The organism is Roseburia sp. (assembly GCF_041325975.1).
In the GTDB taxonomy this organism is placed as follows: domain Bacteria; phylum Bacillota; class Clostridia; order Lachnospirales; family Lachnospiraceae; genus Roseburia; species Roseburia rectibacter.
Genome location: NZ_JBGLEJ010000005.1, coordinates 1,091,657 through 1,206,999 on the forward strand (window position 1 = coordinate 1,091,657; position 115,343 = coordinate 1,206,999).

The following is a 115,343-nucleotide window of genomic DNA, read 5'->3' on the forward strand; positions in this document are numbered from 1 at the left end:
AGTGTCTGATGCTATTTCTTTTAGTTTATCCGGCAGATGTACCTCAATGAGATTTGTACAACCAGAGAATGCAGAATTACCTATGGAATCAACTGTATCTGGAATATTTACTTTTGTTAATGAAGTACAATTTGTAAATGCTGTTCCTTCAATGGTCTCAGCACTATTTCCAATTACTACCTCTTTCAATTTCACACATTCATAAAATGCACCATTTTTTATAACTTTAACTGTATTTGGTATGACTATTCTTTCTATGCCATTACATCCTTCAAATAAATGACATGAAATTTCTGTAATTCCATTTTCAAACGTGATATTGTTTAATTTCTCGCAACCATTAAACGGACCACTTCCTCTATAATAATCTAAATATGTATGTGTTTCCTGCAAACTTTTAGGTATCTCAACAGATGTCAATGCTGTACAATTTCCAAACGCTTCTGTTCCAATTTCAACTAATCCTTTTGAAAGTACCAGCTTAGTCATACAAGTATCATTTATAAATGCATATTTACCTATATTTACTACACCATCTGGTATCACAATACTTTCCAACTTTGTGCATTGTCTAAATGCAGAATCGCCTATCTCTGTCAGGTTTTCTGAAAGTAATATTTTCTGTAAATTTATACAATCAGAAAAAGCTTTTCGTTCTATTCTTGTAACAGTATCAGGTATTGTAATTTCTTCCAAACCTGTACATCCTGCAAATAAACATTGTGATATTTCAGTAATTCCTTCTTCAAATGTTACTTTTGACAAATTATCACAATTTTCAAATGGACCGTCTGGATATCCAGTTAAATCATCCCAACTTGTATGTGCATTATCAAGACTTTTTGGTATTTCAATCTCTGTTAGGTTATCGCAATTATAAAAAGCTTTATTTCCTAAATTTTCTAATGATTTTGATAAATTAATTTTTTCTAAATCCGTACATTGATTAAACGCATTCCACTCAATTGAAACAACAGTATCTGGCAAATTAACTTCCATTAAACTAATGCAATGATAAAATGCATTTCCTTGTATATTTGTTAAATTATTAGAAAAAATAACATTCTGCAAATTACTGCATTCTGAAAATGCCTTTGCTTCAATAACTGTAATCGTATCCGGCATTTCAATATCTGTTATTCCACTGCATCCAGCAAACAAACACTGTGCCACCTTGGTACTCCCCTTTTCAAAGGTAACCTTTTTCAAATTACTGCATTTTTCAAATGGTCCATTAGAATAACCTTCTAAACTTTCCCAATCTGTATGTGCAGACTTTAGGCTTTTAGGAATTTCTATTATAGCAATGCTTGTACAATTTCCAAATGCAGAAGTTCCAAGTTCTTCAAGATTTTTAGATAATGTTACATTAGCAAGATTACTGCAGCCATAAAATGCATTTCCATTTATCCTCGTCACACTATCCGGTATCATCACCGTCCTCAAATCCGTCCGGTTCTCAAATGCCCTATCTCCGATTGCAACAACCTCATGCCCGTCAATCTCCCCCGGAATATAAAGTGCCGTCGCATTTCCACTATATCCTGTGATCGTAGCCCTGTTTGCATCATCGAGTGTATAGGTATAAATCGGTACGATCGCACCGCCTGCACCTGCTCCTGCATCAAAATAGCTTCCTACGCCCGCCGGATTGAAATATCTCGAACCTGGAGATGTCCAATAACTTGTCCAGCCTCCCTGCGCGGCAAATTCTTTTCCACGCGTGCATGATGTCCGAAGTACACCGTCCTCAATATGATAGTACACGCGCACCGGACTGTTATTCTTTCCCCAGATCTCTATACTTTTGCTAAAGGTCTTTGATGCAATACCAACTCCGATCTTTGCACTTGCCCCCACTGATGCATACAGATATGCCGCCTGTGACGCACAGTATGTCGGTGTTCCGGAACTGTACCTTACGTATTTGATGTTCATACGTGCACCGGTTTTTGCATAAATATCTCCGCTGACAATTCCGAGCGTTGCTTTTGCGGAGAGTACAATACCTGTGGTCAGATCTGCTTCTGCTGAAAAGGAAAATCCTTTTTTATGACTGTTTCCAACTACACGGAATCCGTCCGAATACGCAAATCCGGCTTCAAATTCCTTTTCCACGGTAAGCGTTGCCTCCCCGGAAAGATTATATTCCATTGCCAGCGTCAGCATACCAACACCGCCGAGCGGCACTGCCCCCAGCGTCAGTGTATGGTTAATATCTTTAAATGCGTCCCCTTTTACATTGCAGGAGTACTCCATATCTCCGCTGACTGTAAAATAATAGTCATTATTTTTCAGCCTGTAACTTACTTTCATGTTTGAAATCACAACACTTACTGTCGCTGTGACATCATCTGAGATGGAAATCGTTTTATCTGCACGCAGGGTATTGTTTTTATAGGATATCCCCCTTGTCATACCTTCTGTGACTGTAACACCATTTACCACATATGTTTCTTCATCTGCCGGAATAAATTCCGTCATATCAACATCCAGTTCGCCCTGCTGGTCAACATTTAAAACCGCGCCATCATCCGCATCTGCGGTTGTAATATATGTCGTTGTTCCTTCTGTCCGTACACTTTCTGCCTTATATGCCATGACAATATCGTTAACATACACGGCAAATGTTGTTCCCTGTTTGATCGTAACCGGACAGTTTTCGATCATAACTATTCCGTCCACATCAATAGATACGGCTGTTCCCTTTGGTACAACAACTACTCCGGACGCAAACGTACAGGTATTTTCTTTTCCGGTCTCTATCTGCGCATCTGCCAAAACCTTTTTTGCATCCGCGATCATTGCATCATGTTCTTCCGTTGTAAGTGACTGTTCCGGGAGAAATTTACCGGCAGCAACCGTAACCCATCCTCTATCGATTGCGACCTGTGCTGCATCCTTATATGTAACATCTGCTGTATCCTGATAAGTATAACTGTCTGTTTCCGGCACAAAACCAAGCATCGCATTCATGGTCTGCGCTGCAAATTCACGTGTCACTGCATCTTCCGGTCGAAATTCTTCTCCTGCCTCAAGATCGATCATTCCGAACTCGCATGCCACCATCACATCACGATAAAACGAATCATCCGTTGATATGTCACTGTAATAATTATCCGGATAATTGTCCCCATCTACCGTAAGATCAAATAATGTTACCAGTTCCTGTACCCAGTCGATACGGCTGATCTCATCACCTGATAATGCCCTTTTTAAAATCTCCTCTGTACTCTCCGTTTCTTCCGTAACGTTCTCTGTTTCAGCCTGTTCTGGCTCTTCTGTGACATTCTCTGTTTCAGTCTCCTCTGTTTCTTCTGTAACAACCTTCGTTTCTGGCTCTTCTGTCTCTTCCGTGACGATCGTCGTCTCTGGCTCTTCTGCCTCTTCCGTAACAATCTCCGTCTCAACCGCCCCAGACTCTTCTTCTGCCAGATGTCCGGCATTATGATCTTCTTCATCTGCCTGGTCTGTTTCTTTTTTCTCTGTCACTGTCGACTTTTCATCATCCTGTTCTGCAGTCTGTGTTTCCACAGTCCCTTTCTCTCCGAAACTGTTTTCTTCCTGTGTCTGCTGATAAGCTTTCCCTGCCACATCCGCCAGCAGCATCTCCGGTGCTGCGGTCAATGTCATACAGGCACAAAGCAGCCATGCGATCATTCGTTTTTTCATAACTGTTCTCCTTTCACAGATATGTTTCTTCTGTAGTTCAGATTCTTTTCATTCATTATATAACACTTATTAGCTGTTATCAATACAACTTGTATGTTTTATATAGTTACATTTTTTATTGATAAAGTAGAACGATAAGGAGATTTATTGCATGGTACGATTAAAAGAACTACGTGAATCAAAACATATGAGTCAGCAGGCTGTCGCTGATGTATTTCATGTCACACAGCAGACAATCTTTAAATATGAGCATGCTCTTGCGGAACCGGATCTTGATGTAATTCTTCACATGGCAGATTTCTTTGATACTTCTGTTGATTATCTGATCGGTTACACAGATGTTCCCTTCCGGTATGAAGTATATCCGAAAGATTCCATCACGCAGAGTGAACAGCGTGTTTTAGAATATTACAGACGGCTCTCGCCCAAAGTACAGGCTCTGGTTCAGGCACTCGCAGACGAAACAGCTGAAAATGGTTCTGCCCCAAAAACAGCTTTCCGTTGATGCAGAATGCACCCCTAATGTGTGATTCAAAGACAGATAGATTACATTGGAGTACTCCCCTGTTTTTTCCGCCAGCATCGCCCCATTTGCATCATTTTCAAAATATACCGGGATTCCGATCGACTGTTCTAAAAAACGCAGACTGTAGTTTTCTATGCCAAGCGCATGGGATTTTAAAACGATCCGTTCTTTCTGGTCAACGATTCCCGGAATCGCAATCCCAATTCCAAGCAATGTTTTCTCTGCAGACTCACCAGCTAAAAAAGTTTTTACCTTTTTTGCAGCTTCTGTACAATAAGATAATTCTGTTGTAAATTTTAAGCGGATACGTTCCTTTTTTATAATCTCATCGCCCAGATTGACAAGCACCATTTCTATATGGTTTGCGGTGATGAGCATCCCCATTGCCTGACAGTACGACTTATATATCCACGCATCACAAATACCATGCTTACGAACACCTTAAGAGATTTAGAGGAGCTTGGGATCATTCACAGAGAGCAGTTTAATGAGATTCCACCCCATGTGGAATATTCCTTAACCGAAAAAGGAAAATCACTGCTGCCGGTGTTTTTTGAAATATCAAAATGGGTGGAAGAAAATTTAGATTAAATGAACAACGTTATTCCCATAAGAATTAACAGACACAAACATTCCCCAATCACTGCGCTCCGATATAAAAGCACATTTACCCGCGCAATATCTTCTGCTTCCACTGGTCTGATATCATCCCCGATATATGGCTTTTTCACGATTTTTCCAAAATAACTTGCATCCCCTGCCAGACGAAGATTTAAGGCACCTGCACAGGCTGCCTCGGTCTGGGCAGAATTGGGGCTTGCATGGTTATAACGGTCACGTTTAAAAATGCGCAGGGCATCTTTCCCGGAAAACTGTTTTCCCGGCAGATAAGCTGCAGCGATCATCAGTGCCGCACTGATACGTGCCGGAATATAATTTACCACATCATCAAGTTTTGCCGCAGTTCTTCCGTAATTCAGATAGCGGTCATTTTTATATCCCACCATCGAATCCATCGTATTGACTGCCTTATACAAAAATCCCAGAACCGGTCCGCCGATCGCTAAATAGATCATCGGTGCGATCACACCATCCGATGTATTTTCCGCTACCGTCTCCACTGCTGCTTTTGCAACACCTGCTTCATTCAGATTCTGCGTATCACGTCCCACGATCATTGCCACAGCTTTTCTTGCACCGTCAAGATCCTCTGCCTTCAGACGTTCGTACACTTTCATACTCTCGACTTTCAGACACTTTGTCGCAAGAATCTGATATGTCATGATACTCTCTAAAATGCAGCCTGCTACGGGATTGAGTACATACCCCCCCAGAAGTAAGCAAATACTTACCAGACCTGTAGCAGATAATACGATCACTACAAGCCAGATGCCTGCACGCCATTCTTTTTTTTCATTTCTTATGCCTGATACATCAAGCATTTTATGATCTATTGCAGCGATCAGATTTCCGATCAGGCGCACCGGATGATACAGCCAGTGCGGATCTCCGATCAGCAGATCTAACAGAAATCCTGCCAGAAATGCAATCATATGGTAATACATATCGTTACTCTCCCAAAATTAATTTTTCATCTGTTATAAAAATCGAAGTCTCATCCACTGCTCCATTTTCATCCGTGGTATAAGACAATGTACATTCATACCCCTGTCCGCACCTGCACTGATAATCGAAATAGGAACCCTTTCCATAGCTGTCAAATAATGCCATGATCGTGCCGCCATGTACGACGCAGACAACTTTTCCCTGTACTTTTTTTGGCTGCGATGCTTTTTTCAGCTCATTTTCCTGCTCTGTAAAACAGATCTTATTTATCCTTTTACTCTGATCTTCCGAACGAAAGGTATCGCTCTTTTTTTCTGTCAATCTGGTCAGGCAATCCATGAGCCCGGCTCTGCACCGCAGGATAAATTCTTCCCGGCTCTCCCCCTCCGGAAAGGGCAGCGTTCCACCGCTGTCGATCCATCTCTGATAATCTTTATTTCCATTTAATTCGAGATATGTTTTTCCTTCAAAACTGCCAAAATTCATCTCTTTCCATTTTTCTATGATCTGGCAGGACTGATCGCCATATATAATCTCTTTTGTCTGTCTGCACCTTAACATCGGACTTGTAAAAATAAAATCTGCATCCGGATATTTTTTTTTGTTCTGTGCAATCACTTCACGTCCTTCCACAGAAAGCGGCTCATCCGTCCAGCCAAGATAACTTTTTCTGCGGTTTGAATCTGTTTCTCCGTGCCGGATAAAAAACATTCCTATTTGATTTTCTGCGCTATCCCGCATATCACACGCTCCACACTCTCCGAAGCTTTTGCAAGAACGATCTGCATCCTTCCGACCTGCTCCCGGTATTCTCTTTCTTCTTTTTCGACCGGTACTACACCACATCCGACTTCATCGCAGATCACGATACAGTCCGGATTCTGCTTTATAAATATTTCTGTGAGTTCCGGTACATCTGCGCCTTCTTTTATTTTTCTTTTGACCCAGAGATGAAACTGATCTACCGCCACTACACCGCTTAACTGCTCAAGTTCTGTTTGTTCACCGGAAAAAATGTCGTTCTCTGAAATCTGATATGCAGTTTTTACATAATCGCGTTTTCCCTGTGCTATTCCACCTAAAACCAGTCTCATCTTAACCTCCAATTTGCCACACTAAAACTCCAAACTATCTGCATTGAGCAGAAAATATTTCATGCCCATGAATACGAATCCTTCTTCATTTCTCCATGGCTTTTTCGTTCCATTCACTATAACAATCTTCTTAAATGAATCCGGAATATTTCGAAACGAATTAAGTTCCTGTGTTTGCTTTTCCTCTGTAGTCATATCATAAGCGACCTGAATGTAATATCTCTGACTGCCCTGATTTACTACAAAATCAACCTCTAACTGCTTATGCACTCTCTTTCCTTCACTATTTTTTGCAAATACATCCACAATTCCAACATCCACATTGTAACCACGCACAAGCAGCTCATTATAAACAATATTTTCCATAATATGAGTCGGCTCCTGCTGTCTAAAATTCAGTCTTGCATTTCTAAGTCCAACATCCGAAAAATAGTATTTCAGATTGGCTCCTATATATTTTCTGCCCTTAATATCATACCGGTTCGCTTTAGAAATCAAAAATGCCTCTGCCAAATAATCAATATGGTTAGATATAGTTTTATTGCTATAATTGATTCCTCGTTCACTTTTAAAGGTGTTTGATATTTTAGTTGGGTTGGTAGGAGCTCCAATGACAGACGCCAGTATATCTACCAAAGTTCCGATTTCATCAACATTTTGAATCCTGTTTCGCTCTACTACATCCTTGATATAAACATTGGTAAAAATATTTTTAAGATACTCCGTTTTCTGGCGTTCCGCAGAGAATTGTGCCACTTGCGGTAAACCACCATATATCATATATTCCTCCCACGCATCATCATAATCTCCGTTAAAAGCCGCATAGAACTCTGCAAAGGACAACGGATAAATTCTGATTTCATCTCCTCTGCCTCTAAATTCAGTTACAATGTCGCTGGATAAAAATTTAGAATTACTGCCAGTTACATACACATCAATGTTACTGATGCGAAGCAAACTGTTCAACACTTCTTCAAATCGTGGCATAAACTGTACTTCATCCAAGAGCAGATAATATTTCTGATCATCATTCATTATATCTTTAATATGCTGATAACACTTCTTTGGATCTCTCAACTCCTCATTTTCAATGCCATCTAAAGCAATCTCAATAATGTGGTCATTATCTACACCACTTTCCAATAAGTATTTCTTAAACAACACAAATAACAGAAATGATTTGCCGCATCTCCTGATTCCCGTGATAATCTTAATCATTCCGTTATCTTTTTTTATTTTTAACTGTTCAAGATATAAATCTCTCTTAATCTCCATAGTATTCGTTCCTTATTTTTGTGCTTTGCACAAATTTTGGTAGTATTATTTTACTATTAAATTATTTTTATTTCCATAGCCATTACTATTTTTTGTACATTTGCACTTTTTTATGTAGCACTTATAGAAGAAAACCAGATGGTTTCATGCTATTTTTATGCCAGTTATTATTGAGTTTTCAAGCTCATACCATTCACAGATACGGTAGTCTTCCGTATCGATATTATAGATTTTTGCATTCAACGTTCCAAGCATAAACGGGGAATGTGTTGCAATGTTACTTCCTTCTTTTGTCTGAAAAATGGCTCAATATCTTTCCCTCTTCTACAATATCTAAATGGAGTCTGCCATAACCACCTTACAATTTTTCCGGAAACAGGCTATGCCATATGTTATAAAATTCTGCATACCATCCTGCTTTAATCTTGCAATGTAGTCTTTTTCTTCGATCTGCTGCAGTGCTTCCTCACATGCTGCATCCATATCTCCGCCTTCTGCATATTTTAATTCGATTACAATACCCATCCTGTTTTCTCCAATCTCGATAAGTATGTCACTGTAACCAATACCTGACTCTGCATTGGATATTGTGCGCCATGTGGATTTATAGCCTAACAGTCCTAAAAGAACACCGTGATAAAAATTTTCTTTCTTTTCCTTTGCGACCGCAGTATCTCTGATACTTATGGTATTCCACAGATAATTTCCAAATATCTTTTCTATCTTTTCCGGTTCTTTCTTTACGAATGCCTCACAAAGCTCTTCGAGCGTTTTTCCATCACTTTTTGACACCTCACTGAACCATTCCTTTATCTGTCTGGTAAACAGATTTCTTATTTCTCTATTTGGAATTTTCAACAAATATTTTCCACTTACTGTATAGCCATTTTGTGTCAGATATCCCGTAGTCAAAAGTACACTCCATAAATTTTCTATGCTTCTGTCTATCTCATTGTACGTCAGTTCCTGCGAAACGTCCTTTTCAATGCTTTCTCCTGCGATCAACTGCTCTATTTCCGCTTTTGTCTGGACGTTTGCCTTGTCAATAAACCTGCGTACGATAGAGTTACTGCTGGAATTTGACCAGAAATCCTGTGGTGTGGCATTGGGATCAGCACACAATAAATCAATGTAATTTACAACATCCCACGGACAATATACATCTGCATTACCGAATCTGTAACCATCATACCATTCCTTTACTTCCTCGAAATGCGACGATAATCCATAATCCAGAAGCATTTTTTTTACTTCTTCATCGGTAAATCCGAATTGCTCATCAAATCTTGTATCCATGACAGATAACACCTTAAAGTTATTAATTCCTGTAAAGATACTCTCTTTCGATACTCTTAAACATCCTGTCAAGATGGCAAATTGCAGGAAATCATTCGTTTTCAATGCCTGCCCTAATAGTCCACGAATAAGTTCTGCCATTTCATCATAATAGCCATTACTGAATGCTTTATCCAGCGGTACATCATATTCATCTATGATAATGATCACTTTTTCTCCGTAATGTCTGCATAAAAGTTCTGACAGCAGACGAATACTGTCTGACAAATCTTCCATCTGTCCTGATAAAAGTTTATCATATTGCATACGTTCTTCATCTACCAGTTTTTCACTGTTTTTTAGATAATAATGTCTGCGGGCTTCATTTTTTATGGTAGTAATGATACGTTTTAAGGCTGCATCAAAAGTCAATCCATCTGCGCCCTTAAGTGACAGGAAAATAACCGGATACTTTCCCATATATTCCTCACATATTTTTCTGTTGCGGGAAATATATAGTCCGTCGAAAACAGACTTATCTGTACCAGCTTCAAAAAATGTTTTAAACATACTCATATTCAAAGTCTTGCCAAAACGCCGCGGACGCGTAAAGAGGTTTACCTTTCCCCAGCTCATCAAAAGCTGCTCTATCAGTTTTGTTTTATCGATATAATAAAATCCCTCTTTCCGGATCTCTTCAAAATCTTCAATTCCTACTGGTAATTTTAATCTGTTATCCATGCATGGAAACCTCCCTGAAAATAAATCCGCTACACTTAACCATTAGTATAGCGGATGAATATCCAAAAAACAATATTTGACTATAAACGAAGCCTCATTACTTTTCTGCTACAAGATGCATACGAAACCCTTTCTGTCTCTCTAATTTTATCACTTTTAAACCTGCTGTTTCGCACATTTTACGCACTTCCATGCAACTGTAAATTCTTACATCTCCATGCCCGCCAAGATGTGCCAACGGCATCTCGATATGATTCATTAACCATATCATAAAATTATTACTCGTGTAATCACGCAATACCAGTTTTCCGCTTTTCTTCAACACCCGTGCCACTCCATTTATAAACGCCTGGGGATTCGGATAATGATGAAAACTGTTCGTACAGATCACTGCATCAAACGTGTTTTCGGCAAAAGGAAGATTCTCACTGTCTCCGACTAAAAATTTAGTATGAGCAAGTTTTTTCTCCTGTGCCACTTCGATCATGCGGGGCGTCAGATCGATTCCCGTATAATTCCTGTCAGGAAATTCTTTCACCAAAAGTTCTATCATTGGACCTGTTCCACACCCCACATCTAAAAGTTCCTGAAATGGATATTTTTTTAATTCTTCAAGAACCAGCGGATAATCGTCCTTACACATTTCATACACACCCGCATGCCCGGAATCATATACTTCCGCAGCTTTGGTAAATTCTTTTATCGATAAATCCTTATATTTCTGTTCTGTAAACATTTCCGTTTTCTCCTTTACAGTCTGGTGATTTGTCAAATCTCATAGTTAGCATTAACTAACCATAATCATGATACCATACCAACCCTGAAAAAGAAAGTATCTTAATACTATTCATTCAAATAATCATACGCTATCCGTTCAGCTCCATCTCTGACATATATATTTCCACATTTGCGGAATCCAAACCGTTCAATTGCAGTCTGCATAGAAATATTATCTTTGTGTGTATCAATACGAATATAGTCTATCTGTTCAATGCAATATTCAAAACATGCTCTGGCGATTCCTTTACATAGCTGTTTCCGGCATCTATATCTGTTTTTAATATTTTCTCATCAGGGTATCCATCTCCCCATTGCGTTTTATTCCCATGCGCAATCATATATGCCTTTGCCGTTGTAAAAATTGCCATAATCTGCTTTGTATCTTCTGTTGTGCTTTCTCTTATTTCCATATTCCTTAATCCTTATAATATCGTTTCTAAATAGGTATCATCATTTGATATGCTGCTTTTAAATTTTATCACATATTCACAATGCTTTCTATCTTCAAATACCATCACTTTCTCCACTGGAATGTCCCTGACTGCTGTCCACATATATTATGAAAACTGGCATAATATAGTCAGATAAATCAGGATTGCTTGAAAACGCTCCCTGTATCGGCTATAATTTCAATGTAACAATCGGAATTGATGGAGGTAGTGTGAATTATGAAAAAGATTGTATGTGCAATGCTATGTATTCTGCTTGTATTTAGTTTGAGTGCTTGTGGTGGAAATGTTAATGAAGTAAATACGCATAATGTAGAATCTGAAATATATTCTGAAGAGGACATTGCAGCTGCTATTGACACCATAAAAAAAGAGTTTAAGAGCAACTGGAATGGATGTACTCTTACAGAAATTTATTATGCAGGGGATGACAGCTCTAAAGACCATCAAGATTGGGCAGATAGGAACAATGCAGATGAAGTCATTGTTTTGCTATCTTCATTCGATGTTGATTCATCTGGAGGAGATGGTTCTCTGAATCCAAATAGTACATACAATGATTGGAAGTGGATTTTAGTTAGAACAAACGGCGGACAATGGCAACATGTTGACCATGGATATTAAAATAAATTCCTGTTTAAGGTGCATAGGTTTATGATTCTCAAAAGAAGGTAAAATAATGAGCAGCTGCCTTCTGGACCTCCTTCAAACATACAACTTAAGAAAGAACCTCAAATGACTCACACAAAACGTAAATCAAAAATTATCCTTATTATATTGCTCGCCGTGATTCTTATACTTTGCGGCATCAGCGTCTGGTATGTCAATGACTACTATCACGCCGTTGATGTAGATGCGACTTTAACCTCCTCCGATACCGTAACGGTAAGTTCTACTGCCACCGGCATGCTTTTTGACGGACCAGGCACGAAAGATGCGCTTATTTTCTATCCTGGCGCCAAAGTAGAGGCAATCGCATACGCACCACTGTTAAAACAGATCGCAGGAAGCGGCATCGACTGTTTTCTTGTCAAAATGCCCTGCAACCTTGCTTTCTTTGGTATGAATAAAGCGGATGACATCATGGCGGATTATTCCTATGAACACTGGTATCTGGCTGGTCATTCCCTCGGTGGTGCCATGGCTGCAAGCTATGCAGGGAAGCATTTAAATGATTTAGACGGACTGATCCTGCTTGCTTCCTATTCCACCAGTGATCTTACAAAAGCTGATTTCCCGGTTATTTCCATATATGGCAGCAATGACGGTGTCTTAAATATGGACAAAGTTGTAACCAGCCGTGACCTTATGCCCGCTGACTATTCGGAACATGTGATCGAAGGAGGAAATCATGCCGGTTTTGGAAGTTACGGTGCACAAAAAGGTGACCATGATGCATCGATTTCCCATGATGAACAATGGAAAGAAACCGTATCCGTCTGCACATCTGTGCTAAAAAAGTAATAGAAATGTAAAAAAATTCCTTACCAATAATCTGATAAGGAATTTTTTAAACTATATTATTTTTTACCATCTAAAAATTCTTAAATCCATACCCAGCAGCTCTCACAGCATCAATAAAATCACCCAGCACTGCTGCATTCGTCTCCGACTCTGCATGGAGCAGATAAATCGCACCCGGATGGAGTTTATCTTTCATCTTCTGCAGGCTTGATACATGATCCGGCTGGTTATTGACATCATAATCAAGATATGCAAAACTCCAGAAAATACTCTTATAATTACAGTTATTTAACAGTGCAAGCGACTGCTCACTGAATCTTCCGGTCGGATAACGGAACAGGTACATGTCATACCCAAAGTTTTCCTTGATATAGGCATGATTCTCTGTTACCTCATTTTCCTGCTTATCTAAAGTCAATGATGGCATACCCGCAGATGGATGTGTCACACTGTGGTTTCCAAGCACATGACCTTCATCAATTATACGTCTTACCAGATCAGGATTGTCCTTCGCATATGGTTCCGTTACAAAAAATGTAGCAGATACACCTTTTTCTTTTAAGGTATTTAAAATGCTCTCGGTCTGTCCGTATTCATAACCTTCATCAAATGTCAGATAAATATCTTTTGTATCATCACCGATGAAGTACGCATTATATTTTCCATAAGTCTCCTGTGCATTGATGGCGTCAAGCGGACGGTTTTCGTCATCCGTGTGGCTGCCAAGTCCCCAGTCATGACTGGTCGCATCTAAAGAAGCTACGTTTTCAATCTGCGTATTCTGCAGAACCTGTCCGGTCGTGCCTGTGCCTGTTTCCGTAGATGTCTGGTCTTCCGTACTCGGAACATCCTCTACCGATTCTGTAGCGTCTGTTCCGTCTTTTCCATAGGACTCATACGTTTTTAATACAGCATCCCCGATTGCTTTTGCGTAACTGTCAAGGTTTGCATCAAACAACTGGTTATCCGTCGGGCTGTTCATAAAACCAAGTTCAACGATACATGCCGGCATGTTTGTGTGCAGATTTACATAATAATCTTTGCTCTCGCTCTTTTGTGTTCCTTTCTTTACGCCGCGGTTTCTTGAAACTCCTGCAGCATCCAGATTGTCCATGATGTTCTGGGCAAGTGACTGTGCCTTGTCATCTGCATCACTGCGGATCCAGGTCTCTACACCATTTCCCTCACCGGTATTTCGGTGCAGCGACACAAAATAATCGGCATTATTCTGGTTTGCAAAGGTTGTCCGCTCCTCTAACGACAAAAATGTATCATCCGAACGTGTCATAATAACCTGCACATTTTCCTTGTCAGTAAGATATGCTGCCACTGCCTGTGTTATTTTTAAATTGTCATTTTTTTCATAACGAAGCCTGTAATCAGATCCATTATCTTTTCCGCCATGCCCGGCATCTAAACATACGATCAGTTTATTCTCGTCTATCTCATCCTGCTTCTCCTGCTCGTCATTAACCGCCACGATCTTCCCTTCGATCTGTGAAAGGTCAATGCCTGCCGGAACCAGCTTGTGCAGCAAACTCCCCATCCCTTTAAATAACGCAAGAACGATCAGAAGCTGCAGCGAACAATATACTATGCATACCAGGTTTCTCAGTCGTTTTTTTCTTCGCTTCTCTGCATTCAAATCCGTTCACTCTCTATCTTTTTTCTTTTTCATTCATTTATATAAATATTTTAGTCCACAGTGCATATTTCAGGTACTGCGATATTAATACTTTAGTCCGCAGTGCATGTGCTCATTGCTTTACCACATTATATCCCATCCACCTTTAAATGACCATAAAACATTTTCTTAATATTTTATTATGTTTCGTCAAACAGGAACTGTGCCAGTGCATAATTGCTGACATCCTGCCCCTTCGGTGTCAGGTAAATTCTGCCTGCACGGCGCTCTAAGAGTCCCTCTTCCTGCAGATGATTTAAAACTTCCTGATACACTGCCTCAATCGGTATTCCAAAGTCATGAAAGAAATCATCTCTGGAAATTCCATCGATCATACGGAGTCCTAAGTACATAAACTCTTCCATCTGGGCATACCTGCTTACAGATTCTGCCGAGGCATGTAGATTGGTTGCCGGAAGTTGTTCCACTGTGCCATCTTCATGATGATTTTCCCAGATACCTTCGCGGATTGCTTGTGTCTGTTCTAAATAAGTATATAGATCCGATGTATTGGTGTAACGTATGTTTTCCATCAAAGAAGATGCACCAAGTCCCATTCCGAGATAGTTGACACGTGTCCAATAACCAATATTATGTCTGCATGCATATCCCGGCTGCGCAAAATTTGACACCTCATAATGCACATAGCCATTTTCTTTCAGTACCTGTTCCGTCATCTGCGTCATCTTGTAGACTTCATCTTCCGTCGGCAGTGCATCCGTTGCCATTCCCGCACGCTGCTTGACCGCATCAAATTTATAGAGATCGTAAAAAGGTGTTCCTTTTTCAATGATCAGCGAATAGGCAGAAACATGCTCCGGTTTCAGACGGCATACTTTCTGCAGGGAATCCGCATAGGTTTCTATATGCTGCCCCGGAAGAGAACTCATAAGATCCACATTGATATTGGAAACTCCTCCTGCCCTTGCAAGTTCATAGGTCTTTAAAAACTGCTCCCAGGTATGGATACGTCCCAGCATTTTTAATTCAACATTCTGTGCAGACTGCAGCCCCAGACTGATCCGGTTGATTCCGGACTGTCTGTATACTGCAAACTTCTGTGCCGTGACAGTTCCCGGATTGCACTCAATGGAAACTTCCGCACCCGGCAGCAGGGAAAAACTCTGATGCACAGCATCCATGATTGCTGCCATATCCGACTCCCAAAGCCATGACGGTGTACCGCCGCCAATATATACGGTCGAGACCACATAATCCCTGCAATGGGCTCCATAGTAGGTAATCTCTTTACAAAGTGCCTTCACATACTGTCTCTGTGTATCTTCATCCGCCGGAAAAGAAAGAAAATCACAATAATTACATTTCCTGACACAGAACGGGATATGGATATATAATTCCAGTTCCTTTTTTTCCATTTTTAATCCTCATCCAGTTTTAAAACACTCATAAATGCTTCCTGCGGAATCTCAACATTTCCGACCTGACGCATACGTTTCTTTCCTTCTTTCTGTTTCTCTAACAGTTTCTTCTTTCGGGAAATATCACCACCATAACATTTTGCAAGCACATCCTTGCGCATTGCCTTGACTGTCTCACGCGCGATAACTTTACCGCCGACAGCCGCCTGGATCGGTATTTCAAACAGATGTCTCGGAATCTCTTCCTTTAACTTTTCACACATTTTTCTTCCGCGCTCGTAGGCACTGTCTTTAAATACGATAAAGGAAAGGGCATCCACCTGCTCTTTATTGATCAGAATGTCAAGTTTTACCAGCTCGGAACGCTCATATCCTTTTAATTCATAATCGAAAGATGCGTAACCTCTGGAACGTGATTTTAATGCGTCAAAGAAATCATAAATGATCTCATTTAACGGCAGATCATATTTGATGAGTGCACGCGTCTCCTCTAAATATTCCATACTCAGATAAACACCGCGGCGTTCCTGACATAACTTCATGATTGCGCCGACATATTCACTCGTCACCATGATCTCTGCCGATACAACAGGTTCTTCCATGTATTCGATTTCAGACGGATCCGGGAGGTTTGACGGGTTTGTCAGGTCAATGACCTCACCGTTTGTCTTATGCACTTTATAAATAACTCCCGGTGCCGTTGTCACAAGGTCTAAATTAAACTCACGCTCTAAACGTTCCTGAATGATCTCTAAATGAAGTAATCCTAAAAATCCACAGCGGAATCCAAAACCAAGTGCTAAAGATGTCTCCGGTTCATACTGCAGGGAAGCATCATTGATCTGCAATTTTTCCAGTGCATCTCTGAGATCCGGATATTTTGCACTGTCTGCCGGATACATACCGCAGTACACCATCGGGTTGACTTTTTTGTAACCCGGAAGCGGTTCACTGCATGGACGGTTGGCATTCGTCACGGTATCACCGACACGGGTATCACGGACATTTTTGATGCTTGCACAGATATAACCTACCATTCCCGCCGCAAGCTCATCACATGGGATAAACTGTCCTGCACCAAAATATCCGATCTCTGTGACCTCGGACTGTGCACCGGTTGCCATCATACGGATGGTATCTCCCACTTTTACCGTTCCCTCTTTGATACGGCAGAATACGATGACTCCTTTATAGGAATCATAAAGTGCATCAAAGATCAGCGCCTGAAGCGGCGCATCTTTATCTCCGGTCGGCGCAGGGATCTTTGTCACGATCTGCTCTAATACCTGATCGATATTTAAGCCGGTCTTAGCGGAAATACGCGGTGCATCCTCCGCCTCAATACCGATCACATCCTCGATCTCCTTTACCACCTCATCCGGCTGTGCACTCGGAAGGTCGATCTTATTGATAACCGGCATCACGTCAAGATCATGATCTAAAGCAAGATATACATTTGCCAGTGTCTGTGCCTCCACGCCCTGTGCAGCGTCTACAACCAAAATCGCACCATCACAGGCTGCAAGGCTTCGTGACACTTCATAATTGAAATCGACGTGTCCAGGTGTGTCGATCAGGTTAAAAATGTATTCTTCCCCATCATTCGCCTTATAAATGATACGAACCGCCTGTGACTTAATCGTGATTCCACGCTCACGCTCTAAATCCATATTATCAAGAACCTGTGCCTGCATCTCCCTGCTGGTCAGTGTTCCTGTTCTTTCTATAATACGGTCAGCAAGCGTTGATTTGCCGTGATCGATATGTGCTATAATACAAAAATTTCTGATTTTACTCTGATCTATTGACATTTTATTCTCCATTCCAAAAAATAATCAGGCATTTACCCATACTTTTTTATTATACGGGAAAAGCAAAGGAAACGTCAAGTCGTCCGCAGTCCACTTTCGCGGTTCTCTTTCATTTATTAACAATTAAAATACAAAAATTCACAATATGTTCACTGGATTTTTAGTACTTTTGGGTGCATAATAAATTTGCTGTTAAATATTTAACAGTTGGGTTTCCGTAGTCACTATGACTTAAACCCCCTTCTTAATATGAAAATTCCCAACACAGCGGCTGCAAACGCTGTGTTGGGAATTTTTTGCTCATTCATAAATTGGATAAGAAGTTCCTTCTCTCATAAAAACCGGGATCACATCGATCGGTGCCGGTACTGTCACATAGTTTCCACCCTCATATACTTTTTTCGTATATGCATCTGTCCACTTTGTACCAGATGGAAGATAAACCCTGCGTTCTGTCGCTCCAGCTTCCATGACCGGTGCCACCAAAAGATCCGGACCAAACATGTATGCATCTTCCACGTTCCAGCTCTCCTTATCTTCTGCAAAATCAAAGAACAGCGGACGCATCACCGGTGCCCCTGTCTTACTTGCCTGTTCCATGCAGGAACGGATATACGGGCGGAGGCGCTCACGGATAAACAGATATTTTTTCAATATCTCATAATTATCCTCTCCAAAACTCCATACCTCATTATCCTGACCGGAGGTAAGCTGGCGCACACCATCGATAAACTCCTGTTCTCTCTCATACCACGGGGAACGTTCTCCATGCATACGGAATACCGGACAGAATGCCCCCCATGCAAACCAGCGTACTAAAAGCTCCTTAAATGCCGGATCTTTGATATCCCCACCAAGGAATCCTCCGATATCTGATGTCCACCACGGAATGCCTGCCACACACATGTTAATTCCTGCCTGAAGCTGCTCTCTCATAGAACGGAACGAAGAATACACATCCCCGGACCAGGTAAGGACACCGTATTTCTGGCTGCCAGCCCATGCACAGCGCACCAGACTCATGATGTCTTTCTCTCCCTCCGCTTTTAAGCCATCATAAAATCCTTTTGCATAACCGACCGGATAAATATTACTGCACTGTAATGCAGGTCCCTCATAATAGCGGTAATTGTCAAAATCATAAGGACCATACTCCGGCTCTGCCTCATCTAACCAGAAACAGCGGATTCCGTTTTTATAGTAGTTTTCCTTACATTTATCCCATACAAACTTCTGTGCTCCCGGATTTGTCGCGTCATAAAATACCGTATTCCCCATCCAGCTCATATGATAGGACAGTCCTCGATCCGGTGTGACAAGATATCCCCTGTCATTCATCTCCCCATAATTTTCGCTGCGCTCATCCACCGTCGGCCAGACAGATACGACCGTCTCGATTCCCATACTCTTTAATTCATCCACCATTGCTTTTGGATCTGGCCAGTCTCTCGGCTCAAACTTAAATTCACCCTGCATTGTCCAATGGAAAAAGTCGATCACGATCGCATCCATCGGAAGTCCGCGTTTTTTATGTTCCCTTGCAACTGCAAGTATCTCATCCTGATTGCGGTAACGCAGCTTACACTGCCAGTATCCCATACCATATTCCGGCATCATCGGTGTTCTTCCGGTTGCCGCAGAATACTGTTCTTCAATCTCAAACGGTGTATCTCCCGCCGTGATAAAATAATCCAGTTTCTTTGTGCTCTTTGCATGCCACTCAGTCTTATTTGCCCCGAAAATGGCTGTCCCAATCGCCGGATTATTCCAGAAAAATCCATAACCTCTGTTTGAAACCATAAATGGTACACTCGCCTGGCTGTTTCTGTGTGCCAGTTCCAATATCGCACCTTTTTTATTCAGATTTTTTTCCTGATACTGCCCCATACCAAATATTTTTTCATCATCAAATGCTTCAAAACGCATGGTCAGTTCGTAATCTGTACTTCCTGGAATCGGTTTTAATTCTCTTGCATCAATACGCAGTGGCACGCAATAGCGGTTGATCCGGTTTCTGTTTCTCCAGTACTCTTCGGTCAGAAGCTCTCCCTTCTGATTAAAATAGCTGATCCATCCCTCCGGGGAGATCACCGCCGTGATCTTTCCGTTTTTTACCGTGTATATGTTTCCGGTCTGATGATATTTTGCAAATTCTTCTCCGCGATACCACGGATCTGTCGTGTCAACTTCCCTGCATTCCACCTGAATAGGGCATTTTTTTACTTCCTCGGTCAGCGCCCAGTCATGTGCATCCATCTGTGCTTCCTTCGTCATGCGCACACGGAAAGAATTTTCTCCCCATGGTTCTAACCACAATGTCGATGTTCCATCTGCAATTACCAGTCTGTTATTTTCTTCGTAAACTCTCATCTAACTTTTCCTCTCTTATATGAATCATTCAAAATTAATATAACTTGCTATTTCCTGTATTTATCATTTTTTCCAGTTGATATAAATTTGTAAAATTTTCCGTCCTTTTTCCAGTTGATACAAATTTGCAAACCATTCTGCCCTGTCAGATTATTTCAACATCTCTCCATACAGAACGCCGCGTGACCCTGTCGCAAGGAAAAATCTGCCAAACTTTCTCTTATCGCCGTCGATGCTGTTGATCTCACCATACATCTGATCATCCCGGTTCAGCCGTTCATACGACTTTCCCTCATCAAGGGTACGGTAAAATCCATATTCCCCATCAAGACGTCCGCAGAAATAAATCGCCTTTTCCTCTGTCAGATACTCCCTGCACTCGCCGATCACACCAAGTCCCATGCGGTAACATGCATCTTTCGCATCTGTCAGCCTTTTTACATGAATTTCTTCTGTTCCGGTATCATAACAGAATTTATAAAGTCCCGCGTCACCTAATGCCATGTAAAATACACCGCTTTTTCCACCCTCACCGCGCACTTCCGTCTTATTTGCAGTATCAATATAACCAAAATCGCAGATAGGAAATGTTTCTTCCGGCTGCTTCTGGTAAAAGTTTTTACCGCCGTCCCTGCTCACATAGATTTCAGACGCACCGCCAAAACCGTAAAACAAATCATTACCAGTACGGTCAGAAAAGACTTTCAGGTAACCCTTTTTGACAGGATTTCCTTTCAGATCAAATACGCCTGCTTTTTGAAAATTTTTCCCACCGTCATTGCTGATGATCACCAGTTCCACCGGTAGCCTGATGCCATCTGCCACAGACCAGACAATATTTGTACCGTCCGGTGCCATTGCCACCCAGCCGGCATTTACATTCGGATTTTCAATCTCATGCAGTTTTCGGTCAATCTCTGCATTGATGCCAAACGGCATGCTGATCCGCTCAAATGTTTTAAAATTATCACGGGTGCGCACCAGACCGCCTTTTGTTTTCCCTTTCCAGTTTCCCCGTGCCGTCACAATGCCAAGATTGCTGTCTGCATCGGAAATATCTGCATTGATACAGGTAATATAGCGGTTGCCTTCCCTGTCGTCAAATGAATTTTTACATGGTTCATCAAGATTACGGAACGCAAAACCGCCAAGATCCCCGACGATATCAATAAGTTCTGCTTCTCCGGCGACCGGGGCATATACATTCAGATGAACCGTCTCCTCGATTCCTGCACATGCATCATGATAACGCGGATGTTCACCAAGCAGTGCATCCGTCATAAAAACACCGGTTCCGGAATTAAACCATACCTCATTCGGATCGAATGGATTGATCTTAATATCGCTCATCCAGTGCAGCAGACAATGATTGCCATTGTACTCCGGCTTCATATAGGAAGTATTAAAATACAGATCTCCTTTTTCAAGTCCGCACAGGCTCACACTCCAGCTATTACCATAATCTTTGGAAAGATATACGATCTCATCACCCTCTTTTTCCCGGCAAAGTGTCGAGCAGACCAAAAGTCCGGGCATCGCTTTACAGGAGGAAATCCCGCCAAATCCATAATTTAAAAATTTTTTTGTCAATACACCATCCGCATCCGGCGTGATATCATCATATCCTGCAATTTTCCCTTCCGAAAAATAATAACGGAGTACTTTTCCACCGATCACATCCCCGGAATCGCAGCTGTATCCGAGATCGACCACATAATTCCATCTTCCGGTAACATTCATCGTCACATAAAGATAAGTTCCATCATAATTATAACGTGATGCCACCAGACCATTCATTTTGCTGTCACTGACTAAAACATTTTCCGGCTGCATCAGCCTTTCAAATGACTGGCCTGCATCATAGGAAACATACAGGCTGTGACCACGCAGTTTATCATTTTCTCTCGTCGTATAGCCTGCTGTCCCTGCGACGATCGTTTTTGCATCATCTGACACCCAGACACATGTCATGTAATTTTCTTCTAAAGTAAGTCTCTTCCAGGTATCTCCTCTGTCCGTGGTTTTCCACAGACCATCTAACTGGCTTGCAAAATAAAGTATATTCTCATCCTTTTTATCTGCTGCCAGACGATATCCGGTTCCTCTTCCGCACAGGTTGCCATGGACAGTCACAGGTATCTTTTTATGGATAAATGTCTCTCCATAATCCTCTGAAATAGAAAATTTTCCATAGCCCTGCCCGTTGATACCGCTCATAATATATAAATATTCCGGATGATTTTCGTCGAGTGCACATGCGATTGGAAATGTTTCAGAGATATCCTCCATGCTCACGCCATCGATCAGACTTTTCCAGTGTTTTTTTTCGTAATCATACCGGTAAACACCGCCGATGTCTGTTCTGGCGTAGAGGATGCCGGGTTGTCTGGGATGGTATAACAGTCCGGTGACGTATCCGCCGCCTGGGATTGGGGCATTTTTGTATTCGTAGTTGATTGTTTTGTGGGCTTTCATTGTATAGGTGAACTCCTTTCGCGGATATTTTTTTCAGTGTAACGATGATTCCCGTTTGCGAGTAAGCAGATTCGCAGTGCTGATAAAAAAGAGTCGCTCGCGACTCTTTCGCGCTCGAGCGGTGCTGTTTACAGCTAACTTCTTCTCCGCGAGATGCGCATCCTGCCCGGAGGGCTTTTTGATTCATAGGACGTAATTTCCTATGAATCGAAAAAAGGAACCCCGCCAACAGGATTCCTTCTTAAACACCAGACGAACCCCTACTTTAAAAGTAAGGATTTTCGTCTCAATTTTCTACCACATTTATTCGCCTACTTATACACGAAAAATCCGCTTTAATCTGCATCATAATCATCCAGGAAGTTATGGTACACTCCATCTTTTTTATATCCAATGATAGTCTTTAAATTCACATTGCTGACGCTGTTGAAAATATTGCTGTCAATAAATTCACTTTTTTTGCGCAGTTCGGTGACAAGATCTTTCATTTCCTCACGCTTGGAGCCTTTTGCCCCGCCACAGCTTGTACAGTTTTCCGTAAAACGGCAGGCACACTGGATAAACTGCAGGCGGTTATAGTCACGCCATGCCTTGATGTCCCCTTCCTTTACCAGATAAAGTGGACGGATCAGTTCCATTCCCTCAAAATTCTGGCTGTGAAGTTTTGGCATCATTGTCTCAACTTTTCCACTGTATAACATTCCCATCAGGATCGTCTCGATTACGTCATCAAAATGATGTCCAAGTGCGATCTTATTACATCCTAACTCTTTTGCCTTTGAATAAAGATATCCTCTCCGCATTCTCGCACACAGATAACACGGATTCTTATCTACCTCTGCAACAGAATCAAAAATCTGTGTTTCAAATGTCGTGAGCGGGATATCAAGCAGTTTTGCATTTTCCTGGATAATACGCCAGTTTTCCTCATTATAGCCCGGATTCATACACAGGAAAACAAGTTCAAAATTGCGTTTTCCATGACGGTATAATTCCTGAAACAGTTTTGCCAAAAGCATGGAATCTTTTCCACCGGAAATACATACCGCGATCTTATCGCCATCCTGGATCATTTCATAATCATGAAGTGCCTTGGTAAAACGGCTCCAGACCGGCTTTCTGAATTTTTTGATCAGGCTTTTTTCAATCTGCTCGGTACGCTCTTTTCTTGAATCATCCTCCATCGTCACACGCGTAAGCTGGTATCTTAACCAGGCACGGTAACCACCTTCTAAATTGATGGTATCATAGCCTTCATCATCCAGTATCTCTGCTGCATCCCTGCTGTTTTCCCCCACATGGCAGTACAGATAAACCGGCTGGTCTTTCTTTAAAATATCTGTCTCACCCGCTTCGATCTTTTCTAACGGAAGATTGATGGCACCATCAATCGCCCCGCGTGAAAAATCATTTTCCGGACGGACGTCGATCAGCTGCAGACCTTCTGTTCCTTTCTGTGCCAGTTCTTCTACGGTAATTGTATTCAAAATATTTCCTCCAATTTCGTATTCTTTTATTTTGTGCGCTTTCCCTCTTTGATCTCATCTAAAACTTCCGCAACTGCCTCGCGCTCATCAAAATGGTATTTCACACCGCGGATCTCCTGATAATCTTCGTGGCCTTTTCCAAGCAATACGATCATATCTCCCGGCTGGGCATTTACCATGCAGTATGCGATTGCTTCTTTCCGGTCGTCGATCTCGATATATTTTCCGTTACTTCTTGCGAGTCCGACTTTAATATCTTTATTGATATCGCGGATGTCTTCATCTCTCGGATTATCACAGGTCAGTACACACAGATCTGCCATCTCACCGGTTACCTCACCCATATCATAACGGCGCAGCTTTGAACGGTTTCCGCCACCGCCATAGACACAGATCAGACGTTTCGGATGATATTCTATCAATGTCGTAAGCACGCTTCTGGTGCTGACTTCATTGTGTGCATAGTCAATGATCAGATAATAATCTTTCGATACCGGAAGCATTTCCACACGTCCTTTGACCTGCACTTTATCCAGACCGTCTAAGATTGCCTCATCTGAAATTCCTGCCAGATGACAGACTAACATTGTTACCAGTGAATTATATACTGAAAATCTTCCCGGAATATGCACTCTTGCCTCGCAGTCCATGCATCCTTTCACATGGAAATGCATACCGAGTTTTCCGTTTTCCTTGATAAATCCAAGATCCGCTGCAACCAGATCAAGCGGTTTGCCAAGAAACGTTTTTTCACTGCCATCTTCCACCCCGAAACTGTGGATCTCACAGGTATGGTTTGCCGCAACTGCTTCGCTGTGCTCATCATCTGCATTTAAAATACCGATCTTGCACTGGCGGAATAACATGCTCTTACATTCTAAATATTCCTCAAACGATGCATGCTCATTTGGTCCGATATGATCCGGGGACAGATTGGTAAACACACCGTAATCAAACATGATTCCTGCTGTTCGGTCCATTTTCAGTCCCTGAGAAGACACCTCCATCACTGCATATTCACAGCCTGCTTCTACCATGGAAGCAAACATGCGGTGCAGTTCGTAAGATTCCGGTGTCGTATTTTTTGACGGAATCTTCTCATCTCCGATCATCGCTCCGATCGTTCCGATCAGTCCGACTTTTTTGCCTGCTGCTTCCAGCACATTTTTGATCATGTATGTCGTGGTTGTCTTTCCTTTGGTGCCGGTCAGTCCGATCGTGATCAGCTTTTTGACCGGGTAGTCAAACAATGCAGCCGACATCAATGCCAGTGCATAACGTGCAGATTCCACTTTTAACACGGTGATCGTATCCGGGATATTCATGGCTTCTTCGGCACGCTCCACAACAATGACACTTGCTCCTTTTTCCACTGCATCCGGGATATATTTGTGACCATCCGTCACTGCTCCAACCATACAGACGAACATGGTTTCCTTTGCAATCTTTCTTGAATCATAGATAATGTCTCTGACTTCTGCTTCCATGCTGCCCTGTAAACATTCGTATTTTATCTTTTCACAGATCTTATTTAACTTCATTTTTTCTCCCTATATTGTTCAAGACCACGAAAAGCCGCCGTACATTCTGCACGGCAGCCCCTGTATAATATCTTTTTATTTTTCTAAAATGTGTGATGCATCAATCTCCGCTTCAAACACAGTGTGTGACGGTCCCGTCATAAATAAATGGTTTGTTTTCTCATCCCACTCGATCAGAAGAGGTCCACCAATCTGCTCCACAGTAACTTTGCGGTCTGTACGTCCGGTCAGAACACCTGTAACAACCGCTGTCGAACAGCCTGTCCCACATCCGATCGTCTCACCGGTCCCACGTTCCCATTCACGGATCTTGATATAATCACGCTTTACAAACTCTGCAAATGTAACATTGGTTTTATTTGGAAACAACGATGTCATATGCTCGATTGTCTTTCCGTAACGCTCCACATCAAGGTCTGCGACAGAATCCACAAACATTGCACAATGTGGATTGCCCCAGGATACTGCCGTGATATGAAATGTTTTATCCAGCACCTCCACCGGCTGCTCTACAAACTGCTCTAAATCTGTATTTACCGGAATTACTTTCGTATCCAGTCTCGGTTCCCCGATATCTGCTCGGATGTTTGATACCAGACCATCCGTTACCGTCAGATTCAGATGCTGCATCCCACCAAGTGTCTCGATCACAAGTTCTGTCTTATCGGTCAGCCTGTGGTCATAAACATATTTTCCGACAGAACGGAGTGCGTTGCCGCACATTTCTCCTTCTGAACCATCCGGATTGAACATCCGCATCCGGAAATCTCCCTTATCGGATGGACAGATCAAAACCATTCCGTCTGATCCAATGGCAAAATGTCTGTCGCTGACAAACCGTGCCAGCTCCGGTAAATTTTTAATATCCTGGTGAACGGCATCAATATATACATAATCATTTCCAAATGCCTGCATTTTTGTAAATTTCATGGTAATCCTCCATTTTATGCATTCATTGCCCTGTCAAGGTCTGCAATGATATCATCTGCATTTTCAATTCCGACTGACATACGAAGGAAGCAGTCTGTAATACCAAGTTTCTCTTTGATGTCAAGTGGTGTATCCTCATGTGTCTGTGTTGTCGGGTATGTGATCAGTGTCTCTGTTCCTCCAAGGCTCTCTGCAAACATGATCATATCAACACCTTTTAAGATTTTCTTTACTGTCTCAAAACTGTCAACAGTAAATGAGATCATTCCGCCAAAACCAGTTGTCTGTTTTTTCGTCACTGCGTAATCTTTGTGATCTTCAAAACCTACATAATACACTTTCTGTACTTTCGGCTGTGTTCTGAGCCACTCTGCAACTTTCTTCGCATTCTCGTTGTGTCTGTCCATACGAACCGGCAATGTCTTGATTCCTCTTAAGATCAGCCAGCTATCAAGCGGTGCAAGCTGACTGCCGTGAGATTTGATATGGACATGGATCTTTTCTGCAATCTCCTCGTCATCTTTTACAACCACGATACCGGAAATCGTATCGTTATGTCCGCCTAAATATTTTGTGGAGCTGTGTGTTACGATATCTGCACCAAGCTGTAATGGTTTCTGGAAATATGGTGTTAAAAATGTATTATCAACAACCGTGAGTGCTCCGATACTCTTTGCGATCTCAGAAAGTGCATGGATGTCTGCCACCTTCATCATCGGGTTAGTCGGTGTCTCGATAAATAACATTTTTGTATTCGGACGGATGGCTGCCTTTACCTCATCAAGTTCTGACATATCCACATAAGTGTGCTCGATGCCGTATCTTCCAAAAACATCACCGATGATACGGAATGTTCCACCATAGATATCGTCAGATAAGATCACATGCTCTCCCGGATTTAACAGGGAAAATACTGCCATATTTGCCGCCTGTCCGCTGGAAAATGCAAATCCTTTGATACCTCCCTCTAAAATCGCCATAGTACGCTCTAATTCCTGTCTGGTCGGATTCTCAAGACGGCTGTATGCAAATCCTGTGGATTCTCCAAGTGCCGGATGACGGAAAGTAGCCGTCTGGAAGATCGGCATGCTGACTGCTCCGGTAAGCGGTTCCGTTCCAAGTGCTCCGTGTACTGCCTTTGATTCAAAATGTAATTCTTCTTTTGTACTGTAATCATTGTAATTGCTGAAATTCTTCATGCCGTTCTCCTTCTTTTTCATTCTTATTATTTCAAGTTTTTTAACATTTATTTCCTATAACTTTTCTTTCATATGGTTCTATTATATAAAACACTTTTTAAAATATATACTCGTCTAGTGCTGTGTATATTGCAAATTGTGCTTTTTTGTGTTAGGGTTGGATTTGAAAAGCATTTTATTAATCTGATTCGGAAGGAGTACCTGTATGCCGGAATATAAAAAAGTCGGTTATCTGACATCCAGTTTTAAATTATTTCATCTGAAAGACCAGAATAAAAAGGATTTTTCTTATCATTATCACGATTTTCACAAGATTTTAATCCTGTTAAACGGTGATATCACTTATTGCATCGAGGGACATTCTTATCAGCTTGCCCCTAATGATATCGTGTTAGTTCACGCCGGGGAGGTTCACCGGCCGATCATTCAGTCAGAATCTCCTTATGAACGTATCATCATCTACATTTCACCGGATTATTTGAAAAAATATGAAAAGTCCGATTTTGATCTTTCACACTGTCTGAGCCAGGCTGCCACAGAACAGTCACACGTGCTGCGTTTTCAGGGTTCGCGTGCTGCAAAGTTAAAAACTGCGATACAGGCACTTGACCAGTCTGTAAATGATAAAGATTTTGCAGCTTCCCTGCATCAGAAAATTTTATTTTTAGAATTTATGATACAGTTAAACCGTGCTGCCATGCACGATGGCATCGAATTTATCAATGATACTGCCTCCGACGAAAAAATCATCACGGTATTAAATTATCTGAGTGAACATCTGACCGAGGATATCTCCATCGACAAACTGTCTGCGAGGTTTTTCTTAAGCCGCTCTTATCTGATGCATACGTTTAAAGACCAGACCGGTTACACGATCGGCAATTATCTCTCGACCAAACGGCTGCTTTTAGCAAAAGATCTGATTTCAGAAGGAATGCCGATCACTGAAGTCTGCTATGCCTGCGGTTTTAAAAATTATTCAACTTTTTCGCGTGCATATAAAAAAAGTTTTGGAGAAGCCCCAAGGGACTCTCTCCAAAACCTGAAATCTTAATTTATGATAATAAAATGTCCGCAGGACACACATTCTGTTATTCTCATCCTATTTTGACACTGCTTCTCACTGACGCTCTGCCATTTCATTCATGAGCGTCGGTATGAACTGTTTCTTTCTGGAAACAATTCCGTCTAACAAAATACCATCCGCCCGCTCTTCTTTGCGGAACGCGGCTCCTAAAATCCTGCCTGCATTCTCCCCGTCAAAAATAATTTTTGAGGATTCCTCTAAAATGTCCGTCAGCATGACATAGACCATATCTATCTTCTTTTCTGCAAGCACCTGTACCATAAACGGACGTATCTGCTCTGCCACTTTGTCTAGTTCTTCCCGGCTCATAGCACTGATCTGTGCCACTCCGAAATCACAGTCATCGGTATGGAATATCTTGAAATCCTGATAAAAGATCTCCTCCGTGGACTTTCCGCTGAAATTACTGCCCGCCTGGAACATATTTTTCGCATAAGTCTCAATGTCTACTTCCGCGATCACTGCAAGCGCCTCCGCCACAGATTTATCTAACGGTGTACACGTTGGTGAACGGAACATCAGCGTATCAGAAATAATGGCAGACAGTAAAAGTCCTGCAATCTGTTTTGGCACATCCACGCCCTTTTCCTGATACATCTGATAAATGATCGTTGAGGTACAGCCGAGTGGCTGATTTCTAAAATAAACCGGCGAAACTGTTTCAAGACTGCCAAGACGATGATGATCGATGATCTCTAACAGCTCTGCCTCATCAATTCCGTCTACCGCCTGTGCCTTCTCATTATGGTCAACAAGAATTACCTGTTTTTTCTGCATATTCATCAGGTTACGACGGGAAACCATACCGGCATAGTTACCGTTTTCATTTAAGATCGGGAAATCACGGTGTCGGATTTTTGACATCGTCTCTCTCACTTCGTCCACATAATCCTCTATACCAAATGTGATGATATTTTTCCGCGTCATAAACTGTTTGATTGGCATACTCTGATTGATAAGACGCGCTATCGAAAATGTATCAAACGGTGTTGTAATAATGATGCAGTCATGTTTTTCCGCAAGGGCGCGTACATCCTCGCTGACTTCAATTCCCCCACCGATGATCAGACAGCTTGCATTTGACTCGATAGCCTGTTTCTGCGCCTCTTCCCGGTCCCCTGAGATTACCATGTCATCATCTTCGATATAATCTGCCATATATTCCGGATTCGAGGTCGCTACCACTACCTTTCCTCTTACAAAATATGCATGCTCATTTCCAACGATGATCGTTCCATCCAACGTTTCCGCAATATTTTTATACTGTGTTCGTGCCTGGGATAACACATGATTATCAAAAACGTCCATGTAAGACGTTGCAATATCCTTTGTTACAATAATTCCTTCGAGTTTTCCAAACTGATTGGTTACCGGAAGCGTTACAACCTCTAATTTTTTCATTGTCTCCCATGCACGTTTCAGGGAAATCTGGCTGCTTACTCCCGCCGTTCTTCTGTAATTAATATCCTTAATCTGTGTTCCCGCATAGGTAACTAACTCTGGTTCCTGTGCCCCAAAATAATCGAGCACATAATGTGTCTCTGCATTTACTGCTCCGGCACGTTTTGCCACATAGGTTTTATCGTTTTCTGTCTGATTTTTTAAATATGCATAAGAGATAGCTGCACAAATAGAATCCGTATCCGGATTTTTATGCCCTACAACCCAAACTTTTCTCTTTTCTGCGCTCATGAAATTCCTCTCTTTACCTAAAAATTAGCAGCTATTTCTCTGATTTATTACTGCCGGACTCTTCTTTTTTATTTCTAAAAAAGAAAGAAACAGACGCTGGCAGCGCCGGCGTCATGTGTACTGTTAAAAGCGAAATACTCCCATAGAATATAATATAAATACGATCAATACCACAAAATTTAAAATTGAAAACCAGGATAGCAGCTTCACATATCCTTTCACCGAATCAACGCCGCCTTCCATCTCATCCATTTTTTCAATTTTAGAATCAAACTCATTGAACAGATCCTGTATGTTACGATAACATTTGACATTTTCCGTGTGTACTTTTTCAGAAAGATCCGTCTTAATAGACTCTAACTGTGACGTTGCATTCTCTAACAGCTCCTTGACCTCCGCAATCTGTCCTTCACTGAGCTTTTTGTTGGCAATTGCCTGTTCCTCTAAGAACTGCTTGTTCGCCGCAATCTGTTCCTCGTTTAATTTCCGGTTAGAAGCCGTCTGCTCCTCATTCATCTGACGATTTAAGGCAATCTGTTCCTCACTGGTTTTCCTGATATCAGCCACCTGTCCGGTAAGACCTGCCTCAATCTCTGTCATTTTCGTCGTCACTTTATCAGCAAGCGCATCTACTTTCCGTCCAAACTCGGTAACAATCTTGTCCGCCTCTTCCTGACGTTCTGTTAAAATATGTTCTAACTCCTGTGCCTTGTCCGCTCTCTCATCCACAAGTGACTGCAGTTCCGCCGCTTTACTTTCTTTTGCTGCCAGAAGCACCTGAAGTTGTTTTGCTTTTTCACGAAACTCATCGATCTGACTGATCAGTAAATCTTCATTTTCCACGTCCTTTTGTGTCCTTTCCTGTTCCTGTTTGTTCATTTGTCCGCTCTCTTCCGGCTTTTTCCGGTCCAAATGACGTACATTCTGCGGTATGACCCGCTTTTTCTGGGGTTGAAGCTGTCTGAATACCATCTGCCATAAACCTGCCATCTGTGTCCACTTCTTCCCCCTTTCTGATTTTTTTCGCAATATATCATGGTTATTCTATCATTATCGTTTTTCTTTGTAAACAATAAATTATTTTCCATTATGTTAAACATGTGGACTGTGAAACTTTATATTTTCATTAAGGATCGCATAGATGACAAAGAAGCGATTCCAACTGGAACCGCCTCTGTCAAAAAGGGATTATTTTTTCTTCAATATGATTTCATTTCACAAATAGTATGTTTTTGATTATCTACATAATTTTTTGAACTCATCAGCTACGAACTGGACTTTTGTTCCAATGACAACCTGAACAGCTGTTTTACTTGGTCTGATAACACCAGCAGCCCCTGCTGATTTGATTTTCTTCTCATCTACTAAAGAACTGTCTTTTACCTCAAGCCGAAGTCTTGTAATGCAGTTATCAATACTTTTAATATTTGCTGCACCACCAACACCTTCTAAAATTGTTGCCGCTACAGTTGTGTAATCACTGCTCCCAAGGTCGACATTTTTCTCTGCTTCCACATCATCGTCTTCTCTACCAGGAGTTTTCAGATCAAACTTTGTGATAGCGAAACGGAATACAACATAAAATACAATAAATGCTGCAATACCAAGTGGAATGATCATCCAGGTATTCTTTGCTGCCGGAAGGGTTGCAGAGAAAAGAAGGTCTGTTGCTCCAGCAGAGAAACTAAAACCTGCTCTAAATCCAACTAATACCGTAATCACTGTGAAGATACCATATAATAATGCATATACAACATAAAGTGCCGGTGCAAGGAACATGAAACCAAACTCAAATGGCTCTGTAACACCACAGACAAATGCACAAACAGCTGCGGAGGCTACCAGACCGATTGCAACTTTCTTCTTATTACTCTTAGCAGTCTGAATCATAGCAAGAGCTGCACCCGGAATACCGAACATCATACATGGGAAGAATCCAGACATATACATACCCAAATCCCATGTTACATCTGCCGACGTCTCGCCTGCCCAGAAATGTTGTAAATCCCCAAGTCCGATCGTATCAAACCAGAATACATTGTTCAGTGCATGATGTAATCCGGTTGGAATCAGCAATCTGTTTAAGAATGCATAAATACCTGCACCAACAGGACCAAATCCAACAATTCCTTCACCGATTGAAACTAATGCTCCAAATAATAAAGGCCAGATGAATAATAAGATTGCGGATACAATGATAGAAACAACGCCTGCAACGATTGCTACACAACGCTTACCACTGAAGAATGATAACCAGTCAGGTAATTTTGTACCTTTGAATTTGTTGTAGCATGTTGCACCGATGATACCGGCAAGGATACCGATAAATGGGTTTGCAATCTTACTGAATGCAAGCACTTTTGTCTCATTCTCTGCAATTACCGGCATTAACGTTGTAACAACCCCTGTAGAAAGAAGATTTGTCATCATTAACCATGATGCCAAAGCTGCAAGAGCTGCTGTACCATCATTATCATCTGCCATACCAACGCCGACACCGATAACAAAAAGAATTGCCATGTTATCGATCAAAGCTCCTCCTGCTTTTACAAGGAAGAAACCGATCATCTGAACGATACCGGAAACATCGCCCCCCTGCATGGTAGATGGACATAGCGCATATCCAATACCCATTAAGATACCACAGATTGGAAGACACGCTACAGGAAGCATTAATGCTTTTCCCAATTTCTGTAAATACTTCATCATAATAAAAGCTCCTCCTTTTTTTTATCCCTTTTCATTTTATTTTATGCCGTTATAAGTACGGCTAAAATACATTTTAATCTCCATTCTTGCGCTGTCTTTCAATGAAAACAACGTTTTCATTTGCATCTCAAGTTTGTGCTTTATTTATTTAGGATCAATACTGTGTCGCCAGGTTCTACTTCCTGATCTGTCACTGTTTCCACTGTCTGATAATCTGATGTATTGCACACAACCACAGGCGTGATCACGTCATAACCGGCTTTTTTTACTGCGTCAAGATCAGCCTCTATCAACAGTTCTCCCTTTTTCACAGAATCACCATTGCCTTTATATGCAGTAAAATGTTCTCCCTTTAATGCAACCGTATCAAGTCCTATGTGTATGAGCAGTTCTACACCTTCTGAAGTCGTCATACTTACTGCATGCATCGTATCAAATAACATCTCAATCGTACCATCGGCCGGTGCATATATCCTGCCTTCCGCAGGAATAATTGCAACACCTTTTCCTAAAATCTCCTCTCCAAAAGTTGGATCACTTACATTACTGATCGCAACCGTTTTTCCTTTTACTGGTGAACCTATCTCAATCCCTTTTTCTTTTTTCTTAAAAAAATCAAACATTTCCATACCTCTTTTCTGCTGTATTATTGTCAGGTTTATCCTGCCATACACACACGTTTTATATGTATCGCCAGAAACATGATTTCCTCGCTGGCAATTTCGCTGCCATATTCCTTTTCAATATATTCAGCAATATGTTTACTGCATTCATATTCCTTCGGATACTTATTTTCCATCATCCTTGCAAATTCAATCTCCTCATCTTTCAACAATTCATGCCGGTAAAGGCGCTGTACCAAAAACTTAAGATGAGTAATAAATCTCTCATAATGCAGGGATTCCTCATCAAACTCAATTCCCATTTCCAGCCTGACCAGTTCTAAAATCTTCTGAATCATATTCGTCATTTCAAATGTATCATTGATCGTCGTGTTGTATTCTGCATTCACAAAATGCAGGGCTATAAATCCTGCTTCATCTTCCGTAAACTCTGTACCCAGCTTCTCATTCAAAAGATCAACTGCATATTTTCCCATCAGATATTCCTGATGGTAAAACCTCTTAGTCTCCCAAAGTAATGCATTCTTCAATTGAATCCCCTGCGACTGTCTCTGGATTGCAAAATTAATATGATCTGTCAAAGTGATGTATATATTCTGATTCAGTTGTACATTCAGATTCTTTATTGCGTAGGATATAATATCACTGGTAAGCTGCATGTGCTCTAATGGAATATTTTCTAAAAGTTCCTGAAACTGTCTGGAAAGCTTCTCATTCTCAATACGAAAAACCTTCTCGATTTTGCTTTCATCAATCAGTTCTCCCGTATGCGCCTTAAACCCGATTCCCTTACCCATGATAACAATTTCCTGCTGATTCACATCATATGCTGATATTACATTGTTATTAATCACTTTCTGGATAACCATATTCCACTCCGTTTTTGTCCCTAATAATTAAAAAAACCAAATTTTACAAAATCCAAGCCAGATATGTAAAATTTGGTTTTGCCTGCTTACCAGTAACAATCCAATGTGCTCTGTTTCTATCTAAATAAATTGTAGCATTCATTGTTTATTATGTCAAGTTTTATTCTTATTATTTTTGTTTTTTTGTTAATATCCACCATACTTTTTTCAAAAACCTGTACACAATAACTAATTATCTTACAAATTTGTTTCAAAGAAAGATTTTAATGCATCATATGCCGCATCTTCGTCAGTACCTTCCACTGTTATAGTCACAGTCTGGTCTTTTTTTACTCCCATACTCATAACTGCCATCAGACGGGCTGCATCAATTACTTTTCCGTCTTTTTCGAGAGTTACTTTACTTTTAAAATTTTTAACCTCTTTTACGAGCATTCCCGCCGGTCTTGCATGAATACCCAATTCGTCCTTTACTGTGTAACTGAATGATTTCATTTTAATTTCCTCCTATGCTTAGATTATGCATTTATTATTTTATTTCTTACAGGCAGCACCATTGCAGGTGATACCGATAATTCATCAATGCCCATTTTCACAAATGTTTCTGTCAAAGTCAGATCTGCTCCAAGTTCTCCGCAAATTCCTGCCCAGATTCCTTCTTCATGGGCACTGTCAATGACCATCTGGATCATTTTGAGTACTGCCGGATGATGTGAATCATAGAAACGGTCAAGTTTTGCATTCTGCCTGTCAATAGCAAGCGTATACTGTGTCAGGTCATTGGTTCCAATACTAAAGAAATCCACCTCTTTTGCGAGATCATCTGCGATCATAACTGCTGCAGGAGTCTCGATCATAACTCCAAATTCAACTTCTTTATATGGCAATCCCTCTGCAGACAATTCCGCTTTCACTTCCTCCATGATTTCTTTTACTTTTTTCACTTCCCATACAGATGCGATCATAGGAACCATAATGGAAATATTGCCAAACATGCTTGCACGCAGCAACGCTCTTAACTGTGTTTTAAAAATTTCCGGTCGGTTCAGGCAGATTCTTACTGCACGATATCCCAATGCCGGATTATCCTCACGATCAAGTCCAAAATAATCTATCTGCTTGTCTGCTCCGATATCTAATGTTCGGATGATCACCTTTTTTCCAGCCATCACTTCTGCAACCGTTTTATAAGCCTGAAACTGTTCTTCCTCTGTTGGAAAATGATCACTCTGCAAATATAAAAACTCACTTCTGAAAAGTCCGATTCCGGCTGCATCATTCTGTAAAACAGCTCCTAAATCTTTTACCTCACCAATATTAGCATAGAGTTTGATCTCTTTTCCATCTTTTGTAACAGTCGGTTTTCCCTTTAACTGCTGTAATAATTCCTGACGTTTCTTCTCATTCTGCTGTTTTTTCTCGTATTCTTTTAATATTTCTTCCTCTGGATCAAGGATCAAAATACCCTTAAATCCATCTATAATTGCATACTTTCCATTCACTCCTTTTGGAATTGCCGCTGATACCAATGCCGGAATATTCATCGTTCTGGCAAGAATGGCTGTATGAGAATTGGTAGAGCCTTGTCTTGTCACAAATGCAAGCACTCTCTCCCGTTCTAACTGAATTGTCTCGCTCGGAGCAAGGTCGTCCGCTGCTATAATATATTTTTCTTCATCGGCCGCATGCACAGTTTCTTCCTTCCGGGATAAAATACGGATCACACGTTCAGAAATATCTTTTACATCTGCTGCACGTTCTTTCATATAATCGTCATCCATATCCGCAAACATCCTTGCAAAATTATCTCCCGTCGTCGCTACAGCAAATTCTGCATTCACAGACTGCGCTACTATGATATTACGAATAGAATCCAGATAATCTTCATCCTCTAACATCATCTGATGTACTTCAAAAATTGCTGCATTTGCTTCACCAACTTCTTTGACTGCCTTGTCATAAAGTGCCTTTAATTCTTCTGTTGCCTGATTTTTGGCTGCTCTAAAACGTGAAATTTCTGCCTGTGTGTCATCAATTTTCACACGTCTTACCACATTGTTTTCTTTAAAAACTTCTTTGATTTTTCCAATCGCAATTCCTCCGAATGCAATCTTTCCATTAATTTGCTGCATTTGTTTTCCCCCTCTAAACAACAAGTCACATTACTCCACCACATCTGCATTCAAAATCAAAAAAACCGAAAAAGCACACGCAATCATAAGCGTCTTACTTTTTCGGTTTAGTACATTTGCATGTGAACTACCCTCTATATGTATTTTTATTATACGTTTTTACCCTGTTTTTGTCAATACACAATTTCGTATTATGCTAATTATATACTTTGTATACAATTATGATATAATTTTCGACATATTTTCACAGATATATCTTATCTATTGGACCGCCTGCTATCTGTTCCATGCTCCAGTTATAATCCTGTAACCAAAAGTTTATTTTATCACCAGCTTCTGACTTACAAAAAGCCCGAAAAGGCTTATACCTTTCCGGGCTTTGGAAATTTACATCAATTCAGACAAGATCTGCAGCTTATTTGTAAAGCTCAACCAGTCTCTGTAAGTGCTCATAACGAGCCTTTGCAGCTTCCTCAGATGCAGCAAAGAGTTTCTGTGCTCTCTCTGGGAAGGATCTTGTCAGACGGCTGTAACGTGTTTCGTTGTTCAGGAAATCCTGGTAAGAACCATCACCTGGCTTAGATGTCAATGTAAATGGGTTCTTTCCTTCTGCTTTGAGTGCAGGATTGAAGGAGAATAAGTTCCAGTAACCAGCAGCTACTGCTTTCTTCATCTCATCCTGGCAGTGGTTCATTCCGCCTTTAACACCGTGTAACTCACATGGAGCATAACCGATGATTAAAGAAGGTCCGTTGTAAGCTTCTGCTTCAGCTAAAACTTTAACAGCCTGAGCCATGTTTGCACCAAGAGCGATCTGTGCTACGTATACATAACCATAGCTCATAGCGATCTCTGCAAGGCTCTTCTTGCCGATATCTTTACCAGCAGCAGCGAACTGACAAACTTCACCGATGTTGGAAGCTTTAGAAGCCTGACCACCTGTATTGGAGTACATCTCAGTATCAAATACCATAACGTTTACATTATGTCCGGAAGCAAGAACATGGTCTAATCCACCGAATCCGATATCATATGCCCATCCATCACCACCGAAGATCCATACGGACTTCTTAGCGAGGTAATCTTTCTTATCAAGTGCTGCCTTAGCATCTGGGCATCCAGCTGCTGCAGCTTTCTCTAACTCTGCTACAAGAGCTTCTGTTGCAGGTGTATTTGCTTTTGTATCGTTCTTTGTCTCAACAAATTTATCAAATGCAGCCTTTAACTCAGCGCTTGCTTTGTCAGAAGCAGCACATTTCTCAGCGCTTGCGATAGCCTGATCACGTAATACTTCCTGACCAATCTGCATACCTAAACCATGCTCAGCATTATCCTCGAATAAGGAGTTAGCCCAAGCCGGTCCTTTTTTACTGTCTTTGTTTACTGTATATGGTGATGTAGCAGCCGGACCACCCCAGATAGAGGAACATCCTGTTGCATTGGAGATATACATATGCTCACCAAATAACTGAGTAATCAAACGAGCGTATGATGTCTCTGCACATCCTGCACAAGAACCTGAGAACTCAAGTAATGGCTGGTTGAACTGAGAACCTTTTACAGTGTTGTCTGCCGGCATACCAGGTTTCTTGCTTACGTTAGCAACTAAGTAATCGAATACTGGCTGCTCGTCTGCCTGAGATTCCTGTGGAACCATCTCGATAGCACCAACCGGACATACTGTGATACACTCGCCGCATCCCATACAGTCTAATGGAGATACGCTCATTGTGTATTTGTACTCGCTTGCCTTTGGTTTTGTATCAGCAACTTTGATATTGGAAGGAGCTGCTTTTACTTCATCCTCACTTAACATGAACGGACGGATTGTTGCATGAGAACATACAAATGCACACTGGTTACACTGGATACATTTCTCTGCATTCCATGTAGGAACTGTTACAGCTGTACCACGTTTCTCGTATGCTGCTGCACCATGCTCGAACTGTCCATCAGGGTTGCCCATGAATGCAGAAACTGGTAATGAATCACCATCCATTAAGGAGATCGGGTTCATTAAATCTTCTACCATCTTAACTGTCTCTGGACGACCTGTTAATTTCTTAGGAGCCGGATCTGCTGCCGGGTTAGACCAGGAAGCCGGAACCTCTACTTTATGAACTGCATCAACACCAGCGTCGATTGCTTTGTAGTTCATCTCTACGACTGCATCACCTTTCTTACCATAGGATTTCTTAGCAGCCTGTTTCATGAAATCTACAGCCTCTTCGATTGGCATTACGTTTGCTAATTTGAAGAATGCAGACTGTAAAATTGTGTTAGTACGTTTACCCATACCGATCTCGATAGCTTTATCGATAGCGTTGATGGTGTATAACTGAATATTGTTGTCAGCGATGTATTTCTTAGCAGCAGCATTTAAATGATGCTCTAATTCTTCATCTGACCACTGGCAGTTGATCATGAATACTCCGCCTGGTTTTACATCCTGTACCATCTTGAATCCTTTTGTTACATAAGATGGGTTGTGGCATGCTACGAAGTCTGCCTGGTTGATGTAATACGGGCTTCTGATTGGTTTGTCACCAAATCTTAAGTGGGAAATTGTGATACCACCAGTTTTCTTGGAGTCATACTGGAAGTATGCCTGGATGTATTTATCTGTGTGGTCACCAATGATCTTGGTAGAGTTCTTGTTAGCACCTACAGTACCATCTCCGCCGAGACCCCAGAATTTACACTCAACTGTACCTTCTGCTGCAGTGATAGGAGCCGGTTTAACTTCCGGTAAACTTAAGTTAGTAACATCATCAACGATACCGATGGTGAATCTGCTCTTTGGAGCATCTTTCTCTAACTCTTTGTATACTGCGAATAAACTTGAAGGTGGTGTATCTTTAGAACCTAATCCGTAACGGCCGCCAGTTAATACGATTGTATCAAGACCTGCCTCACGAAGTGTGGTTGCTACGTCTAAGTATAACGGATCACCAAGTGCACCTGGCTCTTTTGTTCTGTCAAGAACAGCAACTTTCTTAGCTGTCTTAGGAAGAACTTTTAAGAATGCCTCAGATACCCATGGACGATATAAACGAACTTTGATAAGTCCGACTTTCTCACCCTTAGCTGTTAAGTAATCAATTACCTCTTCTGCTACGTCGTTTACAGAACCCATAGCTACGATAACACGGTCAGCATCTTCTGCTCCATAGTAGTTGAATAAATCGTAGTTTGTTCCTAACTTCTCGTTGATCTTAGCCATGTATTTCTCAACGATTGCCGGTAACTCATTGTATGCTGTGTTACAAGCCTCACGATGCTGGAAGAAAACATCTCCGTTCTCATGAGAACCACGCATAGCCGGATGCTCCGGATTTAATGCATGTGCACGGAATGCAGCAACTGCGTCCATGTTGCACATTTCTTTCAGATCAGCGTAATCCCATTTCTCGATCTTCTGGATCTCGTGGGATGTACGGAAACCATCAAAGAAGTTGATGAATGGAACTTTTCCTTCGATTGTTGCAAGATGAGCAACCGGACTTAAGTCCATAACTTCCTGTGGGTTGGTCTCACATAACATAGCGAAACCTGTCTGACGGCAGGCATATACGTCACTGTGATCACCAAAAATATTTAAAGACTGTGTAGCAACTGTACGTGCAGATACATCGAATACACATGGAAGCTGCTCACCTGCGATTTTGTACATATTCGGGATCATTAATAAAAGACCCTGTGAAGCTGTAAATGTAGTTGTTAAAGCACCTGCAGCAAGAGAACCGTGAACGGCACCTGCAGCACCTGCCTCAGACTCCATCTCTACGACTTTTACCTGATTACCAAAAATGTTCTCCTGTCCTGCTGCAGACCACTGATCTACGGTATCTGCCATCGGGCTGGATGGTGTAATTGGGTAAATAGCTGCAACATCAGTAAACGCATAAGCTACATGAGCTGCGGCTGTATTACCGTCCATTGACTGTTTTGCTCTGGACATTACTTATTCCTCCTTATTTTTGAAAAAATAAATGTGATACTGCATCACCCCATACTCCTGTGTGAAAAGCACAAAATGATACAATTTATCGACTTGAGTCATATTTTAGCATAGAATTCACCAAAAGAAAAGGTCTTTGACTGTACAAAAACAAGTGCAATCTCACATATATTTCCTTTCAAATTCTTTTAGCGGGATCGGTCTGTCAAATAAATATCCCTGTCCATACAAAAAGCCACAGCTGCACAAAAACTGAAGCTGTTCTTCCGTTTCAATCCCCTCAAATATTACTTCTTCTTTTGCCGAATGTATAAAATTCCCCATCTGCGAAACAAAGTTGCGCTGTTCTTCCAGATTGATCCGGTCTGTAAAAGTTTTGTCGATCTTCACCACATCAGCAGGTATCTCAAGCAGAACACCAAGTGAAGAATACCCTGTTCCAAAATCATCGATCGCGATACGGAATCCGGATTTTTCAAGTTCTGCGAGCACCACCTTTAATTCATCCACATTTTCCACCACAACGCTCTCGGTAACTTCCACTTCAATATATTTTGGATCAATGCCATAATGATCCGCCATGCGTTTTAAACGGTCTGCAAAATTTCTGCTTCCATTTTCAAAATTGCGCCGCGAAAAATTGGTAGATATTGTAAACAGCTCTTTTCCTGCCTGTTTCCATCTTCGCATTGCCCTAAGAAGCTGTTCATAAATATAGAAGTCAAGATCCACCACATAGCCTGTATTTTCAAGTGGGGGAACAAATCTTCCCGGCATGATCATCTCCCCGGACTTCGTCCGCCATCTTGCAAGTGCTTCTGCACCGTATATTTTCCGGTCTTTTAAATTAAATTTGGGCTGTAAGTAAACTTCAAGCTCCCCCTGCTGCATGGCTCCATAAAAGCGTCCTGTGATCTGTATCTCATCATCACGTTTTGCACGCATCTCTTCTTTATAAACGCAGATTCCTGCACCGCCCTGTTCCTTTACCAGTTTGCGTGCCATATTTGCACTCTCTAATATCGTGTCAAATTTTTCATTCAGATTTTCAATGTGACAGATTCCAACCGACAGCCTGAGCGTTCCGAAAGGATATTTTTTCTTTAATTTCTGCTCATAATATTCTGTGCCCCATGCCACCAATTTTTCGATTTCAGCCTGGTCTTTTCCTTTTAAAAGAAGGATAAAATAGTCGGAATACATCCGGCATGCCAGAAGAATCCTGCTATTTTTCATAAGCCGCGCCGCAAAATCTTTCAAAATAGTGTCCCCTGTCTGCTGCCCATAATTTTCATTGACATAAGAAAATTTGTCGATATCTGCATGTATAAGCGCATAGTGTTCCTGTTCTTTTCCGGTATTCCAGGTCTCACTCAGAATATTGTTCATTTTATTTTTAAACGCTTCTAAATTATATAATCCCGTCAGCTGGTCTATATTCTGTAAATGGCGGATCTCCTTCTGATCATCCCTTAACTTATTTCTTAGCGACACGAACACAGACGTTATCCTTGCAAGTTCGCAAAACGTTGTGCGGTCTGCGTTTTCAAAATAGTTCTGTCTGTTCCGCACACCAAAATACAATCCCCCGGTTCGGTTACCGGAACATTCAAATTTTGCCACAGCGATCTGTGTGATACGTTCTTCTCCCGTATTCCAGTTTTCAAGTGACAGCCTTTGATAGTGTGTCTCATCTGTATCATTCAATATTACAAAATCCCCGCCGCCTGCCTCTGCCACTTCAGTCCGGATCGGTTTTATGACATTTTTTTCATAAATCTGTCCGAAGGTGCTCCAATAGTTTGTCAGCGTCATTTTTGAAAGTTCTTCATCATATTCAAAAACAGCTGCCATATCCAGGTGATACCGTCTGCCAATCCTCTCAAGCAGCACATTTAAGGAACCATTCAGATCTTTCGCATGTGATAAAAGCAGGAATGCAGTATTTAAAAATTCTTTGTCCATTCCCTGCTTTTTTTCAAAGTCCATGTCTTTTCCACAGGTATCTATTTCGCGTTTCGTATGACTGTTCTTATTTTTTCCGGCGAATGCGTAATTACTTTTTCCACTCCGCTTGATCTCATACATGGCACGGTCCGCCTGATCAAACAGATCTGTATAACTGTCTCCATCCTGTCCCGATACCGCCAGTCCCACACTCATCGTCACATAGATGACCGCATCATCTCCAACCAGCTTTTTATCTCCATGCCGGCAGAGTTCCTTTGCTTTTTGTTCTGCCTGTTTTATTGTCGTATTATCCATCAGAACCAGAAATTCATCTCCGCCGACTCTTCCCACCAGTTTATTATCCGGGAACTGTTCCTCTAAAGTTAATGCAATATCTGAAATCACGGTGTCGCCTACCGTATGTCCAAACGTATCGTTAATATTCTTAAAATTATCGATATCGATCAGAAACAATACATGTGTTTCTTCCGGATACTTATTTAATATCCGTTCCACCTCTTCACCGGTCGCCACTTTATTATAAAGATGTGTCAGTGGATCTCTCCGCATCTCTTCGGAAAGCTGTTCCTGAATCTTTCTATCGGAACTGATATCATAACTTCTCCCGATAATCTTTAAAATTCTTCCATCTGTTCCCCTTATACTCCGGTACACAGTCCGATACCAGCAGTACTGTGGCACTCCCCCTCCAAGGGCGGTATTCATCCGATAATCAAACGATCCCGACATTTCCTTTGCGGATGCATTCTGAATCACTTCCCGATATAGCGGCTGTTCCTCTTTATGTATAAAATCAAGCCACTCTTCAATTTCCATATAATCCTGACCATCTTTTTTCAGGCGTCCGTTTATATGATATTTATGCGGGACTCTGAATCGTTTTCCCTCCACATCGTATTCAAACGGCACATCATCCGTCACTTCCTCTAACATGGAATACTGCTCATTTAATAAAAACAGCTCATCTTCGAGTGCTTTCTGGTCATTGGTATCTTTACAGATCAAAAGATAGTATGGCACCGCATCCTTATAATAATAAATACTGCACCAGAATTTTACCCAGCAGATCTGCCCCTGTCCCGAAATGATTCTTATTTCGATCTCTTCTGCCTTTTTCTTCTCCCTGCATTTTTCGATCATGTCCTCAAAAGCACCTGCATCCTGCCCATAAATACAGTCATAGAAATCCCTGCTTCTGTCTGCTTCCGTACATTCTCCATGACCGACTGCTTTCATAAATTCTGCATTTGCGATCTCAACCTGTAATGAATTTCCACCTTTTAATACTGCAACCCCCATCGGAAATTCATATATCAGTCCCTTTACGTTTGCCTTCTCCATTTTTTCTCCATTCAAGTATGTAAATCTGACTTTTCCATACAATTTCTTTTCCGATTCTGTATACACATTCTATTTTCCATTATAGCAAATTTTGTCAGAAATAAAAGTGTTTCTAGGAAGTTTCGGTTGCAATCTCCACACTTTTCTAGTATGATACGAATTGGTGCAATTACGGTATTATAGCGGTTTGCAACAGCATCCGCACACTCAATATTAACAAATCAGGAGAATAACAACTATGATCAGTGCAAATAACGTTACGCTTCGAATTGGTAAAAAAGCCCTGTTCGAAGACGTCAATATTAAGTTTACTGAAGGAAACTGTTACGGTCTTATCGGTGCAAACGGTGCCGGAAAGTCTACCTTTTTAAAGATTTTATCCGGACAGTTAGAACCGACCGGAGGTGACGTTACCATTACACCGGGACAGCGTCTTTCTTTCCTGCAGCAGGATCACTTCAAATATGATGAATATACGGTTCTTGATACTGTCATCATGGGTAATAAACGCCTCTATGATATTATGAAAGAAAAAGATGCAATTTACATGAAAGAGGATTTTACGGATGAGGACGGTATCCGTGCAAGCGAACTTGAGGCAGAGTTTGCTGACATGGACGGATGGAATGCAGAATCCGATGCTGCAACGCTCCTCAATGGTCTTGGTATCCCGACAGAGGAACATTACACACAAATGGCTGACATGCCTGGTCCTTTAAAAGTAAAAGTCTTACTTGCACAGGCGCTGTTCGGCAATCCTGACATTCTGCTTCTCGATGAGCCGACTAACCACTTAGATCTTGATGCGATCAACTGGCTGGAAGAATTTCTGATCAACTTTGAAAATACTGTTATCGTGGTATCCCATGACCGTTATTTCTTAAACAAAGTCTGCACAAACATTGCAGATATCGATTACGGTAAGATCCAGTTGTATGCAGGTAACTATGACTTCTGGTATGAATCCAGCCAGCTTCTCGTAAAACAGATGAAAGAAGCCAACAAGAAGAAAGAAGAAAAGATCAAAGAGTTACAGGACTTTATTTCCCGTTTCTCTGCAAATGCTTCCAAATCCAAACAGGCTACCTCAAGAAAGCGTGCTTTAGAGAAGATCCAGTTAGATGAGATCCGTCCTTCCAGCCGTAAATATCCGTACATTGATTTCCGTCCAAGCCGCGAGATCGGTAATGAGGTTCTGTCGGTAGAAGGCATCACGAAAACCATCGACGGTGTGAAAGTGCTCGACAATGTATCCTTTATCGTAGGACATGATGACAAGATCGCTTTTGTCGGCGGTAACGAACTGGCAAAAACCACACTCTTTAAAATACTTACCGGAGAAATGGAACCGGATTCCGGTTCTTATAAATGGGGTGTCACCACAAGTCAGTCCTATTTTCCAAAAGACAATACAGAGATTTTCGATACAGATCTTCTGATCGTTGACTGGCTGACACAGTACTCCGAGATCAAAGATGCAACTTACGTACGCGGATTCCTCGGCCGTATGCTTTTTGCAGGAGAAGATGGAACCAAAAAAATGCGTGTTCTCTCCGGTGGTGAAAAAGTACGTGTACTTCTCTCCCGCATGATGATCATGGCTACAAACGTTCTGATCTTAGATGAGCCGACTGACCATCTGGACATGGAATCTATCACTGCATTAAATAATGGTCTGATCAAATTCCCGGGAGTTGTCCTTTTTGCTTCCCGTGACCATCAGGTTGTACAGACCACTGCAAACAGAATCATCGAATTTCTGCCGGACGGAACATTTATTGATAAAGTTTCTACTTATGATGAATATCTTGAAAATGATGAGATGGCAAGAAAACGTCAGGTATACAGTATGTCTTCTGACGACGAGAACGATAACTAAAAAAATAGCACTGACCAGAATAAGATCTGGCAGTGCTGTTTTTAATTTTTCCTAAAATGTGGTCCATTTTAATGTATAAGAACCAGATGACGCTTTGCTCATACGCTCTACCTTGATGTAGTATGTACCAGACGGCAGATCAAATTTTGTTCCACCATTTGCCAAACTGATATACCATCCATCTTCCGGATATAATCTGGTAACTTTTGAAATAGCAGAAACTTTTTTTCCATTGTTTTTACCAGAAAATACTTTTCCATCTTTATTATAGAAAGTTATCTTAAAACCATTTTTCTCATTTGTTCCGTTTGTGTTTGCGAGATAATACAGATCCAATTTAGCACTCTTAGTCAGTTTGATTTTATACCAGTCTGCCTTACTGTCACCGTATGCAATAACACCTGTCACTTTCTTTCCTTTTGAAAGTGTTTTTGCTTTTGATTTTGAACTTGCAGATGAATCTTTAATAGCTTTTACAGTAGCTGTGATTTTTGTACCTGCATTACACTGCACTGCAAAATAATATGTAGTATTCTTCTTTACACCATACGTTGTGGTATTGTAAATCTTGCCGGCATAATCATTTCTCCAGATTTCATTTTGCTGACCGATCGTCTTTTTATTTTTATTGCAAAATGTAACATACCCCTGGGAATTATTGTAATAAGAAGAACTGCAGTTAAACTTTAAAGTTACCGTACCAGTCACGGATGGTTTGAATTTGATATAATTTACCTTCAAATTCCGTCCGCTATAACACTGTGTATCTTTAATTGTAACTGTAGACTTTCCATTCCCCTTAAAAGAAAATCCGGCTGCCTGTGCCTCTGTCGGAGCTGCCACTGTAAATAACGTAACTGCCATAACTGCTGTCAAAAACATGCAAACAGCTCTGTGAAAAATTGTTTTTCTGGTTTTCATAACCAATCCTCCTTGTTTTCCTCCTTGTTTTGTAAATAACCATTTTTACTTTACCACAGTACTCTGCTGCCATCAAGTTCTTTTACATGATTTAGTACCATTTTCCCATATATTTAGTTGTGATTTTAGTTAATTTTAGTTAATTTTACTTATATATTATTTAATTTTACTTTCAATTCATTCATATCCGCAACAATACAGTCTGCCCCGGCAGTTTCAAGTTCCATTCTGTCACCATAACCATACAAAACACCGATCACATACATGCCATTTTCTTTTGCACCAATCACATCATGTTTTCTGTCTCCCACCATTACTGCCTGATCAGCAGTGATTTTAAGTGAATCCAGGGCGTAGCGGATCACATCACCTTTTTTACTTCTGCTGCCGTCTAATGTACTTCCTGCAACAAAATAAAAATATTGCTCAATTTCAAAATACTTAAGGATCTGTACAGTATATACTTCCGGTTTTGATGTCACGATCACAATCTTTTTTCCCAGTGAAGCAACTTCCGCAAGTAATTCTTTCATTCCATCATACAAAACATTCTCAAAAAGACCCTGCCTGCTGAAATATTCCCTGTATTTTCCGACTGCCTCCCGGCTCTGTTCCTCTGAAAATCCATAAAAATCCTGAAAAGAATCCAGAAGCGGTGGTCCAATAAACTTCTCTAATGTATCTAAATTTTCAACCTGGATTCCATAATACGAAAGTGCATGTGCCACCGCCTTTGTGATTCCCTCTTTCGGATCTGAAATCGTTCCATCCAGGTCCATAAAAATATATTCCGGTCTCATTGTTTTCTCCATTTTCTTTTGTTTTTTCTATTGTAACATACCATTCTTTTTTCTGTACGTTTATTTTCCTGATATTTTATTTTTATCGCACATATTTTCATAAAATCCCCATTTTTACGCTGTCTTTTGCGCATATCAAGTCTGTGCATAAGCACAAATCTTGCATGTGAAAAATGTTATTTTTCACACTGCATATCAAATTTTATAAACATCCAATCCTCAGTCTCTCAGTCTTTCGATATTACGTTTTAAGGATTCCACTGCCGCATCAATATCCGCACGCCTCGTATCCCTGCAAAGCGTCATACGGACGGTTCCCGCAGCATAATCTTCCGGAACCCCAAGTTCTTTTATCACATAGGATATCCTGCTCTCTCCCGTATTACATGCAGAACCGCCGGATGCACAGATTCCGTCTTCATCCAGAAGGATTAATAGGGATGCCCCATCTACCCCCCGGAAACTGACAGATACATTTCCCGGAAGTCTTTTTGTTCTGTGTCCATTGACACGGACATCCGGGATCTCATGCATGATCTTTTCGATCAGATAATTGCGCAGCATTGTTTCACGGTACATTCCCGTGCGCATATTTTTCGCGGTGATCTCTGCTGCTTTTCCCATCCCAACGATTCCGGCAATATTCTCTGTCCCGGCACGTTTTCCTTTTTCCTGTGATCCTCCATGAATAAATGACGGAATCTTCACGCCTTCCCTGATATACAAAAATCCAACACCTTTTGGCCCGTGAAATTTATGGGCACTCGCACTTAAAAGATCTACCGGATAATAACGCACGGAGATCGGAACCTGCGCATATGCCTGCACAGCATCCGTATGGAACAGTACATTTTTTTCTCTTGCAATTTTGCCAATTGAAAAAACCGGTTCAATCGTCCCAACCTCATTATTTCCAAACATGATCGTGATCAGTGTCGTATCCTCCCTGATTGCACGATACACCGCTTCCGGTGATACCATTCCATATTCATCCACATCCAGATAGGTCACCTCATATCCAAGTTCCTCTAAATATTTACAGGAATTTAATATCGCATGATGTTCGATCTTACTTGTGATAATATGTTTTCCCTTATGTTTATACTCTCCGGCAATACATTTTACTGCCCAGTTATCCGATTCCGAGCCACCTGATGTAAAAAAAATCTCTGACGGCTTTGCCTCGAGTGTATCAGCAATGGTTTTCCTTGCCTTTTCCATTGCCTGTCTCGACTTTTCCCCATATCCATACATTGTAGACGCATTTCCAAATTTTTCTTCCAGATACGGATTCATCGCCTCTTTTACTTCTTCTGACATCCTTGTAGTTGCAGCGTTATCTAAATAAATTACCTTCTCTTTATTTTCAATTTGATTCATTTTCTCCCCGCTTCCTTCATATATTAAAATGAACTAAGTCCGGATTTTCCGGCTGACTTTGGAGGTTTCTATTGAAAAAATTATCTTCCACCAAAAGTACGCTCTTAACCGGAACCCTCTTTCTCACCCTTGCCGGAATCCTTACCCGCATCATAGGTTTCTTCTATAGAATATTCTTATCACGTACCATTGGTGCAGAAGGTCTGGGTATTTATCAGCTCATCGCACCAGTAACCGCTATTTGTTTTGCATTCACCGCCGCCGGAATCCAGACTTCCATATCCAAATTTGTTTCCATGGAAATTGGTAAAAAAAACGGCACAGGGGCAAAAACCTATCTCTCGATCGGGCTTGTCATGTCCTTGTGCCTTTCTGCGCTCTGTGGCCTTATTCTCTATCATTATGCAGATTTCATTGCCGTCTCCTGGCTGGGGGATAAACGGTGTATCCCTCTTCTTTCTGTTCTCTCCTTTTCTTTTATCCCCTGCTGCATCCATGCCTGCATCAACGGCTACTATTATGGGCTGAAAAAAACTGCCGTCCCTTCACTCTGCCAGTTGACAGAGCAATTAGCACGCGTTGGAAGCGTTTATCTGATGTATCAGATCGCTATCAGTGAAGGAAGATCTTTAACACTTTCCATGGTCGTCTGGGGCATCGTCTGTGGTGAGATGGCAAGCACACTGGTATCTGTAAGTGTTTTCCGCATTTCAGGTACAAATCAGCATACAGCCGGGAAAAACAGGAAATATCTGTATACCTGCACCAGAAATCTGCTCTCCATGGCAGTTCCATTAACTTCAAACCGTATCGTTTTAAATCTATTTGCAGGGTTTGAAAATGTTATGCTGCCAAACCGTCTTTTGGCATTTGGCTATACACAATCAGAAGCACTCAGCGTATATGGCATTCTCACTGGAATGGCAATGTCTGTCATCATGTTTCCCTCCGTTCTCACAAATTCCGTTTCCGTCTTACTGCTCCCTACGATATCGGAAGCACAGGCTGCCGGCAAAAGAGACAAAATCCTCTACACCATAAAAAAAACAATTGAATCCTGCCTTCTGCTTGGTTTTATCTCAACCGCCGGCTTTCTTATCACCGGAAATTTTCTCGGCAATTTTCTATTCAAAAATGCTCTTGCCGGAACATTCATTGCAACACTCGGCTGGCTCTGTCCATTTCTGTATCTGAGTTCTACCTTAAGCAGTATCCTGCATGGTCTCGGACATCCCGGCATCACATTTGAATTAAACCTGATTTCCTGCACTATAAGAATTCTGTTTGTTCTGCTTGCTGTCCCCACCTTCGGGATCAGAAGCTATCTCTGGGGAATCCTTGTCAGCCAGGCAGCCACGGCACTTCTCTCCATTCTTATACTGCTGCGTAAAACATCTTTAAATCAATAATTATTTTTAACACACTGCACTGTATTCCTGTAGTTTTTTCTTTGCCTCAGGGCTTAAGTATTTTGGTACCTGGATCTGTACTTTTACATACTGGTCTCCATGCACGGACGGATTCTTTCTGGAAACGATTCCTTTTCCACGCAGCCTGATCTTACTGCCATCCTGCGTTCCGCTCTTAATATTGCAGTCTACATCCCCGTAGAGCGTATGGATTCTGGCTTTTCCTCCAAGTGCAGCCGTGGCATATGGTATTGTGACAGTCGTATAGATATCGAGTCCTTTTCTCTCACAGCCATTCTTTGGGCGGATCTTTATCTTCAAAAACAGATCTCCTGTGGTACCGTCTGTGCCGGCATGTCCTTTTCCTTTCAGCCTTAACTGCTCTCCATCATCCATCCCCGCCGGGATACGCACTTTAAACGACTGGATCTTTCCATCATTTCCGCTTAATCTTATGACTTTTTCACAGCCTAATGCTGCCTCATCAAAATCTACAGCCACTTCCGCTTCCACATCGCGCCCGCCGCTAAAGTGCCCGCTGCTTCCTCCGGTAAATTCCTGATAAAATCTGCTGCCGTAGGAACCGCCTTCTCCTGCTGCATTTCTTCTGCTGCCGCCGCCAAAGAACTGGCCAAACATATCATCCCAGAAATCTCCTGCATTGCCATTTTCAAAATGAAATTCTGAGAATCCACCTCCATTTGCAGCACGCCCTGCCTGCTCCTCAGAAAATCCTTCCTCAAACGCAGCCATTCCATACTGATCATATAATTTCTTTTTCTTTGGATCATTTAATACAGAATATGCCTCCGTGACTTCCTTAAACATCTGCTCTGCTTTCGGATCGCCCGCATTCGTATCCGGGTGATATTTTTTTGCAAGTTTCCGATACGCCTTTTTTATCGCAGACGCATCCGCATTTTTATCAATTCCAAGTACTTCATAGTAATCTCTTTTCATGATTGCACTACCTCCAATCAAAACAAAAACAGAGAGACCTCTTACATCGCCTCTCTGTTTTATCTCCGGTTCTCCCGGCAATCTATCTCTCCCATGGCGATGTGCTTCGCTTTTCTGTCTGGGATCTTGGTTTTACATTTATTGCAGATATACTATAACACTTGTTTTAGCACTCGTCAAGCCAGAGTGCTAACATTTTACAAATATTTTATTCATAATTTTTTCTTACTTCGTCCGCTCCCATATAGATCACATTTTTCTGCGGTGAAATACCACTCTTTTGGAACAGATCCCTTACTGTGACAAATTCATATCCCTGTTCTTTTAATGCCGGAATAATTGTCTTTATCGCTTCAACCGTCTGCACATTATCTTCCATGTCGTGCAGCAAGATAATAAATCCCGGCTTTGCATCATGAAGAATCCGGTTTATCCGTTCCTGTGCTGTCACGGAAGGTTCCCAGTCCTCGCATCCATATCCGCAGATAAAATAAAGATCGATCAGATCATACATTTTCTGGTTATAGCTGATGTATGGCGGTCTGAAAAACTTTGGTTGTTCCCCGGTAATACGCACGATCTGTTCTGTCGTATAACTGACTTCGTCTAAAATTTCCTGTTCCTTAAGTTCCGGCATCCCCGGATGTGTCCTGGAATGATTCTCGATCGAACATCCCATCTCATATGCCCGTCTCACAAGATATTCGGACTTTTCCGTAATCTTCTGCCCGATCAGGAAAAAACTTGCCACAACCTGATTTGCTTCCAATACATCCAGAACCTGATCCGTGATCCCCGGCGTCGGTCCGTCATCAAAGGTCAATGCCACTAATTTTTTCTCCACCATACCAATCTCCTTTTACAATACACTTTTTTTAGAAAAGCAGAGCAATCCCGTGTACTAAAAATGCTGCGATCCACGCAACCAGACACTGCCAGATGATCACGCCTGCCACCCATTTTCTGCCAAGTTCGCGCCGGATTGCTGCAAGTGCCGCAACACAAGGCGTATAGAGCAGACTAAACACCAGAAGAGACGCTGCGGCCGCATTTGACAATGCTGCATGTACATTACCGTTAAATAAGATCTCAAGTGTAGAGATCACGCTCTCCTTTGCCATCACACCGCTGATCAGGGAAGTGCAGATACGCCAGTCCCCAAGTCCTAACGGAGCAAATAATGGAACTAATCCATTCGAAATCAGTGCAAGCATGCTGTCTTTCGAATCATATACAATATTAAAATGAATATCAAATTTCTGCAAGAACCAGATGCAGATCGTTGCAAGGAAAATAACCGTAAATGCTTTCTGCAAAAAGTCTTTTGCTTTTTCCCACAAAAGCTGCATGACATTTTTTAACCCCGGCAGACGGTAATTCGGCAATTCCATGACAAACGGAACAGCATCACCGCGAAACAGTGTCTTGCGGTAAAGCAGTGCGACTAAAATACCAATTACGATTCCCCCCAGATACAGTGCGCACATCACAAGTGCTCCATATTCCGGGAAAAATGCACTGACAAAAAACGCATAGATCGGCAGTTTTGCCGAACAGCTCATAAACGGTGTCAGTAAGATCGTCATTTTGCGGTCACGCTCACTTGGCAGTGTACGAGTTGCCATTACTGCCGGAACCGTACAGCCAAAACCGATCAGCATCGGAACGATACTTCTTCCAGAGAGTCCGATCTTTCGTAATAACTTATCCATAAAAAATGCAACACGGGCAATATATCCACTGTCCTCCATCAGAGACAGGAAGAAAAACAGCGTCACAACGATCGGAAGAAAACTTAAAATGCTTCCAACTCCTGTAAAAATACCATCAATTATAAGGTCATGCAACACTTCATTGACACCTGCAGCAGAAAGGAGCTGATCCACTGCTGCTGTCAGCGCATCAATCCCCATCTGTAAAAGATTCTGTAGTCCCGCTCCTATTACATGAAACGTAAGATAAAACACGATCAGCATGATACCGATAAAACAAGGGATTGCCGTATATTTTCCGGTCAGGATACGGTCAATTTTCTCGCTTCGTATCCTTTCCCTGCTCTCTTTGGGTTTTACTACTGTCTTTTCACAGACTTTTTCAATAAAGGTAAAACGCATATCTGCGATCGCTGCACTCCGGTCAAGTCCACGCTCTTTTTCCATCTGAACGATCAGATGTTCGATCGCCTCTTTTTCATTTTCATCCAGATGCAGTTTTTCTAAGATCAGATGATCCCCTTCAATGATTTTCGAAGCTGCAAAACGGATCGGTATCTGCGCTTCTTTCGCATGGTCCTCGATCAGATGCGAAACTGCATGGATACAGCGGTGCACGGCTCCTCCAAAGTCACTCTCATCACAAAAATCCTGCCTTCCCGGACGTTCCTGATATTTTGCAATGTGAAGCGCATGACGTACCAGCTCATCTACACCTTCATTTTTTGCCGCTGAGATCGGGACAACCGGCACACCAAGCATTGCCTCCATGCCGTTGACATCCACAGAACCAGAGTTTCCGGTCATCTCATCCATCATATTTAATGCAATGACCATCGGAATATCCATCTCCAAAAGCTGCATGGTCAGGTACAGATTGCGCTCGATGTTGGTTGCATCGATAATATTGATCATCGCTTTCGGCTTATCTTCAAGCACAAAATTTCTCGAAACGATCTCCTCACTGCTGTATGGTGACATTGAATAAATGCCTGGCAGATCGGTTACCGACGTGTTTGGATGACCTTTTATCGCTCCGTCTTTCCTGTCGACCGTCACTCCCGGAAAATTGCCTATATGCTGGTTAGAACCGGTCAACTGGTTAAACAGTGTTGTCTTTCCGCAGTTCTGGTTCCCGACAAGTGCATAGGTCAGCTTTTCCTGCTCCGGCAGCGGCTTTCCGTCTCCCTTCACATGGTACTTTCCTTCTTCCCCAAGTCCCGGATGTACCGATTTGTTGATATTTTTTGCGCCCTCATGTCTGCGCGAACGCTCACTGATCAGTTCAATCTCAATCTGCTCTGCATCCGAAAGCCGCAGTGTCAGCTCATATCCATGAATCTGCAGCTCCATCGGATCTCCCATAGGTGCAAATTTGATAACCGTAACTTCTGCCCCCGGTATTACTCCCATATCCAGAAAATGCTGTCTTAGTGCCCCTTCTCCCCCGACTACTTTGATCACAGCACTTTTTCCGATTTCTAACTCTTTTAGCGTCATTTTTCTTTATCCTTTGTATTGATATTGATAATCTTTATCGATTATACACTTATTCCATGGAAAAATATAGTACAATTTTTCCACGAAAAATATAGTACAATTTTTCCACGAAAAATATAGTACAATTTTTCCAGAAAAAATATAGTACAATTTCCCCCAAAAAATATAGTACAATTTCCCCCAAAAAATATAGTACAATTTCCCCCAAAAAATACAGTGCCGTGTTTCAGAAAAAATACAGTGCCATTTTCTCATGAAAAATATTTTATAACAAGTAGAAAAACTATGACTAAGGTGCTAGAATAACTTTCGTAAAAATAAATTTTTACAAGCAGGAATAGGAATTTTTATGAAAACAAATACATCCATTACTCATTTATACAGCAACCAGGATCTGCGGAAACTTTTAGTTCCGATCATTGTAGAGCAGCTGCTTTCCTCCCTGATGGGAACTGCCGATACAATGATGGTCAGCAATGTCGGATCTACAGCTATTTCTGCAGTATCTCTCGTAGATTCCATCAATATCTTAGTGATCCAGGCACTCTCCGCACTCGCGGCAGGAGGTGCGATCCTCTGTTCCCAGTATCTTGGAAGCAGCAATAAAAAAGCCGCCAATGAATCTGCCAGACAGGTACTCTTTGTCATGACTGTTTTATCGGTGACCTTATCCGTCATCTGCCTTTTGTTCCGCGGTCCACTACTCCGTGCAATCTTCGGTGCCGTAGAAGCAGATGTTATGGAAAACTCACAGATTTATTTTCTGTTCACGCTGTTGTCCTTTCCTTTTATCGGATTATATGACGCCGGTGCTTCGATCATGCGTGCACAGAATAACAGCAGGGAACCGATGATCATTTCCATCATATCCAACTTTTTAAACATCGGTGGAAATGCCCTTTTGATCTTTGTTTTCGGAATGGGCGTGGAAGGTGCTGCAATTTCAACTCTTGCATCCCGTATTTTCTGCGCTATTGTCGTGATCTATAAGCTGCGCAGTGAAGATGAGCCAATCTTTATTAAAAATTATGCCTCCATCCGTCCTGATTTTTCTCTCATAAAGAAAATACTGTTCATCGGTATCCCATCCGGAATCGAGAACAGTATGTTTCAGTTCGGTAAACTCGCCATCCAGTCCACAGTTTCCACCCTTGGAACCGTCGCGATCGCAGCACAGGCAATGACAAATATTCTGGAAAATCTAAACGGTGTCGCCGCGATCGGTATCGGTATCGGTCTGATGACCGTAGTCGGTCAGTGTCTCGGTGCCGGCAGAAAAGATGAAGTCATCTATTACATTAAAAAGCTGTCCTGGCTTGCCCAAGCAGCGATCGTGATCAGTTGTCTTACCGTGCTCGCACTGACGAAACCGATCACCCTCTTAGGCGGTATGGAAGCAGAAAGTGCCAGCCTTTGTTTTAAAATGGTCATTTTTATCACGATCACAAAACCAATCTCCTGGGTGCTTTCTTTTATCCCCGCATATGGAATGCGTGCAGCCGGAGATGTAAAATTCTCCATGATCACTTCCTGCTGCACGATGTGGCTGTGCCGTGTAAGCCTCTGCATTTATCTCTGCCGTGTATGGGGCTTTGGACCGATCGCCGTCTGGATCGGTATGTTTGCCGACTGGACGATCCGTGGAATTGTATTTTCACTCCGCTTCCACGGAAGAAAATGGTTAAACCATCACATTATTGATTAGGCAAAAGCCTGTCTGATGCTGTCATAATGGAGGAATTTTCCTTCTTCCCCAAGTTTTTTAATCTCCTCCGTGGAAGCAAACATATACCCATCTGTTTCTTCCTCCTGGAGTCTGATGTCCGACTCATCAAAATCTGCGGAAAAACGGTATACATCCACAAAATAGTTATCTCCTTCTCCCGGATTATCCCTGCGGTAGGTAAACAGATATCCACCGTCCCACGCAGAGACATCCAGTCCGGTTTCCTCCTTAATCTCCCGAAGTACCGCGGTCTTAGAATCCTCTCCCGCCATCGCAGCACCACCGGAAACTTCCCAGCAGCCCGGTGCCCATGCTTTTGTCATAACACGCTTCGTGATCAGGAAACGCCCATCCGTTCTTTTTATCACGCCAAGTACGGTAAGATGATATTCGCCATCTTTTAAGCACCAGTCATTTCGTTTCATCGTTCTGCCTGTGCGCTCTTTCTTCTCATTATAAATATCCCATAATTCGTATTTTTCTGCCATTCGTATCTTCCTCATTTCCTATTTTTTCAAACTGTTGTGTGATAGTTCCTTGCACTGTCACACATTAGCACAGCAAAGTGTTCTTATTTCTATTATAATCAAAAATATGTTTTCGGCAACTGATTTTAAAAAAACATTCCCTGCAGCAGATAAAAAAGACCGCTTAATAAAAATGCAACACCTAAGAAAAATGTAAACAGATCTTCCATCTGAAAATTTTTCCGCAGATAACATAGTTTTTTTGGATTTTCCTCATTGATCCGGATCACATAAGTTTTTCCTTTTTCCAGTGAACTTTTTTCTCTGCGTGAAAGCCGCTCCATCGTACACTGGCGAAATTTTTCTTCATGATAGACATAAGAAAACACCGCATATGTTCTGACATGATCCCCTGTTTTCTTTGTCACAGTCCGCTCAAACACTGCTTCAACAGGTACTTTACAACGGATGCGCCTTCTCCATTTGCCAAATCCGATCCGTATTAACAGTATCCCGTATGCTATTCCTGTTATCCCCAGTAACATAAATCCTATATTCATACTGGTCTCCATTCCACAACTTCTGGTTTCAATCCGGCAGACTCTGTGCCACGCAGAGTGCTCCCCATCCAAACACCGGATTGGGATAGTACTGCATCGCAGGAAGTCTCCTTGCCCCCTTGATCAGATATGCTTTCATTTTTTCACCATACAGATACAGATCATTTTTATTCACGATTCCCCACTGCATCAGCAGTGCTGCCCCACCTGACACAAAGGGAGTTGCCATCGATGTCCCACTCCTTACCACATACCCGCCCCCCGGTGCACAGGAAGTAATATCCACACCAGGTGCCACAAGATCCGGTTTGACCTGATTTGTCTCACGCGTATAACCACGCCCTGAAAACGCTGCTGCGCGGTCAAAATAGCCATCGTAGGCTCCAACTGTGATCACCCGCGCTGCTGTCGATGGAATGGTTAAAGTCGTTTCCACCGACGGCAGCACAAATCCGGTACCTTCATTTAAAACACCGCCTGCCGGCAGCCACATATCATAATTTCCAACTGCGATTTTCTGTGGCAGCAACTGTATTGTCCAGATACCACTGTCAATAAAATCGTCTGTCGGAAGCAGTTCAAAATAAATTTCCTGATAAGGACTGTACGGACTCGGTTCCCCATAATAAAGCAAAACATCTGTATTCCCCAGCCGGAAACGCTGTGGCCCTAAAATCTGCTGGATCGGTCCGGCTTTGCTTCCGTCAGGATGAATTAAAGAAACTGCAATCTCATCCGCGTAATTTTTCCAGATCTGCAGATTCAGTGATATTTCATATCCGCTCACTGCAACCTCAACTTCTTCCGTAACATTTTCGCGCAGGGTTCCTGCTGCATGCACCGCCGATGCCCCTTCATTCCCGCTGCCGGTAATAATTGATGTGCGCCAGTAATCTGCCATATCATCAAGATAACTTTCCAGCAGGGAATTGCCGGAATGTGAACCATAATTATTTCCAAAACTTAAGTTTAAAACGACAGGCATCCCATACTCCTGTGCTTTTCTGATACAGTAATCTACCGCCTGCATCAGTTCTGTCGTTCTTGGAAAAGACCGCTCACCCGGTGTTCCTAATTTAACGATCAGAAGCGGACTCTCATATGCTACTCCCCTGTACCGTCCCTGCGAGGCTATACCATTTCCGGCTGCAATCCCCGTCACATGGGTGCCGTGTCCTGAAATATCACGGCTGGGACATACCGCATACCGCTCTCTTTCCGTCGTCTGCTCTAATGCACGGTTTATCACTTCCTGCGGAAATTCTGTTCCAAGAAAATACCCTGCCGGGGCCTCTAAAAATGACTGTTCCGCGTTTTCTTCAGACAATGGATCTGCCACACTGCCTGCTGGAATCGTCTGATCCCAGAGATCTAAGATTCTGGTCGTTCCGTCCGCATTCCGGAAATCAGGATGTGCATAATCAATCCCGGAATCGATCACTGCCACGATTACGCCGGTTCCACTTAAATCATTCCTTCCGGCTGTTCCTCCCTGCATCTGTCCGGTCTGCAGAGGATTGATGCACGACACACGTCTGCCATTATTCACTGCAAAAAACAAAAGTTTCGGTTTCTCCATATATTCGATCTCTGTCAGCGCCGCCACCAGCTCCACAATGTGCTCCGGCAAAAGCAGGATCGCATACTCATTCCGCAGATTCGTAATTTTTATCCGGTCGTATTCCTTTGGAAAATTTTGTGCAAGCAGTCTTTTTAACGATTCCTCCGTTCCTCCAAACTTCACGATCACTTCCCATGTTCGTTCCTCCTTGTCGTATCCTGTATCAAGATCTAACGACTTTTCGCGTTCCTGCTCTGTCGCATCGAGTGCAAGATTCAACAGATTTTCTATTTTCTCATTGGACATAAAAATCCCCCGCGATCGCACTCCTTTACTTATTAGAAATGCGGCTGCGGGGGATTTTATGACTTATTGTTTTTATTTTTAAAATTCTACCGACTTATTATTGTTTTTTAATGCATGATATAACTCTGCATGTGTCAGATATATGTATGGTTCTACATAAAATACCAGAAGAATACCGACTGTGCAGATGCCTAACAATGTCCAGCCGATAAATGAAAGATCTAAAACAAATGCATTCCATTTATTTCCATCCATCATCCGCTTACTCTCTGCAAATGCTTCCTGTCTGGTCATTTCCGGATGCTCTGCTAACAGATATGGGATCATCATATATTCATAACTTTTCACAATACCAGGAATGATAAACAGCAAACTCCAAAGTGCGGTAAACAGTCCGCGAAGGAACATGATCACACCGATATTTGCATATCCGTTTTTAAATCCGTGTGCCAGATCACCTAACTGTGCATTGCCATATTTACAGTTTACAAAGAATTTCTGGCATCCTACCTCAAGCGGATTCCAGATAAAAATACTGAGCAGTATACTGATCACCATGGCAACGAGTACCGCTGCTAAGATAATTCCGATCACGGAAAATAAAACTGCCGGGTCCATGTATGCCATTCCATCCGTTGATGACTTTGCTGAATTTCTGGTAGCTGTCGAACCTGATCCCAAAATAAGCGACAGGATCAACCCAACTAATACCGCTTTCCAGTAATTCGCTTTCAATGCAAGTTTTGCATTGCTTTTTAAATCACTTCTGTTCCACATATTAAACTCCTCCTTAAATAAAAACATTTTTCACTTCGTCAGTTTAACATATTAACGTTTCATTGTCATCATAAACAGCGCAATCTTAAAAAATTTTTAAAAATTTTTCATAAATCTTAATTTTTAAATCAGGCTGCAGTTATACCTCTATCTTTCCTTCTTTCAGCAGTTCAACAAATGCCTCTGACAACTTTGGATCAAACTGTGTTCCCTTGTTACGTTCTAACTCACTGATCGCATAATCTACCGGCATTGCTTCCTTGTAAGAACGCTTTGTTGTCATCGCATCGAACGAATCACACACTGCAAGTATACGTCCAAGCAAAGGGATATCTTCTCCTTTCAGACCTCTCGGATATCCCTTTCCGTCGTATCTCTCATGATGTGATAATACAGCCGGTATCACATAGTTCATATTAGGCAGGAAATGGATCATCTCAATCGAATTTGTGACATGTGTTTTCATGATCTCATATTCCTCAGCATTTAGTCTTCCCTGTTTTTTCAGGATACTTTCCGGAATACCGATTTTCCCGATATCATGAAGCAGTCCCGCCTCTTTTACAATTTCAATATCATCTGGTGAAAGTCCTATTTTCTTTGCAAGCAGAACTGCATAATCCGATACATGACATGAATGCTCAAATGTATACGAATCCTTCGCATCAATTGCTGCAGTCAGTGCATAGATGGTCGGTGCGATCTGTTCATAATGTTTTTCTGCCTTCTGATCCTCGATCTCATCTTCCGTGCGTTCTCCATAAATTTTAATACAGTTCTTTCCATCCCGTTTTGCATAAAAATTTGCACGTTCTGCCTGACTGAGCAGCTCATCCTCTCCGGAAGCTGTATCCGGATAAAATGCAATACCGATACTTGCAGTGACCGGCTGGAGTACATCCGGCTTTTCCTTATCCTCGATCAGGAAATTCTTCTGTATTTTCTGTGCGATCAACGAAACTTCTCTCTTTTCCCCCGAATTGATCAAAACAACATATTCATTTGATCCAAACCGGAACGTTTCTCCCTGACATCCTACCGTATTCTCTATGATATGCCCGCACCATTTTAAGATACGGTCTCCACACTCTTCTCCATACAGCTCGTTAAAGAGCTTAAAATCATCCAGATCAAGATACAAAAGAGCCACCGGCTGTCCCACTTTCCAGTTTTCCATCAGAAATTTTTTAAAATATCCCCGGTTATAAAGTCCTGTCAGTTCATCATGGATCGATATCTGGTATACTTCCTGATATGTACGGATATTTTTCAGACATACACTGGCATATAATCCAATTCTCCAATAGTAATCTCTCTCTAAATAATTGAGTCTGGTCCGCCTTTCGAGTTTTATATAAATAAACCCCTGTATCTCATTGTCATACTTCATCAGGGAAATCTCAGAACGTTCGCCTATTCCCGGTTCCTCCAGCATAGCTGCGATCTCATCCTGTTCTTCCTGCCCCGGCATCTGTCCACTGCCTGTTTTTGCGAGTGTAAATTTATTTTCATTTCTGGTAAAGATAAAAACATCAATTACCGGAAACATCTCATTTACCACACCGATCATTTTATCAAACAGTTCTTCCTGCCGAAATACGGATGCCGACTCATTCTGAAAACAACGCAATACTTCAATCTGTTTTCTGTTCTGTCCCTGCATGACTCCTTCTGCCATTTTTCTTGCCAGATAAAATATAAACAACGACCATCCCATAAATCCAAGCACGATCACTATGATCTTCTGCTGCATTTCCGGCAATACACTGCCAAGATACCTCTGTGCATTATGATTAAAATTAAATACCGGGAGAAGGCTGACTGCCAGTGCAACAGAATAGATGCATCCGATCACGATACGGTTTGACAGATCAAACAGATACTTGTGCCACATGATATACAACAGACACAACGCCATAAAAATGCCACCGAGCATATCGTAAGGGAACTGATTGCCCGGCAGTGCATCCAAAAGATTGCCGGTCAAAACCAAAACTGTCCCAAGCAGCAAAGGAAATAATTTCTTTCGTTTTTCCAGTTTATTGCCGATCGCCCTGTGTGCCAGAACGGTCGCATATACGATCACGCCTGCCTCCACAACTGCCAACAGATAACTTCCCCATGATATATGATAAGTATATCCTATACTTCCATCCGCATATCTGACGATATCCGGTTCCGGGATAAATACCTCTGTAGCAATATTGATCCCCATTGCTGCTGCAGTAGCGATACAAAATCCGATCAGGAATCCATTCTTTCTGATCTCCAGCATATAAAATAAAAAGGCATACATAAAAATCGGCACCGTCAACAGTCCGAATACCGACACATGAAACCAGAACCGTATTCCAGGCATGATCTGCATGCGCATCATTACCATGCCGCCTGTCCATATCAGGCAGGATAAAAGAATCTGTCTGAAATACCTGACTGCTTTTGCATCCGCCGCATTCAGGAAGGAAAAGAATATAAACAGGAAGCAGAAAAACGCTCCGATCGGAACTCCAATATATAAACTATCCAGCGTCAAAGCCGTTTCCTCCAAATTAAAAAAATTAACTTATTAAGTATAACATACTCCAATATATAATTCCAAGTTTTTCCGGGAAATCCGACTGTTTTTATCATTTTTTGGATAGCAATTTATCATAAATATAATGGGTCTGCATATACTAACAGGGAATAAATCTGTTTTCAAAAAATGGAGTGAACTTATGTGCGGAATTGCAGGATTTTGCAGTCTGAAACGCTGTTATACTGACAGACAGTCCTTTTGGGAGAATGTACTGATCTCCATGCATCAAAAACTGATACACCGTGGCGGCGACGCTTCCGGTATCTATCTGGCACCGCATGCCGGCCTGTCACATCAGAGACTTTCCATCCGTGATATTACGCACGGTGCCCAGCCTATGATACGCCACCACAACGGTGCTGATTATGCTATCGCCTACAACGGAGAAATCTATAATACCGATGAACTGATACCAGAACTTACCGCTGCAGGATTTGACTTTCTTACAACCTCTGATACAGAAGTGATCTTATATGCCTATATGCATTTCGGTGCTTCCTTTGTCTCTCACTTAAACGGAATTTTTGCTTTTGCCATCTGGGATGGTGCCACCGGACAGCTTTTACTCTATCGCGACAGGGTAGGAACAAAACCTCTTTTTTATTCTGTAAAAGACAACGAACTGGTTTTTGCTTCCGAACCCAAAGCCTTATTTTGTTTTCCGGATCTGACACCTTCCATCGACAAAAACAGCTTAAGGGAACTGCTTGCGGTTGGTCCTGCACGCACACCCGGCTATGGGATTTTCCGCGGCATCTGCGAAGTTCTGCCCGGTCATTACATGTGTTTTAACACCTCCGGTCTTTCCGACACCATCTACTGGGATCTGAAATGTCTGCCTCATACGGACTCCTATAAAGATACAGTAGCACATGTATCTTTCCTCATACGCGATACTGTAAAACGGCAGATGGTATCCGATGTACCGGTCTGTACATTTTTATCCGGCGGCATTGATTCAAGCATCGTTACTGCCCTTGCCGCATCTTACCAGAGCGCACATGACAAAACCCTAAATACTTTTTCCTTCGATTTTACGGAAAATGATATTTATTTCCAGTCCAATTCCTTTCAGCCGGAACGCGATCTTCCATATGTAAACTGCATGTTAAAGCATTGTAAAACAAACCATACCTATCTGGAATGTACACAGGAAACACTTGCCGACATGCTCTATACTGCCGTAGATGCGAAAGATATGCCTGGTATGACGGACGTGGATGCCTCTTTGCTTTATTTTTGTTCACTCGTAAAAAAACAGAACAAGGTAACACTGACCGGAGAATGTGCTGACGAAATTTTTGGCGGCTATCCATGGTTTTACCGCAAAGAGCTGATGCATCAGGACGGTTTTCCATGGTCTGCAGATACAAATGCCCGTACTGTTTTTCTTGCCGATGATGTCGTAAAGAATCTTGATCTTTCTTCTTATTCCCATGCCAGATACGAAGAATCTTTAAAAAAGACACCACATCTTCCGGACGAAACTGCCGAAGAATACAGACGCAGAGAGATCGCCTACCTGAATATCAAATGGTTTATGCAGACACTGCTCGACCGCATGGACCGCACCAGTATGTATTCCGGTCTTGAAGCGAGGGTTCCATTTGCTGACCATCGCATTATCGATTATGTATACAACGTCCCCTGGGAAATGAAATACCAGGGCGGTGTAGAAAAATCCCTTTTACGCGATGCCTTCTGTGATCTTCTGCCGCCTGAACTGCTGCACCGCAAAAAAAGTCCTTACCCCAAGACCTATCATCCGGGTTATGAAAAAATTCTGATCTCACGAATGACGGATATTTTAGCGGACAGCAATGCTCCCATTCTTCCGCTTATTGACAAAAAGAAAGTTAAAAAATTTATGGAATCTCCAAAAGAATATGGAAAGCCCTGGTTTGGACAGCTCATGGCAGGTCCCCAGCTTTTAGCTTACTTTATACAGCTAAATTACTGGATGGAAAAATATCATCTTTCCATATAAAAAATGGCTTGAAAAGTCTTTTATTTTTGACTTTTCAAGCCATTTTCCAATTCATGTAACAAAATATTTCAGAATTTCTGCACATCATTGTCCGGAAACTTTCTCCGGTATACCGCACATACCAGCACCGCGATCAGTGTTCCTGTGACCATTCCGGCAAGAACGTCCGTCGGATAATGAACCCCGACATAAAGCCTTGAGAACATGATCAGGAATGCGAGGATCAGAGCCGGTACTCCGATCTTTCGCGGACATGTGAGAAAAATAACAACTGCTGCCGCAAACGAACTGCCGGTATGACCAGATGGAAATGACAGATCCTTCTGCGCTTCTATGATACGCTGCAATCCATCCACTGCTTCATAAGGTCTTGTTCTGGCAACCAGATTTTTGAGAATAAGGTTATTAATGATCAAAGATCCAATCAGTGAACACGTCATAAGCAGCCCGGTCTTTCGCATCTTTTTTAAAAGCAGAAACAAAACTGTGAGTGCGATCCAGATCCATCCGGCGTCTCCCAAATGTGTGATAAATTTCATCACAGGTGTCAGCATATCATTTCTCACATGCTCCTGTATCCATAATAAAATATTGCCATCTAAATGTAACAAAGCATCCATCTTATGTATTACCCCATTTTTTTACATTTTTACGAATATTTTACTTTTCTACTGTGGTCCCGTCAATACTTTATTGAGCAGATCAGCAAGCGGCACCATTGCATTTTTTGCTTCTTCGAGTGTATTCGTCTGTGCCCCAACCTCAATCAGGAGCGTTTTCGGGCAATAGTGCATATTGTAGCGGTACCCTTTCAGGTAAATTCTTCTGGTAAATCCCGGATAATATTCCGCCGCCTTTAGCTGCATCTGAAACGATACCGCCAGATTATCTGCGATATAAGGATTATACAGATATTCGATATCACCTGTTTTCGTCGTACGGCTTAACCCATTAAAAAACATCACCTGTGCCATCTGCACACCGTTTTGTTCTGTCACCAGCCTTGTATTGTCCCCAACGCCGTCACGATGCAGATCGATCACAACCTCAATACTCTGATTCTCCGCTAAAATCTGTTCTAACGCAGGCCCCGCTTTTGCATAAGCATGATCTCTGTCTCCGACATCATACTGCCCCGTGTGGTGGATAACAGAAAAACCATATTTTTGTGTCAGAAGCTCTGTCAGATAATCTCCGACACCCACCACCGTCATGGAAGCATCACCAGGGACAGAATCTGCATATCCTTCCTGTGAATGTGTGTGATAGATCAGAATCTGCGGTGTGGATGCATCATGGCTTAAACGCACATCCTTTCCAAGCAGGGCATCTGCATTAAGCTGTGCGCTCCCGATTGTTGTCGTATTATCTACCTGATAAAAATTCTGGATCAGATAATCAAAATCATCCAGCTTTTCCCTGGCAAACGTGACCACTTTACCATCTGCCACTGCTGCCGCTTCTTTACTGTCTGTATCTTTCAAAGTCTGATCTTGTGCCATGTCTTGTTCTTCCACATTCTCTTTTGTATTCTCAACCTCTTTTTCATCATCTGGCAGGCTCGTACCATCTGCGCTTCCGACAGATGGTATCACTTTCCCAGTCTTTTCATCCACATAGTTTTCATCTGCAGCCTCCCGCGCTAAGATTGTCTCATAAGACAGATCACTCTCGATCTGGGTTTTATATGATTCACTTTCTGTATTGACATCCTCCTCCGAAAAAAGTACACCGATCACTTTTTCCACCAAAGACCACTCATTTTCATCCTTTATGCTGTATGACAGGCCGGGAAGATAAAATTCAAGTACTTTTTCACAACAGCTTTCTGCCCCCTCCTCTCCCAGTTTTGTCAGAAAGGATTTATCTGTCTGTATCAGCAGCGCAATGAAAGCCGATAACAATATCCATAGCCAGACGGCTGCTTTTATTTTTTTCTTTTTTAAGGACCGATAACGATAAGCATACATACTACACTGTATGCTCTTTCAATTTTCATTATGTCAGTACCCCATCCATTTATACCGGCAGCATTTCACCCATAAATGCGATATTGATGCCCTCAGAGATCGTGAAACTTAATCTTTTCACTGACTCATCGATATCTTTTGGTGTCACAAACATCGCATTTAAATTCGGTGAGAGCAGTTCCCTGATCAATTCATATTTTTCCCCATCATTCAGTTCCTTTAACGAATCTCCCAGCTTATCAAAAGCTCTGCTCTGGCTCATAGCTGCGATCAGATTAAACATCGTGTCATTGACGATGGTCGCAGCATCCACAACCGTCGGTATCCCGATTGAGATCACCGGAACCCCTAGACTCTTTTTATTCAGGCCGTGTCTGTGATTTCCAACTCCGCTGCCTGGGTTAATTCCGGTATCTGTAACCTGGATCGTCCGGTTTAACCTTTTGGTACTCCGCGCAGCTAACGCATCAATAACAATGACAATATCCGGTTTTGTCTCATCAATGATCCCGTGAATGATCTCAAGGCTTTCCATCCCCGTCTGTGCCATAACTCCCGGTACGATGCTGCTGATCCGGTTTACATTTTTTTCCCCGAATGCATATTTTCCATACTCTTTTATAATGTGTCTTGTGATAAACAGGTTGTCCACCACACGGGGGCCTAACGCATCCGGTGTAACTTCACGGTTTCCAAGTCCTACAACCAACACTGACATTTCTTCTTTTCTTTCCCGTATCAGCTTACGAATGATCTGTGCAAGCTGCACAGATATCTCTCTGTGGTAATCCTCGTCCTCCTCATCCATATTTCCCGCCTCGATCGTAATATAGGTTCCCTTTGGTTTTCCCATCGTCTTTGCACCGTTTTCTGTTTCAATGACCACTGTGCTGATCGTGATATTTTTATCTATTTTCTCTTCTAAAAATCGGACTCCCTTTAAATCAACATGATCTTCCTGCATTTTTTCCTGCGTTTCAAGTGCTAAATCTGTCCGGATCTGATACATAAATTCCCCCTATATCCCAATGCCCTGCTCCCGGCATCTGTTATCTCTGCCTATATTATTTCAAATCTGTGAAAAAAATATCCATAATTTCTCATTATTTTGCTGTTTTATACTTGACAACAAAAATATACTGACCTATAATATACCAGTATGTTTACATTGAACTGTCCGTGTCCGGCTTTAATGTAACAATCATGAACAATAACGATTACAAATTGGAGGTGTACGGATTGGCTAACATTAAATCTGCAAAGAAAAGAATTTTAGTAACAGAGACAAGAGCTGCTAGAAACAAAGCGATCAGAAGCGAAGTTAAGACTTCTATTAAAAAAGTTGAGGCTGCAGTGGCTGCAAATGATAAAGAGGCTGCAAAAGCTGCTTTAACAGTTGCTATCTCAACCATCGAGAGCGCTTCTTCTAAAGGAATTTACCACAAGAACAATTCTGCTAGAAAAGTTTCCCGTTTAACAAAACTTGTTAACGGATTAGCTTAATTTTTGAAACATAGATAAAACTTATATGTGGTTTTAACCCGACCACATAATAAAAAACACCAGTACCGTCATACTGGTGTTTTTTTGACTTATCTCTTCGTACTGCTGTACTTCATGATAAAAAGTTCCACTGCCATCTGGTCATTCATCCGCCCTGTTTTTACAGACTCTTCTAAATCCACTCCATCATAAAGCGCCATCTTTAACTGTGCCATCGTAAATCCTTTTGCCTGTGAAATATTCTTTTTTACTGCAAACGGAGGTATTCCTGCATTTTTCGCGATTGTCTGGTTGTCCATCCCTCGTCCTGCCATATCACGCACATTCAAAAGGATCTGAAACTGTCTGGTGATCAGAAACATGATACGCATCGGCGGTTCTTTCAACGTCAGAAGATCATAGTAAAGATCCAGTGCTCTGCGTTTGTTATGCTCCGCTATCGCATTGACCATCTCAAATATCTTATTGGTGGTCTGTTCTGTCGTAACTGCCATCACATCTTCCGTTGTGATCACATCTCGATCCAGAGCATAACAGATCAGCTTCTCTAATTCCCTGTCGATATTTCCCATGTCCGTTCCTGTCCTGCTTAAAAATAGCTGCATCACAGAACCGGTGATATTTTTCCCCTCTTTCTTTAGTCTCGTCAGAATCCAGCGTGTCAAAAGTTCCTCACTCTGTGCCGAAAATTCTACGATTTTTCCATTATTTTTAACCGCTTTATACATTTTCGAACGTTTATCTGCTTCCTCCTCCACAAAGATAAAATGTGTCGCTGGTGCCACCTGTGACAGATATTCGGCAAGATCCTCACAGGAACTTTTAAAAAAACCACTGTCCTCGATCAGTATGACTCTTTTATCCGCAAAAAAAGGCAGTGTCTCGGCAAGATCGATCACTTCTTTCGGATTGATATTTTTCCCTTCAAACCTCGTAAAATTCATGGTATCATCCGGCGCTGCCATTGCATTTTTCAGTTTATCTTTGTATTGTTTCTTTAAATATGCTTCCGTTCCATACAACAGATAGATCTGTTTGAAATTTCCGCTCTTAATATCCTCATCAATCGTTTTCATTTTATTCCATCCCTTTTTTACCGTCTCGCTTTATCACAGTATAGCATACATTACCTTACAAATACAAACTGCTTATCCGGCACAAGATATTTTTGTACTGTAAGCGCATGTTTCTTTGACCGTGTCACAGTGATCTGACCATCTTCCATCGTATAAAACAAGGCACTTCCCGTATCTTTTATATTTTCAACCGCTTCTTTGCCCGGATGACCATACCGGTTCTTTTTCGCACAGGAAATAACAGAAATCCGCGGCGATACTGCGTTCAAAAATGATCTTGTATTTGAATATTTTGAGCCATGGTGAGCTGCCTTGTAAAAATCGATATCAGAAACTTTTAACCAGTTTAAAATCTTTTTTTCCTGCATTTCCCCTATATCGCCGGTAAACAGTGCCGAAAAACCTTTTTCCTCATATAATAGCACAAGTGATTCCTCATTTTTATCCGCAGATGTATCACTCCTTTTTTCATCTCCTGCATGGTATTCCGGTGAAATGGCTGTTATCTTTCCTTCTCCAAGGAATAATATATCCTCACGGTTCATTGTACATATATTTGTTCCATGTTCTTTTGCAAGCAAAACCAGCTTCTTATAACTTTCATCCTGTACCATTCCCCTCCAAAATACGAGATTTCTGATCCTGTATCTTTCTTCAAAAAGTTCCGACAGACCGGATATATGATCCTGATCCGTGTGGGATACAAACCAATAATCGATTTCTTTTACACCATTTGACTTTAAATATGGTAAGATGCGGTATTTTCCCACACTCTGCACATCCGTACTTCCACCGTCTATAAAAACATCATATCCCTTGTCCGTATGCAGATAAATTCCGTCACCCTGTCCGACATCAAGCACAGTGAGTTTCATGTCTTTTTGAAATGGTACAAACAAAAAAACAAGCAGACCAAAACCACAGATAAAAGGTGTCCACCCATGTGACTCTTTTTCCTGTCGTTTTGTCACACAGAAAAGTAAAAAAAGTCCTCCAAGCAGCAACAGATAATATAGCACTATTCTTACTGCGGATGGTCTTCCTGTAATTACCATTGCTTTTGGCAGATCCGATGCGATCGTACAGATTTTTTCACAGCCGCTTAAGATCACATGACATGGTAACAATACGATACGTACCATCTTCCATTTCCATCCCATACCGTTGTACATATGCGGCAGGGTTTCTATAGCAGAAACCAGTGATCCCCCGGATAACACTGCCGTCTTTGGTATCACGACACTTCCCAGCAGGCCTCCCGCTATCCCTGATGCCAGCGCAATACCGACAAATGGAAGTACAAGCAGATTTATCAGCATCGCATATACCGGAATTTCAAAAAAGTACCACGCTGTGACCGGCAGTATTACAAGCTGAAGTACGAATCCCATAGCAATTTTCTGTAACAATACATGCCCCTGGTATGCACTTTGAACGATTTTTCCAGCCCAGACCACACCAGATACCGCAATAAACGAAAACTGAAAACCTGCATCACATAGTGCAAACGGCTGTTTCCACAGAATGAGCAGTGCTGCAAAACCCATTGCATTTAACGAATCATAGCTTCGTCCCACTGCCTGTGCCAGCAGAAGAATACAAAACATACTGACTGCCCGGAAAGACGAATATCCCATTCCTGTCATCAGACCATATGAAACCATAAAAACTGCTGCAAAAATTCCCGCTCCCCAGAAACCAAGACTTCTCTTTCGCAAAAAACGGTAAAATGTCATACCGATCATAGATATATGCAGACCTGATATCGCCAGAATATGTGAAATTCCGGACGTACGGTAAAGCTGTTTTATCTCTGCATCCAAAAGATTTTTCTCTCCCAGAAGCATCGTATTTAAAATTCCACCCTCCCGTGCTCCAAGTGCGCACTCATACACACCAGCAAGGTAATATTTCCATCCATACATTGTCTCTGCAATGCGATCCCTTTTTCCGTATGCATTCTTTACATCCACATCATTTACAGCAAATGAGATTCCCCGCGCTTTATAATAAGCCGCCTGATCAAAGTTTCCCTCGTTGCGTGCCCGGTTAAATAATTTTGTTTTTCCATGTAATACAAGCGTTTGTCCGATAGAATATGTGTCGGACTCACAATAGATAATGACGTTTGCAGATACCCTCTGCCATTCTTTGATTTTAAGATCCTGTCTGATCTGACAGGATGACATATAGTATAAGTACTGTTCCTTTTTTTGTTCTTTGCCTGCAATCTTTCCTTTTAAGAAGATTTCTTTTCCATCCTCTAAATACGGCAAATACTGATTTTCTGCCGCCTGCACCGCCCGGCAATGATACCAGCCCAGGGAAAAAAATGCCGCACATAACACCCCCACGCAGCATCGCCGCTTCCAGGCAGGATATCTGTCATTCTCCGGCCGCCCCAGACTATATCCCGCCAGGATTGCCGTCCATAACAAAATTCCAATACATCCGGGCACGATCATCCACGGTTTTCCATATACTGCAATGAAAATACCGCAGATAAACCCGGCCGCCATTTCCAAAAATGGTCTTTTCCCCAATCTACTCCTCCTCTGTTGTTCCTGTCTCCTCCAGTGTAACGACATAATCAAGATTCCTGTCATACATGTCGCTCAATTTAAAATTATCACGGTAAGTGCCACTGGTATCTCCGTTGACTGAGATCTGTACTTTACTGATCGTAGACAATTCTGTCAGGGAATCCACGATTGAATAAATGACAACTGCCTCATTTACCTGATAATCCTGATTTTTAAAGTTTTCATCCAGACTCACATAGCAGACACCATCCACCACTGATACATTGATCAGTTTCGTTCCTGCCGGGATTGCAGACTTCGCCCCCTCTGTCTGTGGTCCCTCCAGAAGCTGTTCCATGATCAGTTTTTCCATTGACACATTGCTGCTGTAATATACGTCACTTCTTGTCTCTTCTACCAGACCATCACCGGCTTCATTTGCAAAATAAAGTTTTAATGTCGTACACTGAATGGAATTAATCTGTTCCCCCGGATTCTCAATAAAGCTGTCCTGATTCATACTTCCGACAATATTGCCTCTGACATCCGTAAGTGGTGCGTCCGCCACATAAAATGATACGCAGTCCACCCCAGGAATCTGCGTCATTGTAAGAACAACTGCTGCCCGGCACAATACCTCCTCCACCTCTGCCATACTGCTGTAATCTGCATCAAAATGAATCGAAAGCATTACACCGTCAAGTGAATAATCGGTAACCTCCACCCCGTTTGGTATCGGTTTACGGTACTCAACATTGTCAGAATCCGAGCTTAACTTTGCTAAAAATTCTTCGATCAAACCTTGCGTATCGGAAGCCTGTGGCTCATAAGGAACATCTACGATTTTTGTTTTTTCTTTATTCAGATATTCAATATGATATTCACTGGCTACCTCATTGTTTCCACATCCTGTCAGCAAAATAACTGCCAGAATAAATCCTGACAACAGGATAATTATTTTTTTATCCATAATCTGACCTTTCATTTTCAATAGATCCAATCTGTTATGAAATATAGTTGAGCGGAATACGAACATTAAAGATCGTTCCCTCTCCCTCTGTACTGAATACCTTGATCGCACCACGATGCATCAGCACTGCATTTCGCGTTATGGCAAGACCAAGTCCTGTTCCACCGATCTCTCTGGAATGTGACTTGTCCACGCGGTAAAAACGTTCATAAATATGTTCTAAGGAATCTTCCGGTATTCCGATTCCGGAATCCTCAACTTTCAGATAAAAATACTGATGATCAGCATTCAGCGAAACATGTACCCAGCCATCTTCTTTGTTATACTTGATCGCATTTTCAATCAGGTTGGTAAAGGCAAGCGTGATCTTGACCTCATCGACATCAGCACTGACCGGTCGGAAACTCTCAAGCACAAGCTCCACTTTCTGCTTATCTGCGATCGGACGCAGGCGTTTTAAAATCTGCTCTAACAATTCATTAATATTAATATTCGTGATATTTAAATCCCCTGCTGCCTTGTCCATCTTGACCAGGGAAAGCAGATCATTGATAATCTTCGTCTCACGATCCACCTCGTTACCGATATCTCCCATAAACTCTTTATAAAGCTCTATCGGAGCATCCTCCATACTGTTGATGGAATCCGCCAGCACCTTCATGGAAGTAAGCGGTGTTTTTAATTCATGCGACACATTCGATACAAATTCCTGTCTCGAATCGTCTAACACCTTCATCCTTCCCAACATTTTATTAAACTTCTCACTGATCATTCTGGTTTCTGTATAATCATTGACAGAAAGTGCATCCTCTCCATAACCTGTCTGAATCTCATCGATCGATTTTGACATCTTATGAAATGGTTTCACCATCTGCCCTGCAATGATCACACTCGCAAAAACAACCGTAAAAATACAGATCAATTCAATAATCCTTGTATTGGTTGCAAGATATTCTAAATTCAGACTGATTGTGTCCGTCGATACACTTACCATCATGACACCGATCACCTGTCTGCTTTCGTTTTCCTGATCTGTGCGCACAAGTGGTATCGTCATCTCAATATAACGATATTTCGAATCATATTTTGTAATCTCTTCTCCATAAAAACTCTTAATGACTTCCTCTGAAATGATCGTCTTTTTTTCATCGAGCTTATAAGTATCTTTCACTACCTGAAACGTGTCGCTGATGATCATGACACGTCCGTCATAAATAGTAGAAAGCTGCTCTAACTGCGCATTGATAGTAGGAGAACCGGAATTTTCCAGATAATCATTTGACACGATCTGATTTGCTAAAATTTTCGCCTGACTTAAGATTTCACTGGTTCGAAGTGAAACAGCCCTGTTTTCATATGAATTCAGCATCCCAATCCGTAACAGAACACACGGTATCACACCTATAAGAATAAGTAAAAGAATCAGCCTGAATCTCAGGCTGTTCAGAAAATCGGTAAATTTTTTTAATTTCGTCATGGCTGCACCTTACTAATTCTGAGAATAATAATATCCAACACCCCATTTGGTATGCACATACTTCGGCTCACTCGGATTACTCTCGATCTTTTCTCTCAGACGTCTCACATGAACATCCACTGTACGCACATCTCCCGGATATTCGTATCCCCACACAAGATTCAAAAGGTTCTCCCTGCCGTAGACTTTGTTTGGGTTATTGACAAGAAGTTCTAACAGATCAAACTCTTTTGCAGTAAGATTCACTTCTTTTCCTAAAATAAAGAGTCTCCTACTCTCACAGTCTAATTTCAGATCTCCCGCTTCTATGACTTTGCTGTCCTCTTTTTTCGGCTGACTTGCTGCTGTACGCCGCATGATCGCCTTAATTCTTGCTTTTACTTCAAGGATATTAAATGGTTTTGTGATATAATCATCTGCGCCATACTCCAGACCTAAGATCTTATCCATGTCATCTCCCTTTGCGGTAAGCATGACGATCGGCATATTAGAAAACTCCCTGATGTGCTGGCATACTTCAAATCCGTCCATCTTCGGAAGCATGATATCAAGCAGCACCATATCATAAGCATTTTCGGTTGCCATTTTTAATGCTTCTTCCCCGTCATATGCGCAGTCTACTTCCATTCCGTCCTGTTCAAGGCTGAACCGGATACCCTTTACAATTAACTTTTCATCATCTACAACAAGAACCTTTTTTGCCATTTTACTTCACCTTTATATTATCTTTTATTCGATTATAAACGCCCTCTTTGATTCCCTCTACCTGCTTGATCTCCTCTATAGAAGAAAAAGCACCATTCTTCTCGCGGTAACGGACAATACTGTCCGCTTTTGCCTGACCAATTCCGGGAAGCGTCATGAGTTCTGCCACAGTTGCAAGATTCAGATCGATCCTGCCGTCTGAATCATTTGCTGTTTCTGCTTTCACGTCATTCTCTGCCCCTTCCCCTGCTTCTTCATCACCAGCCTGCGCTGCCTCTTCCTGTGTCAGGATGCGTATCATCTCTCCGTCCTCAATCTGACGTGCCTGATTGACAGACTCTTCTGCCGCATCCTCCCTCAGACCACCGGCAGCTTCAACCACCTCATAGAGTCTTGCATTCTGTTCCACTTCATAAACACCTGGCACATTTACAGCTCCACATATATACACAAAGCGTTTTTTATCAGCCCCTGCCGTCTGTGTATCATCCGCGTTATTCTCTGTCATAATCTCTGTCGCCGCCACATCCTCGTTCTGCTGTGTTCCAGCCACAGATGTTTCTGTCTGAAAATAGACGTTTTCTCTTTCTCCACATGCTGCTGCCAACAGGCAGAAACATGAAAAACATAGTACTTTTATAATTTTTTTAATCATAAGCATCTCCTTCTCTTATATTAGAAGGAGTCCTCAATGCCCACTCTCTATATTTTAACGAAATTTTTCATTTATTACAAGAGTGTATAAAATTTATTTCATTTATTTTTATAAAATTTAAAAATACTCGGCAATTTTTTCCTTTAAACCTACCCAGAAGTCTTTTGCATCCTGGGAATCCGGCAGTAAAATGGCATCCTCATATGCCTGATATGCAGTTTTTTCCGCATCAGACGCATTTTGCGATAAAAATACGGAATAATGACCACTCATATCATGCAGCACGTCTGCAAGCTGTACAGTCACAAACTCTGCAAAATCTGCTGCATCGGACGCATTCTTTGAAAAATCATTAACAACCAGCATATCCGTAGATGCACATGCAACAGATGGAAGTTCCTCATTCAATGCCGGAATCTCCATCACAGAATAAGATATATCATCTAATTTTTGCAGGGAATCTGTGTTCACAAATGCACAGAGTGTTTTTCCATCTTTAAAATGTTCTAATATACTGTCCATGGAAACTGTATTGATATCCAGGGAAAATGAGCCAAGAATCGTCTCAAAATACTCAAGATCTTTCTGATACAAATCCTCATCATAGGTTACATTCATCATTTCCGGTGCTGTTTTTTCAAATGTCACGCTGTTGCCAATGAATGGGAAATCATAAAATGCATCATTTACATCCCACTCCAATAGGTATTCCACATTTTCACCCGGTTCATTCTCATTCGAATAATCAATAATTGCCTGCAGTGATTCCGGCCGATTTTCAAAATATCCATTCTGATAAACAAACACATTTGCATCATAACTGAGCGGATATCCCAGCAGCTTTTCTTCGTAAGAGGAAGCCTCCAATGCCTTTTGTGATGCACCTTCATATGCTTTTTGTGTCTCATTTAATGCGGCAAGTCCATATAAATATGCCTCCTCAAGTCCGTCACCATTCAGCAGATAAACATCCGGATAATCCTCTCCTTTTATGGTGTCATCATAGATCATTCCGATATAATCTAATGTATCCTGACATTTAAAAACTGCCTTAACACCGGTCTTTGCAAAATACTGTCTTGCTGCATATTCAAAGAAATCCATATAAGATGCATCCTCATACCACACCGTCAGATCTGTTTCTGCGGCATCATATGGATCTGTTTCTGCACCCGGCTGTTGTTCTTCTGCATTCGTCTGTTTTTCCGGCAAACGAAATGCCGCTTCTTTTTCAGGCTGTTTTGAAACGACACCAGCCATAATGGCTGCTCCTGCACATACCACTATGGCTGCAATTACACTTCTTTTCTGTACATTCTTCATAATCTCTTTCCTATTCCTCATTTTACGACAATAGACTGCACACATCCGTGTGCAGTCTTATTTTCATCCATTCATCAATCATGCAGACAGGTCAGCTATTCCATGATCCTTACATCTGATCCAGGGCTTTTTTCAGTTTTCCGATCATCTCATCTACATGTTTCTTCTCAATGATAAGAGGCGGTACAAAACGAAGTACATCCGCCCCCGCCGTAATCACGATCAGACCTTCCTCAAGTGCTTTTGCGGCGATCTGTCCGACCGGTTTTTCGGATACAACGCCCTGCATCAGTCCAAGTCCTCTGCGTGCCGTTAAAAAATCATAAGAATCAACCAGTTCATCTAATTTTTCTTCCAGATATGGTGCGATCTCTTTGACATGATCCGTGATATGGTCGCGCTCCATCATCTCAAGCACCTTGTCAACTGCAGCCCCTACAAATGGATTTCCACCATAAGTTGTTCCATGATCGCCCGGTTTTAAGGACTTTTCTGCTACTCTCTCTGTCATCATGAATGCTCCGACCGGTACACCGCAGCCAAGGGCTTTTGCACTTGTCATGATATCCGGTTTCACACCATAATGCTGCCATGCAAACATTTCTCCTGTTCGTCCCATACCACACTGGATCTCATCTAATATCAGTAAAATATCATGCTCATCACAAAGGCTTCTTACACCTTCCATAAACTCTTTCGTCGCCGGATAAATACCGCCCTCACCCTGTACTGTTTCAAACAGGATCGCACAGGTTTTATCCGTGATCAGCTTTTTCACACTGTCGAGATCATTGTAATCTGCAAATTTCACACCCGGCATCAGTGGTTCAAACGGTTCCTGGTAATGTTTATTGCCGGTGACGGAAAGCGCTCCGATGCTTCTTCCATGGAAAGAATGATTCATTGCAATGATCTCATGACCTGCATGACCATCTCTCGTATAGGCATATTTTTTTGCAGCCTTGATCGCACCTTCGATTGCTTCTGTGCCACTGTTAGTAAAGAATACACGGTCCATACCGCTTGCCTTTTTTACCCGCTCTGCTGCATGGATGATCGGCACATTATAATAAAGATTTGACGTATGCATAAGTTTATCGATCTGTGTTTTTAATGCATCCCCATACTCTTTATTACCATATCCGAATGCCTGCACAGCAATACCTGCCGCGAAATCCAGATATTCTTTGCCATCTGTATCGTACAGATACACTCCCTCTCCATGGTCTAATACCAATGAAAACCGGTTATATGTATGGAGGATATTCTCCTCTGCTTCACTTATATATCCTTCTTTATTCATGATAAAACTTCGTCTCCTTATCTCCTAATATAGCAGTTCCTATTCCGCGGTTTGTAAAGATTTCAAGAAGCAGGCAGTGTGCGATACGTCCATCTAAGATATGGACTCTTGAAACACCGTTCTCGATTGCATCAATACAGTTATTTAACTTCGGAAGCATGCCGCCACCGATAAATCCATCCCCGATCAATTCTCTTGCTTCTGATACACGAAGTTCAGAGATCAGGGTATCTTTATCTTCCGGATCTTTGTAAACACCCTCTATATCGGTTAAAAATGCCAGTTTTTCAGCTTTTACTGCTTTTGCGATCGCACATGCAGCATCATCCGCATTGATATTGTAGCTGTTGTATTCTGCATCCATTCCGACCGGACAGATGATCGGCAGGAAATCTTTTTCTAACAAATCATATAAGATCTGCGGTTTTACCTCAGTGATTTCACCAACGTAACCGATATCCTCACCGTTTGAATATTTCTTCTCTACTTTTAAAAGTCCACCATCTTTTCCACTGATACCGACCGCATTTACTCCAAGTTCCTGTACCAGTGTCACAAGTGACTTATTGACTTTGTTTAGCACCATCTCAGCGATCTCCATGGTCGCTTCGTCTGTTTTGCGCAGTCCGTTGACAAATACAGGCTCCATACCGACTTTTCCGACCCACTTGCTGATCTCTTTTCCACCGCCGTGTACAATAATTGGTTTAAATCCAACCAGTTTTAACAGGGTAACATCCTGGATGACATGTTTTTTTAATTCTTCATCTACCATGGCGCTTCCACCATATTTTACCACAATGATCTTACGGTTAAAACGCTGTATGTAAGGGAGCGCTTCAATGAGCACTTCGGCTTTCTGCAAAATTTCTTTCATATTGTTATTTTCTTCCATTGCTTTGGTTCTCCTCTATAAAATGTTGATATTGCAGTGCGAAACTCTATCCATATTTTGTTTGCTGTGACCACCTGCCAGATAAAATGAAGGCACGCCTTTTTATGAACGGTAGTCGGCGTTGATTTTTACATAGTCGTAAGTCAGATCGCAGCCCCAGGCGGTAGCTTCTGCATCTCCCATTTTGATGTCGGCGATGGCGGTGACTGCCGGCTCGGATAAGATTTTGGTCGCTTCTTCTTCGCTGTAATCGACGGCGACACCGTCTTTGATGATCTGCATTTTTCCTGCGGCACTCTCAAAGAATAAGTCTACTTTTTCCGGATCAAACTGTGCACCAGAGTAGCCCATGGCACAGAGGATTCTGCCCCAGTTTGCATCATGTCCATAGATAGCTGCCTTGGTAAGGCTTGATGTGATGACGGATTTGCTTAAGATCTTTGCCTGTTCTTTTGTCTCAGCTCCGACTACTTTCACTTCAAACAATGCAGTTGCACCTTCTCCGTCTCCTGCCATCTGTTTTGCAAGTGTCTCGTTGACAAAACGGAGTGCTTTTGTAAATGTCTCATAATCCGCATTTTTCTCTGTGATCTTTGTATTTTCTGCCGTTCCGTTTGCCAGCAGAAGACAGGTGTCATTTGTGGATGTATCGCCATCTACAGAGATCATGTTATAGGTATCTTCCACGTCCGCTTTTAATGCTTCTAATAACAACTCCTGTGAAATCGCAGCATCCGTTGTCACAAAACTTAACATGGTACACATATTCGGATGGATCATGCCGGAACCTTTGCACATGCCGCCGATCGTGACCGTCTTACCGGAAAGTTCGATCTCAACTGCCACTTCTTTCTCATGCGTATCCGTTGTCATGATCGCAAGTGCAGCTTTATGTCCGCTTTCGATATCGCCATTTAATTGTGGAACCATCGTTTCAACTCCCGCACAGATACGTTCGATTGGAAGCTGCATACCAATGACTCCGGTTGATGCCACAAGTACCTCATCCGTCGGGATATGAAGCAGATTGTTTACTTTTTCTGCGGTTGCTTTACAGTAGCCCATTCCCTCTTCTCCGGTACATGCATTTGCGATACCTGCATTGACAACAACTGCCTGCGCCATTTTGCTGTCATAGACTACATGCTGATCCCATTTTACCGGAGCGGCCTTTACAATATTTGTGGTAAATGTACCTGCCACTGCACACGGAACCTCGCTGTAGATCATTGCCATATCTGTTCTGTCTTTATATTTGATTCCTGCTGCTGTGCTTGCTGCTTTGAATCCTTTTGCTGCGGTAACTCCGCCTTTGATCTGTTTCATCGTTTCCTCCATTCCTGCACTGCTTTCTAATGCAGACAAAGTTTTCTTTTGCATCTCAAGTTTGTGCGTAGCTCAAATCCTGCGTGTGAAAATTGTATTTTTACGGATTAAATACCGTCTGGTTTTCTTCATTTGTGACATATTCATAATAATTAACATCCTCACGGAATGTCCATCCCATCCCCTGCCAGAAATGATTTCCAACATCATTTTTTTTGAAGGCGATCAGATTTACTTTATTGACATGTTCACGTTTTAAAGCTGCAAGACAGGCCTCCACCATCTTTTGTCCAATGCCCTGCTTTCTGTAATCTTCGTGAACGCAGACATGATATAAACATCCGCGTCTTCCATCATGACCACACAGAATCGCACCGACGATCCTTCCATTTTCGCACGCCACCATGCTGGTAGTCGGATTACGTCTGATAAAACGTTCCACACCTTCTTTCGAATCGTCAATGCTCCGGATTCCAAACCCATGGATTCCCATCCACAGCGCATGTACCTCCTCAAAATCCTCCATTGTCATCTCACGGATATTTACCTTGTTCTCTTCCATGTCTTTTATTCCTCTTCTAGCATAACTGTCTCATCCAGTTATTTTTTACCACATAAAATTGTAGTCACAGACTCCAATGTAATCGTCCATCCACTTTATGGGAACATCGGAACCATATTTAAGCCTTCTGCCTCATCAAAACCAAATAACAGGTTCATGTTCTGTACCGCCTGACCTGCTGCACCTTTTACCAGATTATCAAGTGCTCCCATCATCACGATACGGCCGGTTCTCTCATCAATCTTAAAGTTGACATCCACATAGTTGCTGCCCTCTACCCATTTGGTCTCCGGGCAGACATCTTTCTCAAGTACACGGACAAATTTTTCTTTCGCATAATATTTATCATAGACTGCTTTTATTTCTTCATAAGAAGGAAGGCTGCCATCTGCTTTTTTCACCAGTGTCGCATACTCTGTTGCAAGAATACCACGGTTCATCGGAACCAGATGCGGTGTAAAATTAACAACGATCTCTTTTCCTGCCGCATAGCCAAGCTGTTCCTCGATCTCCGGTGTATGACGGTGATTTGTCACTCCATATGCTTTCATGTTTTCATTAACTTCACAGAACAGATTTGGCAGTTTCGCGCCACGCCCTGCACCGGAAGTTCCTGATTTTGCATCAATGATCAGCGTATTAGGATCGATCATGCCCTCTTTTACAAGCGGGTACGCTGTCAGAATAGAGCAGGTGGTATAACAGCCCGGATTTGCAATCAATCTTGCTCCTTTTACTTTATCACGGTTGATCTCACAGAGTCCATAAACAGCTTCTTCAATAAACTGCGGACTCTTGTGCTCAATCTTGTACCATTTCTCATAAACAGATACATCCTTGATTCTGAAATCAGCACTCAAATCTATGATCTTTACCTTATTTAATATATCTTCTGTCAGCACCCCTGCTAAAAATCCCTGCGGAGTTGCTGTAAAGATCACTTCCACCTGGCTTGCAAGTTCATCCATGTTATCGTCTAAGCACACATCATCCACGATCTCAAACATGTTCTGATAAACTTCTGCATATTTTTTATCTATGTAACTGCGGGATCCATACCATTTGATCTCCACTTCTTTATGTCCCATTAAAATACGAACCAGTTCATTTCCTGCATAACCGGTTGCTCCGATAATTCCTGCTCTTATCATTTTTTCGTCCTTTCTGCTTATCCTTATTTTATATGCCTTTTAAAATTTCTTATCTGTCATTGTATACAGGCATACCTGCATAAGCATCTTTCTTCCTATATTAATACACCTCATCGCAGTCGTAAAGTATCTTTTTTCATACGCTGTTTGATATTGCATAATTATACATTCGTTTTATTTTTTATGCAATACCATTTTTTATCTTTTTTCTTTAGCATACTATATATTAAGCCTTTTTCTGCATTTTGTATAATCTTTATGCATTTTTATGAATAATGAATGTATATTTTTTCACTTGCGTTTCTATATTTTTTGTTGTATATTGTTTTTAGTCAATGATCCGGAAACAAATGGATCAAATATACATAACAGAAAGGGCTGTATCACATGAAGGAAAAAGTTATTTTAGCGTACTCCGGCGGACTTGATACCACCGCCATTATTCCATGGTTAAAGGAAAATTATGATTACGAAGTTATTTGCTGCTGTATCGACTGTGGTCAGGAAGAAGAATTAGACGGTCTTGAAGAAAGAGCTATCTCCTGTGGAGCTTCCAAATTATACATTGTAGATATCATCGACGAGTTCTGTGATGATTACATTATGCCATGTGTTCAGGCAAATGCCATTTACGAGAACAAATATTTACTTGGAACCTCTATGGCACGTCCTCTGATCGCTAAGAAATTAGTTGAAGTTGCAAGAAAAGAAGGCGCTACTGCAATCTGCCACGGTGCTACCGGTAAAGGAAATGATCAGATCCGTTTCGAGCTTGGCATCAAAGCACTTGCTCCTGACTTAAAGATCATCGCTGCATGGAGAGATCCGAAGTGGACTATGGATTCCCGTGAATCAGAGATCGAATACTGCAAAGCACACGGCATTCATCTTCCATTCTCTGCCGACACAAGCTACAGCCGTGACCGTAACATCTGGCACATCAGCCATGAAGGTCTTGAATTAGAGGATCCTGCATGCGAGCCTAACTACGACCACCTTTTAGTTCTCGGTGTTTCCCCGGAAAAAGCTCCGGAAGAAGGCGAATATGTAACTATGACATTTGAGAAAGGTGTTCCGACTTCCGTAAACGGAAAAGAGATGAAGGTTTCCGATATCATCCGTGAATTAAACCGTCTCGGCGGCAAACATGGTGTCGGCATCATTGATATCGTTGAGAACCGTGTTGTTGGTATGAAATCCCGCGGTGTATACGAAACTCCTGGCGGAACGATCTTAATGGAAGCTCATCAGCAGTTAGAGGAGCTTGTTTTAGACCGTGCTACCATGGAAGTTAAAAAAGATATGGGAAACAAACTTGCCCAGATCGTTTACGAAGGAAAATGGTTCACACCTTTATGTGATGCAGTCAGAGCTTTCGTTACTTCCACACAGGAATATGTAACCGGTGAAGTAAAATTCAAATTATACAAAGGCAACATCATCAAAGCCGGAACTACTTCAAAATATTCTCTGTACAGTGAGTCACTCGCAAGTTTCACAACCGGTGATCTTTATGACCATCATGATGCTTCCGGATTTATCACACTGTTCGGACTTCCATTAAAAGTTCGTGCTATGAAAATGCAGGAGATCGGCGAGAAAAACAAATACGAGGATTAATCAGAAATTCTGATTTCAATTCAGACAGTTCATGATCTGAGATCAAAAAACAGGAGCCCGCAAGGACTCCTGTTTTTGTATTATTTACCAAGTGCTTCTTCTAACAGTCTTGCAAAATACTCTGCCGCCGGTGCAAGTGCAGCCTCATCCGCATAAAATTGTGGATGATGGTTTGGATAACCAACCCCTGTCCCGACATTGATAAAACATCCCGGTATCTTTTCCAGATAAAATGCGAAATCCTCTCCACCTGTTGAATTTCGCTGTGGAACAACCTCATAGCCACATTCTTTTGCCACATCTTCTGCAAACGCACTCCATGTTTCCTCATTGACTGTCGCAGGAGGTCCCGGATACCATAGTAATTCTGCCTTCGCACCATACGCTGCGGCTGTGTTTTCTGCAATCCCGCGCATGCGTTTTTCTATAAAAACACGATCCTCTTTGTCCATGGAACGAACTGTTCCCTCTAATTCCACTTTATCCGGAATCACATTCCAGGTATTACCGCCATGAATCCTTGTCACACTGACCACCCCCGTATGAAACGGATTTAAGTTTCTGCCGACAATGCTCTGCAATGCCTGTATCACAGATGCCGCCACAAGTATCGTGTCCACTCCCTCATCCGGATGACCGCCATGGCAGCCTGTACCCGTAATATTTAATTCAAACCGGTCTACCGCCGCCATAACACTTCCGGCACGGATTCCAAGTGTGCCAACCGGAAGATATGCTGCTGTGTGCAGACCAAAAATCGCCTCCACATCAGAAAGTATCCCTGTCTGTAGAACCGTCTCTGCTCCATGTGACGACTCCTCTGCAGGCTGGAACAGAATTTTTACATTTCCATGCAGTTTCTCTTTTCGCTCCTGCAAGAGTAATGCTGTTCCAAGCACTGCTGCCGTATGGAAATCATGTCCGCAGGCATGCATCTTTCCCGGAATTTCTGACTTATAAGGCAGCTCTGTCTCCTCCATGATCGGCAGTGCATCAATGTCACAACGCAATCCATATGTTTTTCCCGGTTGTGCGCCTCGTATTATGGCAACCACGCCGGTTTTTAATGGTGTCTGTAAAATTTCGATTCCTGCTGCATGAAGTTCTCTTTTGATCCGCTCCGTCGTCTCATATTCCTCATAGGATAGCTCTGGGTGACTGTGAAGTTCCTCAAAGAAATCCGTAAGTTTCTGCTCTAATACTTTCTGTTCCATATACTTCTCCATTCTGCTTTTCTGCATAATATAATATCATAAGCCGCCCGGCAAATGCTGGTTTGTTGAGGCATGCGTCACTCCGCCCCAACCTGAATCAGGCATACTAATTTCACTCTGATTATTATCAGAGTGAAATCGCTTTCTTATTTTCGGACAACGGAAACAAAACAGTCCCGGCTTGATGCAATTTGCCAATCGTAACCCTCCAGAACCACCCTACACAGGGAAGCTCATGATCCATGGGCACCTATCTGCGCCCACCAGACGGATCAAATGCATCACGCAGTGCATCCCCAACAAAGTTGATGGAAATAACCAGCACAACGATCATGATCCCCGGAGGCAGCCAGAGCCAAGGCTGTGACGTCAGTACCGTAATAGACTGTGCTCCGTTTAGCATATTTCCAAGGCTTGCCATCGGAGGCTGCACACCCATGCCAAGGAAACTTAACGCCGCCTCATCTAACATGGAGATTGCCATAACAGAAGTTGCATATACGAGGATCGGCGCAACCGTATTTGGCAAAATCTCGGAAAACAGGATATGACGAAGCGGCATGCCTGCCACTACATTTCCTTTGACAAAATTTGTTTCACGTAAGCTGAGCACATTTCCACGTACCAGTCTTGCTACCCCAGGCCAGTCTACAAATCCCAGAATCAGAATAATACTCCACAATCCCGGTTTAAAGATCGCTGCTGCAACAAGCACCAGAAGGATATAAGGAAAAGACATGACCATATCCGTAAAACGCATCAGTATCATATCTGCCACTCCGCCAAAATATCCCGCGATCAGGCCAAGTACCACACCAATCACCGTCGATATGGCTGTAGCAAGGATTCCCACAAGCAGTGATATCCTTGTTGCATATAAAAGCCTGCTGAATACGTCCCTGCCGATCTGATCTGTTCCAAGAATAAACTCTTTACACGGTGCTCCACTAAACGTTCCGACAATTGCATCCGGATCATAAGGCGCAACAACCGGTGCAAACAATGCCGCCAGTCCGACAACAACCAGTATCACAAGGCTGATTTTTGCAAGATGATGTGCACGGAAACGACGCAGCACCATCTGCATATATGTTTCATTTAAGTTTTCTTTTTTCTTTTTTATCATACAAATTCAACCTCTTTACTGAAGTTTTATCGTCGGATCTACTACCGCATATAAAATATCCGTCAGAAGATTACCGAGCAGTACAACGATCGCTGAGAGCAGACAGACTCCCATAATAACCGGATAATCACGGTTTGTGATCGCACTCATCGTCATAAGACCAAGTCCCGGCCAGGAAAATACCTGCTCCACAATAATAGAACCTCCAAACAATACCGGTATTTCCATTCCAATGACCGTCACGATCGGAACTAAGGCATTGCGCAGTGCATGTTTATTGATGACAAGAAAATGTCCGATTCCCTTTGCCCGTGCTGTACGCAGATAATCCTGCTGTAAGATTTCAAGCACTGCACTGCGGATATAGCGGATATTTGTTCCTGCCATGGACACCGCAAGGACAATGACCGGCATAACCATATGTGCCGCCACATCTGCTGCACCACCGGACGTGCCAAGCGTTGTCATTCCACCGGAAGGCAGCCAGCCCAATTTGACTGTAAACAGATAGATGAGAAGCATGGCAAGGAAAAATCCCGGAATACTGCTGCCAAGAAATGATAATGTCACTACCGTATAATCACCTTTTGAATACTGATGGATTGCACTGTAAATTCCTGACGGAACAGCAAGAAATATACTGACAAACAGTGATATCCCCATCAAAAGCAATGTTGGTCCCAGATGGCTTGCGATCATATCTGCAACAGGCTGGTAATTTTTAATGGAATATCCCATATTCCCATGCAGAAGCTGTCCCAGCCACACAAAATACTGCACATAAAATGGTTTGTCGAGTCCAAGTGCTATTGCTTTTGCCTGTACTGCAGCTTCCGAAACACGCGGTCCCTGCAGCATTTCAAGCGGACTCCCCGCCATACACATGATCGCATAATCGATCACAGTAATACCGAGCAATACCGGAATCGCGATCAGGATACGTTTGATAATATATTTTGTCATATGATTCCTCATTTCCTGCACTTTTGCATCACTGCTTTTGTGCATCACCGCATTTTACGCATTTTCTGTCCCCTCATAATAAGGACATGCCACCAGATGATCCGGTTTTCCGGCAATCGGTAAAAGCACCGGCTCACTCAGCCGGCAGTCGTCTCTCGCATACGGACACCTCGGATGAAACCGGCATCCTTTTGGAGGATGCACCGCGGAAGCAACCTCGCCTTTTAAAACTGCAGGCTTTTCTTCCCGGCGTCCCGGATCTGCAACCGGTGCTGCATGTGTCAGCGCTTTTGTATACGGATGTGCAGGATGTAAGAACACTTCACTGGCATCTGCGATCTCAACGATCTTCCCAAGGTACATAACCGCGATCCTGTCACTCACGTAACGGACAGCTCCAAGACCATGCCCCACAAACAGGCTTGTCAGTCCCAGTTCATTTTGTAACTCACGGATCAGATTTAATATCTGTGCCTGTATCGACACATCAAGTGCACTGACCGGTTCATCACACACGATGAACTCCGGTTTTAATGACAACGCTTTTGCTATTCCAATACGCTGTCTCTGTCCACCCGAAAATTCATGCGGATATTTTAAAAGTGTGCTCTGGGGCAGTCCGACCATATCTAAAAGCTGTTTTATATCAGTGTCAATTGTTCTCTTATCCGAAATTCCATGATATAACATTGGCTGTGCCAAAATATCATAGATACGTTTCCGGGGATTTAAAGAGGAATAGGAATCCTGAAAGATCATCTGAAGACCGGTTCCTGCCTGTTTTCGTGCCTTTTTTTCATTGTGGGTAAGTGATTTTGCAGCGATTTTTTCTCCATGATAGTAAATCGCTCCGTCCGTCGGTGAAATCAGCCCGACTAAAAGCTGTCCGATCGTGGATTTTCCACATCCGGACTCTCCAACCAGACCAAGTGTCTCGCCCTTTTTTATTGAAAAATCAACACCGTCAACTGCCTGTACCTGACTGACAGTATGGGTAATGATACCACCTTTGATGTCATAATATTTTTTTAATTTTTCTACTCTGATCAGTTCTTTATCCATTCCATTTAACTCCTGCAAGCCTTATGGCAGCGTACAAAATGATCCTTTTCTATCTCTTTCATCTCCTGCTTTTCCACGCAGCCTTCTCCGGCAAATGCACAGCGGTCTGCAAACCGGCACCCTGTGATCTGGTCATAATTTTCCGGTACAATGCCCGAAATTGATGCAAGTGTCCTTCCACTCTCATCATAAATACCCGGAACCGTATCGAGCAGTGCTTTCGTATACGGATGTGCCGGATGATAAAAAAGATCTTTCACTGATGCCATCTCTATAATCTGTCCCGCATACATAACAAGCACACGATCCGCCACCTGCGCCACAAGTCCAATATCATGCGTGATCAGGAGCACTGACATCCCAATCTCTTTTTGCAGTTCTTTCATCAGCTCCATGATCTGAGCCTGAATCGTCACATCCAGCGCCGTTGTCGGTTCATCCGCAATGAGAAGTTTTGGATTGCAGCAAAGTGCCATCGCGATCACCACACGCTGACGCATCCCTCCGGATAACATATGCGGATATTTTTTCATTGCTGCACGCGCATCCGGCATCCCGACTTTCTCTAAAATCGTAACAGCCCTCTCTTTTGCTTCTTTTTTTGAAAGATGCAGATGGATGCGTATACTCTCCGTAATCTGACTTCCAATCGTAAACACCGGATTTAACGACGTTAAAGGGTCCTGAAAAACCATCGTCATCTGATTTCCGCGGATCATATCTAACTGCTTTTCATCCATATCCAGCAGATTTTTGTTTGTAAAGAGGACAGAGCCGTCAATAACAGCTCCGCCCTTTCCTAATAATCCCATTATAGACAGTGATGTCACACTCTTGCCACAGCCGGACTCACCAACGATACAAACCGTTTCTCCTTCTGCAACATCAAAACTGACATGATCCACACTGATCTTTTTTCCAAAATCTCCGGTAAACGCTGTCGTCAGATCATTTACCTGTAATAATTTTGACATTGATTTTCCCGTTCCTTATTTCGTAATTTCCCACTGTTCTACATTATTAAAGAAACCATACACACTTGGTGTGGCATTTACCAGACGTTTGTTAACACCCGCCTGCGCACTGACAATATAAGCAGAGAACATCGGCACATCTTCCTGCACTTTCTGATCCACTACTGAATAAAGACCTTTGATCTCATCAATATCACTTGTCGTCTGTGTCTTTGCAAGTGCTTCATTTACACTGTCATCTCCGTATCCGGTCCAGCTCTCCTCGCCACCTAAAAGCCATGCTACATCCGGGTATGGATCAACCGGCGCATAAGTATACTGTACCGCCAAAATATCATAATCATTTGTACCTGCTACAGACATCAGGGTTGCAAAATCCACTGTCTGCACTTCCACCTTAATACCAACTGCAGCCCACTGTGCCACAAACACATTTGCTGCATTTACGAATGCGCCGTCTCCGGAATTCACATAAAAACGTAAAGTCTGTGATCCGTCCCATCCGGCCTCTGCTAAAAGTTCTTTCGCTTTCTCCACATCCTGTTCTACCGGAACGATGCCATCATCATAAAAAGGACTTGCAGAAGAAAGAAACCCGTCTACAACTTCACCTTTTCCTTTTAAAAGCTGCTCTAAAACCATCTTACGGTCAATTGCATATAACATTGCCTGACGCACACGCACATCAGGAACATTCTTTGTCTGGATAAACACGGACTGGTTTGTTACCGGTTCTCCGTATACAACATTCACATTGGAAAGTCCTTCAATGCTGTCATAATCTTCCTGTGGGATAACACTCATTGTCGGCTGTGTAATGTCGATCTCCCCGGACTGTAATCCGGCATAAAGCTGACTGCCGCTTACGATCTTGATATTGAGTTTCGCGATCTTTGGTGCACCTTTCCAGTAATTTTCATTCGCTTTATAAGAAATATAATGATCGACATCAAAATCCGTCACCATATATGGTCCGCTGACCACATCCGGATGATTAAACCAGTCAGCCGTCTTTAATTCTTCCTCACTGTACTGCTCGATCACATGTTTTGGAAGTGTCATCAGATAACGTGCATAGGAATTTTCAAATGTGGTTAATGACATCTCATCTTTTGTAGTAAACTGTACTGTTGCATCATCAATCGCTTTGATACCGTCGATACTCTCCGCTCCCTCTTCCGTAAAACCGTCATCTCCGACACCTTCAAACACATAATACATCATGGAGGTATTTCCAATAACCGGGGAAGTCAGACGAAGTGCTGTATATACCACATCATCTGCAGTGATCTTCTCGCCATCTGACCAGGTTGCTTTCTCATCGATATGCACGATAAAATTTTTATTATCTTCCGTTGTGACAGAATCAGCGATCTCACCTTCAAATTCCAGTTTGGAATTTAATTCCACCAGTGGAAGAAACATCAGGCTGGTCGCATATTTATTGATCTCACCGCCATCCATCAAAAGCGGATTTAATGTTCCAAGTGTATCCGTAACACCAATGTTTACAATATCATCTGAAACTTCTGCCACCTCTGTTGCTGCAGCATTTTCCCCCTGCGGCTGACTGCCTGTATTGCCGCCAGAAGTCCCGCATCCAACAGCAGTAATCCCCATCGCAGCCGTAAGCATAAGCGCCGACAGGACTTTTTTCCATCTTCTTTCTTTTCTCATAATTTCCTCACTTTCTGACAAAAAACTGTATTATGCCCGCTTCTCGCACATAAACCAGTACTTTCTGCACATTATTACTAGTAATCCACTAGGAATTAGGTAAATTATATTTTTTCTTTTTTAAATTGTCAATCATTTTTTCAGAATATCCAGGTGTCAAAAGGTGATTCACAACTTAGCATCTTTCAGATTGACAAAAAAATTACGGCTGATTATAGTATTCCTTAGAATAAAGAAAAGAGGCAATACACATGAAAAACCTGTTAATCTATCAATCCACTGAATATGACTGTGGTCCGACCACCTTGACAAATGCAATCCGATATCTGTTTGACCGTGAAGAAATTTATCCTGATATTGTCAAATATATTATGCTCTATTGTCTCGATTCTTATAATGAAGCCGGTGAGGTAGGAAAACGCGGTACTTCCGCATCTGCCATGATGTTTTTAAGCAACTGGCTTACCCAGTTTGGACAAGTGAAAAATTTTCCTATTTCCTGCAATTTTCTATCTAAAAAAGATGTCGTATTATCCCAAAACAGCCATATTATCGGTGCCCTGCAGCAGGGTGGTGCTGTTTTGCTCCGTGTCTACTTAGAAGTACCGCATTATATTCTGCTGACTGGCGTTTCGGACAATGATATTTATGTGTTTGATCCATATTATGAAGAGATAGATGACCCTGAACTCGACAAAGAATTCTTTGAAGATGGCATCACCTTTATCACCGATCAGCCAAAGCGTGCCAACCGCATGATTTCAATCGACAGGCTTTCTAGTACCGGTGTCGGCTTTTATGAAATGGGACCATATGAGGAACGTGAGGCTGTGATCCTGTTCAACACAAATACCAGGAAAACGCCCGAAAACAGTATTGAATACATCATATAATTGTATCTAATATCAAAAGTCCTTTCCGGATCTCATCTTCACACAGTCTTCCATAACCAAGTAAAAGAATCGGTTTGTCCGGTGCAGTTCCGGCAGATCCGATTTTTTCACTTTCTATGGAATACTTGCTGTATTTTGTATTCTCATATCCATTCGAAGCCATTTCCGGAACAACGTATTCACTGATTCCATAGATACGTATTCCCTGCTTTCCTGCAAGGTCACATATCTCCGCTTCTTTTTTTTCTGTACGTATCTGCACCAGAACATGCAGTCCTGCATGATCTCCGTAAACTTTTTCCACCCAATTTCTCTTTTTTAATTCCGCAAGGAGGAAATCATGTTTTGCACGGTAAATTCCTCTCATCTTATTCAGATGACGTTCAAAATGTCCCTCTTCAATAAACGCACGCAATACCTCCTGCTGGATTTTAGGAACAGTCGCAGAGTAAAATCCACATTTTTCATGATAACGATTTAACAATTCCGGCGGAAGCACCATATAACTGATTCGAAGTGACGGTGCAATGCTCTTAGAAAAAGTTCCAATATAAATAACCTTATCAAAATGATCCACACTCTGCAGGGACGGGATCGGCTTTCCACGATACCTGTATTCACTGTCGTGATCATCTTCGATCAGATACCTGTTTTCTTTTTCAGAAGCCCATTTCAGCAGCTCCAGTCTCTGCTTTAACGGCATGACCGTTCCAAGCGGAAACTGATGGGAAGGCATAATGTAGACAATATCCGGATCATATTTTCTGACTTTCCAGGGATCTATTCCATCTTCTTCCACGGTAACCGGTGACATCTGGTATCCCATATTTAAAAATGTATGATATGCCTGCAGATAAGTCGGATTCTCCATCAGGACACGCTTATTTCTGCCCAAAATCTGTGTCAGTAAGATCTCAAGATATTCATTTCCGGCTCCGATAATCAACTGATCCGGCTCACAGTTAACCCCTCTCGCCTGATGAAGATAAGCCGCAATCGCCTTTCTAAGTCCATAATCTCCCTGTCCATCTCCGGATAAAAGCAATTCCTCCCGGTCATCTAACAGCACATTTTTATTTAATTTTCTCCACACATTATATGGAAAATGTTCGGTATCGATCGCATATGGTGAGAAGTCAATGATATCTTCCCCCATTTTCTCTTTCTGTCCCTTTTTCCCAAATGGAGCTATATCTTTTGATCCATTTTCTGCATGACCAAATTCATATAATTCCGTAATATCGCATACAAAAAAACCCCTGCAAGGTTCTGCTTTGATGTATCCCTCTGCCAGGAGCTGTTCATATGCCATTTCCACGGTACTTCTGCTTACAGACAAATGTTTTGACAAAAGTCTTGTTGATGGAAGTTTTTCCCCGACGGGAATCTTTCCCGCAATGACATCCCGTTTGATATACTCATATATTTTCTCATAGAGGGGAGCTTTCGCTCCCCCCTGTAGATCAATCATTATTTCAATCATTATAATTTTGCCTATTTGCTTTTTTTGATTTCTGCAACGATCTTTTCTTTTAAATCATATGCGCGGTCTTTCATCTTCTTTGATGCGGAAGGCGCAGCCTGAATCCTTGAAATACACTTAGATGCCACATCATATTTTTTAAAATGATATGCCATTGCTGCAAGAAGATAATCTACGGTACACTGATCCATTCCACACATCGGGAACATCTCTGTAGACATTGCTTTCATAAAGCCTTCATATGCCTGCTGGTAAAATGCTTCTTCCTGCTCTTTTACCTCTTTTTTCTTCCCTAATGTTTCAGGATCAGTTCCTTTTAACTCTTCCCCTTTTCCACGATACAGCCAGGAAAGTTTCAGACAGGTATATGCTTTCTCACTCGTCTTTCCTTTTTTCACGATCGTGTTAAACAGTGCCAGTTTATAACGCTCAATCGCCTGGTCATAGTCTAAAACCATTGGTTCATCAGAACCACTTGGTTTGAAGTTCGCACAAACCTGTTCTTTGACCAGTTTGATCTGTCCTGATGTTACATGCTCAAAATAGCGGTTCATCGCTGTATATCCGCAATACGGGCAGGATGCCACATCATATTTTAATGTATCAATATATTCAAAACGTGGACGCAGATCCAGATCCGGCTCTAATCGTTTGATTCGTCCGTTTTTAATCATTTTGGTCTTAAATACCTTATCACATACAGTACAGCGGATCGCTTTGTCTAACAGAAAACTGTCTTCTGTCGGAGCAGCTTCTGTTTTTCCTCCATTAGCAGATGCTGCCGGCTTTTTCTCTTCTTCAAACAGATCCGTTGTGTTATCCGCTTTGATACCAAATTTTTCCAATCCTGCAAATAAATTCATATGTATTTCATATCCTTTCCTGATACGCCCGTTTCCGGGTGCAAATACACCATCCCGGTGCAGCTAATGCTTATGCATTAGGTAATTTAAATGAGCTCTTTAATGACACAATTCTGTTAAATACCAGATGATCTGCGGTTGAATCCTTTGCATCCACACAGAAAAATCCCTGTCTTACAAACTGGAAACTGTCATATGCTTTTGCATCTTTTAAGTTTTCCTCAACAACACAGTTTTTCAAAATCGTAAGGGAATTCGGATTCAGATTCAGACTTCCGTCTTCATTATACACGCCTTTTTCCTCATCCACAATATTTTCATAGAGACGGATTTCAGCCGGAACTGCCTGTGCTGCCGATACCCACTGGATCGTTCCTTTTACTTTACGTCCGTCCGGGCTGTTTCCACCTTTTGAAGCCGGATCGTAAGTACAGTGTATCTCAGTTACCACTCCATTTTCATCTTTCACAAAACTGTTGCATGTCACGAAATATGCATTCATCAGGCGCACTTCGTTGCCTGGGAACATACGGAAATATTTCTTTGGCGGCTCCTCCATAAAATCTTCACGGTCAATATAAAGTTCGCGTGAAAATGGAACTTTACGCACACCAAGTTCCTCGTTCTCAAGGTTATTAACTACCTCAAGATACTCTGTCTCTCCCTCCGGGTAGTTATCGATCACCACTTTGACCGGATCTAAGATTGCCATCATACGCGGACGTTTCATCTTTAGATCCTCACGGATGCAGTATTCTAACATTGCATAATCCACGGAACTGTTTGCCTTGGAAATACCACAGAGTTCTACGAACATTTTTAAAGATTCCGGTGTAAATCCTCTTCTGCGGAGTGCTGCGATCGATACAAGACGCGGATCATCCCAGCCGTCTACGATACCTTCCTCTACAAGACGTTTGATATATCTTTTTCCGGTTACAACATTTGTCAGATATAATTTTGCAAACTCGATCTGTCTTGGAGGCATCTCATCCTTGTCAGGGATCATGTCCTTGCCGACTTCATCAATTACCCAGTTGTAAAGAGGTCTGTGATCCTCAAATTCCAGTGTACAGATAGAATGGGTAATTCCCTCGATCGCATCCTCTAATGGATGTGCAAAATCATACATTGGATAGATGCACCATTTATCTCCGGTTCTGTGATGTGTCATATGTGCCACACGGTAAATAACCGGATCTCTCATATTGATATTTGAAGATGTCATATCGATCCTTGCACGGAGCACTTTCTCTCCGTCAGCAAATTTACCGTTTTTCATATCTTCAAATAAAGCAAGATTCTCTTCCACGCTTCTTGTGCTCGCCGGATCTTCTTTTCCAGGCTCTGTCAGAGTACCACGGTACTCACGGATCTCATCTGCACTCAGATCAGAAACATATGCTTTTCCTTTTTTGATCAGCTTTACTGCTGCTTCATACATCTGGTCAAAATAATCGGATGCGAAAAACAGTCTGTCCTCCCAGTCTGCACCAAGCCATTTGATATCTTCTTTAATTGCTTCCACGAACTCCGATTTTTCTTTGGTCGGATTCGTATCATCAAATCGTAAATTGAATTTTCCATTATATTTCTGTGCAAGTCCAGAATTTAAAAGTATGGACTTGGCATGTCCGATATGAAGATATCCGTTCGGCTCCGGTGGAAATCTTGTATGGACAGTTTTGCAATGTCCTTCCTCTATATCCTGATCTATAAACTGTTCGATAAAATTCTTTGAGACATTCTCGTTCTCCATGATGTCTGTCCTCCTCATATAACAACTCATGCTATATCATGTGCAAAATCAGCACATGATCAACATTCGCCGCTCGTCAATCATTCAAATATGTTGACTCACTTACACTCATTATATCATACATGATACACCGTCTGGGTGCAAGTATAATATAGCATGAATTAGCGGTTTTGGGTAAGAAAATATTTTTTTGTTCGATTCGTTCCCCTGATATAAACTTTTCTGTATCATTTATTTATTTTCCAATAACCTTTTCTGTCTGATCCCACTCGTTCTATCACATTTTTTTCCTTCAATGACTTCAACCGCACCGCTATTGTTTTTCTGCTTATCTTTAATTTTTCTGCAAGTTGAGGCATGGTATAATTTGCATTCTCTAATAGCAATGCAAGAATCTCCTGCTCTTTTTCAGTCACCTTTTCAGTCACCTTTTCAGTCACCTTTTCAGTCACCTTTTTAACGTTGTCTGGTCCAACTTGCAAATCAGCAACGGATTCCATCGGTATCACTATTTGAAAAATATTGTCTTCAAAAAAAATGGGGGTTCCACCAGAGTATAATTTCGTATATTTATTCGTATTTCTCATCCCAGAGCCCAATTCATCCGCATATCCAATTTCCCGGAACACTTTCGAAATCGGCGGGTTCTTTGGAAATGGCTCAAACTGATTCAATTTCAGTTCTCCATGACCATGTGGAAGATTACTGTTTTTCGTATAGATTCGGTTACTTTCAATCACAAATTGTGCCGTATATGCATTGGAATAATCCCGATGTGCCAGAATATTTGATATAATTTCACGCAAAATCTTATCTCTAGCACTCACGCTCTGATCTCCATCCAACACAAAAGTATCATTCAAATGTTTTTTTCCAAAATCCACCAATCTGCGGTAGCTATCTATTAAATTCGTGATAATAACTTCGCGGTCATCATAGCGGTCCAGATTTTTCACACGATAAATAGCGTCTGTCTTATATTGTGGCAACACAGACATAATCGTATTATCTTTTCCAAATAATAGAATCGCAGCAAGTGTTATTCCTTCCTTTCCCGTATCCGGGTCAGTCAGAATAAGTCCTGTGCTTCTAAGTATTTCTTTCTCATCCATATTTGCCCATGGGTGATTGTCTACTCTTGAAAGTGCCATCTGCTTCGCTCTTCGGATCACGTCAAGATCAAGATACTCCAGTCCAAGTCTTGGATAAACTTTATTCACAAAATAAGTGCTCTGCTTTCTCGCATACATCTTATACACTAATTCTGCATTGTCTGTTATATCAATATCACCTTCATGTGTTCTATCCCAGATTCTGCCATTCAAACGTCTAAGCTGTGTTCCCTCAGGCACCCAGATATAGACAAGTATCTTTCCATCTATCTCAAAAACCTCTGGTGTAAGATACATCGGTGGATTCAGCTTATTTGCATTATTAATAGATGTCGTAAAATCTTTGAGTATCTTATCTACTTTTTGGAAATTAACACCCCGAATCTCTTTTGTCTTATCAACTACACCAAGAACAATATGTCCTCCATTGCGGTTATTAAACGAACAGACCGATTGATACACATCCTTTGTCAGATCATTTTCTGACTGTTTGAATTCCACATCTATTTTTTCGCCGGACTGAATTATCTTTTTCAACTCGTCTGCTGTCATACGCATACCACCTTTCCAAGACCAAATCCATTACACTGACTTTCCTTAAATCATTTAGCTAATAGTATCATAACTTCTCCTAATATATCTGATATCTCTACATAGTCTATATCATTCAATTTCACTATGTTTTTGTTACCATTCTATTATTCATGCTCTTCTACTTTTTCAATAATATACTCTATTTTCTCAATTCTTTCTTCTGCTATCTGTACTCTTTTCTTCTCAACTTCATTTTTATCTGTAATCCTTATAAAATAATACTTTCCTCTTTTTACTGGTTCAAATAATGTTTTATATGTTTCTTTTTGTGTTATAACTATATACTTTACATTCCGTACTTTTTCAGCCTTAATATTTGCCAAAACTTGAAGAATAATGCAACTAATAACTACAAAATAAATATCTCTATCATACTGTTTGTTATATAAATTTTTTAAGATTGCTAAACCTTGCATTGAAATTACAAAGTAAACCACTATTCCAAAAAACATATTGACGACATATTTCTTTTTTTGTTTTTTTGTTTTTAATTTTACAATTAAACTTATACCAAAACTATATATTAATCCAATGACACTTAAAGCAAAAAAATATTCATTTATTATAATATTAGACCACGTCGATTTTCCAAATGCTACAATTAAAAATATAACCAATACCTGTGCTACAATAGTTCCTACTAATTCGTATTCCATCAAAAAAAATGATACTTCAAAATTATGATATTCATTTATAAAAATTTTTGTTTTCATATATGGAATAAATTTGTAAATAAAAAAACCATAAATTGCAATAGCAATTGGCCAAAACACTTCTAACATTTTCATAATGTTTTCAATTTTCATTATCTTCCCCCACTCGTCAATTATGTTTCCCCTATTCTCGAACACGAACGCACGTTCTATTTATAAAATATCATACTCCAGTTCTCATATCAAGAACATTTTTACATTTTCCATTTAAACATCAGAAACAATGAAATCTTCGTAGAAAGTTACATAAACTACACCGTTATTCACACCAGTCTGCAAAAAAGGGCAAAAATCAGAGCCAGCCTTCCGACTGACTCTGCTCCACTCTAATCATATTATAATTTACTCTGATAATTCTCTAACTGGTGAAAAATACCAACTATATTTACAACATCTATCCTTAATTCTCATTCATCTTCGCAAGTTTCGCCGCCTGGTCTGCTGCGATACAGGCATCAATGATCTCCTGGATATCTCCGTTCATGATCTTATCAAGTTTGTAAAGTGTGAGGTTGATCCTGTGATCTGTCACACGTCCCTGTGGGAAGTTGTAGGTACGGATCTTCTCAGAACGGTCTCCTGTTCCGACCTGGCTCTTACGAAGCTCTGCTTCCGCATCGTGGGCTTTCTGCTGCTCTAAGTCGTATAATTTGGTACGCAGCAGGGCAAATGCCTTTGCCTTGTTCTGGATCTGTGATTTTTCTGTCTGGCTGTAGATCACGATTCCGGTTGGGATATGTGTCAGACGCACGGCAGAGTCTGTCGTGTTGACACACTGTCCACCGGCACCGGATGCACGGCAGACATCGATACGGATATCTTTGTCATCGATCTGTACATCCACTTCCTCGGCCTCCGGCATCACGGCAACTGTGATGGTGGAAGTATGGATACGTCCGCCGGACTCTGTCTCCGGGACACGCTGTACACGGTGTACACCGGACTCATACTTCATAACAGAATAAGCACCCTGACCGCTCAGCATAAAAGTAACGCTCTTCATACCGCCGATGCCGGTTTCATCTGCCTCCATGATCTCCGTCTTCCAGTTTCTGCTCTCCGCATAATGCAGATACATACGATAAATTTCAGCCGCAAATAAAGCAGCCTCGTCACCGCCGGCGCCTGCGCGGATCTCAACGATAACGTTCTTGTCATCGTTCGGGTCTTTCGGGAGTAATAAGATCTTTAACTCTTTTTCCAACTCTTCCACTCTTGCCTTAGAATCGTTTAACTCTTCTTTCGCAAGCTCGCGCATCTCCTCATCAGACTCTTCCTCAAGTAAAGCAAGGGAATCCTCGATGTTCTGTTTGCACTGTTTATATTCCTTGTATGCATTTACGATCGGAGTCAGGTCACTCTGCTCCTTCATCAGCTTACGGAAACGCACCGGATCATTTGCAACATCCGGCTCACTTAACTCACTCATTAATTCTTCAAAACGGATCAGTAAATCCTCTAATTTATCAAACATAAATCCTCCATTCCTGTGTATCAAAGAATACCTTTACACATTCCCTGTTTTCACATACCATCTTTCTAACAAACACACCACATTCCACGCTAAAGCATTCCTGTCACAACACGGTCATTTTGTGCTAAATCTTTGATGACCGCCACATTCTTAAATCCCGCCTCTCTTAAAAGCCCGGATACCGCCTCGCCTTGGTCATAACCGATCTCGAACAGAATGTGCCCTTCCGGTTTTAAATACGATGGACATTTCTCCATGATCTTCCGGTAAAAATATAAACCATCTTCTTTGCCATCCAATGCCTCCATCGGTTCAAAATCCCGTACTTCCGGCATAAGTTTAAGTACTTCTTCTGTTCTTATATAAGGTGGATTTGATACGATCACATCATAAGTTCCTGTCACATTATCAAACAGATCACTGCGTTCAAATGTAACCGAAACCTGATTCAGCTTTGCATTTTCTTTCGCCACAAGAAGCGCCTGTTTGGAAATATCCGTCGCTGTTCCCTCCACCTCCGGTATATTATGCACAATACTGACAATAATACAGCCGGAACCGGTACACATGTCAAGCACATTCATTCCCGGTTTTACAACTTTTAATGCTTCTTCCACTAAAGTTTCCGTATCCTGCCTTGGAATAAGCACATTGGAATTGACTTTAAATTTCAATCCCATAAATTCAGCCTCACCGACAATATATTGTAACGGCACATGTTCTGCACGTTTGCGCAATGCAATCTCATATTCACTTAACTGTTCCTCAGCGACCTCGTCCTCCATATGCAGATAATAAAAACTGCGGTCAATCTTACAGACCATCTCTAACAGCAGCCATGCATCAATTTTTGCATCTGCCACATCTGCCATATTTAAGACTTTCTCACCGAGATTAATTGCTTCCCGATATGTCATGTTCCTTACTGTCCTCTTGCTTTATTTCTTTCACATAAGCCTTCCAGTCAAACACAGCCTCAACAGATGCCATACCCACCTCGATCATGTCATCCTCCGGTTCTTTCGTTGTAATATGCTGCAACAGAAGTCCCGGTTTGCTGAGCAGATTGACAACTGCATTATCACTGCGTCCTGCCAGTCTTATAAATTCATAAGATACCCCCGCGATCACAGGGATCAGCACAAGACGAAGTACCAGTCTTAATACTCTCGAATCCACATGGATAAACATGAAAAAGAAAATACTGATGATCATAACGATCAACAGGAAACTGGTTCCACAACGCTTATGTAATCTGGAACTTTTTCTCACATTCTCAACGGTAAGATCCATTCCATGCTCAATACAGTTAATACACTTATGCTCCGCACCATGATACATATAAACTCTTTTTATGTCAGGCATCAATGAAATTGCTGCCACATACCCGATAAAGATCGCCAGGCGGATAATCCCTTCTAATACAGCAATCAGCATATAGGAATCTGTAAATTTCTGGAAAAACACAGATATATAATACGGAAGGATCATAAAAATCGCAACCGCCAGCACGATGGAAAATGCAACCGTACCACCCATCATCAGGCTATCCTGTCTTTTCTGCTGCTCTTCTGTCAATGCCTTTTTTTCACGTTTTTTTGTTTGCTTCTTTTCATGCTCCGGCTCCTCTTCCTCAAAAAAAGAAGCGGAAAATGTCAATGTTGAAACGCCTAAATACAACGACTCTATAAAACTGAACACACCGCGTAAGATCGGCATGTTTCTGATTTTCTTATTTTTTATTATACCTTTATATTCGGAAATCTTAAGTGTGATTTCCCCATCAGGCTTTCTGACAGCTACGGCGTATTTTTCCTGGTTTTTCATCATTACGCCTTCCATGACTGCCTGCCCGCCAATACCGGAATACCTCATACTAATCCTCTGCTCTAAAAAAAGGTTGAGATTAAATAAACCTCAACCTTATCTTTAACCATGTTCACTTGCGTACTATTTGTTAATGCCGTACTTCTTGTTGAACTTATCGATACGTCCGTCAGTTCTTGCAGATTTCTGCTGTCCTGTGTAGAACGGATGGCATTTGGAACAAATTTCTACGTGGATATCCTCTTTTGTAGAACCTGTTACGAATGTGTTACCGCAGTTACATGTAACTGTTGCCTGATAGTAATCTGGATGGATTCCTTCTCTCATGATTTTCACCTCTTTATGTTCTTATCGTTATTTAGTTTCGCCTGTTCAATCCTTTTATACCCGTATGCCCGATCCGCATATGGTACTTACTCCAAAGGAAAGTCCCGATAAACAGCTTAATCAGTGTAACATATGATTTCAAAAAAATCAAGATATTTTTAAATAATTCTGTTCTTTTTTACCATATTAATATATTCGCGATTATTTTTGGTGCGTGCAAACATATTCAAAATATTCTCCACGGCATCATCTTTGCGCATTCCATTGATTGCCTTCCGCATGATGTCAACTGCTTCCTGTTCTTCGGAATCAAGCAGCAGATCTTCTCTTCTGGTTCCCGATTTCACGATATCGATTGCCGGAAATACACGCTTTTCCGAAAGTTTTCTGTCGAGCACGAGTTCCATGTTACCGGTTCCCTTAAATTCCTCAAATACAACATCATCCATCTTGCTTCCGGTATCAACCAGCGCTGTCGCAAGGATTGTAAGACTTCCTCCCTCACGCATGTTTCTCGCTGCACCAAAGAATCTTTTTGGCATATGGAGTGCCGCCGGATCAAGACCTCCGGATAAGGTACGTCCACTTGGTGGAACCGTAAGGTTATATGCCCTTGCAAGCCTTGTGATACTGTCAAGAAGGATCATGACATCTTTGCCGTGTTCTACCAGACGTTTTGCACGTCCAAGTACCATTTCCGATACACGTTTATGATGTTCCGGAAGTTCATCAAATGTAGAATAAATAACTTCTACATTATCACCTTCAATCGCTTCCTTGATATCCGTAACCTCCTCTGGTCTCTCATCAATCAGAAGGATGATCAGGTGCATATTCGGATTTCCTGATGTTACTGATTTGGCGATTTCTTTTAAAAGTGTTGTTTTTCCTGCCTTAGGCTGGGAAACGATCATACCACGCTGTCCCTTACCGATCGGGGAAACAAGATCTACAATACGCATCGCAACACTGCATCCCGGGCGTTCTAAACGTATCCTCTCATTCGGAAAAATCGGTGTCAGATCTTCAAAACTTTTTCTCTTCTGGGCTACACTCGGGTGATAGCCGTTAATTGTAGTCACATATAAAAGTGCCGAAAACTTTTCCTGCTGTGTCTTGATTCTTGTATTACCACAGACAATATCTCCCGTTTTTAAATTAAACTTTCGGATCTGTGATGGTGAAACATACACATCATGCTCACCCGGAAGATAATTCTCACAGCGGATAAATCCGTATCCATCCGGCATAACCTCTAAAATACCATTTGCCGTAATTCCACTGTCAAGACTCATCATGGTATCATCTGCCGCTGCAGATGCCGTCTGATTTTCCTGTGTTTCTACCGGCTCTTCTGCCTTTTCTTTTGTCTGACGATCTGCATCTGTTCCGCGTTCCCTTGGTACATATTCTGTTCTTTTTCTGGAATATTCTTTCGGCTGTGCATGATCTTTCGAACGCTCTGTGCCCTCTTTTGCTTTCACACGCTCCCCGCGCTCTTCCTGCGTCTGCATACTCTCCGTCTCTTTTTGTTTGCGTGCATCTTCTTCAAGCATACGATTGACCAAATCGCTCTTCTTCATGGAAGAAATATTCTTCAGTCCCCGTGCCTTTGCCAGATCACGCAAAACGACTAATGATAAACTCTCATATTTTTCTCTCATTCATAAACTCCTTACTTTTTCTTTCACCTGTTGGAATCGTCTGCGGAAATGATGTCTGATGTGACAATTGAATTTTTCGATGTGGCTATTATACTACATCTTTTTCCAAATAGGAAGTCCTAATTCTTGATTTTTCTCCCTAATCGCAAAAAAGCGGATACTACGAAAATGTTCAAATTCCTGTTCCTGCATATAATAATATACACTGTAATAACCGGAAACAGTAAAATCTGCCTTTAATGCCCAGAAACTCATCGATCGATTTCGGCGTGTCTGTAAAACCGGCTTTGTCAAATACCTCTTTATTGTAGATTAATCCATTTACACAGGCAGATGACATCAAAATGAAAGCTGTAAGAAATGCAGCACTGCACCGCAATTTGACTTTATTCCCATTCTGTTTTCTTATTTGTAATCAAATTTCCCGTCGTTCTTTTCTTCTAAGGCTTTGATCATATGATAAGTAAACTCATTATACGGTGTAGGAATGCCTAACTCTCTCCCCATACGAACGACTGCACCGGCAAACATATCTACCTCTGTGTGACGCTTTGCATCAAGATCCTGAAGCGTGGAATATCTAGCGCGGTCCATGACTTTGCTGCCAAAGGTTGAGGATGTATCCGATTTGTCAAAATCAATTCCTTTTGCCTTTGCGATCAGATCCACTTCCTCCCTGAGTCTGTCCCGCAAAAATGCCATATGTTCGCTGTCTTTATAGGCTCCGACGCCACAGCCAACCATAGCCTGCGCCTGATTATTTGGCACATTGAGCCGGAATTTGCTCCAGATTTCCGTAAGGATCACATCAGTTGCCCTGTAATGAAGCCCTGTATCCACAAAAAGATCATTTAATGCTTCAACTCTCTCTGTCCCTCTGCTAAGATCTGCTTCCCCGTAGATAATGCCGATCGTTGTCTCCGGCTCAAATTTTACATGGTTGCCATCTCTCTCCGATGCCACTTTGATCAGTGAATGTACGATTTTATCAGAAGAGATCACCTCTGAGATGATCTCCTCACTGTCCACGCCGTTCATCAGGCTGATAACGGTTGTTTTCTCTCCCACCACCGTCCGGATATCCTTTAATGCCGGGCGGAGTGCATTGTATTTCATTGCTACGATCAAAAGATCTACGCCGTGTGCCTCCTCAGGTGTTTTTATGACTGGATCGTATCTTTTATCATTGATAAAAAATCCTTCTTTTTCATAACGTGCTCTGCGTTCTCCTGACGCAACCACACACAGATCAATATCTTTCTTTTGGGTAAGTCCCCAGATGATGTAGGAACCTACTGCTCCTGCTCCAAGTATTGCAACTGACTGATATTTCATTTTACTCCATTCCCGCGTGTGAAAAATCTTATTTTTTACACGCAGTCTCTTTTCATTCTATTTTTTCTTTTCATTTTGCATGACTGCACGGAAAATACCTGATGCTGCAGCAAAAAGTACTCCTGCCACCGGCCAGATGATCCATGTAAAATCCCAACGCATTGTCCAGAAACTCCATCCCAGATAAATTGCAGTGGCAATACACCAGTAAGCTCCGCTAAATGCATCTGACTTCTTTTTCAGTTTCTTTTCTGAAATAGTATAATCTCCCTCCTGCAAAAGAATATCATAACTTCCTTTTATCATACCGACACGGATTATCATATACACGCCACATGCTACCAGAATTAAAAGCAGCGATACAAAGCTGGTACATACAACATCCGGCGCATCCATACAGGCTGCCACCAAAAGCGGGATTGCCGCAACGATGCAGAGCACCACGCCAACGGCGATTCCTCTGGTAAATGTTCCCTCATAATTTTTTAATTTTTCCTTTGCAAGCCCTTCTACCCCATAGGCGGTTTCAAAACATTCGTTTTCCAGAAACTCAAATCTTTTTGTCTGCATACCACAGGAAATAAATGTAAATACCGCTGCCGCCACAAATCCAAGCAGGCATACCAGTCCAACCGATGCAGCCACACCCTCGGAAATATTTCCAATCTGCGCCTCCGATAATCCTGCCAAAAATATCAGAACTGACGGACTGGCGATGCAGGATGCAACTGCAGCTGCGATCTTCGGTGCATTTTTCTTCCGGACTTCCATAAAATCATTTGCATCTTCCACCGAAACCTTTTTTAATGGGAAATCTTTGTCGGAAGGTTCCACTCCCTCAATGGGCTGCGGTGCCTCACATTCATCTTTTAAAAGGTAGTCTGTACTCACCCCAAAAATTTCTGACAGCTGGATCACCCTCTGAAGATCCGGTATTGACTGGGCACTCTCCCATTTTGACACCGCCTGTCTGGAGACAGAAAGTTTCTCTGCCAGTTCTTCCTGCGACCATCCGTTCTTTTTTCGCTCTTCCATAATTTTTTCAGCTAAAATCATAACTCATCCTCTTTTCTTTTTCAATGATGTGATCTTTGTTACGCCTCCATCATACCCATTTTGACCGGTTGCAGGCTACCAAATGTGCCTGTCAATCTGTCAATTGATGGTTGCAATTCCCGCAATTTAGGCATTTTCCTGTATTTTTCGATCCAGGAACTTTTTATCACTCTCACAAACGACCGCCCACTGCAAATTTAGAAAAGCTCTTTGTTGTAAAGTTCACTGTCTGTTTCTTAGAATCATAATAAGATTTTGAAATCTTTTTGACATTTCCTTTTTTGCTGATGGTGTATGCAAAAAGATCTTTCTTTTTTTCTTTCTTAGAAATCTTATAATGGATCTTTACGGTAACCTTTCCCTTTTTCAATTTTCCTAACGTTTTTTTCTTTGCACCTGTAACCGAAATTTCATACATTGGACGTTTTTTGACAATTTTACCTGCCTTTGAAGAAAGAATGCGTTTATCTAATTTCTTAACATGAAAATACACATCTGAATTCATCTGTTTTTTTATTTCTTTTAAGGCATTGCGGTCCATGATAACTGCAACATTTCCAAATTCCAATTGCAGTGCTTTTGCCTCTTTTTTGATAAGGTAATTAATCGTTGATTTATCAAGTTTTAAAACCTGTTTTTTCCCTTTCCTGGATTTACATTTTATTGTGACGGTCTTATTCTTTATTGTTTTATCTGTCTTGCTTTCAAGTTCTGGCACAGGTGTTACATTTGGAACCACTTCTGTTTCTCCCGGATTCGGCTTCTCCGGTGCTGGTTTTTCTGGTGTTGGTTTCTCCGGGGTCGGTTTCTCCGGTGCCGGTTTCTCCGGGGTTGGTTCTTCTGGTGTCGGTTTTTCCGGCGGAATCAATGTCCCTCCCCAAGTTTGTGACTTCTTTTCTTTCACAGTAACCTGACAGGCAGCTTCACTCCCCGCATAGTTTGCATTACCGTTATATCTGGCAGTAAATAGATACGTCTTTGTCTTGTTCGGAAGTGATACCGTCCACTGATCATTTTCATTCTTAACCAGTGTAATGCTGGAATCATTGCAAGTAATATCCACCGGTTCATCTGCGCTGATTCCCTGTTTTATAACTTTAAGTGTTACGCTGCCAGCACCCTCTGATCCTGCGGGCGTTGCAAGAAGCTTTAGTTCTGTAACAGCCTTTGTAATTTCCAAAGATGCCTGCCCATAACAGGATTTTGCAGAATCAGAAGATGCTTCAAAATAAATTGTATATTTACCTACGTCTGTATAAGTCGGAAGTTCTTCTATTGTATAAGGTCCGTCCTCCTTCATACTGTATCGAAGATTCACACCCTCCCCTGGTCTAATGTCAAATGTATGCCTGTTTGAATCATACGGCACTGTAACCGGTCTTGTCGTACACTCTGCTATCTCCTGATCTTCGTCTCCGGAGGAATCATTGTTCTCCTGATAATAATAAACAATGTCCATGCTGTCTTCCGTGATCGTCATCTTATCCTGATCCACACTGTTTCCCACACAGGCATAACCGGATAACTCAGGATTTCTTAAGGTATATGTAGAATTGCGTGGTACATGGACAATCGATGCTTTTGTATTCGGAATATCTGTTTCTGTTCCGTCTTCGTTCTTTAACCGGTAATGAATGTTGACGGTACTCCATGCCTGATTACCTGTTTTATCTGTCGCTAAAACTTCCTGTGTATCCATGTCCACGATTTTTCCATCCAGTCTGTCACCGTTTGTCAGACCATACACATCATTAAGTACAACGGAAAGAGACTCTCTTGCAGCATCCGGGTCATAGAAATTTGTAAGGGCTTGGATGGTAAATTCTTTTTCTGCACTATATTTTACCGTTATTCCATCTGCGCCGATAATGCGAAAACTCATCTTAAGATGCTGTTCTTTATTCACCATATTTTGTACAACCGTGCGAAATTCCAAATCATGATCATTGGCTTTTGTGATATTAGACTCGGTAATTCTGTATTTTTCACTGTCTCTGTCAAGTGTCGCGGTTTTGTTATGAGGAATAGAAACTTCAGGATCACTGATATAAAGAGCCGCCGGTTTACTGACATAATCCGTGTTATTCAGCTTTCTTGCCAGTTCCATTTTGCAGACCTCACAAAACGGCTGTCCGAGCCACCGCATCATACATTCACGACTGGGCGCAAATGCGGTATCCGTTCCCGCATTCGTGATTCCGATCCCGCGAAATCCTAACATTTTGCTCCATTTGATTTTCTCCGGATCAGTAGTGTCGGACATATTTGGTTTGTTGGTATATCTCTCATATTCATCGCCGAGTCCGCCTATACTATGGGCAGTCTCGTGAGCCATAACCATTCCATCACTATTATCCTCAGAATTTGTAGAAAAAGAAAATAATGGATTTACTGATGCACCATAGCTTCCTGTATCATTACAAAGTATATGAATCGTTCCAACATTTGCGCCTTCATCCAGATAATTTTCTTCCAGTTCCGTTCTTAACGCTTTCGCCCTTTCATCCCCGCCATTGGTAAATCCGGCTGCCTTTCCATATACTTTGACATGAAAATATGTATCCGGACTCTTGCCGCCATACACTCCAATGCCTGACTCGTTAGAAACTGCCTGCACAGCGTAAATATTAATACGGTCAGAATATTCCCTATATGGTGACCATGTCAGCATTCCACGCGCCTTTTGGGTGGCATCTTCCAAAAACTGATCCTGCTGACCGGCGGTATAGCCATCTCCCATGATCACGATCACAAAGTTTTCTTTATCATCACCAGTCTTATGAATTACCTGTACCGGAAATGTGGTTTTGGATTTTTCTGTATTTTTTGCCATTGCTGTTTGTGGCAAAAGCAACAATAATAATAACATCATATAGATACATACTGCTTGTATTCGTTTTGTTTTTCTTTTCATATACTTCACCTTTTGTTGAATAAGTTTTCTCTTTGCTATCAGATTTTTTACGCAGTTTCCTCGGAATTGCGCTTGATGCTGTCCACAATGCTCATAATCTTTCTTGCCGAATCCATATTAATCTGCAAAAGGAGGATTTTCTTATGCTTACAACGGAACTTTTTATAGCCATTATCAGCTTATGCATTACCTGTTTTAATCTTGGTTATACCGTTGGTTCTAAGAGCAATGACAAAACACAAAAATAACCGCCCCATGTCCTGCCAGACCAAGCGGTTATTTTTTACCAATTATCTACAGGGCTAACCGTCTATCGGTAGCACCTTTTGATATTATATTAACATTCCACCGCTTTTATGTCAAACATATATTCTATTTTTAATTATGCTCATTTCGTCGATAAACTTGAATTTATGGGATCAGATTGTAAGATAAAAAGCCTTATTTATTCCCTTAAAACCCACCCTTTTGATATGCTCTGGCAATAATATAGGATGGTTCATAATATGCACTACAATTATAATTATCTATTATATCACAAATATCACTATTATAAACCCTATATATTTCATCAACATAATTTTCATTCCAAAGAGCCGTATCAACAATCAATCGCTGATATACTTTCCCCATCTGTATTGCTGACGGGATCTGGCTCACTAATTCTTTATTCACATCCGAAATATCAAAATCGCCATTTTCTAATTGGTAAGTTTCAATCCAGTTTTTCATCTAAACTTTCCTTCATTCACAAGTCTATGCAATATACTTTCGATGCGACGCTTTCACATTATTCTGGTTTACGATTGCATACTGCATTGTCGTGTCTATCTGAGAATGTCCCAAAATTTTCTGTACCTGTTCTATCGGCATTCCCTTATCAATCGCCCTCGTTGCCATCGTTCGCCGGAACTTGTGCGGATGTATTCTCTCCATGCTTATTTTTCTGCCAAGCTCACGAACCCGGATTTCCACACCGCTGATTTTTAATCTGTCATATGGAGCATCTAAAGTTGTAAATAATGCAGGATTATCGTCATGACAGCTATTAATATTTAAATATGTTTCATTAGATGTCTGCTCTCTCTGCGGTGCTTCACTGGATAAATTTTTAAGCAGCACTTCCTGTAATTTTTTCATCTGTGCAATGCTCAAAAAATCTTCCATTTCATTTAATATGCATACTAATTTTTCATCCATGTTGGTACTCTATTCCTTTCATACCAACATCCTGCCCCAACATAACTGTCAAAATTTTCTTTTTTCGTTTTACAATTTTATAAAACAAACCTATGCAATTTTAAAAATCACATAGGTTCTACATCATTTTAAGCCAACTAATTTTTTTATTGCTTCTTCATCCCAATTATCATTTGCCTATACAAAATATTCTGTTTTTCTCTTCTTAAAAATTCTATATGGAACAGACGTATTATCATAGATATGCATTACATCTGCTATCTCAACTAATTCAGGAATAAGTTTTAATGCTTTCGTATATCTGGAACGAATTTTATCTTCAGGTACTCCGTGTCCACCCGTTGCTTCTCTGGATTCCACTCGCATTACATTAATATTCACATTAGCAGTCAACACATATATACAACGAATAAAATATCCTTTATATATAATTTGCTCATTTTATTCTAGCGTTTTCTTCAGATCGACGTTACTATCCAAATTTAATTTATAGAATTGTATTTTCCAAGTAGCACTCCAGCAAATAAGATGGATTTTCATAATAAAGGCTGCTGTTATAATCATCAATCTTTGCACTGAGAAAAGAATTATATACTTTTATCAGCGCATCCACGATACCAATTTGTTTTTCCTGTGCCACCTGTTTGATCAAACGTTTATATACTTTTGCAATATCCCAATGAGAAGGTATCGCATATCGGCAATCCGCTACATTGTCAAATATTCCATCTGGGATTTTCGCTTCTTCTATAAAATCTTCGCATACCCTGTCAATATTGTCACAATGATAAACATCTGCCAGATCATAGATTTTCTGCAGCCAGTCTTTACCAAGCCAGTTTACAATATCAGTTCTCTTATTTTTTGTTTTTCTTGCAATATAACCAATCAGACCACATACAAAAAATAAAATCCAGCCATTCATCTGTCATCTCACGAAATTCTTTGATGTTTAAATCCTGATTTAAACGCACGTCATAAATCAACACAATTTTTGCATCATAGCGTCTTGCCCATCTCTGCGCCTGTTCTTTTATGATCGTGCAATAAAAACCAACGCCAAAATCTTTTGTGTTGCGTCCTACGCAGATTTCCGGGTTTTCAACGGGTGTATAACCGCCATGATAAACTGTCCTTTTCGCCATAATGTCTACTCTTTCTTCTACTCCGCCTCATGCATCTCCACTCCCGGCTTTGCCTCCACCGTATGTGTTGCCTCATAGAGTGACGCCGTCGGTGCGATCGGGCTCATGAGCACTTTTCCGGTTCCGCGGTACACATTGACGAGTCCTTCGCCGCTGACTGCCGAACCCACAAGCGTTTTCGTCGATCTCTCCACAGTAAATTCCAGACCAGAGGACCAGCAGACTGCAAGATTTCCGTCAATTTTTAATTCATCATTGTCAAGTTCCACCTCAATCAGTTCTTCATACGGCACGTTACTCTCCAATGCTGCGACACCTTCCCCGACCAGACTTAAGTTGAAAAATCCTTCTTTGCCAAGCACGGTCGATGAGATTGTTTTCCGCGCCGTCAGCTTATTTTTTACGGTTCCGGAACAGGCATAAAATATGCCATCCTCGATTGTCATGCCCTTTTCACCCCAGGATCCGACATCCACTAAGATCAGATATTTATAGGTAGGTTCTAACACCAGAATGCCGTTGCCGACGTATTCCGGTTTGACTGCTGTCTCCTTTGTGATCGCACCTTTGACCATCTTGCCGACAAAATCACCGACTCCCTTGATCCCTGTGGTTGCTTTCACATGACCTGCCATCCACTGCATGCTGCCCGCCTGGATAATGGCAGACTCTTTTCCGTTTAATTCAATGACAATCTGGCGCCTGCGGACACCCATTTTACTCATAAAGTACTCATTTCTCGCATTTTCCGGCGCAACGGAGGCGTCTGACTGATACTCTAATACATGAAAATTTCCAAGACTGCTCACATATTTTCTTGCGTTGTTTTCTAAATTTTTTATATTCATTTAAACTCCCTTTCCTGCGCTGCTTTCTAATGAAAACAAGTTTTGCACACTGATCTCCTATTCTTTCTTATCCGCTCCATTATAAAACAAACCGCTTTTCTGATTCAATCAATATCCGTATCATGTTTAAATCTTCAGTTGTAAAGTCGTTACTGTTCACTCGTACCTCGTTCCAGTAACGGATTTTGCCGATGCTTCGCATTCCAAATCGGCAAAATCTGCTGCCACCACTGTATCATACGGCATTTTCAGTTCAGAAAATGCCTGCCTGTGAACAGTAGCGTAAAGTCAATGTTTTCTGGTAGATCTCAACCAATTTTTCACGGTTCTTTTCGCTGATAAAATAATAATCGCTCTGACTCCCCTCTGCCATGATATAAGGTCCAAAAGTCCGTATCCCACAAAACAGCACAGTTCCTTTCGATGCAATGGCAAGCCCGTATCCTTTCTCTGATAAAATAAGCGGCATTCTTAACTTTTTCCCACCATAGGAAATGTATTTTGCTTTTGCTGTCACATCCATAAAATCAGCGGCAAGCAGTCCCTTTGCTTTCAAATGTTCGGACTTTTCCCAGTCAAAAAAAGTCCAGTTACAGGCTCCTTCCTGGAGCCTTGGTTCTTCGGCTTTTTCGGCAAGCAGCAACTGTTTTTTCTCATTATAAAAGCAAACCGCACCATTATTTTTTGCAATACGCACAGTAACTTTTTCCGTTGCAATCTCTACGACCGTTTTGGATTCTTGCGCACTCCACGGAAACACTGTATCCGCCTTTCCTTTCCATGCAGTATCGCCAATTTTTTCCGTGACACCCTTCACGAAACTGACCCGGATCACCTCCGGTGTGATCGGTGTGATGCGTAAAAGTCCGTACATGCTGGAAAGTTCCACATAGCTTTTTGTCTTTTTGATCCATTTGATGACAAAATTGTTTCGGGAATGACCTTTGACACGGAGGATCGCATTGTCCGGTATCGCGCCAAATTCATATGGAGAGATAATGATTTCCTCCGTATGATTTTTTTCGTTTTTTCCAGAGTTGTCTGCTGCTTTTCTGACTGGCGCTGCCACAGCTCTCTTATAGGCAGATGCCATATTTTGCCCTGCCGGCATGGACATTTTTGCCCGCTCAGGTTCCTGGTATCTGTTTATGGCTGTGCTATTCGGTATCTGAACTGTACCATTGGACTGTCTTGACATGACATTTGGGATAATTTGCCCTGTCAATGTTTTTCCTCTTGTCTCAGCCTCATTCTCTTTCCCCTGCGTTTTAATGACAATGCGCTTCGGACCGATATACTCGCGCTCTGCCATATCCTTTGCGCCCTCGATCCTGCGCTGCTGTTCGATCTCTTTTTCCGTGTGCTGCACCCGTTCAAATTCCGCTGCTTTTGTCAAGGTTTCTGCCGCAAACTCTTTCATATGTTTTCCTTCCGGGACTTTGTCGGCAAGGATCCCGGTCAGCTTTCCACGGTGCAAAACCACAAGTTCATGCAGTGCGCGGGTCGCAGCCACATACAGAAGTTTGACATGCCCGTTATCCGACGGGTATTTTTCCTGTGTCGGATCAAACAGCAGCACAGCATCAAATTCAAGTCCTTTCGTGTAGGAGACAGGAAGCACCATGACGCCATCCCCGAACTCGGCTTTTTCCAGATCTGATTCTGCAATTTTTACATATTTCTTTAGTTCTTCCGCAGCCTGTGCCGCTTCCGCCTCATCACGACAGATCACAGCGATCGTCTCATAACCGTCCTGCTGCCATTTTTTGATCGTGGTGACGGTATCTGCCAGCAATTGATTTTCATCCGGACATGCCACCGTCTGCACCGGATTTCCGTGACGGATAATCGGCTCTACCGGATAAATGGAAAAATCTCCATGACGCAGAATTTCATTTGCAAACCCAGAAATTTCCACCGTGTTGCGGTAACTTTTCCTAAGAAGTCCGAACGCATCAAATGTCCCTGTCAAAATCAGTTTTTTCAACTCTTCCCAGTCGTTTAAACCATACTCAAAATGAATATTCTGGGATGTATCACCCATGATCGTGTAAGTACAGTCATACAGACAGTAATGCAGGCATCTGTATGACATCATGCCAAAGTCCTGCGCCTCATCAATCACTACATGGCTCGCCTCACGCACCGGATCCGTCTCTTTGATCCTCTTGTAAATATATGCAAGTGCCGCAAGATCATAGACATCAAACGAGTTTTCCGGCACATCGACTTCTTTTCCTGCCTCCTGCTGCGCAAGTAAAAATTCTCTGTAAAAAGTAAATACAGATTCTCTCCATTTTCCATCCCCAAAATAAGACGCGTACTTTTTGTCTAAAATCTTTTTCTCTTTTGGCGGAAAAGTCACGGACTTCCCGGAAACCTCATTTTCATATTTTGCATACAAAATCTCATTTAACATGAGTATCTTGCTCTGCATGGAAACTTTCGGATTATTTTTTAAATAACGTCCGATCTGCTCCTTTGATAACAGGAGATTTCCAGTCTTTTCCATATAAATGTCTTCTTTTGCGATCGACTGATTCTCATAGTTCTGGCAGAATTTTTCTAAATCCAGAAACCACGCCGTGCCGCCCCTGATGCTGTTTTTTGCATCTGTCTTGTCGATATTGTGGTAAGAAAACCGCGTCTCGCCCCAATCCTCATACAAAAGGCGGATGAAAAGCTGCTCCATCGTCATCTGACGGATTCCATACACATCAAGTTCCGGCAGAACACTTGTGATATAATTCAAAAGAATCCGGTTGCTTCCTATAATATAAAAGTCCTCCGGGCGGAAATCATCTTTATAATTATATAGAATATAGGAAATACGGTGCATCGCCACTGTCGTTTTTCCGGAACCGGCGACACCCTGCACAATGATGTTCGTTTTCGGCGAACGGCGGATAATGAGGTTCTGCTCTTTCTGGATCGTCGCAATGATCTCGCCCAAAACTGCCTTTTTATTTTTGGCAAGGTATTTTGTCAGCAGTTCATCGTTGGCGACCACATCCGAATCAAAGAAATCTTTTAACCGGTCATTTTCAATCTCGTAAGTGCGCTTGCGTTTCAGATCAATCTCAAATGTCCTCTCAGAGCTCACGGTATACTGGCATGTTCCCATCCTGCTCTCATAGTATACTGATGCGATCGGTGCTCTCCAGTCGAGCACGACCGGATCAGAGCTGCTGTCCGTGATGCCGACTCTTCCAATATAAAAAGTCTCATCCGCTTTCGCCTTTGGATCCCTGAAATCAATGCGCCCAAAATATGGCTTCTTACGTGCCTTTTCATAGCGCACCAGTTCCCGTTCTTCCTCTTTTAATCTCGCAGTCGCATTGTTCCAGAGTGCCAGTCCTTCCTTATCCTTTGCATCGTAGACTTCGAGGAGATCGGCAAGATCTTCATTAATTTTCCGGATATCTTCTTTCGCATG

The 115,343-nt window shown here is 41.8% G+C and carries 90 protein-coding genes and 1 pseudogene (2 of these 91 running past the window's edge); 12 read left to right on the forward strand and 79 right to left on the reverse strand.

Annotated features, from left to right (window positions below; all coding sequences use genetic code 11):
* Positions 1–3,672, reverse strand: partial view of a leucine-rich repeat protein gene (locus tag ACDD58_RS16375; protein ID WP_370778432.1) — the 5' portion only. The gene continues 1,761 nt to the left of window position 1, outside the view; 3,672 of the gene's 5,433 nt are visible here — the first part of the coding sequence; the start codon lies at positions 3,670–3,672; the stop codon falls past the left edge of the window.
* A gap of 151 nt (positions 3,673–3,823) precedes the next feature.
* Here ACDD58_RS16375 and ACDD58_RS16380 point away from each other — a divergent pair, with 151 nt between their 5' ends.
* Positions 3,824–4,177, forward strand: coding sequence for a helix-turn-helix domain-containing protein (locus tag ACDD58_RS16380; protein WP_118209495.1), 354 nt, complete (start codon positions 3,824–3,826; stop codon positions 4,175–4,177).
* Here ACDD58_RS16380 and ACDD58_RS16385 read toward each other — a convergent pair.
* The gene (locus tag ACDD58_RS16385; RefSeq protein ID WP_370778433.1) at positions 4,073–4,576 is read right to left on the reverse strand and encodes an ROK family protein; all 504 of its coding nucleotides are present in this window, start codon (positions 4,574–4,576) and stop codon (positions 4,073–4,075) included. The genes ACDD58_RS16380 and ACDD58_RS16385 overlap by 105 nt on opposite strands.
* Before the next feature lie 48 nt (positions 4,577–4,624).
* On the opposite strand from ACDD58_RS16385, the gene ACDD58_RS16390 reads away from it, so the two are divergent.
* A complete protein-coding gene (locus ACDD58_RS16390) occupies positions 4,625–4,789 on the forward strand; it encodes a winged helix-turn-helix transcriptional regulator (RefSeq protein ID WP_370778434.1) in 165 nt (54 codons plus the stop codon).
* On the opposite strand, the gene cbiB is transcribed toward ACDD58_RS16390, so the two are convergent.
* The 7 genes from cbiB to ACDD58_RS16425 all read right to left on the reverse strand — a co-directional run bounded on the left by cbiB (position 4,786) and on the right by ACDD58_RS16425 (position 11,339).
* Positions 4,786–5,763 (reverse strand): adenosylcobinamide-phosphate synthase CbiB, encoded by a 978-nt coding sequence (gene cbiB / locus ACDD58_RS16395; protein WP_370778435.1) that lies wholly within the window; start codon positions 5,761–5,763, stop codon positions 4,786–4,788. The two genes, ACDD58_RS16390 and cbiB, sit on opposite strands and share 4 nt — an antisense overlap.
* Positions 5,764–5,767: 4 nt before the next feature.
* Positions 5,768–6,505, reverse strand: coding sequence for a histidine phosphatase family protein (locus ACDD58_RS16400; protein ID WP_370778437.1), 738 nt, complete (start codon positions 6,503–6,505; stop codon positions 5,768–5,770).
* On the reverse strand, positions 6,478–6,858 hold the full coding sequence (locus ACDD58_RS16405; RefSeq protein ID WP_118209499.1) for a bifunctional adenosylcobinamide kinase/adenosylcobinamide-phosphate guanylyltransferase: 381 nt from the start codon (positions 6,856–6,858) through the stop codon (positions 6,478–6,480). The genes ACDD58_RS16400 and ACDD58_RS16405 overlap by 28 nt, the downstream gene beginning before the upstream one ends.
* Before the next feature lie 21 nt (positions 6,859–6,879).
* Positions 6,880–8,133, reverse strand: a complete 1,254-nt coding sequence (locus tag ACDD58_RS16410) for an ATP-binding protein (protein WP_117919315.1) — start codon at positions 8,131–8,133, stop codon at positions 6,880–6,882.
* A gap of 333 nt (positions 8,134–8,466) precedes the next feature.
* A complete protein-coding gene (locus ACDD58_RS16415; protein ID WP_370778438.1) occupies positions 8,467–10,149 on the reverse strand; it encodes an AAA family ATPase in 1,683 nt (560 codons plus the stop codon).
* Between the two features lie 97 nt (positions 10,150–10,246).
* Positions 10,247–10,885 (reverse strand): class I SAM-dependent methyltransferase, encoded by a 639-nt coding sequence (locus tag ACDD58_RS16420; RefSeq protein WP_370778439.1) that lies wholly within the window; start codon positions 10,883–10,885, stop codon positions 10,247–10,249.
* 244 nt (positions 10,886–11,129) lie between these two features.
* Complete coding sequence (locus ACDD58_RS16425; RefSeq protein WP_241070698.1) at positions 11,130–11,339, reverse strand: hypothetical protein; 210 nt, start codon at positions 11,337–11,339, stop codon at positions 11,130–11,132.
* A gap of 258 nt (positions 11,340–11,597) precedes the next feature.
* On the opposite strand from ACDD58_RS16425, the gene ACDD58_RS16430 reads away from it, so the two are divergent.
* Together ACDD58_RS16430 and ACDD58_RS16435 are read left to right on the forward strand one after the other, a co-directional pair.
* Positions 11,598–12,002, forward strand: a complete 405-nt coding sequence (locus ACDD58_RS16430; RefSeq protein WP_117613823.1) for a lipoprotein — start codon at positions 11,598–11,600, stop codon at positions 12,000–12,002.
* Positions 12,003–12,113: 111 nt separating this feature from the next.
* The gene (locus tag ACDD58_RS16435) at positions 12,114–12,842 is read left to right on the forward strand and encodes an alpha/beta hydrolase (protein WP_370778440.1); all 729 of its coding nucleotides are present in this window, start codon (positions 12,114–12,116) and stop codon (positions 12,840–12,842) included.
* 70 nt (positions 12,843–12,912) lie between these two features.
* Here the strand turns inward: ACDD58_RS16435 and ACDD58_RS16440 are convergent, their stop codons facing one another.
* The 9 genes from ACDD58_RS16440 to ACDD58_RS16480 all read right to left on the reverse strand — a co-directional run bounded on the left by ACDD58_RS16440 (position 12,913) and on the right by ACDD58_RS16480 (position 27,718).
* Positions 12,913–14,487 (reverse strand): N-acetylmuramoyl-L-alanine amidase, encoded by a 1,575-nt coding sequence (locus ACDD58_RS16440; protein WP_370778441.1) that lies wholly within the window; start codon positions 14,485–14,487, stop codon positions 12,913–12,915.
* 179 nt (positions 14,488–14,666) lie between these two features.
* The gene (gene hemW, locus ACDD58_RS16445) at positions 14,667–15,902 is read right to left on the reverse strand and encodes a radical SAM family heme chaperone HemW (RefSeq protein WP_370778442.1); all 1,236 of its coding nucleotides are present in this window, start codon (positions 15,900–15,902) and stop codon (positions 14,667–14,669) included.
* Positions 15,903–15,904: 2 nt separating this feature from the next.
* Positions 15,905–17,716, reverse strand: coding sequence for a translation elongation factor 4 (lepA, locus tag ACDD58_RS16450; protein WP_117919324.1), 1,812 nt, complete (start codon positions 17,714–17,716; stop codon positions 15,905–15,907).
* Between the two features lie 300 nt (positions 17,717–18,016).
* Positions 18,017–20,086: a TIM-barrel domain-containing protein gene (locus ACDD58_RS16455; RefSeq protein WP_370778444.1), complete on the reverse strand. Its 2,070-nt coding sequence runs from the start codon at positions 20,084–20,086 to the stop codon at positions 18,017–18,019.
* 150 nt (positions 20,087–20,236) lie between these two features.
* Positions 20,237–22,561 (reverse strand): WD40/YVTN/BNR-like repeat-containing protein, encoded by a 2,325-nt coding sequence (locus tag ACDD58_RS16460; RefSeq protein WP_370778445.1) that lies wholly within the window; start codon positions 22,559–22,561, stop codon positions 20,237–20,239.
* A gap of 335 nt (positions 22,562–22,896) precedes the next feature.
* The gene (locus ACDD58_RS16465; protein ID WP_370778446.1) at positions 22,897–24,048 is read right to left on the reverse strand and encodes an ATP-binding protein; all 1,152 of its coding nucleotides are present in this window, start codon (positions 24,046–24,048) and stop codon (positions 22,897–22,899) included.
* Positions 24,049–24,074: 26 nt separating this feature from the next.
* The gene (locus ACDD58_RS16470; RefSeq protein WP_370778447.1) at positions 24,075–25,589 is read right to left on the reverse strand and encodes a UDP-N-acetylmuramoyl-L-alanyl-D-glutamate--2,6-diaminopimelate ligase; all 1,515 of its coding nucleotides are present in this window, start codon (positions 25,587–25,589) and stop codon (positions 24,075–24,077) included.
* Positions 25,590–25,664: 75 nt separating this feature from the next.
* Positions 25,665–26,519 (reverse strand): diaminopimelate epimerase, encoded by an 855-nt coding sequence (gene dapF / locus ACDD58_RS16475; RefSeq protein WP_117919334.1) that lies wholly within the window; start codon positions 26,517–26,519, stop codon positions 25,665–25,667.
* A 14-nt stretch (positions 26,520–26,533) separates the two neighbouring features.
* Positions 26,534–27,718, reverse strand: a complete 1,185-nt coding sequence (locus ACDD58_RS16480; RefSeq protein WP_118209509.1) for a PLP-dependent aspartate aminotransferase family protein — start codon at positions 27,716–27,718, stop codon at positions 26,534–26,536.
* Positions 27,719–27,923: 205 nt separating this feature from the next.
* On the opposite strand from ACDD58_RS16480, the gene ACDD58_RS16485 reads away from it, so the two are divergent.
* Positions 27,924–28,772 carry a helix-turn-helix domain-containing protein gene (locus tag ACDD58_RS16485; RefSeq protein ID WP_370778448.1) on the forward strand — a complete coding sequence of 283 codons (849 nt, stop codon included), beginning with the start codon at positions 27,924–27,926 and terminating at the stop codon, positions 28,770–28,772.
* Positions 28,773–28,838: 66 nt separating this feature from the next.
* Here ACDD58_RS16485 and ACDD58_RS16490 read toward each other — a convergent pair whose 3' ends face one another.
* The 9 genes from ACDD58_RS16490 to ACDD58_RS16530 form a co-directional block, all read right to left on the reverse strand.
* Entirely contained in the window at positions 28,839–30,497 is a 1,659-nt protein-coding gene (locus ACDD58_RS16490) for a putative manganese-dependent inorganic diphosphatase (protein WP_186899167.1), read from the reverse strand.
* Positions 30,498–30,620: 123 nt separating this feature from the next.
* On the reverse strand, positions 30,621–31,487 hold the full coding sequence (locus tag ACDD58_RS16495; RefSeq protein WP_118209512.1) for a hypothetical protein: 867 nt from the start codon (positions 31,485–31,487) through the stop codon (positions 30,621–30,623).
* Between the two features lie 246 nt (positions 31,488–31,733).
* Positions 31,734–33,203, reverse strand: coding sequence for an N-acetylglucosamine-specific PTS transporter subunit IIBC (gene nagE / locus ACDD58_RS16500; RefSeq protein ID WP_334294384.1), 1,470 nt, complete (start codon positions 33,201–33,203; stop codon positions 31,734–31,736).
* A gap of 143 nt (positions 33,204–33,346) precedes the next feature.
* Positions 33,347–33,829 carry a PTS glucose transporter subunit IIA gene (locus ACDD58_RS16505; protein WP_022112008.1) on the reverse strand — a complete coding sequence of 161 codons (483 nt, stop codon included), beginning with the start codon at positions 33,827–33,829 and terminating at the stop codon, positions 33,347–33,349.
* A gap of 35 nt (positions 33,830–33,864) precedes the next feature.
* Entirely contained in the window at positions 33,865–34,698 is an 834-nt protein-coding gene (gene licT, locus ACDD58_RS16510) for a BglG family transcription antiterminator LicT (RefSeq protein ID WP_117919347.1), read from the reverse strand.
* A gap of 237 nt (positions 34,699–34,935) precedes the next feature.
* Complete coding sequence (locus tag ACDD58_RS16515; RefSeq protein WP_117919348.1) at positions 34,936–35,193, reverse strand: HPr family phosphocarrier protein; 258 nt, start codon at positions 35,191–35,193, stop codon at positions 34,936–34,938.
* Positions 35,194–35,216: 23 nt separating this feature from the next.
* Positions 35,217–36,830, reverse strand: coding sequence for a phosphoenolpyruvate--protein phosphotransferase (ptsP, locus tag ACDD58_RS16520; RefSeq protein ID WP_118489212.1), 1,614 nt, complete (start codon positions 36,828–36,830; stop codon positions 35,217–35,219).
* Between the two features lie 415 nt (positions 36,831–37,245).
* Entirely contained in the window at positions 37,246–40,791 is a 3,546-nt protein-coding gene (gene nifJ, locus ACDD58_RS16525) for a pyruvate:ferredoxin (flavodoxin) oxidoreductase (RefSeq protein WP_117919352.1), read from the reverse strand.
* 162 nt (positions 40,792–40,953) lie between these two features.
* The gene (locus tag ACDD58_RS16530; protein WP_117919489.1) at positions 40,954–44,103 is read right to left on the reverse strand and encodes a diguanylate cyclase domain-containing protein; all 3,150 of its coding nucleotides are present in this window, start codon (positions 44,101–44,103) and stop codon (positions 40,954–40,956) included.
* Between the two features lie 238 nt (positions 44,104–44,341).
* Here ACDD58_RS16530 and ACDD58_RS16535 point away from each other — a divergent pair, with 238 nt between their 5' ends.
* On the forward strand, positions 44,342–45,982 hold the full coding sequence (locus tag ACDD58_RS16535) for an ABC-F family ATP-binding cassette domain-containing protein (RefSeq protein ID WP_117919354.1): 1,641 nt from the start codon (positions 44,342–44,344) through the stop codon (positions 45,980–45,982).
* Between the two features lie 51 nt (positions 45,983–46,033).
* On the opposite strand, the gene ACDD58_RS16540 is transcribed toward ACDD58_RS16535, so the two are convergent.
* The 3 genes from ACDD58_RS16540 to ACDD58_RS16550 all read right to left on the reverse strand — a co-directional run bounded on the left by ACDD58_RS16540 (position 46,034) and on the right by ACDD58_RS16550 (position 49,083).
* Positions 46,034–46,903, reverse strand: coding sequence for a hypothetical protein (locus ACDD58_RS16540; RefSeq protein ID WP_118209514.1), 870 nt, complete (start codon positions 46,901–46,903; stop codon positions 46,034–46,036).
* 149 nt (positions 46,904–47,052) lie between these two features.
* The gene (locus ACDD58_RS16545; protein ID WP_370778449.1) at positions 47,053–47,703 is read right to left on the reverse strand and encodes an HAD family hydrolase; all 651 of its coding nucleotides are present in this window, start codon (positions 47,701–47,703) and stop codon (positions 47,053–47,055) included.
* Positions 47,704–47,922: 219 nt separating this feature from the next.
* The gene (locus ACDD58_RS16550) at positions 47,923–49,083 is read right to left on the reverse strand and encodes a cysteine desulfurase family protein (RefSeq protein ID WP_118209516.1); all 1,161 of its coding nucleotides are present in this window, start codon (positions 49,081–49,083) and stop codon (positions 47,923–47,925) included.
* A gap of 71 nt (positions 49,084–49,154) precedes the next feature.
* Here ACDD58_RS16550 and ACDD58_RS16555 point away from each other — a divergent pair, with 71 nt between their 5' ends.
* Positions 49,155–50,492, forward strand: coding sequence for an oligosaccharide flippase family protein (locus tag ACDD58_RS16555; RefSeq protein WP_370778450.1), 1,338 nt, complete (start codon positions 49,155–49,157; stop codon positions 50,490–50,492).
* A gap of 6 nt (positions 50,493–50,498) precedes the next feature.
* On the opposite strand, the gene ACDD58_RS16560 is transcribed toward ACDD58_RS16555, so the two are convergent.
* From ACDD58_RS16560 to feoB, 3 genes are all read right to left on the reverse strand, one after another.
* Positions 50,499–51,452, reverse strand: a complete 954-nt coding sequence (locus ACDD58_RS16560) for a DnaJ C-terminal domain-containing protein (protein WP_117919491.1) — start codon at positions 51,450–51,452, stop codon at positions 50,499–50,501.
* Positions 51,453–51,660: 208 nt separating this feature from the next.
* Complete coding sequence (locus ACDD58_RS16565; protein WP_186899163.1) at positions 51,661–52,299, reverse strand: polysaccharide deacetylase family protein; 639 nt, start codon at positions 52,297–52,299, stop codon at positions 51,661–51,663.
* 28 nt (positions 52,300–52,327) lie between these two features.
* Positions 52,328–54,664 (reverse strand): ferrous iron transport protein B, encoded by a 2,337-nt coding sequence (feoB, locus tag ACDD58_RS16570; RefSeq protein ID WP_370778451.1) that lies wholly within the window; start codon positions 54,662–54,664, stop codon positions 52,328–52,330.
* Positions 54,665–55,013: 349 nt separating this feature from the next.
* Here feoB and ACDD58_RS16575 point away from each other — a divergent pair, with 349 nt between their 5' ends.
* Positions 55,014–56,369 (forward strand): MATE family efflux transporter, encoded by a 1,356-nt coding sequence (locus ACDD58_RS16575; RefSeq protein ID WP_370778452.1) that lies wholly within the window; start codon positions 55,014–55,016, stop codon positions 56,367–56,369.
* On the opposite strand, the gene ACDD58_RS16580 is transcribed toward ACDD58_RS16575, so the two are convergent.
* The 5 genes from ACDD58_RS16580 to ACDD58_RS16600 form a co-directional block, all read right to left on the reverse strand.
* Entirely contained in the window at positions 56,366–56,878 is a 513-nt protein-coding gene (locus tag ACDD58_RS16580; protein WP_370778453.1) for an NUDIX domain-containing protein, read from the reverse strand. The genes ACDD58_RS16575 and ACDD58_RS16580 overlap by 4 nt on opposite strands.
* A gap of 125 nt (positions 56,879–57,003) precedes the next feature.
* On the reverse strand, positions 57,004–57,417 hold the full coding sequence (locus tag ACDD58_RS16585; protein WP_241070701.1) for a DUF3592 domain-containing protein: 414 nt from the start codon (positions 57,415–57,417) through the stop codon (positions 57,004–57,006).
* A gap of 28 nt (positions 57,418–57,445) precedes the next feature.
* A complete protein-coding gene (locus tag ACDD58_RS16590) occupies positions 57,446–59,284 on the reverse strand; it encodes a S8 family peptidase (RefSeq protein WP_370778454.1) in 1,839 nt (612 codons plus the stop codon).
* Positions 59,285–59,362: 78 nt separating this feature from the next.
* On the reverse strand, positions 59,363–60,061 hold the full coding sequence (locus tag ACDD58_RS16595) for a DUF975 family protein (RefSeq protein ID WP_186899158.1): 699 nt from the start codon (positions 60,059–60,061) through the stop codon (positions 59,363–59,365).
* A gap of 139 nt (positions 60,062–60,200) precedes the next feature.
* The gene (locus tag ACDD58_RS16600; RefSeq protein ID WP_158570858.1) at positions 60,201–62,594 is read right to left on the reverse strand and encodes an HD domain-containing phosphohydrolase; all 2,394 of its coding nucleotides are present in this window, start codon (positions 62,592–62,594) and stop codon (positions 60,201–60,203) included.
* A gap of 184 nt (positions 62,595–62,778) precedes the next feature.
* Here ACDD58_RS16600 and asnB point away from each other — a divergent pair, with 184 nt between their 5' ends.
* Entirely contained in the window at positions 62,779–64,626 is a 1,848-nt protein-coding gene (asnB, locus tag ACDD58_RS16605; RefSeq protein ID WP_118209524.1) for an asparagine synthase (glutamine-hydrolyzing), read from the forward strand.
* 68 nt (positions 64,627–64,694) lie between these two features.
* Here asnB and ACDD58_RS16610 read toward each other — a convergent pair whose 3' ends face one another.
* Genes ACDD58_RS16610 through gpr form a run of 3 tightly spaced genes read right to left on the reverse strand, consistent with a single transcriptional unit; the run spans position 64,695 to position 67,605 of the window.
* Entirely contained in the window at positions 64,695–65,246 is a 552-nt protein-coding gene (locus ACDD58_RS16610; protein WP_117919384.1) for a phosphatase PAP2 family protein, read from the reverse strand.
* Positions 65,247–65,294: 48 nt separating this feature from the next.
* On the reverse strand, positions 65,295–66,596 hold the full coding sequence (spoIIP, locus tag ACDD58_RS16615; RefSeq protein ID WP_117919386.1) for a stage II sporulation protein P: 1,302 nt from the start codon (positions 66,594–66,596) through the stop codon (positions 65,295–65,297).
* Positions 66,597–66,645: 49 nt separating this feature from the next.
* Complete coding sequence (gene gpr, locus ACDD58_RS16620; RefSeq protein ID WP_117919388.1) at positions 66,646–67,605, reverse strand: GPR endopeptidase; 960 nt, start codon at positions 67,603–67,605, stop codon at positions 66,646–66,648.
* Between the two features lie 230 nt (positions 67,606–67,835).
* Here gpr and rpsT point away from each other — a divergent pair, with 230 nt between their 5' ends.
* Entirely contained in the window at positions 67,836–68,099 is a 264-nt protein-coding gene (gene rpsT / locus ACDD58_RS16625) for a 30S ribosomal protein S20 (RefSeq protein WP_022112069.1), read from the forward strand.
* An 89-nt stretch (positions 68,100–68,188) separates the two neighbouring features.
* Here rpsT and holA read toward each other — a convergent pair whose 3' ends face one another.
* From holA to argC, 12 genes are all read right to left on the reverse strand, one after another.
* Positions 68,189–69,175 carry a DNA polymerase III subunit delta gene (gene holA, locus ACDD58_RS16630; RefSeq protein ID WP_117919390.1) on the reverse strand — a complete coding sequence of 329 codons (987 nt, stop codon included), beginning with the start codon at positions 69,173–69,175 and terminating at the stop codon, positions 68,189–68,191.
* Positions 69,176–69,225: 50 nt separating this feature from the next.
* Positions 69,226–71,718, reverse strand: a complete 2,493-nt coding sequence (locus tag ACDD58_RS16635) for a DNA internalization-related competence protein ComEC/Rec2 (RefSeq protein WP_370778455.1) — start codon at positions 71,716–71,718, stop codon at positions 69,226–69,228.
* A 1-nt stretch (position 71,719) separates the two neighbouring features.
* Positions 71,720–72,667, reverse strand: coding sequence for a GerMN domain-containing protein (locus ACDD58_RS16640; RefSeq protein ID WP_241070703.1), 948 nt, complete (start codon positions 72,665–72,667; stop codon positions 71,720–71,722).
* A 34-nt stretch (positions 72,668–72,701) separates the two neighbouring features.
* The gene (locus tag ACDD58_RS16645; protein ID WP_370778456.1) at positions 72,702–74,144 is read right to left on the reverse strand and encodes a sensor histidine kinase; all 1,443 of its coding nucleotides are present in this window, start codon (positions 74,142–74,144) and stop codon (positions 72,702–72,704) included.
* 12 nt (positions 74,145–74,156) lie between these two features.
* A complete protein-coding gene (locus ACDD58_RS16650) occupies positions 74,157–74,849 on the reverse strand; it encodes a response regulator transcription factor (protein ID WP_006858401.1) in 693 nt (230 codons plus the stop codon).
* A gap of 1 nt (position 74,850) precedes the next feature.
* Entirely contained in the window at positions 74,851–75,504 is a 654-nt protein-coding gene (locus tag ACDD58_RS16655) for a helix-hairpin-helix domain-containing protein (RefSeq protein ID WP_370778457.1), read from the reverse strand.
* Positions 75,505–75,621: 117 nt separating this feature from the next.
* Positions 75,622–76,827: a hypothetical protein gene (locus ACDD58_RS16660; protein WP_370778458.1), complete on the reverse strand. Its 1,206-nt coding sequence runs from the start codon at positions 76,825–76,827 to the stop codon at positions 75,622–75,624.
* Positions 76,828–76,936: 109 nt separating this feature from the next.
* Positions 76,937–78,130, reverse strand: a complete 1,194-nt coding sequence (locus ACDD58_RS16665; protein ID WP_370778459.1) for an aspartate aminotransferase family protein — start codon at positions 78,128–78,130, stop codon at positions 76,937–76,939.
* The gene (argB, locus tag ACDD58_RS16670) at positions 78,123–79,025 is read right to left on the reverse strand and encodes an acetylglutamate kinase (protein WP_370778460.1); all 903 of its coding nucleotides are present in this window, start codon (positions 79,023–79,025) and stop codon (positions 78,123–78,125) included. The genes ACDD58_RS16665 and argB overlap by 8 nt, the downstream gene beginning before the upstream one ends.
* Positions 79,026–79,127: 102 nt before the next feature.
* Complete coding sequence (gene argJ / locus ACDD58_RS16675) at positions 79,128–80,351, reverse strand: bifunctional glutamate N-acetyltransferase/amino-acid acetyltransferase ArgJ (RefSeq protein ID WP_370778461.1); 1,224 nt, start codon at positions 80,349–80,351, stop codon at positions 79,128–79,130.
* 100 nt (positions 80,352–80,451) lie between these two features.
* On the reverse strand, positions 80,452–80,913 hold the full coding sequence (locus tag ACDD58_RS16680; protein ID WP_370778462.1) for a GNAT family N-acetyltransferase: 462 nt from the start codon (positions 80,911–80,913) through the stop codon (positions 80,452–80,454).
* A gap of 95 nt (positions 80,914–81,008) precedes the next feature.
* Entirely contained in the window at positions 81,009–82,064 is a 1,056-nt protein-coding gene (gene argC / locus ACDD58_RS16685; RefSeq protein ID WP_370778463.1) for an N-acetyl-gamma-glutamyl-phosphate reductase, read from the reverse strand.
* Positions 82,065–82,451: 387 nt separating this feature from the next.
* Here argC and ACDD58_RS16690 point away from each other — a divergent pair, with 387 nt between their 5' ends.
* A complete protein-coding gene (locus ACDD58_RS16690) occupies positions 82,452–83,684 on the forward strand; it encodes an argininosuccinate synthase (protein ID WP_117919406.1) in 1,233 nt (410 codons plus the stop codon).
* An 80-nt stretch (positions 83,685–83,764) separates the two neighbouring features.
* Here the strand turns inward: ACDD58_RS16690 and ACDD58_RS16695 are convergent, their stop codons facing one another.
* The 6 genes from ACDD58_RS16695 to ACDD58_RS16720 all read right to left on the reverse strand — a co-directional run bounded on the left by ACDD58_RS16695 (position 83,765) and on the right by ACDD58_RS16720 (position 90,700).
* Positions 83,765–84,898 (reverse strand): amidohydrolase, encoded by a 1,134-nt coding sequence (locus ACDD58_RS16695; RefSeq protein ID WP_243006734.1) that lies wholly within the window; start codon positions 84,896–84,898, stop codon positions 83,765–83,767.
* Between the two features lie 250 nt (positions 84,899–85,148).
* The gene (locus ACDD58_RS16700; protein ID WP_117919409.1) at positions 85,149–86,024 is read right to left on the reverse strand and encodes an ABC transporter permease; all 876 of its coding nucleotides are present in this window, start codon (positions 86,022–86,024) and stop codon (positions 85,149–85,151) included.
* Between the two features lie 15 nt (positions 86,025–86,039).
* Positions 86,040–86,987: an ABC transporter permease gene (locus tag ACDD58_RS16705; RefSeq protein WP_370778464.1), complete on the reverse strand. Its 948-nt coding sequence runs from the start codon at positions 86,985–86,987 to the stop codon at positions 86,040–86,042.
* 54 nt (positions 86,988–87,041) lie between these two features.
* Complete coding sequence (locus ACDD58_RS16710; protein ID WP_370778465.1) at positions 87,042–88,049, reverse strand: ABC transporter ATP-binding protein; 1,008 nt, start codon at positions 88,047–88,049, stop codon at positions 87,042–87,044.
* A gap of 5 nt (positions 88,050–88,054) precedes the next feature.
* Entirely contained in the window at positions 88,055–89,023 is a 969-nt protein-coding gene (locus ACDD58_RS16715) for an ABC transporter ATP-binding protein (protein WP_370778467.1), read from the reverse strand.
* A gap of 15 nt (positions 89,024–89,038) precedes the next feature.
* A complete protein-coding gene (locus tag ACDD58_RS16720) occupies positions 89,039–90,700 on the reverse strand; it encodes an ABC transporter substrate-binding protein (protein WP_370778468.1) in 1,662 nt (553 codons plus the stop codon).
* Between the two features lie 251 nt (positions 90,701–90,951).
* On the opposite strand from ACDD58_RS16720, the gene ACDD58_RS16725 reads away from it, so the two are divergent.
* Positions 90,952–91,593 (forward strand): peptidase C39, encoded by a 642-nt coding sequence (locus tag ACDD58_RS16725; protein WP_186899147.1) that lies wholly within the window; start codon positions 90,952–90,954, stop codon positions 91,591–91,593.
* Here the strand turns inward: ACDD58_RS16725 and ACDD58_RS16730 are convergent.
* The 20 genes and pseudogenes from ACDD58_RS16730 to ACDD58_RS16825 all read right to left on the reverse strand — a co-directional run.
* Positions 91,586–93,076, reverse strand: a complete 1,491-nt coding sequence (locus ACDD58_RS16730; RefSeq protein ID WP_370778469.1) for a PLP-dependent aminotransferase family protein — start codon at positions 93,074–93,076, stop codon at positions 91,586–91,588. The genes ACDD58_RS16725 and ACDD58_RS16730 overlap by 8 nt on opposite strands.
* Before the next feature lie 11 nt (positions 93,077–93,087).
* Positions 93,088–93,939: a DUF2225 domain-containing protein gene (locus ACDD58_RS16735; RefSeq protein WP_117919421.1), complete on the reverse strand. Its 852-nt coding sequence runs from the start codon at positions 93,937–93,939 to the stop codon at positions 93,088–93,090.
* 70 nt (positions 93,940–94,009) lie between these two features.
* Positions 94,010–95,698, reverse strand: coding sequence for a glutamine--tRNA ligase/YqeY domain fusion protein (locus tag ACDD58_RS16740; RefSeq protein ID WP_370778470.1), 1,689 nt, complete (start codon positions 95,696–95,698; stop codon positions 94,010–94,012).
* A 227-nt stretch (positions 95,699–95,925) separates the two neighbouring features.
* Positions 95,926–97,362 (reverse strand): RNA-binding domain-containing protein, encoded by a 1,437-nt coding sequence (locus tag ACDD58_RS16745; protein ID WP_370778471.1) that lies wholly within the window; start codon positions 97,360–97,362, stop codon positions 95,926–95,928.
* Between the two features lie 146 nt (positions 97,363–97,508).
* Complete coding sequence (locus ACDD58_RS16750) at positions 97,509–98,210, reverse strand: hypothetical protein (RefSeq protein ID WP_370778472.1); 702 nt, start codon at positions 98,208–98,210, stop codon at positions 97,509–97,511.
* Positions 98,211–98,517: 307 nt separating this feature from the next.
* Positions 98,518–99,591, reverse strand: a complete 1,074-nt coding sequence (prfA, locus tag ACDD58_RS16755) for a peptide chain release factor 1 (RefSeq protein ID WP_006859129.1) — start codon at positions 99,589–99,591, stop codon at positions 98,518–98,520.
* Positions 99,592–99,680: 89 nt separating this feature from the next.
* Positions 99,681–100,508 (reverse strand): peptide chain release factor N(5)-glutamine methyltransferase, encoded by an 828-nt coding sequence (gene prmC / locus ACDD58_RS16760; RefSeq protein ID WP_117919425.1) that lies wholly within the window; start codon positions 100,506–100,508, stop codon positions 99,681–99,683.
* Entirely contained in the window at positions 100,486–101,466 is a 981-nt protein-coding gene (locus tag ACDD58_RS16765; protein WP_117919427.1) for a DUF1385 domain-containing protein, read from the reverse strand. Before ACDD58_RS16765 ends, prmC begins: the two co-directional genes overlap by 23 nt.
* A 75-nt stretch (positions 101,467–101,541) precedes the next feature.
* Complete coding sequence (gene rpmE / locus ACDD58_RS16770; protein ID WP_006859131.1) at positions 101,542–101,745, reverse strand: 50S ribosomal protein L31; 204 nt, start codon at positions 101,743–101,745, stop codon at positions 101,542–101,544.
* Positions 101,746–101,903: 158 nt separating this feature from the next.
* Complete coding sequence (gene rho / locus ACDD58_RS16775) at positions 101,904–103,409, reverse strand: transcription termination factor Rho (RefSeq protein ID WP_015520251.1); 1,506 nt, start codon at positions 103,407–103,409, stop codon at positions 101,904–101,906.
* 93 nt (positions 103,410–103,502) lie between these two features.
* Positions 103,503–103,664, reverse strand: coding sequence for a hypothetical protein (locus ACDD58_RS16780; protein ID WP_370778473.1), 162 nt, complete (start codon positions 103,662–103,664; stop codon positions 103,503–103,505).
* A gap of 150 nt (positions 103,665–103,814) precedes the next feature.
* The gene (locus tag ACDD58_RS16785; protein ID WP_117919431.1) at positions 103,815–104,744 is read right to left on the reverse strand and encodes a ketopantoate reductase family protein; all 930 of its coding nucleotides are present in this window, start codon (positions 104,742–104,744) and stop codon (positions 103,815–103,817) included.
* Positions 104,745–104,801: 57 nt separating this feature from the next.
* Positions 104,802–105,800: a helix-turn-helix domain-containing protein gene (locus tag ACDD58_RS16790; RefSeq protein ID WP_370778474.1), complete on the reverse strand. Its 999-nt coding sequence runs from the start codon at positions 105,798–105,800 to the stop codon at positions 104,802–104,804.
* A gap of 172 nt (positions 105,801–105,972) precedes the next feature.
* Positions 105,973–108,714 (reverse strand): M64 family metallopeptidase, encoded by a 2,742-nt coding sequence (locus tag ACDD58_RS16795; protein WP_370778475.1) that lies wholly within the window; start codon positions 108,712–108,714, stop codon positions 105,973–105,975.
* Between the two features lie 453 nt (positions 108,715–109,167).
* Positions 109,168–109,446, reverse strand: coding sequence for a hypothetical protein (locus ACDD58_RS16800; RefSeq protein ID WP_015520244.1), 279 nt, complete (start codon positions 109,444–109,446; stop codon positions 109,168–109,170).
* 24 nt (positions 109,447–109,470) lie between these two features.
* Positions 109,471–109,914: a tyrosine-type recombinase/integrase gene (locus ACDD58_RS16805; RefSeq protein ID WP_370778476.1), complete on the reverse strand. Its 444-nt coding sequence runs from the start codon at positions 109,912–109,914 to the stop codon at positions 109,471–109,473.
* Between the two features lie 487 nt (positions 109,915–110,401).
* On the reverse strand, positions 110,402–110,839 hold the full coding sequence (locus ACDD58_RS16810) for a hypothetical protein (protein ID WP_015560286.1): 438 nt from the start codon (positions 110,837–110,839) through the stop codon (positions 110,402–110,404).
* Positions 110,820–111,059, reverse strand: a pseudogene (locus ACDD58_RS16815) (DUF3990 domain-containing protein); the annotation flags it as partial. The pseudogene ACDD58_RS16815 and the gene ACDD58_RS16810, both read right to left, overlap by 20 nt.
* A 17-nt stretch (positions 111,060–111,076) precedes the next feature.
* A complete protein-coding gene (locus ACDD58_RS16820; protein ID WP_370778477.1) occupies positions 111,077–111,907 on the reverse strand; it encodes an AIM24 family protein in 831 nt (276 codons plus the stop codon).
* A 253-nt stretch (positions 111,908–112,160) separates the two neighbouring features.
* Positions 112,161–115,343, reverse strand: the 3' portion of a protein-coding gene (locus ACDD58_RS16825; protein ID WP_370778478.1) for an HAD-IA family hydrolase. It continues 735 nt past the right edge of the window; only the last 3,183 of its 3,918 coding nucleotides appear in the window; its start codon lies off the right edge, out of view; it ends in the stop codon at positions 112,161–112,163.

Coding starts and splice junctions, on each gene's coding strand:
- ACDD58_RS16380 (WP_118209495.1), top strand. CDS start 3,824: ATGGTACGATTAAAAGAACTACGTGAATCAAAACATATGAGTCAGCAG.
- ACDD58_RS16385 (WP_370778433.1), bottom strand. CDS start 4,576: ATGCTCATCACCGCAAACCATATAGAAATGGTGCTTGTCAATCTGGGC.
- ACDD58_RS16390 (WP_370778434.1), top strand. CDS start 4,625: ATGCTTACGAACACCTTAAGAGATTTAGAGGAGCTTGGGATCATTCAC.
- cbiB (WP_370778435.1), bottom strand. CDS start 5,763: ATGTATTACCATATGATTGCATTTCTGGCAGGATTTCTGTTAGATCTG.
- ACDD58_RS16400 (WP_370778437.1), bottom strand. CDS start 6,505: ATGCGGGATAGCGCAGAAAATCAAATAGGAATGTTTTTTATCCGGCAC.
- ACDD58_RS16405 (WP_118209499.1), bottom strand. CDS start 6,858: ATGAGACTGGTTTTAGGTGGAATAGCACAGGGAAAACGCGATTATGTA.
- ACDD58_RS16410 (WP_117919315.1), bottom strand. CDS start 8,133: ATGGAGATTAAGAGAGATTTATATCTTGAACAGTTAAAAATAAAAAAA.
- ACDD58_RS16415 (WP_370778438.1), bottom strand. CDS start 10,149: ATGGATAACAGATTAAAATTACCAGTAGGAATTGAAGATTTTGAAGAG.
- ACDD58_RS16420 (WP_370778439.1), bottom strand. CDS start 10,885: ATGTTTACAGAACAGAAATATAAGGATTTATCGATAAAAGAATTTACC.
- ACDD58_RS16425 (WP_241070698.1), bottom strand. CDS start 11,339: ATGGAAATAAGAGAAAGCACAACAGAAGATACAAAGCAGATTATGGCA.
- ACDD58_RS16430 (WP_117613823.1), top strand. CDS start 11,598: ATGAAAAAGATTGTATGTGCAATGCTATGTATTCTGCTTGTATTTAGT.
- ACDD58_RS16435 (WP_370778440.1), top strand. CDS start 12,114: ATGACTCACACAAAACGTAAATCAAAAATTATCCTTATTATATTGCTC.
- hemW (WP_370778442.1), bottom strand. CDS start 15,902: ATGGAAAAAAAGGAACTGGAATTATATATCCATATCCCGTTCTGTGTC.
- lepA (WP_117919324.1), bottom strand. CDS start 17,716: ATGTCAATAGATCAGAGTAAAATCAGAAATTTTTGTATTATAGCACAT.
- ACDD58_RS16455 (WP_370778444.1), bottom strand. CDS start 20,086: ATGAGAGTTTACGAAGAAAATAACAGACTGGTAATTGCAGATGGAACA.
- ACDD58_RS16460 (WP_370778445.1), bottom strand. CDS start 22,561: ATGAAAGCCCACAAAACAATCAACTACGAATACAAAAATGCCCCAATC.
- ACDD58_RS16470 (WP_370778447.1), bottom strand. CDS start 25,589: ATGAAGTTAAATAAGATCTGTGAAAAGATAAAATACGAATGTTTACAG.
- dapF (WP_117919334.1), bottom strand. CDS start 26,519: ATGAAATTTACAAAAATGCAGGCATTTGGAAATGATTATGTATATATT.
- ACDD58_RS16480 (WP_118209509.1), bottom strand. CDS start 27,718: ATGAAGAATTTCAGCAATTACAATGATTACAGTACAAAAGAAGAATTA.
- ACDD58_RS16485 (WP_370778448.1), top strand. CDS start 27,924: ATGCCGGAATATAAAAAAGTCGGTTATCTGACATCCAGTTTTAAATTA.
- ACDD58_RS16490 (WP_186899167.1), bottom strand. CDS start 30,497: ATGAGCGCAGAAAAGAGAAAAGTTTGGGTTGTAGGGCATAAAAATCCG.
- ACDD58_RS16495 (WP_118209512.1), bottom strand. CDS start 31,487: ATGGCAGGTTTATGGCAGATGGTATTCAGACAGCTTCAACCCCAGAAA.
- nagE (WP_334294384.1), bottom strand. CDS start 33,203: ATGAAGTATTTACAGAAATTGGGAAAAGCATTAATGCTTCCTGTAGCG.
- ACDD58_RS16505 (WP_022112008.1), bottom strand. CDS start 33,829: ATGTTTGATTTTTTTAAGAAAAAAGAAAAAGGGATTGAGATAGGTTCA.
- licT (WP_117919347.1), bottom strand. CDS start 34,698: ATGGTTATCCAGAAAGTGATTAATAACAATGTAATATCAGCATATGAT.
- ACDD58_RS16515 (WP_117919348.1), bottom strand. CDS start 35,193: ATGAAATCATTCAGTTACACAGTAAAGGACGAATTGGGTATTCATGCA.
- ptsP (WP_118489212.1), bottom strand. CDS start 36,830: ATGCAGCAAATTAATGGAAAGATTGCATTCGGAGGAATTGCGATTGGA.
- nifJ (WP_117919352.1), bottom strand. CDS start 40,791: ATGTCCAGAGCAAAACAGTCAATGGACGGTAATACAGCCGCAGCTCAT.
- ACDD58_RS16530 (WP_117919489.1), bottom strand. CDS start 44,103: ATGGAGAAGGCAAACGTAAAGGGACTGATATATGAATTTCCGATGGGG.
- ACDD58_RS16535 (WP_117919354.1), top strand. CDS start 44,342: ATGATCAGTGCAAATAACGTTACGCTTCGAATTGGTAAAAAAGCCCTG.
- ACDD58_RS16540 (WP_118209514.1), bottom strand. CDS start 46,903: ATGAAAACCAGAAAAACAATTTTTCACAGAGCTGTTTGCATGTTTTTG.
- ACDD58_RS16545 (WP_370778449.1), bottom strand. CDS start 47,703: ATGAGACCGGAATATATTTTTATGGACCTGGATGGAACGATTTCAGAT.
- ACDD58_RS16550 (WP_118209516.1), bottom strand. CDS start 49,083: ATGAATCAAATTGAAAATAAAGAGAAGGTAATTTATTTAGATAACGCT.
- ACDD58_RS16560 (WP_117919491.1), bottom strand. CDS start 51,452: ATGAAAAGAGATTACTATGAAGTACTTGGAATTGATAAAAATGCGGAT.
- ACDD58_RS16565 (WP_186899163.1), bottom strand. CDS start 52,299: ATGGTGGAGAAAAAATTAGTGGCATTGACCTTTGATGACGGACCGACG.
- feoB (WP_370778451.1), bottom strand. CDS start 54,664: ATGACGCTAAAAGAGTTAGAAATCGGAAAAAGTGCTGTGATCAAAGTA.
- ACDD58_RS16575 (WP_370778452.1), top strand. CDS start 55,014: ATGAAAACAAATACATCCATTACTCATTTATACAGCAACCAGGATCTG.
- ACDD58_RS16580 (WP_370778453.1), bottom strand. CDS start 56,878: ATGGCAGAAAAATACGAATTATGGGATATTTATAATGAGAAGAAAGAG.
- ACDD58_RS16585 (WP_241070701.1), bottom strand. CDS start 57,417: ATGAATATAGGATTTATGTTACTGGGGATAACAGGAATAGCATACGGG.
- ACDD58_RS16590 (WP_370778454.1), bottom strand. CDS start 59,284: ATGTCCAATGAGAAAATAGAAAATCTGTTGAATCTTGCACTCGATGCG.
- ACDD58_RS16595 (WP_186899158.1), bottom strand. CDS start 60,061: ATGTGGAACAGAAGTGATTTAAAAAGCAATGCAAAACTTGCATTGAAA.
- asnB (WP_118209524.1), top strand. CDS start 62,779: ATGTGCGGAATTGCAGGATTTTGCAGTCTGAAACGCTGTTATACTGAC.
- ACDD58_RS16610 (WP_117919384.1), bottom strand. CDS start 65,246: ATGGATGCTTTGTTACATTTAGATGGCAATATTTTATTATGGATACAG.
- spoIIP (WP_117919386.1), bottom strand. CDS start 66,596: ATGTATGCTTATCGTTATCGGTCCTTAAAAAAGAAAAAAATAAAAGCA.
- gpr (WP_117919388.1), bottom strand. CDS start 67,605: ATGTATCAGATCCGGACAGATTTAGCACTTGAAACGCAGGAAAAAATG.
- holA (WP_117919390.1), bottom strand. CDS start 69,175: ATGAAAACGATTGATGAGGATATTAAGAGCGGAAATTTCAAACAGATC.
- ACDD58_RS16640 (WP_241070703.1), bottom strand. CDS start 72,667: ATGGATAAAAAAATAATTATCCTGTTGTCAGGATTTATTCTGGCAGTT.
- ACDD58_RS16645 (WP_370778456.1), bottom strand. CDS start 74,144: ATGACGAAATTAAAAAAATTTACCGATTTTCTGAACAGCCTGAGATTC.
- ACDD58_RS16650 (WP_006858401.1), bottom strand. CDS start 74,849: ATGGCAAAAAAGGTTCTTGTTGTAGATGATGAAAAGTTAATTGTAAAG.
- ACDD58_RS16655 (WP_370778457.1), bottom strand. CDS start 75,504: ATGATTAAAAAAATTATAAAAGTACTATGTTTTTCATGTTTCTGCCTG.
- ACDD58_RS16660 (WP_370778458.1), bottom strand. CDS start 76,827: ATGAAGAATGTACAGAAAAGAAGTGTAATTGCAGCCATAGTGGTATGT.
- ACDD58_RS16665 (WP_370778459.1), bottom strand. CDS start 78,130: ATGAATAAAGAAGGATATATAAGTGAAGCAGAGGAGAATATCCTCCAT.
- argB (WP_370778460.1), bottom strand. CDS start 79,025: ATGGAAGAAAATAACAATATGAAAGAAATTTTGCAGAAAGCCGAAGTG.
- argJ (WP_370778461.1), bottom strand. CDS start 80,351: ATGAAACAGATCAAAGGCGGAGTTACCGCAGCAAAAGGATTCAAAGCA.
- ACDD58_RS16680 (WP_370778462.1), bottom strand. CDS start 80,913: ATGGAAGAGAACAAGGTAAATATCCGTGAGATGACAATGGAGGATTTT.
- argC (WP_370778463.1), bottom strand. CDS start 82,064: ATGATAAGAGCAGGAATTATCGGAGCAACCGGTTATGCAGGAAATGAA.
- ACDD58_RS16690 (WP_117919406.1), top strand. CDS start 82,452: ATGAAGGAAAAAGTTATTTTAGCGTACTCCGGCGGACTTGATACCACC.
- ACDD58_RS16695 (WP_243006734.1), bottom strand. CDS start 84,898: ATGGAACAGAAAGTATTAGAGCAGAAACTTACGGATTTCTTTGAGGAA.
- ACDD58_RS16700 (WP_117919409.1), bottom strand. CDS start 86,024: ATGATAAAAAAGAAAAAAGAAAACTTAAATGAAACATATATGCAGATG.
- ACDD58_RS16705 (WP_370778464.1), bottom strand. CDS start 86,987: ATGACAAAATATATTATCAAACGTATCCTGATCGCGATTCCGGTATTG.
- ACDD58_RS16710 (WP_370778465.1), bottom strand. CDS start 88,049: ATGGATAAAGAACTGATCAGAGTAGAAAAATTAAAAAAATATTATGAC.
- ACDD58_RS16715 (WP_370778467.1), bottom strand. CDS start 89,023: ATGTCAAAATTATTACAGGTAAATGATCTGACGACAGCGTTTACCGGA.
- ACDD58_RS16720 (WP_370778468.1), bottom strand. CDS start 90,700: ATGAGAAAAGAAAGAAGATGGAAAAAAGTCCTGTCGGCGCTTATGCTT.
- ACDD58_RS16725 (WP_186899147.1), top strand. CDS start 90,952: ATGAAAAACCTGTTAATCTATCAATCCACTGAATATGACTGTGGTCCG.
- ACDD58_RS16730 (WP_370778469.1), bottom strand. CDS start 93,076: ATGATTGAAATAATGATTGATCTACAGGGGGGAGCGAAAGCTCCCCTC.
- ACDD58_RS16735 (WP_117919421.1), bottom strand. CDS start 93,939: ATGAATTTATTTGCAGGATTGGAAAAATTTGGTATCAAAGCGGATAAC.
- ACDD58_RS16740 (WP_370778470.1), bottom strand. CDS start 95,698: ATGGAGAACGAGAATGTCTCAAAGAATTTTATCGAACAGTTTATAGAT.
- ACDD58_RS16745 (WP_370778471.1), bottom strand. CDS start 97,362: ATGACAGCAGACGAGTTGAAAAAGATAATTCAGTCCGGCGAAAAAATA.
- ACDD58_RS16750 (WP_370778472.1), bottom strand. CDS start 98,210: ATGAAAATTGAAAACATTATGAAAATGTTAGAAGTGTTTTGGCCAATT.
- prfA (WP_006859129.1), bottom strand. CDS start 99,591: ATGTTTGATAAATTAGAGGATTTACTGATCCGTTTTGAAGAATTAATG.
- prmC (WP_117919425.1), bottom strand. CDS start 100,508: ATGACATATCGGGAAGCAATTAATCTCGGTGAGAAAGTCTTAAATATG.
- ACDD58_RS16765 (WP_117919427.1), bottom strand. CDS start 101,466: ATGAGGTATTCCGGTATTGGCGGGCAGGCAGTCATGGAAGGCGTAATG.
- rpmE (WP_006859131.1), bottom strand. CDS start 101,745: ATGAGAGAAGGAATCCATCCAGATTACTATCAGGCAACAGTTACATGT.
- rho (WP_015520251.1), bottom strand. CDS start 103,409: ATGAGAGAAAAATATGAGAGTTTATCATTAGTCGTTTTGCGTGATCTG.
- ACDD58_RS16780 (WP_370778473.1), bottom strand. CDS start 103,664: ATGAGTTTCTGGGCATTAAAGGCAGATTTTACTGTTTCCGGTTATTAC.
- ACDD58_RS16785 (WP_117919431.1), bottom strand. CDS start 104,744: ATGAAATATCAGTCAGTTGCAATACTTGGAGCAGGAGCAGTAGGTTCC.
- ACDD58_RS16790 (WP_370778474.1), bottom strand. CDS start 105,800: ATGATTTTAGCTGAAAAAATTATGGAAGAGCGAAAAAAGAACGGATGG.
- ACDD58_RS16795 (WP_370778475.1), bottom strand. CDS start 108,714: ATGAAAAGAAAAACAAAACGAATACAAGCAGTATGTATCTATATGATG.
- ACDD58_RS16800 (WP_015520244.1), bottom strand. CDS start 109,446: ATGAAAAACTGGATTGAAACTTACCAATTAGAAAATGGCGATTTTGAT.
- ACDD58_RS16805 (WP_370778476.1), bottom strand. CDS start 109,914: ATGGATGAAAAATTAGTATGCATATTAAATGAAATGGAAGATTTTTTG.
- ACDD58_RS16810 (WP_015560286.1), bottom strand. CDS start 110,839: ATGAATGGCTGGATTTTATTTTTTGTATGTGGTCTGATTGGTTATATT.
- ACDD58_RS16820 (WP_370778477.1), bottom strand. CDS start 111,907: ATGAATATAAAAAATTTAGAAAACAACGCAAGAAAATATGTGAGCAGT.